The sequence below is a fragment of the Streptomyces sp. NPDC033177 genome (assembly GCF_055577715.1).
Genome location: NZ_JBVIPS010000010.1, coordinates 332,932 through 447,723, shown reverse-complemented (window position 1 = coordinate 447,723; position 114,792 = coordinate 332,932). Strand labels below are relative to the sequence as shown.

The following is a 114,792-nucleotide window of genomic DNA, read 5'->3' as shown; positions in this document are numbered from 1 at the left end:
CCGAGACCTCTTGCTGACGGCTCTCGGCGCGCTTCGAACCACCGGACTGCATCAGCTGCAGATAGTCGATGATCACCATCTTGATGTCGGCACGCTGCTTGAGACGGCGGCACTTCGCGCGGATCTCCATCATCGACAGGTTCGGGGAGTCGTCGATGTAGAGCGGGGCGGCCGAGACCTCGGGCATCCGGCGCGCGAGCCGCGTCCAGTCCTCGTCCGTCATCGTGCCGGAGCGCATGTGATGCAGCGCCACCCGGGCCTCCGCGGACAGCAGGCGCATCGCGATCTCGTTGCGCCCCATTTCCAGGGAGAAGATGACGCTCGGCAGGTTGTGCTTGATGGACGCGGCACGCGCGAAGTCGAGGGCCAGCGTGGACTTACCCATGGCGGGGCGGGCCGCGATGACGATCATCTGGCCCGGGTGCAGGCCGTTCGTCAGCGAGTCGAAGTCCGTGAATCCCGTCGGCACTCCGGTCATCTCGCCGCTGCGCGAGCCGATCGCCTCGATCTCGTCGAGCGCGCCCTCCATGATGTCGCCGAGCGGAAGATAGTCCTCGCTGGTGCGCTGCTCGGTGACGGCGTAGATCTCGGCCTGGGCGCTGTTGACGATCTCGTCGACGTCGCCGTCGGCCGCGTATCCCATCTGTGTGATGCGTGTGCCCGCCTCGACGAGGCGACGCAGGACCGCCCGCTCGTGGACGATCTCGGCGTAATACTCGGCGTTCGCCGCGGTCGGCACCGTCTGCACCAGCGTGTGCAGATACGAGGCCCCGCCGACCTTGGTGATCTCACCGCGCTTGGTGAGCTCGGCCGCCGCGGTGATCGGGTCGGCCGGCTCCCCCTTGGCGTACAGGTCGAGGATCGCCGTGTAGATCGTCTCGTGCGCGGGCCGGTAGAAGTCGTGGCCCTTGAGCACCTCGACGACATCGGCGATGGCGTCCTTGGAGAGCAGCATGCCGCCGAGCACCGACTGCTCGGCGTCGAGATCCTGCGGAGGTACGCGCTCGAAGGCGGTGCCACCGCCGTCCCAGCCACCGCCTTCGCGGCCGCGCTCGTGCTGCTCGTCGCGGCCTCTGCCTCCGTCGCGGCGCTGTCGGGAGACGGGCAGACGGTCACTGGGACCGCTGTCGGCCCAGGGGTCGTCCAAGGGCTCGGAAATACTCACCGGGCCACCTCCCTCACGTCCGCCGCGCGGACCTCGCCGTGCCCTTCTTTCTTACGGCACGACACTGACAAATAAGCGGCCCGACTCCGGTTCTGACGCGTCGGTTTTACGGGCTTTCCGAGGCCGGATCACGAGGGGGGCGCCGCCCCACGGTAGGCCCGTGGGCACCGTCAGCCAATCTGGTTATCCACAGGCGGTGTGGATGACGGGCGCGTTGCTGTGGAGAACCCCGCCAAACCTGTGCACGGCTCGGTGGACAGCCCTGTGAACAAGCACTCAGCGTTCTCCATAAACCGCCTCTGACCTGCACCTTTCCCGTCCACCGGCTGTGCAGAAGAAAAACTTCCCCAGTCGGACCAAGTTCCTGCCGAACAGCGCGCCGAAGAGTGTCCGACTCGAGACCAGGTAAGGGTCTTAAGAGCATTGCATCTCTTACCTGTGGAAGATTAGATTGGTGCCCATGACACAGGCTCCCGCGGCGCCCAAGACCGCTCGGCGACAGCATGACCGAGAGATCATCGCCCTCGCCGTTCCCGCCTTCGGCGCGCTCGTCGCCGAGCCTCTCTTCGTAATGGTCGACAGCGCCGTCGTGGGCCACCTCGGCACCGCACAACTGGCCGGACTCGGCGTCGCCTCGGCGCTCCTCACCACCGCCGTGAGCATCTTCGTCTTCCTCGCCTACGCGACCACGGCCGCCGTCGCCCGCCGGGTGGGCGCCGGGGATCTCCAGGCCGCCATCCGCCAGGGCATGGACGGCATCTGGCTCGCCCTCCTGCTCGGCGCCGCCGTCATCGCCGTCGTTCTTCCCGCCGCACCCGCGCTCGTGGAGCTCTTCGGTGCATCGGACACCGCGGCACCGTACGCGATCACATACCTCCGCATCTCCTCGCTCGGCATCCCCGCCATGCTCGTCGTCCTGGCCTCCACCGGTGTCCTGCGCGGGCTCCAGGACACCAAGACCCCGCTGTACGTCGCGATCGGCGGCTTCGTCGCCAATGGCGTCCTCAACGTGGCCCTCGTCTACGGCGCCGGCCTGGGCATCGCAGGATCCGCCTGGGGCACCGTCATCGCCCAGTGCGCGATGGCCGCCGTGTATCTCTTCGTCGTCGTCCGCGGAGCCAGACGCCACGGCGCCTCCCTACGGCCCGACGCCGCCGGGATCAGGGCCTGTGCCCAAGCCGGCACCCCACTTCTTGTGCGTACGCTCTCGCTGCGGGCGATCCTCATGATCGCGACCGCGGTGGCGGCCCGCCTCGGCGACGCCGACGTGGCCGCCCACCAGATCATCCTGTCCCTGTGGAGCCTTCTGGCCTTCGCGCTCGACGCCATCGCCATCGCAGGCCAGGCGATCATCGGACGCTACCTCGGCGCGAACGATCCCCAAGGAGCGCGCGACGTCTGCCGTCGCATGGTGCAGTGGGGCATCGCCTCGGGCGTCGCTCTCGGTGTGCTGGTCGTCCTCGCCCGGCCACTGTTCATCCCGCTCTTCTCCAGCGACTCCGTCGTCCAGGACGCGGCCCTGCCCGCACTTGTGGTGGTGGCCATCTCCCAGCCGATCTGCGGCATCGTCTACGTCCTCGACGGCGTCCTGATGGGCGCGGGAGACGGCCGCTATCTGGCCTGGGCGATGCTGGCCACGCTGGCGGTCTTCGCTCCGGTGGCACTCCTCGTGCCCACTCTCGGGGGCGGACTGACCGCCGTCTGGGGAGCGATGACCCTGATGATGGCGGTCCGCATGGTGACCCTCTGGCTGCGTACGCGCTCCGGCCACTGGATCGTCACCGGCGCCACCCGCTGATCCTCGTCCCGCTCGCTCGTCCCGCTGTTTCACGTGAAACAGCGGGCCCGTGAAACAGCACGTCCGTGAAACACGTTGGGCCGCACCCTGAGGGTGCGGCCCAACGGTTGCTTCAGCCCTGCCAAGCGCAGTGCTTAGGCGGAGACGACCTCGATGTTGACCTGAGCGGCAACCTCGGGGTGCAGACGCACGGACGTCGCGTGGGCGCCCAGCGTCTTGATCGGCGAGCCCAGCTCGACGCGACGCTTGTCGATCTTCGGGCCACCGGCAGCCTCGATCGCCGAAGCGACGTCAGCCGGGGTGACGGAACCGAAGAGACGACCGGCGTCGCCGGAGCGGACGGCCAGACGGACCTTGACGCCCTCGAGCTTGGCCTTGACCTCGTTGGCCTGCTCGATGGTCGCGATCTCGTGGATCTTGCGAGCACGACGGATCTGCTCGACGTCCTTTTCGCCACCCTTGGTCCAGCGGATCGCAAAGTTCCGCGGGATCAGGTAGTTGCGGGCGTAGCCGTCCTTGACGTCTACGACCTCGCCGGCGGCACCGAGGCCGGAGACCTCGTGGGTGAGGATGATCTTCATTTGTCGGTCACCCTTCCCTTATCGCGCGGTGGACGTGTAGGGCAGCAGCGCCATCTCACGGCTGTTCTTCACGGCCGTGGCGACGTCACGCTGGTGCTGCGTGCAGTTGCCGGTCACGCGGCGGGCACGGATCTTGCCGCGGTCGGAAATGAACTTCCGCAGCATGTTCGTGTCCTTGTAGTCCACGTACGTGACCTTGTCCTTGCAGAATGCGCAGACCTTCTTCTTAGGCTTGCGCACAGGCGGCTTCGCCATGTGTTCTCTCCTGTTTGATCAAGAAGTGTGGGAACGGCCCACCCTTGGCCTGAGGCCTAGAAGGGGGGCTCGTCCGAGTAGCCGCCGCCGGAGCCGCCAGAGCCGCCGGCGCCGCCGGAGCTTCCGCCCCAGCCACCGCCGCCGCCCTGCTGACCGCCGCCGGCCGGCGCACCGGTCGCCCAGGGGTCGTCGGCGGGAGCACCGCCGCCGCCCTGCTGCTGACCGCCGCCACCGGGGCCGCCGCCCCAGTTGCCGCCGCCCTGCTGCTGGCCGCCGCCACCGCCGCCGTAACCGCCCTGGCCGCCTCGACCGGTGGTCTTGGTGACCTTGGCCGTGGCGTTCTTCAAGCTGGCGCCCACTTCCTCGACGTCCAGCTCGTAGACCGTGCGCTTGACGCCCTCACGGTCCTCGTACGACCGCTGCTTCAACCGGCCCTGCACGACGACGCGCATGCCTCGCTGAAGCGACTCCGCGACGTTCTCCGCCGCCTGACGCCAGACCGAGCAGGTGAGGAAAAGGCTTTCGCCGTCCTTCCACTCATTGGTCTGACGGTCGAAGGTGCGGGGAGTGGACGCGACACGGAACTTCGCGACCGCCGCACCGGACGGGGTGAAGCGCAGCTCGGGGTCGTCGACAAGATTGCCGACGACCGTGATGACGGTCTCGCCTGCCATGGGGGAACCTCTCGGCGGGTTTGCTGCTGGCTGCTTTTGCTGCTGCTACTCGGATCCCGAATACCGCTGAGCTAGGAAGCTCAGTGGGTCTCGGGACGGAGGACCTTGGTCCGGAGGACCGACTCGTTCAGGTTCATCTGGCGGTCGAGCTCCTTGACGACCGCAGGCTCGGCCTGCAGGTCGATGACCGAGTAGATGCCCTCGGGCTTCTTCTTGATCTCGTACGAGAGACGACGACGGCCCCAGGTGTCGACCTTTTCGACCTTTCCGTTGCCCTCACGGACGACGGAGAGGAAGTTCTCGATCAACGGGGAGACAGCGCGCTCCTCGAGATCGGGGTCGAGGATGACCATCACTTCGTAGTGACGCATGTGGAACCCACCTCCTTTGGACTCAGCGGCCACGGTCGTTCCGTGGCAGGAGGGTCGTGATGCGTACGCAACGGTATCGGCAGCCACTGACAATCGGGCTCCCCGATCAGTAGACCGATCGGGAGTCCCTGCCATGGCCTGGGCAGACACCGGTGCAGACGGTACAGAGTACCCGCACCTGGGCTTCCGGTTGAAATCCGGCCGCGAAAGGGCAGAATCTGTACACATCGGGTGTGTATGGCGCTACAGTGCGCCGCCTTCCGCAGGAGGTGCCTCATGGCACAGACATTGCGACCGAACACCGCCGGCTCTCTCTTCGCCACGGACGGCAAGGCCCATCCCATGCAGGACACGCTGCTCGGCGTGACCCTGATCCTGGGTGCGATCGCCTTCGTCACGGCGATGTTCCACAACCTCCATCTGCTCAGCTCGTGGGCCGGCCTGGTGGGGATCGCCACGGGTGCCTGGGGACAGTTCATCTCCGAGACGACCCGCGAGCGCTTCGGCCTGATCCTCGGTCTCGGAGCCTCGGCGGTCGGATTCTTCCTGGGTATGGCCCACGGCGGACTCTTCGGCGGGCTTTGGTAACCGACCCCGGACGCCCCCGCCGCACCTGAGGCGGGGGCCAAGGTTCCGTACGCCCAGACGGGGCGCTCTCGGGGCACAGTAGGCTTCGGCGCGAGAGCCGGAGCCCCTGTACCCATGGGGACACACCAGCCCGAGGAGCGCCCCGAATGAGTCTGACCCTGAGGACCATCAGTCGCGAGCAGCATCTGGCGTATATCCAGAGCCTGCCGTCGGCAAGTCATTGCCAGGTCCCGGCATGGGCGGATGTGAAGAGTGAATGGCGTTCGGAGAACCTGGGCTGGTTCGACGACCGGACCGGCGAACTCGTCGGTGCGGGCCTGGTGCTCTACCGACAGCTGCCCAAGGTGAAGCGCTACCTCGCGTACCTTCCCGAGGGCCCGGTCATCAATTGGTACGCGCCGAACCTGGACGACTGGCTGCAGCCGATGCTTGCGCATCTGAAGCGGCAGGGTGCCTTCTCCGTGAAGATGGGCCCGCCGGTCGTCATCCGGCGCTGGGACGCTCCCGCGATCAAGTCGGGCATCCAGAACCCGGACGTGAAGCGCCTGCGGGACGTCGAGGCCTCGCACATCGAGCCGCGTGCCTTCGAAGTCTCCGACCGGCTGCGGAAGATGGGCTGGCAGCAGGGCGAGGACGGCGGCGCCGGCTTCGGTGACGTACAGCCGCGTTATGTCTTCCAGGTGCCGCTGGCCAACCGCTCCCTGGACGAGGTCCTCAAGGGCTTCAACCAGCTGTGGCGACGCAACATCAAGAAGGCCGAAAAGGCCGGCGTCGAGGTTGTCCAGGGCGGTTACGAGGACCTCGCCGAATGGCAGCGCCTCTACGAGATCACCGCGATCCGCGACAAGTTCCGTCCGCGACCGCTGGGTTACTTCCAGCAGATGTGGCGGGCCCTCAACTCCGAGGACCCCAACCGCATGCGGCTGTACTTCGCGCGGCACAACGGCGTGAACCTGTCCGCGGCGACGATGCTCGTCGTCGGCGGGCACGTCTGGTACTCCTACGGCGCCTCGGACAACATCGGCCGTGAGGTCAGGCCCTCGAACGCGATGCAGTGGCGGATGCTCCGGGACGCCTACGCGCTCGGCGCCACCGTCTATGACTTGCGGGGCATCTCCGACTCCCTGGACGAGACGGACCACCTCTTCGGACTGATCCAGTTCAAGGTGGGCACGGGTGGAGAGGCTGTCGAGTACATCGGCGAGTGGGACTTCCCGCTCAACAAGCTGCTCCACAAGGCGCTCGACATCTACATGTCGCGACGCTGACCGCACCGCCCCGGCACAATTCGCGTAACCCCGAATAGTCTTCATACCTCTGATACACCGCAGCCACGAGAAAGGTTCCGGGATCCGGCCATGGCGCTCACGCTCTATGTCGACACCGCGCGCTGGCGGGCACACCACAAGCACGTGCTGGAGCAGTTCCCGGGAATCGTCCCGGTCTGCAAGGGCAACGGCTACGGCTTCGGTCATGAGCGCCTCGCGGAAGAAGCGACCCGCTTCGGCTCCGACGTCCTCGCCGTCGGCACCACGTACGAAGCCGCCCGGATCAAGGACTGGTTCAGCGGCGATCTGCTGGTCCTGACCCCGTTCCGGCGGGGCGAGGAGCCCGTGCCACTGCCCGACCGCGTCATCCGCTCCGTGTCGTCCCTGGACGGCGTACACGGCCTCGTGGGCGCCCGCGTCGTCATCGAGGTCATGTCCTCGATGAAGCGGCACGGCGTGAGCGAGCAGGAGCTCTCACAGTTGCACGCGGCCATCGAGGACGTACGGCTCGAGGGCTTCGCGATCCACCTGCCGCTGGACCGCACCGACGGCTCGGACGCCGTCGAGGAGGTCATCGGCTGGATGGATCGGCTGCGTGCCGCCCGTCTTCCGCTGCACACGATGTTCGTCAGCCACCTCAAGGCCAACGAACTCGCCCGCCTGCAGCAGCAGTTCCCGCAGACGCGCTTCCGCGCCCGCATCGGCACGCATCTGTGGCTGGGTGACCACGAGGCCACCCAGTACCGCGGCGCCGTCCTGGACGTCACGCAGGTGACCAAGGGCGACCGCTTCGGCTACCGCCAGCAGAAGGTCGCGTCCGACGGCTGGCTGGTCGTCGTCGCGGGCGGCACCTCGCACGGCGTCGGCCTGGAGGCGCCGAAGGCGCTGCACGGCATGGTGCCGCGGGCGAAGGGCGTGGCCCGCGCGGGCCTCGCGACCGTCAACCGCAACCTCTCGCCGTTCGTGTGGGGCGGCAAGCAGCGCTGGTTCGCGGAGCCACCGCACATGCAGGTCTCCATCCTCTTCGTGCCCTCGGACGCGCCCGAGCCGAAGGTGGGCGAGGAGCTGGTGGCCCATCTGCGGCACACCACCACGCAGTTCGACCGCATCGTCGACCGCTGATCACAGGCGGACCGACCACAAACTGAAGGGCCGGGAGCACGATGGTCGCTCCCGGCCCTTCAGTCATTCCCGGCCACCTCTGCGGCCTGTTCGCTCAGGGTGAAACGTCGGTCGGGGCCGACCCCCACCGCACCTGAGGCCCCTCGGAGAGGTGCACCCTATGCCCCGGCGAGTGGGCCGACTGGCCGAGGACGAAGACGTCCGGCGCACCGTCCAGGACGCCCCCTGAGGGGTCGTCGTCGCCGGACCGCCGCACCGGGTCCCTCTCCGGCATCAGGATGTCGCGCACGATCACGGCACACAGGTACAGCGTCCCCAGCAGGTGCACCACGATGGCGAATTGATAGCCCTCGGTCGGCAGGCCCTTATGCGCGTCTCCACTTGTCGTATACGCGAGGTACAGCCAGATCCCCAGGAAGTACGCCACCTCACACGCCTGCCAGATCAAGAAGTCACGCCACCGCGGGCGGGCCAGCGCCGCGAGGGGGATCAGCCACAGTACGTACTGCGGCGAGTAGACCTTGTTGGTGAGGATGAACGCGGCGACGACCAGGAAGGCAAGCTGCGCGAAGCGCGGGCGGCGCGGCGCGGTCAGGCCCAGCGCGCCGACCCCGAGGCAGGCGAGGAGCATCAGCGCCGTCGCCAGGGTGTTGACCGTGTCCGTGGACAGCGGGTCGTCCATACGCTGCGAGAGGATCAGCCAGAACGATCCGAAGTCGACGCCCCGCTCCTGGCTGAAGGTGTAGAACTTCGCCCAGCCCTCGCGAATGTGGAAGCCCGTAGCGTCGTGGGTGATCATCACAGGCAGGTTCACCACGAGCCAGGCACCGACTGCGGCCCCGGCCGTCATCCAGAAGGCCCGCCAGCGCCCCGCTCGCCAGCACAGGATGAGCAGAGGCCCCAGGAGCAGAGCCGGGTAGAGCTTCGCAGCGGTCGCCAGGCCCAGCAGGACGCCCGCGGAGAGCACCCCGCCCCGCGCCCACATCAACATCGCGGCGGCCGTGAGAGCGACGGCGAACAGGTCCCAGTTGATGGTGGCCGTCAACGCGAACGCGGGCGCCAGAGCGACCATCAGGCCGTCCCACGGGCGACGCCTGTGGGTGCGGGCGACACAGACTGCGATGACCGCCGTACAGGCCATCAGCATCCCGGCGTTGACCATCCAGTAGAACTTCTCCTGGTGCTGGATGCTGCCGCTGCCCGGGGTCAGCCAGGAGGCCACCTCCATGAACACGCCGGTCAGCACCGGGTACTCGAGGTACTCCATGTCTCCGGGCAGCTTGTCGAAGTAGGGGACAAGCCCGTCGGCGAATCCGCGCCCCTGATAGAGGTGCGGGATGTCGGAGTAGCAGGCGTGCGTGTACTGCGAACTCGCACCCTGGAACCAGGCACCGTCGTAACAGGGCATCTTCTGCACCATGCCGAGCGCGAACATCCCGATGGCCACGAGCGCGATGACGCGTACGGGAGTCCACCATGTCGCCGCGTACAGCACTCTGCGGCCGATGGGTCCGCCGATCAGCTCGCTGCCGGCCGCTGCGACCTCATCCTCCCGGGTCGGCCGTACCGGCTCCGACTGTTGTGCACTAGTGGTCTTGTGCACGCTCGTGCGCGTCGTCTCTGCACTGGGCATGCCGCACATCCTGCCGTATGCACCTGGGAACACGGAGAGGGCCGCCACACCGGTGCGGTGTGGCTGCCCTCTTCAGCGCTCAGTGGTGCATGTTTCACGTGAAACAGTGCGTTCACGTGAAACATGCACACGGGGTTCGGTCAGCCTCCCGGGCCCCCTAGCCAGCCTCCGTTGCCGCTCCCGTTGTTGCCTCCGCCGCCTGTCGGTTCTTCCGTGGCCGGTGGCGACTCCCCGCCAGTGCTGCCCTCGGCGTCCCCGCCTTCCGACGTACCGCCGTTGTTGTTGCACTGCCAGTCCCAGTCCGCACAGGACTCATCGGGATCAGGGCTGTCCGACGGGGTCGGAGACGGGCTGGTTTCCGAGGGCGTCGGCGAGGGGCTCTTCTCCGGCTCCTCGGTCTTCGAGGGGGTCGGGCTTGGGGCCGGGGGCGGAGTCTCGCCGACGACTTCACCGATCGGTGCCGGGACCGGGAAGTTCTCTACGCGTTCGCCCTTCAGGGCCTGCTCCATGTAGCTCTTCCAGATCTGCGCGGGGAACGAGGCACCGTGGATCTTCTCCTCGCCACCCGTACCGAACATCTCCAGGAACTCGCGCTTCTTGTTCCCCTCGTCATCGTCGAGGCGGTACATGCTGATCGCGGTCGACAGCTGCGGGGTGTACCCGACGAACCAGGCGGACTTGTTGCCGTCGGTCGTACCGGTCTTGCCCGCCACCTGGCGACCGCTCAGCTGGGCCGCGCTGCCCGTGCCCTTGTCGACAACGGTCCTGAGCACGTCAGTGACGTTGTCGGCGACCTCATCGTCGAAGGCTCGCTTGGGCTCTGCATCGTGCTGGTAGACAGTGTTGCCCTTGTACTCGACTTCCTTCACCGAGTACGGGTCGTTCTGCTTACCGCTCGCCGCGAAGGTGGAGTAGGCGCCGGCCATCCGGATCGCACTCGGGGAGGACGTGCCGAGAGAGAAGGACGGGTAGTTGGCGCTGGCCAGGCTGTTCTCCTTGATGCCGGAGGCGATGGCCGCGTCCTTCACCTTGTCCAGACCGACATCCATGCCCAGCTGCACATAGGCCGAGTTCACCGACTCCCGCATCGCCTCGCGGAGGTCGATCTGGTAGGTGGGCGCGTTGTACGACGCGTCACCGTCGTTGGTCTGCAGCCACTCCTTGCCTTCCCGGTCCTTCCAGACGGTGCCATCGAAGTTCTGGATCTTGAGCTGGTTCTTGCCGCTGTAGAGGCTCTTGGGGTTGACGATGGTGCGCTGTTCCTCGCCCTGATCCGCCGTCCCGTCCGGGTCGCGCGTTCCGTCCTTGAACGCCGCTGCCAGCACGAAGGGCTTGAACGTCGAGCCGACCTGCGCACCGGTCTGGTCCGCGTTGTTGGTGAAGTGCTTGGTCGCGTCCTCACCGCCGTAGATGGCTTCGATCGCCCCGTCCTCGGGATTCACGGACGCGCCACCGAACTGGACGTGGGTGTCCTTGTCCGGCCGCTGCTTGGGCTTGATCTTCGCCTTGCGGACCTTCTCCACGGACTTCTCGAGCTTGTCGACCTTCGACTTGTCGAAGGTCGTGTGGATCTCGTAGCCGCCCTGCTGAAGGTCGTTGGCCGTGATCTCGCCCTTGCTGTTGTTGATCACGTATGCCTTGGCCAGGTCGACCAGATAGCCGACCTGTCCGCCCAGTTTTCCGTTGGAGCGCGGGTTCTGCAGCTCCGGGAAGTCCTTGTACTTGTTCCGGACCTCGGCGGTCAGGTGCCCGTCCTTGACCTCTTCGTCAAGAATCCAGCGCCACCGCTTTGTGGCACGAGCGCGGTTGGCTTGCGCCGTGGCGGCGGGATCGACCTCGGGGGAGCCGGCCGGGTCGTAGTACGTGGCGCCCTTCAGGACCGTCGCCAGGAACGCGCACTGGCTGGGGTTCAGCCTGGAGGCGTCCTTATCGAAGTAGGCGCGTGCAGCTGCCTGGATGCCGTAGGCCCCGCGACCGTAGTAGGCGGTGTTGAGATACCCCGCCATGATGTTCTCCTTGGACTCCGTCCGGCCCACCTTTATGGAGATGAAGAGCTCTTTGAACTTACGCGTGAACGTCTGCGACTGGTCGCCCAGGCGCGCGTTCTTCACGTACTGCTGGGTGATGGTCGAGCCACCTTGGGTCTCTCCGCCCTTGGCCATGTTGACCACGGCCCGCGCGATACCCATGGGGTCGACGCCCTTGTCGTCCTCGAACGTCTTGTTCTCGGCCGAGATGACGGCGGTGCGCATCGCTTCGGGGATCTTGTCGTAGTCGATGATCTGCCGGTTCGTCTCACCGCCGGTCGCGACCATCTGCTTGCCGTTGGCCCAGTAGTAGACGTTGTTCTGCGCCTTGGCCGCTTCGTCGACCTTCGGCACCTCCACCAAGGCGTACGCGATCCCGGTGACCGCCATCAGGCCACCGAGAAACCCGACGAACAGGCCGGTGACAAGACGCCAGGACGGAACCCAGCGGCGCAGTCCGTCCTTGTCCGAACGCGGGTAGTTGATCAACCGCTTCTTGCCGGGCTCATGTCCGCCACGACCTCGGCCTCGGCCGGGCCCATTCGGGCCACCCCCACCGCGGCGCCCGCCACCTCCGGCGCCTCCGCGCCCGGAGCCGGCTCCGTCGGCCGCTCTGCGGCGGCCTCCACCCGCGCCGACAGCGCCACTGCGCTGTGCGGCACGGCGGGCCTCGGCACGGCCGCCGTAGGAACGGTCCCCGTCGTCAGGGGCTCCTGCTCCGTGCGAGCCGGTTGAGGAAGTGGGCGATCCAGTGGCGCCACGCGGTGCCGCGCGGCGACCCGACGACGCGCCTGGGGCGGCGCGTCTGGCCGCGGCGCGTCCGCCGCCCTGCGGCTGCGGCGGTTTGCGACGGTGCTCGCTCATCGAACGATTACTCCTCGGGCAGGCGCAGGTATCCGCGCCTGGAAACGGCGGCTGGTTTCCGGTCCCCCCGAAGTACGGATGCGCCGCTGCCGGCGCTCATCCGCACTACACCAGGGTCAACGACGCCCTCACGCGTCACTTGGTTCCCGGCGGTCTGCATGGCGCACAGACTACGCACCGTCAAAACCCTCTTAGCGCAGAAGTTCACCCCAAATCAGGCAAGTTACTTCCTACGAATCGGTGATGTGACGCCGTTCACCGATTCCCCTCTTGTCTCAACAGGCGGGCCGTTCTATCGTCTCGATGTATCGAGTCGATACATCAGCTCGGCATAAAGACCGTGTCGACAGACGCTGACAGACGGGAGGCGAAGATGAGCAGACGCTCCGGCATCCTCGAGTTCGCCGTCCTCGGCCTGCTGCGCGAGTCCCCGATGCACGGCTATGAGCTGCGTAAACGGCTCAATACTTCGCTGGGAGTGTTCCGCGCCTTCAGCTACGGGACGCTTTACCCCTGCCTCAAGACGCTGGTCGCCAACGGCTGGTTGATCGAGGAAACGGGTGGCACCCCCGAGGAGACCCTCGCGGCGCCTCTCTCCGGGCGCCGCGCCAAGATCGTCTATCGGCTGACGGCGGAAGGTAAGGAGCACTTCGAGGAGCTGCTCTCCCAGACCGGCCCCGACGCGTACGAGGACGAACACTTCGCCGCCCGCTTCGCCTTCTTCGGGCAGACCTCGCGGGACGTACGCATGCGGGTGCTCGAGGGGCGTCGCAGCCGCCTCGAGGAACGTCTGGAGAAGATGCGCGCCTCCCTGGCCCGTACCCGGGAGCGCCTGGACGACTACACGCTTGAGCTGCAGCGGCACGGAATGGAGTCCGTGGAGCGCGAAGTGCGCTGGCTGAACGAGCTCATCGAGAGCGAGCGCGCGGGACGGGACCAGCAACGGCCCGCCCCGGACGGCTCCGCTCAGCACGACAGCACATCTGGGGAGTCGGGCGGCCTGCCCCGGCGGCGGGACACGAACCCGCCGCCGGATCCGTCCGATGACACCGCCAAGTGAGGTCCCGCGGTCCGCGGGGTCTCATCCGGAATACACAGATCACACAGGGAGCAACCGGAATGGGTTCGGTTCGCGTAGCCATCGTCGGCGTGGGCAACTGCGCCGCCTCGCTGGTCCAGGGCGTCGAGTACTACAAGGACGCAGACCCGGACGCCAAGGTCCCGGGCCTGATGCACGTCCAGTTCGGCGAATACCACGTCGGCGATGTCGAGTTCGTCGCCGCCTTTGACGTCGACGCCAAGAAGGTCGGGCTCGACCTCTCGGACGCCATCGGCGCCAGCGAGAACAACACCATCAAGATCTGCGACGTGCCGAGCGCGGGCGTCACGGTCCAGCGCGGCCACACCCACGACGGCCTGGGCAAGTACTACCGCCAGACCATCGAGGAGTCCGCCGAGGCCCCCGTCGACGTCGTCCAGATCCTCAAGGACAAGCAGGTCGACGTTCTCGTCTGCTACCTGCCGGTGGGTTCCGAGGACGCCGCGAAGTTCTACGCGCAGTGCGCCATCGACGCCAAGGTCGCCTTCGTCAACGCCCTCCCGGTCTTCATCGCCGGCACCAAGGAGTGGGCCGACAAGTTCACCGAGGCGGGCGTCCCGATCGTCGGCGACGACATCAAGTCCCAGGTCGGCGCCACCATCACGCACCGCGTGATGGCGAAGCTGTTCGAGGACCGCGGTGTCCGTCTCGAGCGCACCATGCAGCTCAACGTCGGCGGCAACATGGACTTCAAGAACATGTTGGAGCGCGACCGCCTCGAGTCGAAGAAGATCTCGAAGACGCAGGCCGTCACCTCGCAGATCCGTGACCGTGAGCTGGGCGAGAACAACGTCCACATCGGTCCTTCGGACTACGTGGCGTGGCTCGACGACCGCAAGTGGGCGTACGTCCGCCTCGAGGGTCGCGCCTTCGGTGACGTCCCGCTGAACCTGGAGTACAAGCTCGAGGTCTGGGACTCCCCGAACTCGGCCGGTGTCATCATCGACGCCCTGCGCGCCGCGAAGATCGCCAAGGACCGCGGCATCGGCGGCCCGATCCTCTCCGCGTCCTCGTACTTCATGAAGTCCCCGCCGGTGCAGTACTTCGACGACGAGGCCTACGAGAACGTCGAGAAGTTCATCAAGGGCGAGGTCGAGCGCTGAAGCTCGCCCCTTGAACGGCTGTTGAGGGTCCCCGGGCAATCCGCCCGGGGGCCCTCCTCGTATGTGAGGCTGGGGATCATGGCTGTCGTCGGTGACCTGCGCGTACTGCTGCGCCTGCGGGGCTTCCGGCGGTTGCTCGCCGTGCGGCTGCTCTCCCAGGGCGCGGACGGCGTCTATCAGGTGGCCCTCGCCACGTACGTCGTCTTCTCGCCGGAGAAGCAGACCTCACCGGGCGCGATCGCCTCCGCGATGGCGGTGCTGCTCCTTCCGTACTCACTGATCGGCCCCTTCGCCGGCGTACTCCTCGACCGCTGGCCACGCCGTCAGGTTTTTCTGTACGGCAACCTGCTGCGGACCGCTCTCGCCTCGGTGACCGCGGTGCTGATGCTGAGCGGCGTGCCGGACTGGCTGTTCTTCGCCTCCGCGCTCTGTGTCACGGCCGTCAACCGTTTCGTCCTCGCCGGGCTCTCGGCGGCGCTGCCGCGTGTGGTCGACGCCGAGCGCCTGGTGATGGCCAACTCCCTCTCACCGACCGCGGGAACGCTGGCCGCCACTGTGGGCGGTGGTCTCGCGTTCGTCGTGCGCCTGGTGGGCCCTGATTCGGACGCGGCGGTCGTCCTGCTCGGGGCCACCCTGTATCTCTGCGCGGCGCTCGCTTCACTCCGGATGGCGCGTGAGCTTCTTGGCCCGGACCCGGAAGTGGTGCAGCCTCGCCTCGTCGCGGCGCTCTCCGGTACGGCGCGGGACCTGATGGCCGGGGTGAGGCATCTGTCGCAGAGGCGCCCGGCCGCCCGCGCGCTGCTCGCGATGACGTTCATGCGGTTCTGCTACGGCGCCCTGACGGTCATGGTCCTGATGCTCTGCCGTTACGCCTGGTCGTCCTCGGAGTCCGACGGTCTTGCCCTGCTCGGGCTCGCCGTGGGCATCTCGGGGGCGGGCTTCTTCGCCGCGGCGGTACTGACGCCCTGGGCGGTGAGCCGCCTGACGGCCGGCGGCTGGATCGTCACCTGCGCGGGCACCGCGGCGATCCTGGTACCGGCGCTCGCCCTCCCCTTCACCCCGGCCCCGCTGCTCGTCGCCGCGTTCCTGCTTGGCTTGACGACGCAGGGAGCGAAGATCGCCACGGACACGGTGGTGCAGTCGGCGGTGGACGACAACTTCCGTGGCCGGATCTTCTCGGTCTACGACGTCCTGTTCAACGTCGCTTTCGTCGGTGCGGCGGGAGTGGCCGCACTGATGCTGCCGCCTGACGGACGATCGGTCCCCCTGGTGGTCACGGTGGCCGTTATCTACGCAGCGATTGCTGCCGCTATGGCCAGATTTGACGCATAGTAAGTGTTACATCAGTGACACAGAGCACCTCTCGACTTCAGAGATGTCACTGCGTCCCTATAACTTACGGACGTCGTATCCGCGCCATCGCGCTTCCGTTCGAGGGGGACCCCCAAGTGACCACTCCGCCCCAGGGCCAGAATCCGTACAGCCAGGGCGTGCAGCCGCATCCCGGGCAGCCGGGCCAGCCCGGCCTGCCCACCGCGCCCGTGCCGCAGCAGCCTTACCCGCCGTACAACCAGGGGGCGCCGGTTCCTCCTCCGGCCGCTCCGAGCGGGGGTCGCGGCAAGAAGCTCATGCTTCGGATCGGCGGCTTCATAGTCGTCGCCATCCTCATCGCTGTCGGCAAGTTCGTCCTGGGCAAGAGCGACGCCGAGACCACGGCCGTCGGTGACTGCCTGCACAACAAGGGCACGCAGTCCGCGCCGGACCTCAAGGACACCGACTGCTCCTCGAGCGACGCCGAGTTCGAGGTCATCGAGAAGTTCGACGACACGAGCAGCGTCAGCAAGTGCGAAGCGGTCAAGGGGACCGAGGTCTCCTACTACCAGACCGGTAGCGGCCACGACGTGGTGCTCTGCCTGAAGAACAAGTAGCGGCATACGCGAGGGGGCACTGTTTCACGTGAAACAGTGCCCCTTCGCATGTCCGGATCCGGTGCGATGTTTCACGTGAAACATCGCACCCTGCCCCATCTCACTCCTGCGCGGCCCACCACTCCTTGAGCGCCGCGATCGCCGCGTCGCGCTCCATCGGCCCGTTCTCCAGCCGCAGCTCCAGCAGGAACTTGTAGGCCTGGCCGATCGCCGGGCCCGGCCGCACGTCCAGGATCTCCATGATCTCGTTGCCGTCGAGGTCCGGGCGGATCGAGTCCAGCTCCTCCTGCTCCTGAAGCCGCGCGATGCGCTCCTCAAGGCCGTCGTACGCGCGCGACAGTGCGTTGGCCTTTCGCTTGTTGCGCGTCGTGCAGTCGGACCGGGTCAGCTTGTGCAGCCGGTCGAGGAGGGGGCCCGCGTCGCGTACGTAGCGACGTACGGCGGAGTCCGTCCACTCGCCCGTTCCGTAGCCGTGAAAGCGCAGGTGCAACTCCACCAGGCGCGAGACGTCCTTCACGAGCTCGTTGGAGTACTTGAGCTCTGTCATCCGCTTCTTGGTCATCTTGGCGCCCACCACCTCGTGGTGGTGGAAGGAGACCCGGCCGTCGTCCTCGAAGCGCCGCGTCCGCGGCTTCCCGATGTCGTGCAGCAGCGCCGCGATCCGCAGCGTCAGGTCCGGGCCGTCCTCCTCCAGCGCCATCGCCTGCTCGAGGACGATCAGCGAGTGGTCGTAGACGTCCTTGTGACGGTGGTGCTCGTCACTCTCCAGGCGCAGCGCCGGAAGCTCCGGCAGCACACGGTCGGCGATGCCTGTGTCGACAAGTAGAGCCAGCCCCTTCGCCGGGTACGGCGAGAGGATCAGCTTGTTCAATTCGTCACGGACGCGCTCCGCGGAGACGATGTCGATGCGCTCGGCCATCGCCTTCATCGCGGCGACGACTTCCGGAGCCACCTCGAAGTCGAGCTGCGCGGCAAACCGGGCGGCACGCATCATCCGCAGTGGGTCGTCGGAGAAGGAGTCCTCCGGGGTACCGGGGGTGCGCAGGACACGCTCCGCCAGGTCTTCCAGGCCTCCGTGCGGGTCGATGAACTCTTTCTCCGGCAGAGCGACGGCCATCGCGTTGACGGTGAAGTCACGACGGACGAGGTCTTCCTCGATGGAGTCGCCGTACGACACCTCGGGCTTGCGCGAGGTCCTGTCGTAGGCCTCGGACCGATATGTCGTGACTTCGATCTGAAAGCGCTGATCAGCGTCTCCGACGCGGGCGTCCTTCTGGCTCCCGACCGTGCCGAAGGCGATCCCGACCTCCCAGACCGAGTCCGCCCACGGCCTGACGATCTTCAGTACGTCCTCGGGGCGGGCATCTGTCGTGAAGTCCAGGTCATTGCCGAGCCGGCCAAGGAGCGCGTCTCTGACGGACCCACCGACCAGGGCGAGAGAGAACCCGGCCTCCTGGAAACGGCGGGCAAGGTCGTCCGCGACAGGGGACACACGCAGCAGTTCACTGACCGCGCGGCGCTGCACCTGGCTCAGTGCGCTGGAATTTTCTTCATTGGCGTTCGGCACAACAGAAAAGGGTACGTGCCCCGGACGCCCCCAGCCGCCCCGTTTTCAGCGGGGCCTCCAGAGCCGCGCGCCCCTCTCCGGCCAGGTCTTCCGATCATGTGGAGCAGTCCGCGGCACTTCGCCACAGCGCACCTCGTTACCATGCGTGGACGCACAACCGACGACCACTGACGACGACGAGGACGGGCAACGCGTGGCCGAGGCGGCAGACAACCCGGGGACCAGTCCCTCACCTGCCCGCCGGTGGCTGCGGCGTACGGCAGCGTTGCTGGCTGGAGCCCCATTGCTGGCCGGCATGCTGCAGCTGTCGGCTGAGCCGACGGCACACGCCGTGACGCCGAGCGCGCCGGCAGACGCCACCGGTTCGAGCACCGTCGACGTCTCGCTCAACAAACTCACACCCACCGCGCCGACGGACGGCGACACGCTCACGATCTCCGGGACCGTCACCAACGACAGCAAGCAGCCGGTGACAGGGGCCCAGGTCGGGCTGCGCCTGGGGCCGGTCCTGAACGGCCGGAGCCAGATCGACTCCGCCGCCAAGCGCACCGGCTACCGGCCGGGAGCCGACGGCACCGAGGTGGGCGGCAAGTACGTCAAGAAGTTCTCCAAGCTCGCCCCCGGAATCCGCCAGGACTTCAGTATCTCCGTCCCGGTCAAGGCCCTGGACCTCGGCGCCGACGGCGTCTACCAGCTGGGCGTCGCACTCACCGGCCGGACCACGGCCCAGCCGTGGTCCCAGGTACTCGGCTTCGAGCGGACCTTCCTGCCGTGGCAGTCGGGCGCCGCCGACACCAAGACCAAGACGACCTACCTGTGGCCGCTCATCTCCACCTCGCACCTCACGGCGGAGACCGGCTCGGACGAGCAGCAGACGCCCGTCTTCACTGACGACGACCTGGCCAAGGAGCTCGCTCCTGGCGGGCGCCTGGAGCAGATGCTTTCCCTGGGCCGTCAGCTCGACGTGACCTGGGTCGTCGACCCCGACCTGCTGGCCTCGGTCGACCACATGACGCGGAACTACCGGGTGCAGACCGCCGACGGCAAGAGCACCACGGCGGGCAAGAACCAGGCGCTCGCCAAGGAGTGGCTCAACAAGCTCGAGCAGACCGTCAAGGACAAGAAGGTCGTCGCGCTGCCCTTCGCCGATCCCGACCTGGCCTCGCTGGCCCACAACGGCAGGACCGTCACCGGCTCCCTCGGCCAGCTCAAGGACGCCACCGACGCGGGGGCGATGGCCGTGGATTCCATCCTCCACGTCAAGCCGCAGTCGGACTTCGCGTGGCCCGTGGACGGCGCCCTCGACCCGTCGATCGTCGACGTCTCCACCTCGGCGGGCGCCCACTCGGTGATCGCCCGGAGTGACAGCCTGCGTGAGGGCAACGCGCTGCCGTACACGCCCAACGCCGCCCGTCCCATCGGCGGCGGCACGACAGCCGTGGTGGCCGACGCACGCCTCTCCACGGCTTTCCAGGGCGACATGACGGGGGCCGAGGACTCCACGCTCGCCGTGCAGCAGTTCCTCGCCCAGAGCCTGATGGTCACGCTGCAGGATCCGGACAAGCAGCGGAACATCGTGGTGGCCCCGCAGCGCATGCCGTCCGCCAGCCAGGCCCAGTCGATGGCCAAGGCCCTGACGGCTCTCTCGGAAGAGCGCTGGTCCGAGCCGCAGGACCTCTCGTCGGCGGCCAAGGCGAAGCCGGACCCGGCGGCCACGACCCAGGTTCCGTCGGCCAGGTCCTATCCGGCGGCGCTGCGCAAGCAGGAGCTGCCGAAGTCGGCCTTCACGTCGATCCAGGGCACCCAGAACAAGCTCAACCGTTTCCAGACGATCCTCAGCGAGCCCGACCGCGTCATCACGCCCTTCGGGCGGGCCATAGACCGCGAGATGTCGACGTCCTGGCGAGGCAGGGCCGCCGAGGCGGCGACCTTCCGCCAAGGCGTGGCGGACTACCTGACCACGCTCGTCGAGCAAGTGGCCCTGATCGACAAGTCCGACGCGAAGCTCTCGGGGCGCAGCGCGACGATCCCCGTGACAGTGCAGAACAACCTGGTCCAGGGCGTCGACCACATGGTTCTGCGCCTGACGTCGGAGAACCCCACCCGCCTGAAGATCGGTGGCAAGGCCTATTGGGAGCAGCCGGTCAAGGTCTCGGGCGGGCACGCCCAGTCGGTGAAGTTCACCACCACGGCCAATGCCAACGGCCCGGTCCCGGTCTACGCCCAGCTCTACACCGAGGACGGGCAGCCGTACGGCGAGAGGGTCCAGTTCGATGTGAACGTCACCGAGATCACCCTCACGGTGATGCTGGTCATCGCGGGCGGCGTGCTGCTCCTCGTCCTCGCCGGATTCCGGATGTACACGCAGCGCAAGCGGGCCGCCCGGAGGCAGGCGGAGGAGGGCCCGGAAGACGGGCCGGAAGATGGGCCCGGTGGTGAGTCCGGCACAGAGCCCGGGGAGGACGACCCCGAGCAGCCGAGTGACCCGACACCGGACACCGCTCCGGAAAGCACCGACCCGTCGGACACGGGTGAGAGAGTGGACCGTTGAGCGATGTCGTGGCCGGTGGGCCCGGGGACGATGAGGTGGGGTAATCCATGAACGCGCCGTACGACGGTGACCGTGGCCAGGGCGCGGGCGGTTCCGGTCCTCCCGAGGACGGGCAGGTGCCACCCCAGCCTGCTCCGGACGTGTACCTCCAGGATGCCTACGACCAGGATCCCTACCGGGCACAGGACCTCGCAGCCCAGGACCCGGTGACCGAGGCGCTGTACGACCGCGCCGCGCACCCCCCGCCGCCCCCTGGCTACTACCAGGACGCTCAGCCGCTCTACGCCCAGCCGCCCTCCCCTCAGCACGCCCCGGACCCTCGCGTATGGGCGCAGACCCCGGCCCCCGAACCCGAAGGCCCGACCCGGCACCTCCCGTACGGCGACGACGCCCGCACCACGCAGTTCGTGGGCGTCGACGATCTGGTCACCCAGGCCGGCGAGGAACGCCACGAGCCGGACGCCTTCGCCCACCTCTTCCGGGACCAGCAGCCCGGCGGCTACCGCGAGCAGCCCGGTGGCTATCAGCAGGACGGTTACCAACAGGACAGCGGTTACCCCCAGGGCAACGGCTACCCGCAGAGCCCTGGCTACCCCCAGGGCGACGGCTATCAGCAGCAGGGCGGCTACCAGCCTGCCGAGCCTCCGATGGTCCCGGCACCGGCAGCTCCCCCGGCCCCCGCACCGGCCCCGAAGTCGGGCGGCGGCGGACGGGCCGCGAGCCTGCTGAAGTCGAGTGCGGTGATGGCTGCGGGCACGATGGTCTCCCGCCTCACCGGGTTCGTGCGCACCATGGTGATCACCGCGGCTCTCGGTGCCGCGACACTCGGTGACGCCTGGACGGTCGCGTACACGCTGCCGACGATGATCTACATCCTGTCCGTCGGCGGCGGCCTCAACTCGGTGTTCGTGCCGCAGCTGGTGCGCGCCATGAAGGACGACAAGGACGGCGGCGAGGCCTACGCCAACCGCCTGCTGACCCTCGTCATGGTCGCCCTCGGCCTCATCGTCGCCCTGGCCGTCTTCGCGGCGCCACTGCTGGTCAAGCTGATGTCGACCCCCATCGCGAACGACGAGGCGGCCAACAACGTCGCGGTCACCTTCGCCCGCTACTGCCTGCCCACCATCTTCTTCATGGGCGTCCACGTGGTGATGGGGCAGGTCCTCAACGCCCGCGGCAAGTTCGGCGCGATGATGTGGACCCCGGTCCTCAACAACATCGTCATGATCTTCACGTTCGGCCTGTTCATCTGGGTCTACGGCACTTCAGGCGACTCCGGCATGAGGGTCGAGTCGATCCCGGCGGACGGTGTCCGTCTCCTCGGCATCGGCACTCTGCTCGGCCTCGCGGTCCAGGCCCTGGCGATGATCCCGTACCTGCGCGAGACGGGCTTCCGGTTCCGGCCGCGCTTCGACTGGAAGGGCCACGGCCTCGGCAAGGCGGTCACGCTCGCCAAGTGGACGGTGCTCTTCGTCCTCGCCAACCAGGCCGGCGTGCTCGTCGTCACCCAGCTGGCCACCGCCGCGGGCAAGGCCTCCGGCAAGGACGGCTCGGGCATCATGGCCTACTCCAACGCCCAGCTGATCTGGGGCATGCCGCAGGCCATCATCACCGTGTCCGTCATGGCGGCCATGCTGCCCCGCATCTCGCGGTCGGCCCATGACAACGACCCCGGCGCGGTCCGTGACGACATCTCGCAGGGGTTGCGTACCTCCGCGGTGGCGATCGTCCCGGTCGCCTTCTCGTTCGTCGCCCTCGGCGTCCCGATGTGCACCCTGCTCTTCGCCTCCAGCGGCAGCCAGGCCGCCCAGTCCATGGGCTTCGTCCTGATGGCGTTCGGCCTGGGGCTGATCCCATACTCGGTTCAGTACGTCGTCCTGCGTGGCTTCTACGCCTACGAGGACACCCGGACGCCCTTCTACAACACGGTCATCGTGGCCGCCGTCAACGCGGCGGCGAGCGTCGCGGCCTACGTCGTCCTGCCCGCGGAGTGGGCCGTGGTCGGCATGGCCGCCTCGTACGGCCTCGCCTACGCGGTCGGCGTCGGTGTCGCCTGGCGCAGGCTGCGCAACCGCCTCGGCGGCGATCTGGACGGCACCCAAGTCCTGCGTACGTACGCCCGGCTCGCCATGGCGTGCATCCCCGCGGCCATTCTCGGCGGCGCCGCCGCTTACGGAATCCTCAAGGCTCTGGGCGACGGTGCGGGCGGTTCCCTGATCGCTTTGGTGGTCGGTGGGGTCATTCTCGGTGGGGTGTTCTTCGTGGCCGCCCGAAAGATGCGGATTGCGGAGCTGAACTCGATGGTCGGGATGGTCCGCGGCCGTCTCGGACGGTGAGATACAGGGGTTCGCACAACCATCACCGGCCACCGCGTGTCGTGCATAGCGCCGGACTGTGGGCACAATTGGCTTTGGCGTCTGACGAAGCGCGATGGATGGGGAGGCAGGAACGACGGTGGCGGAACGGAGCACGGCTGCCGTCGACGTGGCAGACAACAGTGGCGATGAGCCGCTGACCGCGAAGGCGGACGAGGCCACGGCCGACGGGGTGGCCCAGACCCGGGAGCGGGAAACGGCAGAAGAAGGCGCAGCAGAGATGGGTGAGCCCATGGGCGCGGGGGCGGCATCACCCCCCGAGCTGCACAGTGGCCACAAGCTCGCCAGACGCTACCGACTCGAAGAATGCGTCACCCGTCTGGACGGTTTCAGCAGCTGGCGTGCGGTGGACGAGAAGCTCCGCCGGGCTGTTGGCGTGCACCTGCTGCCCGCCGACCATCCGCGGGCACGATCAGTGCTCGCCGCGGCCCGCTCGTCGGCGCTGCTCGGCGATCCCCGCTTCGTCCATGTCCTGGACGCGGTCGAGGAGAACGACCTCGTCTACGTGGTGCATGAGTGGCTGCCCGACGCCACGGAACTGACCGCGCTGCTCGCCGCCGGCCCTCTTGAGGCGCACGACGCGTATCAACTCGTCAGTCAGGTCGCCCAAGCCATGGCGGCCGCCCACCGCGAGGGGCTCGCCCACCTGCGGCTGACCCCGAGCGCGGTGCTGCGGACGTCCTCCGGTCAGTACCGCATTCGCGGCCTCGCCGTGAACGCGGCGCTGCGCGGCATCAGCTCGGACACCCCGCAGCGCACGGACACCGAAGCGGTCGGCGCGCTCCTGTACGCCTCGCTGACCCATCGCTGGCCGTACGAGAACGACGCGTACGGCCTCTCCGGGCTCCCCAAGGGCGTCGGCCTCATCGCCCCCGACCAGGTGCGCGCAGGCGTGCACAGGGGCCTCTCCGAGCTCGCCATGCGCGCGCTCGTGAACGAGGGCGCGACAGCCTCCCGCCAGGAACCGCCGTGCACCACCCCGGAGGAGCTGGTGAAGGCGATCGGTGAGATGCCGCGCATCCGCCCGCCGGAGCCCGCCTTCACCGCACCGCCCGAGTACCAGCGAACGACCTACCAGCAGGGCACCTACGGCCGCACCACGCCCCGCCCCGGTGTCACCCAGGTCGTCCCGACCCCGCCGCCCCCGCTGCAGAGCCGTACCGGCAAAGCCCTCAAGTGGGCTGTGTCCGCGCTGCTCATCGCGGCCCTCGGACTCGGCAGCTGGCAGCTCGCGGACGCGTTGATGGACCGGGGAAACTCCGACGACCCCGGCAACGCCGACACGTCTGACGAGGGCGACAAGAGCGAGCCGAAGACCGCACATCCGATCAAGATCGTGAGCGGCGAGGAGTACGTGCTCAAGGGCGGCCCGCAGGATCTCGCGGGCGTCCCCAACACGTACGACGGCGACGCCTCCACCTACTGGCGGTCCAAGAGCTTCATAGAGGGCCCGCAGCTGGCCCCGTACAAGCCCGGCGTCGGTATCGTCTACGACCTCGGCAAGGAAGAGGACGTGTCGGCCGCGTCACTCGGGCTGCGCTACGGCGGCGACCACACGACGGTCGAGCTGTACGCCGCGAACTCGATGTCCTCCTCGACGCCCCCGAGCTCCATGAAGAAGATCGGGTCCGTCACGACCACCGGCCAGAGCGCGAAGATCAAGGCGAAGAAGCCGGTCGCCACGCGGTACGTACTGGTCTGGCTCACCGACGTACCGCAGTCACCGCGTGACGAGTACAGCAGCGCCGGGTACAAGCAGGCCATCACGGACGTGAAGTTCACGGGCTGAGGCCGAGGCTCACCGGGGAGGGGGTTCGACGGTGGACGACACCACGCACGGCGAGATGAGCGACAAGGACCTCCTGGCCCGCCACGTGGCAGGGGACAAGGACGCCTTCGGCGAGCTCGTCCGGCGCCATCGCGACCGCCTGTGGGCCGTGGCCCTGCGCACGCTGGGGGACCGCGAGGAAGCCGCTGACGCCGTCCAGGACGCTCTGGTCTCCGCCTACCGCGCCGCCCACACCTTCCGCGGTCAGTCGGCCGTCACGACGTGGCTGCACCGGATCACCGTGAACGCCTGCCTCGACCGGGCCCGCAAGGCGGCATCCCGTAAGACCTCCCCCATCGACGACACCGAACGGCTCGAGCAGCTCCTCGAACCGCACGAGTCGGCGGAAGCCCCCGTCGAGCGCGGCGATCTCCACCGCGAGGTCATCGAAGCCCTGGGCACCCTGCCGCACGACCAGCGCGCCGCCCTCGTCCTCGTGGACATGCAGGGCTACCCGGTGGCCGAGGCTGCCAGCGTGCTCGAGGTACCCACCGGCACCGTGAAGAGCCGCTGCGCTCGCGGCAGAGCCAGACTGCTGCCGCTGCTCACCCACCTGCGTACGGAACCGCGTAAGCAGAGCGGAGACGGCGGCGACGACGAAGAAGGCAAGAAGTCTGGCCCGGGAAGGAACCGGACGCAGGGGACATCCGTCCCACCTGCAGCGGGTCCACGGGACGCGGGACCAAGCGATTCAGCTGCTGTGAAGGGCGGAGGTGGGCGAGCGTGACAACCACGACCGATTCGGCCGGGCACCCAGAAGTCGCCGAGATCTCCGACCTCACGGATGGTCTGCTGCCTCCGTCCCGCACCGCCGATGTCCGGCAGCACCTGGACGACTGCGAGCTCTGCGCCGACGTCTATGACTCCCTGGAGGAGATCCGGGGGATTCTCGGCACCCTGCCGGGGCCGCCACGGATGCCTGCCGATGTCGCGGGACGGATCGACGCCGCACTGGCAGCGGAAGCGCTCCTCGACTCCATCGCACCCGGATCCGCCGAGGCTACCGATCCGGATCCAGCATCGAAGCCGACGGCCACCGCACGTGTTTCACGTGAAACATCGCCCGCCGCCTCCGTGCAGCGCGGCGAGCCCGCCGACCGTCCCGCGGGGCACTCCCGCGCTGCCACCGGGCCTGGGCGACGCAGTCGCTTGCGGAGCGGCCGTCGACGCAACGTAGTGCTGGGTGCCGTCTTTACGGCAGCCGCCATCGGCCTGGGTTCCTTGTTGCTGCAGAACGTGGGCGGCGACTCGGGCGGTGGGGGCGAGACGCCGCCAGAACACACCAACTCCGCGCACGCCTTCTCCGAGGAGAAGCTCAAGGGCCAAGTGACGGACCTGCTCGCCAAGGCGCCCACCACTGCCCCCGAGTCCGGCAGCGACAAGCCGTCCTTCGACGTGCGGTCCAGCCCGGAGTCCCCGAAGGAACAGAAAAAGATGCGCGAGTCCACGGTCACCGTCCCGACGTGCATCCAGCTCGGCATCGGCGACAGGACACCGCTCGCCGCCGAAGAGGGCACCTATCAGGGGAAGGACGCCTACCTCGTCGTGGCGTCCCATGACTCCGACAATACGAAGGTCTCCGCGTACGTGGTCGACGCGACGTGCGTGGACAAGGCGTCGTCGGCCTCCGCTGCGGGCAAGGTACTGCTGACCAACTCCTACGCGCGGCCCTGAGCTTCTCGACGCTGCGGCGGGAGACTCGGCTCAGCGTGGCATCCTGGCGTCCCCTGACATGCTTCCGTGCGCTCGGACACGTCGGGGAATGCATGCCCCGTAGGATCCGTTGGGTGGGATGAGAGACCTGAGACAGGCACCCACCAGCAGTACGCAGCAGTCTCCAGAGACGAGGAATCAAGCCGTGACCGACGTCCGTAACGTGATCATCATCGGCTCCGGGCCCGCCGGCTACACGGCGGCGCTCTACACCGCGCGAGCGTCGCTGAAGCCCCTGGTGTTCGAGGGCGCCGTCACCGCAGGCGGTGCGCTGATGAACACCACCGAGGTGGAGAACTTCCCCGGCTTCCAGGACGGCGTCATGGGCCCCGAGCTCATGGACAACATGCGGGCCCAGGCCGAGCGCTTCGGCGCCGAGCTGGTGCCGGACGATGTGATCTCCGTCGACCTCACCGGCGAGATCAAGACCGTGACGGACACGGCGGGCACCGTGCACCGCGCGAAGACCGTCATCGTCACGACGGGCTCCCAGCACCGCAAGCTCGGTCTGCCGAACGAGGACGCGCTCTCCGGCCGCGGCGTCTCCTGGTGCGCGACCTGCGACGGCTTCTTCTTCAAGGACCAGGACATCGCCGTGATCGGCGGCGGGGACACCGCGATGGAGGAGGCCACCTTCCTCTCGCGCTTCGCCAAGTCCGTGACGATCGTGCACCGTCGCGACAGCCTGCGTGCGTCCAAGGCGATGCAGGAGCGCGCGATGGCAGACCCGAAGATCAGCTTCGTCTGGGACAGCGAGGTCGCCGAGATCAAGGGCGAGCAGAAGCTCTCCGGTCTGACGCTGCGCAACCTGAAGACGGGCGAGACTTCCGAGCTGCCCGTGACCGGCCTTTTCATTGCGATCGGCCACGACCCGCGCACGGAGCTCTTCAAGGGCCAGCTCACCCTGGACGACGAGGGCTACCTGAACGTGGACGCCCCCTCGACCCGGACGAACGTGCCCGGCGTCTTCGGCGCCGGTGACGTCGTCGACCACACGTACCGCCAGGCGATCACGGCGGCCGGCACCGGCTGCTCCGCCGCCCTGGACGCCGAGCGGTTCCTCGCTGCCCTCGTGGACAGCGAGACGGCCGCCGCCACCGTCTGACATCCCATCCTCCCCACCGCATCACCGAGTTAAGGAGCCCGCCGTGGCCGGCACTCTGAAGAACGTGACCGACGCCTCCTTCGAGGAAGACGTCCTGAAGAACGACAAGCCCGTCCTGGTGGACTTCTGGGCCGCTTGGTGCGGACCGTGCCGCCAGATCGCGCCGTCCCTTGAGGCGATCGCGGCCGAGCACGGCGACAAGATCGAGATCGTCAAGCTCAACATCGACGAGAACCCGGGCATCGCGGCCAGGTACGGCGTCATGTCCATCCCGACCCTGAACGTGTACCAGGGTGGCGAGGTGGCCAAGACGATCGTCGGCGCCAAGCCGAAGGCGGCCCTGGAGCGCGACCTCGCGGACTTCATCGCCGAGTAACGAGCGACGCCCACAACAGGCGACGCGTTGTTTCACGTGAAACACGAATGGGCCAGCCCACCAGGGCTGGCCCATTCGCATGAGAAGAGTGAGCCGACGCCGCCCAGGATCAGAGCGGCCGGAGCACTGGCTCCTTCTGTACCGCCCCCAGCAACCGGTCGAGCGCCATCTCGACGTCTTCCTTCCAGGAGAGCGTCGTACGCAGCTCAAGCCTCAGCCGTGGATATGAGGGGTGCGGACGGACCGTCTTGAAGCCCACCGCCAGCAGGTGATCGGCGGGCAGCACACAGGCGGGCTTTTCCCACCGGGCGTCCCCGAACGCCTCGATCGCCTTGAACCCCCGGCGCAGCAGATCCTTCGCGACGGTCTGGACGATGACCCGGCCGATCCCCTGGCCTTGATAACCCGGCATGATCCAAGCGGTCATCAGCTGGACAGCATCGGGGGACACCGGGCTCGTCGGGAAGGCGGTGGCACGAGGCACATACGCCGGCGGGGCGTACAGCACGAAGCCCACCGGAAGATCATCGACGTAGACGACTCGACCACAGGATCCCCACTCGAGCAGGACCGCGGAAATCCAGGCCTCTTTCTCGAGCTCCGGCGTACCGGCCTTTACCGCGGCCTGGCCGCTGACCGGGTCCAGCTCCCAGAAGACACACGTCCGGCAACGCTGGGGAAGGTCCGGAAGGTTGTCCAGCGTGAGCGGTACGAGCCGACGCCCCATGAAGGCTGTTCCTCACTTCCTTCGCCCGCCGCATCACGGGCGGCAGTCAGAGCGCTCCGTTCCTTCAGCAGGCTGCCGACGAATCCGCCGACGGCTCCCAGCCCAAGGCCCGCAGTCATCAATCCGGTCCGGCTCACCGATCGCATGGCCCTCCCCTCCCCAATGAGGTGTCGCCAGCTGGATGTGCCATACCCAATCGCATCGTATCCACGATGCGATTGCACCGATACCGTAGGAAAGCAAAGAGCGGGCCGTGTTCCGGTACACACCGGACACGGCCCGCTCCATACGGGCTGGCTGATGGGCTCAGGACTTTTCGCCCTCGGACGTGTCGTCCTCAGCGGCGTCCTCGGCGGAGTCCTCGGCGAGCCCGTTCTTCAGGACCGGCCCCTCACCCGGAGCGAGCGTCGAGAGGATGCGCTCCAGGTCCTCAAGCGAGGCGAAGTCGACGACGATCTTGCCCTTCTTCTGCCCCAGGTCCACCCTTACCCGGGTTTCAAACCGGTCAGAGAGACGAGTGGCAAGGCTGGTCAGCGACGGCGACACCCGAGCACCCGCACGCGGCCCCTTGGCCCGCGGAGTGCTCTGCGGCCGTGAACCCATGAGGGTCACGATCTCCTCGACGGCCCGCACCGAGAGCCCCTCGGCCACGATCCGGTGCGCGAGACGGTCCTGTTCCTCCGAGTCCTCGACGGACAGCAGAGCGCGAGCATGGCCCGCGGAGAGCACCCCGGCGGCGACCCTGCGCTGAACCGCCGGCGACAGCTTCAGCAGCCGCAGCGTGTTCGAGACCTGCGGGCGGGAACGGCCGATCCGGTCCGCGAGCTGGTCGTGCGTGCAGTTGAAGTCCCTGAGCAACTGGTCATAGGCGGCAGCCTCTTCCAGCGGGTTCAGCTGTGCACGATGCAGGTTCTCCAGGAGCGCGTCCAGGAGAAGCTTCTCGTCGTCCGTGGCGCGGACGATCGAGGGGATGCGCTCGAGTCCTGCCTCACGGCAAGCCCGCCAACGCCGCTCACCCATGATGAGCTCGTAGCGCGAGGGCCCTACCTGCCGTACGACGACAGGCTGGAGAAGTCCGACCTCCTTGATGGAGGTCACCAGCTCGGCGAGGGCGTCCTCGTCGAAGACCTCACGGGGCTGCCTCGGGTTGGGCGTGATGAAGTCGAGAGGCAGCTCGGCGAAGTGCGCACCGACCGGGCTCTCCTCGACCTCCACCGCTTCCTTCGGCGGCTGCTCCGTTCCATGTGAAACAGGGCTCTGCGGGAGCGCCGTCACCTTCGCGGCCGCCACACCCCGCTCGGCTGTGAGTACGGGTACGCCGCTAGGCGAAGCCGAGGCTCCGTTCATGGCCTGGGCGGTCGACTTCTCCGTCGGGGCCGCAGGGATCAGAGCGCCGAGGCCACGGCCCAGCCCTCTCCGTCGCTCGCTCACTGCATCCCCTCCGTCGTGCTGTGCTGATCATTCTGGGCGCCCAGTTGGGCGTGCTGTACGTCGTATCGAATGCCGACGCCACGGAGCGCGATCTCCCGCGCCGCCTCGAAGTACGAGAGGGCGCCGCTCGATCCCGGATCGTAGGTGAGCACGGTTTGGCCGTAGCTCGGCGCCTCGGAGATACGGACCGAGCGGGGAATGCTTGTCCGCAGGACCTCTTCGCCGAAGTGAGTGCGCACCTCGTCTGCCACCTGTGAAGCGAGCCGGGTGCGGCCGTCGTACATGGTGAGCAGGATCGTCGAGACGTGCAGATGAGGGTTGAGGTGCCCTCGGACCAGGTCGACGTTGCGCAGGAGCTGACCGAGGCCCTCCAGTGCGTAGTACTCGCACTGGATGGGGATCAGCACCTCCGCGCCGGCAACCAGGGCGTTGACCGTAAGGAGGCCGAGCGAGGGCGGGCAGTCGATGAGGACGTAGTCCAGCGGCTGCTCGTACGCCTGGATCGCCCGCTGCAGTCGGCTCTCCCGTGCCACCAGCGACACCAACTCGATCTCCGCACCGGCGAGATCGATGGTGGCCGGGGCACAGAAGAGTCCTTCTACATCGGGGACCGGCTGCACGACTTCGGAGAGCGGCTTGCTGTCGATCAGCACGTCGTAGATGGACGGCACTTCCGCGTGGTGGTCGATACCCAGCGCCGTGGAAGCGTTGCCCTGTGGGTCGAGGTCGATGACCAGGACACGCGCGCCGTGCAGAGCGAGTGAAGCAGCGAGGTTGACGGTTGTCGTCGTCTTGCCCACTCCACCCTTCTGGTTGGCCACCACCATGACTCGGGTCTGCTCGGGTCGTGGCAGGCCTTCGCCTGCTCGACCCAGGGCTTCCACCGCCAGTTGGGCAGCACGACCGATGGGGGTGTCGTCCATCGGGGGCGGTGTTTCACGTGAAACATCCTCCCCCGCCGACTCGGTACGGGGACCGGGGACCGGATCGGTCATCGGTCCCGCGATGTTGGCGTCGGACCGCAAGGATTCACTCTCCTCGACTTCAGGCTCGCAATGAACAGAGCCTCCCATGCTTTGAGGGTCGTGAACCAGCGAGGCCCGGTCTTCTGTGGACGAATCCACCTCTGTGGACAACTCCGTTCCCTTATCGAGGGAACCGAGTGGCCGACGCTCGCGAGGTTCCGCAGCGCGGCCGCGACTGATGATGCCATGCAGCAGTGAGCGACGTTTCACGTGAAACACGATGCACGGCAGCCGGGGTGCCGCATGCGCGACACCCCGGTATGCGTACGTTTGGCAGCTTGTGTGGAGTACGGCTCGTCGTCAGGACGGATCAACGACGAGGGCGGGACTGGCTCAGCGACGACGCCTGGTACGACCAGTCCGGGCAGCCTTCGCGCGCTTGGCCGCGAAGCGCACACCACCGGGGCTCTCCCCGACCTCGACCCGCACGACGGTGGACAGCGGGTCCACCACACCCTCTCCGACATGCAGCACCGAGGTGGTCACCGCGCCTAGCTTGCTCAGGGCTGCCCCAGCGCCCTTGACCTCTTCCTCGGCCGTGTCGCCCTTGAGCAGAAGCATCTCCCCGTAGGGACGCAGGAGCGGCACGCCCCAGGCCGCGAGGCGGTCCAGTGGCGCCACGGCCCGCGCGGTCACCACGTGGACGGGAGGCAGCTTGCCAAGGACCTCCTCGGCGCGCCCCCGCACGACGGTCACATGGTCGAGCCCGAGCAGCTCCACCACTTCGGTGAGGAAGGTGGTCCGCCGCAGCAGAGGTTCAAGCAGCGTGATCTTCAGATCCGGGCGGACGAGAGCCAGCGGAATACCCGGCAGGCCCGCTCCCGAGCCGACGTCGCACACCATCACGTTCTCGGGGACGACCTCGGAGAGGACCGCACAGTTCAGCAGATGCCGCTCCCACAGCCGAGGCACTTCGCGGGGGCCGATCAGACCACGCTGCACTCCCGCGTCGGCCAGCAACTCCGCGTACCGGACCGCGTCCGAGAAGCGCTCACCGAATACCGCCCGGGCCTGCTCGGGCGCCGAGGGGAGCTCCGCTGCCTCCGTCACGGGGACCGTCCTTCCGTACCGCACTGGGGTGGCTGACTATCAGGCTGACAAAGACCGGCCCCGCCTGCGAACAGACGGGGCCGGGGAAACGACGTGCGATCAGGCGGGAAGCACGACGACGAAGCGCTGCGGCTCCTCGCCCTCGGACTCGCTGCGCAGACCGGCGGCCTTGACCGCATCATGCACGACCTTGCGCTCGAAGGGCGTCATCGGCTTGAGGTTGACCGGCTCACCCGAGCTCTTCACCTCGGCCGCGGCCTTGGCGCCCAGCTCCGAGAGCTCCTCGCGCTTCTTGGCGCGGTAGCCCGCGATGTCCAGCATGAGGCGGCTGCGGTCACCGGTCTCGCGGTGCACGGCGAGACGCGTCAGCTCCTGGAGCGCCTCCAGGACCTCACCGTCACGGCCGACGAGCTTCTGCAGATCGCGGCTGTGCGAGTCGCTGATGATCGAGACAGCGGCGCGGTCGGCCTCGACGTCCATGTCGATGTCGCCGTCGAGATCGGCGATGTCCAGCAGACCCTCGAGGTAGTCCGCCGCGATCTCACCCTCCTGCTCAAGGCGGGTGAGGGTGTCGCCGGCCTCGACCTCGGCCTCGGCGGGGGCGGTGGTGCCTTCCGTCACGGGATGGACTCCTTCTACTTCTTGGACGGGTGCTTGGGCCGCTGCTGGCCCTTGCGCTGCCCCGACTTGGCTTGGCGTGCGTTGCCTGACCCGGACTTGCCACCCGCGGGCTTGCCCTTGGGAGCGGCATCCTCAGGCTCGTCCGGAGTCTTCTCCAGCGACGTCTTCGCTTCCGAAGGCGTCTCCGTGTCGCTCTCCGCCTTGCCGGCTGTGGCGGCGGACTGGCGCTGCGACTTGCTCTGGCGCTTGGGCTGCTGCCGCTTCGGGGTAGCGCCGCCGACGGAGGTCCCGTCCTCGGTCTCCGTGGCGACAGCGGAGTCGCTCGGCTCGACGGAGCCATCGGTCTGGGCCACGAGGCCGGCCTTGCTCAGGCCGTTGATGAACTTGCGCTCGAACTCGTTGCGGTCACGTCCCTTGGCGACGATCGCCTTGATGACGTTCACGTTGCCGCGGCCCCGCACCTTCTTGTTGTGCGTGATCTGCTTCTGCAGGCGCTCGAGGTACGCGGCCTGAGCCTTCGAGCCCGGGGTCGGGTTACGGCGGATCACGAACATCTGCTGGCCCATGGTCCACACGTTGGTGGTCAGCCAGTAGACGAGAACACCGACCGGGAAGTTGATGCCGAACACGGCGAACATGATCGGGAAGACGTACATCAGCATCTTCTGCTGCTGCATGAACGGCGTCTTGACCGTCGTGTCCACGTTCTTCGTCATCAGCTGGCGCTGCGTGAAGAACTGCGACGCCGACATCAGGATGATCATGATCGCGGTGACGACGCGGACGTCGGTCAGCGAAGCGTGGAGCGCCTCGACCTTCTCCTGGCTGTCCATGAACTTCGCGGCCAGCGGGGCGCCGAAGATGTGCGCCTTCTGCGCGCTCTCGAGCAGCGGCTTGTCGATGACGCCGATGGTGTCGTTCGACGCGATGCCGGAGAGCACGTGGTAGAGGGCGAAGAAGAACGGCGACTGCGCCAGGATGGGAAGGCACGAGGAGAGCGGGTTCGTACCCGACTCCTTGTACAGCTTCATCATCTCTTCGGACTGACGCTGCTTGTCGCTCTTGTAGCGTTCCTGGATCTTCTTCATCTCGGGCTGCAGCGTCTGCATCGCCCGGGTCGCCTTGATCTGCTTCACGAAGAGCGGGATCAGGCAGATACGGATCAAGATCACCAGGGACACGATGGACAAGCCCCAGGCCCAGCCCGTGTCAGGACCGAAGATGGCCCCGTACAGCGAGTGGAACTGGACGATGACCCAGGAAACGGGTGTCGTGATGAAGCTGAACAGACTGGCAATCGTGTCCACTAATCAGGCTCCTTGAGCATGGGACGGGGTCTCGGCGGCCGGGCTCGGGGTATCCGGGGACATCTCCTCGGAGGGCACGCCAGCGGCGGAGGGCCCGCCCTTGCGCTCGCGCCACATGGCGCGCAGCATCTCGTGCCACCGCGGACGCTTGCGCGGCGGGACATGGTCGACACCACCGAGCGACCACGGATTGCACCGCAGGATGCGCCAGGCCGTCAGCGCCGTCCCCTTGATCGCACCGTGCCGGTCGATGGCCAGGTAGCCGTAGCGAGAGCACGACGGGTAGTACTTGCACACCGGACCAAGCAGCGGACTGATCGTCCACTGATACAGCTTGATCAGAGCCAGCAGTGGGTACTTCATCGAGCGCCCCCTCCCAGCAGCCGCTGAAGAGCGGTGTCCAGGTCTTGGGCCAGCTGTGCATGGGTGGCGTCACCCGCTCCGGGCAACGCTCGTACGACTACCAGGCTACCGGGGGGCAGCTGGCTCACCCGGTCGCGCATCAGATGGCGAAGCCTGCGCTTCACCTTGTTGCGTACGACAGCTCCGCCAACGGCTTTGCTCACGACGAAACCCGCACGCGTCGGGGGAAGGCTCTCCCCAGGCGCGTGCGGGTCCGTTGCACCGCTACGAAGATGGACGACGAGAAGCGGGCGTCCGGCCCGTCGTCCTCGGCGTACCGCGGTCGCGAAGTCTTCGCGCCGCCTCAGCCGATGCTCGGTAGGCAGCACGACGTCATGACCTAAACGATTAGGCGGAAAGGCTGGCGCGACCCTTGCCACGACGGTTCGCGAGGATCGCGCGGCCGGCGCGGGTGCGCATTCGCAGGCGGAAGCCGTGGGTCTTGGCGCGGCGGCGGTTGTTCGGCTGGAAGGTGCGCTTGCTCACTCGGGGGCTCCAGAAATGATTGTGTGGTGGCGGGACATCGCCTGGCTGTCACCGTGCGCCCACGAGAAGCTCGCGAATACGCACCGAGTGCACCGCTTCACAATCACAGATCGTGATCTTTGCCCATCGGAGGCAGGCGGCAGCAGCCATCGACAACTCGACCTGGTCACGGTACGCGGGGCTACGCCATCCGGTCAAACCGACCGTCAGGGAGAGACACTGTGCACAGCCTGTGGACAACAACTTGAACCGCAGCCGTTGCCCTGACTACCGTGGCCAAACTCCGATTCATTCCCTTCTCCCTGCCCATCCCGATTTCCGTCCCAAGAACCACACCTTCGTGGGACCCCGTGAGAGAGCGTGCCTTGTGGCTGATGTACCTGCCGATCTTGCCGCAGTGTGGCCACGAGTTCTGGAGCAGCTGCTGGGTGAGGGGCGGGGACACGGAGTAGACGCGAAGGACGAGCGCTGGATCAAGCGCTGCCAGCCGCTGGCACTGGTCGCCGACACCGCCCTGCTGGCCGTCCCGAACGAGTTCGCCAAGGGCGTGCTCGAGGGCCGCCTCGCCCCCATCGTCAGCGAGTCGCTGAGCCGCGAGTGCGGCCGCCCGATCCGTATCGCCATCACGGTGGACGACTCGGTCGGCGATCCCATGGACCGGCCCGGCCCCACGCCGCCGCCGTACCAGCAGCAGCCCGGCCAGCAACAGCAGCAGCGCTACGAGGAGCCGGAGCAGCACCCGGGCCCCAATCAGGGACACGAGCCGTACGACAGTTACGGCCGCCGCGCCTCGGACGACCATGCCCCGGGCCACGGGGCCGACCAGCTGCCGACCGCCCGCCCCGCGTACCCCGACTATCAGCGCCCCGCGCCCGGCGCCTGGCCGCAGCAGCAGCCGCCCCAGCAGGACGACTACGGCTGGCAGCAGCAGCGCCTCGGCTTCCCCGAGCGGGACCCGTACGCGAGCCCCCAGCAGCAGCCCCAGCACGACTACCGGTCGCAGCCGCCACAGGGGCGCTCCCCGTATGAACAGCACCGCCAGGACCGGCAGGACCAGCAGGACCGCCACGACCGTCACGACAGACGTGAGCGTCACGACCAGCCGCAGGGATCGGGCGGCCACGACCCCAGGGGCGGCGGCCACGGCAACGGCGGCCACGGTGTCCACGGCAGCGGGACCCCCGGCCCGCTGGCCGCACAGCCGGCCCCGGCATCGGCGCCCGGCGAACCCACCGCGCGCCTCAACCCGAAGTACCTCTTCGACACCTTCGTGATCGGCGCCTCGAACCGCTTCGCGCACGCCGCAGCCGTCGCCGTGGCGGAGGCGCCCGCCAAGGCGTACAACCCCCTCTTCATCTACGGGGAGTCCGGGCTCGGCAAAACGCACCTGCTGCACGCCATCGGTCACTACGCCCGCAGCCTCTACCCCGGCACGCGCGTGCGCTACGTGAGCTCCGAGGAGTTCACGAACGAGTTCATCAACTCCATCCGCGACGGCAAGGGCGACACCTTCCGCAAGCGGTACCGCGAGATGGACATCCTGCTCGTCGACGACATCCAGTTCCTCGCGAGCAAGGAGTCGACGCAGGAGGAGTTCTTCCACACCTTCAATACGCTCCACAACGCGAACAAGCAGATCGTGCTCTCCAGCGACCGGCCGCCCAAGCAGCTGGTGACGCTGGAGGACCGGCTGCGCAACCGCTTCGAGTGGGGACTGATCACCGACGTCCAGCCGCCGGAGCTCGAGACGCGTATCGCCATCCTTCGTAAGAAGGCGGTGCAGGAGCAGCTCAACGCCCCGCCGGAGGTCCTGGAGTTCATCGCGTCCCGCATCTCACGCAACATCCGTGAGCTCGAGGGCGCGCTGATCCGGGTCACGGCCTTCGCCTCGCTCAATCGGCAGCCGGTGGACCTGGGTCTGACGGAGATCGTCCTGAAGGACCTGATCCCGGGCGGCGAGGACGCCTCTCCGGAGATCACGGCGCCGGCCATCATGGCCGCGACCGCGGACTACTTCGGTCTGACGGTGGACGACCTCTGCGGATCCTCGCGCAGCCGCGTCCTGGTGACGGCCCGCCAGATCGCGATGTACCTCTGCCGTGAGCTGACGGATCTCTCCTTGCCCAAGATCGGCGCGCAGTTCGGCGGCCGTGACCACACGACGGTCATGCACGCCGACCGCAAGATCCGCGCCTTGATGGCCGAGCGACGCTCGATCTACAACCAGGTCACCGAGCTCACCAACCGCATCAAGAACGGCTGACAGACGCCGACAGACACCTCTTAAGGGCGCCCCGGAACAACTTCCGGGGCGCCCTTTGCCGTTGTGCACGCGCGCGTGGAGCCCGTCGGGCCCTCCCCGCTGTTCGATTTCCCCAGCTGAGAGGCCTGTTCTCCACAGATGTGCGCACTTTTTTCCCTCCACACCCTGGGGACCCAGAAGTTGTCCAGATGCTGTCCACAGGGGACCCTGCTGAAGGATCATCAAGCCAGGTCAAGTGGTTGTGGATTGGTGGACGACGGTCCTCCACAGGCTGTGGAGGAAAAACTCGTCCACAGGGTGTGCATGAACTTGTCCACCGGCAACCCACAGGCTCGGGCCGGTTGTCCCCAGCTTTCCCCAGCTTCTCCACATGGCTGTCCACTGTTCGGCAACGCAACGCGCCCCGTCACCGTGCCGAGTGAAAGGCGTCACACCAAGGTGGTCGGTTGGCCTGTGGGGAAGGTGGGTAAAACTGGGGACGACGCTGGGGAGAAGTACCCCTTGCCTGTGCATCGGGTGTGCAGAACTTTCGCCCGTCCACAGAAACCACCGGTTGTCCACCGCCTCCGCCCACAGGCGCAGTGGATAAAAAACCGGCACTGACCTGCGAATACGCGGTTATCCACGGTTTCCACAGGCCCTACTACTACTGCCCCCTAGAGTCACCGGGGAATTGGCTTCGAAGAGGGGCCTGTGCACAACTCGCGCTCCGGACCTCCGACGCCTCTCGTCACGACTTGACCCCGACGGGCACCCACTGTCAGTGCGGTGCGTCAGACTGGTCCCCAGTGCCAGCAACAGCAGGAGGGCGGCTAAGTGAAGATCCGGGTGGAACGCGACGTACTCGCGGAGGCAGTGGCGTGGGCGGCGCGCAGTCTCCCGGCCCGGCCACCGGCACCTGTCCTCGCGGGCCTGCTGCTGAAGGCCGAGGAAGGCGCACTCAGCCTTTCCAGCTTCGACTACGAGGTCTCGGCGCGTGTCTCCGTGGACGCCGAGATCGACGACGAGGGCACGGTCCTCGTCTCCGGCCGGCTGCTCGCCGACATCTGCCGCGCCCTTCCCAACCGTCCGGTGGAGATCTCCACAGACGGTGTGCGGGCCACGGTGGTCTGCGGCTCCTCGCGATTCACACTCCACACACTTCCTGTGGAGGAGTACCCCGCGCTGCCGCAGATGCCCACCGCGACCGGCACGGTCCCCGGTGAGGTCTTCGCCTCGGCCGCCGCGCAGGTGGCCATCGCCGCAGGCCGCGACGACACGCTGCCCGTCCTGACCGGCGTACGCATCGAGATCGAGGGCGACACGGTCACGCTGGCCTCCACCGACCGCTACCGCTTCGCGGTCCGCGAGTTCCTGTGGAAGCCGGAGAACCCCGAGGCGTCCGCGGTCGCCCTGGTGCCCGCCAAGACGCTCCTGGACACCGCGAAGGCGCTCACGAGCGGCGACACCGTCACCCTGGCGCTGTCCGGCTCCGGTGCCGGTGAGGGCCTGATCGGTTTCGAGGGCGCCGGACGGCGTACGACCACGCGTCTCCTCGAGGGCGACCTGCCGAAGTACAAGACGCTCTTCCCCACGGAGTTCAACTCGATCGCGGTCATCGAGACGGCCCCGTTCGTCGAGGCCGTGAAGCGCGTGGCCCTGGTGGCCGAGCGGAACACTCCGGTGCGGCTCAGCTTCGAGCAGGGCGTGCTGATCCTGGAGGCGGGTTCCAGCGACGACGCACAGGCTGTGGAAAGGGTCGACGCCCAGCTCGACGGGGACGACGTCTCGATCGCCTTCAACCCGACATTCCTGCTCGACGGCCTGAGCGCGATCGACTCCCCGGTCGCCCAGCTGTCGTTCACGACGTCGACGAAGCCCGCGCTCCTGAGCGGCAGGCCGGCCCTGGACGCGGAGGCCGACGAGGCCTACAAGTACCTGATCATGCCCGTACGTCTGAGCGGCTGAGCCCACAGGTGTGAGCGGGCGTCCGGGCGTAGGCTCGGACGCGGGTACGAAGGTGCCTCCACGCCACATCGCTACTTAAGGAACCACTGATGGAGCTCGGTCTCGTCGGCCTCGGCAAGATGGGCGGCAACATGCGCGAGCGCATCCGCCGCGCAGGCCACACCGTCATCGGATACGACCGCAACCAGGACGTCGCGGATGTCCACAGCCTCGAAGAGCTTGTGGGCAAACTCAAGGGTCCGCGCGTCGTCTGGGTGATGGTGCCGGCCGGAGCCGCGACCCAGTCCACCGTCGACGAGCTCGCCGAGCTGCTGCAGCCCGGCGACGTCGTCGTGGACGGCGGCAACTCCCGCTGGACGGACGACGAGAAGCACGCCGAGGAGCTCGCGGCCAAGGGCATCGGCTTCGTCGACTGCGGCGTCTCCGGCGGCGTCTGGGGCCTCAAGAACGGCTACGCACTGATGTACGGCGGCGACGCCAAGGACATCGAGAAGGTCCAGCCGATCTTCGACGCGCTCAAGCCCGAGGGCGACTTCGGCTCCGTGCACGCCGGCAAGGTCGGTGCGGGCCACTTCTCGAAGATGGTCCACAACGGCATCGAGTACGCCATGATGCAGGCCTACGCCGAGGGCTGGGAGCTCCTGGAGAAGGTCGACTCCGTCACGGACGTGCGCGAGGTCTTCCGCTCCTGGCAGGAGGGCACGGTCATCCGTTCCTGGCTGCTCGACCTCGCGGTCAACGCCCTGGACGACGACGAGCACCTGGCGAAGCTGCGCGGCTTCGCGCAGGACTCCGGCGAGGGCCGGTGGACGGTGGAAGCCGCCATCGACAACGCCGTGCCGCTGCCCGCGATCACGGCCTCGCTCTTCGCCCGCTTCGCCTCGCGGCAGGACGACTCTCCGCAGATGAAGATGATCGCGGCGCTGCGCAACCAGTTCGGTGGCCACGCGGTCGAGTCCAAGAGCGAGAACTGATCCACAGCCTGTGGGGAACATCAGCTGTTTCCCACAGGCCTCTCAGCAAGAGAAGCAAGCCGGGGGAGGTCGGCGCACACCATGCATGTCACGCATCTGTCGCTGGCCGACTTCCGCTCGTACGCCCGGGTCGAGGTCCCTCTCGATCCGGGCGTCACCGCGTTCGTGGGCCCCAACGGCCAGGGCAAGACGAACCTCGTGGAGGCCGTCGGCTATCTCGCCACGCTCGGCAGCCACCGGGTTTCCTCGGACGCGCCACTGGTGCGCATGGGCGCCGAGCGAGCCGTCGTCCGGGCCGCGGTCCGGCAGGGCGAGCGCCAGCAGCTGGTCGAGCTCGAACTCAACCCGGGCAAGGCCAACCGCGCCCGCATCAACAGATCCTCGCAGGTCAAGCCCCGTGACGTACTGGGAATCGTGCGCACGGTGCTGTTCGCACCCGAGGATCTCGCGCTGATCAAGGGCGACCCGGGTGAGCGCCGGCGGTTCCTCGACGAGCTGATCACGGCCCGCTCCCCGCGGATGGCGGGCGTGCGCTCCGACTACGACCGGGTGCTGAAGCAGCGCAACACCCTCCTGAAGTCGGCGGCCCTGGCCCGGCGGCACGGCGGGCGCTCCATGGACCTGTCCACACTCGACGTCTGGGACCAGCACCTCGCGCGCGTGGGCGCCGAACTGCTCACGCAGCGGCTCGACCTGATCGCCGCACTGCAGCCGCTCGCCGACAAGGCGTACGAACAGCTGGCACCCGGCGGCGGACCCGTCACCCTTGAGTACAAGCCGTCCGCGCCGGGCGACGGCCATACGCGCGAGGCTCTGTACGAGCAGTTGATCGCCGCCCTGGAAGAGGTCCGCAAGCAGGAGATCGAGCGGGGCGTGACGCTGGTCGGCCCGCACCGCGACGACCTGCTCCTGAAGCTGGGCCAGCTCCCCGCCAAGGGGTACGCGAGCCATGGCGAGTCCTGGTCGTACGCCCTGGCGCTGCGCCTCGCCTCGTACGACCTCCTGCGCGCCGAGGGGAACGAACCCGTGCTCGTCCTGGACGACGTGTTCGCGGAGCTCGACGCGCGCCGCCGGGAGCGGCTCGCGGAGCTGGTGGCGCCGGGCGAGCAGGTCCTGGTCACGGCCGCGGTGGACGACGACGTGCCGGGCGTGCTCGCCGGGGCACGGTTCGCGGTCGCGGACGGCGCGGTGGAGCGCGTATGACCCGCCTGAGCCGGGAGCGCGCATGAGCGCCGAAGAGCCCGCCAACGACGCGCCTCGGGACGCTCCCAAGGAGAAGCCGAAGACGCCCGAGCCTTCCGGTGTCGACCTCGCCCGGGTCGCCCTGCGCGCCGCCAAGGAACAGGCACGCGCGCGTGGGGACGCCGCCCAGCAGAAGAAACAGGCCCGCAGAGGCGGTCTACGCTCCGGCGCACGCGCCGACGGGCGTGACCCGCAGCCGCTCGGCTCCGCCATCAACCGCTTGATCACCGAGCGCGGCTGGGAGACACCGGCCGCGGTCGGCGGTGTGATGGGCCGCTGGCCGCAGATCGTCGGCGAGGACCTGGCCAATCACTGCGTGCCACAGCGGTACGACGAGAACGAGCGCGTCCTGACCGTGCAGTGCGATTCCACTGCCTGGGCGACGAACCTGCGCCTGCTGGCCCCGCAGCTGGTCGCGCGCCTCAACGAGGACCTGGGCCACGGCACCGTGCGCCTCATCAAAGTCCTCGGTCCCAGCGGCCCCACGCGGCGCTTCGGACCCTTGCGCGCACCGGGCAGCACGGGCCCCGGGGACACCTACGGCTGAGGCCGTACCGGGTGGTAGCTCAAGGTTGACACCCCGAAGCGCTGAGTGCCGCTGTGAGCCTCCTAGGGCCCCGCTCCGTATATGGGGAGTCGGAGGATGCCGCTTCAGGACGGCACATGCGGACTCAGGTACCGGCAAACCCCCATCACTGTCGGCGCTACCGGTAGACTGGAAGCTAATCCCGCCCCACCTGTGGGGCGCATAGAACAACGCTGACTATCGCTGAACGACGCAGCCGCTCCGGCCACGGCCGGGTGCTTGGCTTGTGCTGTGCCAGAAAGGGCGCTTCGTGGCCGATTCCGGCAACCCCAACGAGAACATCCCGTCTACCGTCGCTGGCGAGAACGGCGAGGTCACAGCCTTGTACGACGCCAGCGCGATCACCGTCCTCGAGGGTCTGGACGCGGTCCGCAAGCGGCCTGGCATGTACATCGGGTCGACCGGTGAGCGTGGCCTGCACCACCTCGTGCAAGAGGTCGTCGACAACTCCGTCGACGAGGCCCTCGCCGGGCACGCGGACACCATCGACGTCACGATCCTCGCCGACGGTGGCGTACGCGTCATCGACAACGGCCGAGGCATCCCGGTGGGCATCCACCCCGTCGAGAAGAAGCCGGCCGTCGAGGTCGTGCTCACCGTGCTGCACGCGGGCGGAAAGTTCGGCGGCGGCGGATACGCGGTCTCCGGTGGTCTGCACGGCGTCGGTGTCTCTGTAGTGAACGCACTGTCGACGAAGCTCGCCGTCGACATCAGGACCGACGGCTACCGCTGGACCCAGGACTACAAGCTGGGTGTGCCGACGGCCCCGCTCGCCAAGCACGAGCCGGTCGAGGACTCGGGCACCACGGTCACCTTCTGGGCCGACCCGGACGTCTTCGAGACGACCGAGTACTCCTTCGAGACGCTGGCACGGCGCTTCCAGGAGATGGCGTTCCTCAACAAGGGTTTGACCATCAAACTCACTGATGAGCGCGATTCGGCGAAGGCGACGGCGGGTGCGGACTCGGCCGAGGCCACCGACGACGAGGCCGCCGAGGCCCGCACGGTGACGTACCACTACGAAGGCGGCATCGTCGACTTCGTGAAGTACCTCAACTCCCGTAAGGGAGAGATGATCCACCCGACCGTCATCGACGTCGAGGCCGAGGACAAGGAGCGCATGCTCTCGGCCGAGATCGCGATGCAGTGGAACTCGCAGTACACCGAAGGTGTCTACTCCTTCGCGAACACGATCCACACGCATGAGGGCGGTACGCACGAGGAGGGCTTCAGGGCCGCTCTGACGGGCCTGGTCAACCGGTACGCGCGCGAGAAGAAGCTGCTGCGCGAGAAGGACGACAACCTCACGGGTGAGGACATCCGCGAGGGACTGACGGCCATCATCTCGGTGAAGCTGGGCGAGCCGCAGTTCGAGGGCCAGACCAAGACCAAGCTGGGCAACACCGAGGCGAAGACCTTCGTGCAGAAGGTCGTGCACGAGCACCTCACGGACTGGTTCGACCGCAATCCGAATGAGGCCGCGGACATCATCCGCAAGGGCATCCAGGCCGCCACGGCCCGCGTCGCAGCCCGCAAGGCGCGTGACCTGACCCGTCGCAAGGGGCTGCTCGAATCGGCCTCCCTGCCCGGAAAGCTCAGCGACTGCCAGTCGAACGACCCGACGAAGTGCGAGATCTTCATCGTCGAGGGCGACTCCGCCGGTGGTTCGGCGAAGTCCGGCCGTAACCCGATGTACCAGGCGATCCTGCCCATCCGAGGCAAGATCCTGAACGTCGAGAAGGCGCGGATCGACAAGATCCTGCAGAACCAGGAAGTCCAGGCCCTGATCTCGGCCTTCGGCACGGGCGTGCACGAGGACTTCGACATCGAGAAGCTCCGCTATCACAAGATCATCCTGATGGCGGACGCCGACGTCGACGGCCAGCACATCAACACCCTGCTCCTGACCTTCCTGTTCCGCTTCATGCGGCCACTCGTCGAGTCCGGCCACGTCTACCTGTCGCGCCCGCCGCTCTACAAGATCAAGTGGAGCAGGGACGACTTCCAGTACGCGTACTCGGACCGTGAGCGCGACGCGCTGGTCGAGCTCGGCCGTCAGGCGGGCAAGCGCATCAGGGACGACTCGGTCCAGCGCTTCAAGGGTCTCGGTGAGATGAACGCCGAGGAGCTGCGCATCACGACGATGGACCAGGACCACCGCGTTCTCGGCCAGGTGACCCTGGACGACGCGGCACAGGCCGACGACCTCTTCTCGGTGCTGATGGGAGAGGACGTCGAGGCACGGCGCTCGTTCATTCAGCGCAACGCCAAGGACGTCCGTTTCCTCGACATCTGAGTCGGCCCGTACAAGCCGCACCTCGAAAGGACTTTGACCAGCAATGGCCGACGAGAACACCCCTGTGATGCCCGAAGAGGAGCCCGCTGTTCCCGGCGTGGGCCTGCGTGTCGAGCCCGTCGGGCTCGAGACGGAGATGCAGCGCTCCTACCTCGACTACGCGATGTCCGTCATCGTCTCGCGCGCGCTGCCCGACGTACGGGACGGCCTGAAGCCCGTACACCGCCGCGTCCTGTACGCGATGTACGACGGCGGGTACCGCCCCGAGAAGGGCTTCTACAAGTGCGCCCGCGTCGTCGGCGACGTCATGGGCACCTACCACCCGCACGGCGACTCCTCCATCTACGACGCCCTGGTCCGCCTGGCCCAGCCGTGGTCGATGCGGATGCCCCTGGTGGACTCCAACGGCAACTTCGGCTCCCCGGGCAACGACCCGGCGGCCGCCATGCGGTACACCGAGTGCAAGATGGCGCCGCTGGCCATGGAGATGGTCCGTGACATCGACGAGGAGACCGTCGACTTCACGGACAACTACGACGGCCGCAACCAGGAGCCGACGGTCCTGCCGGCGCGCTTCCCGAACCTGCTGATCAACGGTTCGGCGGGCATCGCGGTCGGCATGGCCACCAACATCCCGCCGCACAACCTCCGCGAGGTCGCGGCGGGCGCGCAGTGGGCACTCGAGCACCCGGACGCCTCGCACGAGGAACTGCTCGACGCACTGATCGAGCGCATCAAGGGCCCCGATTTCCCCACCGGCGCACTAGTAGTGGGCCGTAAGGGCATCGAGGAGGCGTACCGCACGGGCCGTGGCTCCATCACGATGCGCGCGGTCGTCGCGGTCGAGGAGATCCAGAACCGCCAGTGCCTGGTGGTCACCGAGCTCCCCTACCAGACCAACCCCGACAACCTCGCGCAGAAGATCGCCGACCTGGTCAAGGACGGCAAGGTCGGCGGCATCGCCGACGTCCGCGACGAGACGTCCTCGCGCACGGGCCAGCGCCTCGTCGTCGTCCTGAAGCGGGACGCGGTCGCCAAGGTCGTGCTGAACAACCTCTACAAGCACACCGACCTGCAGTCGAACTTCAGCGCCAACATGCTGGCCCTGGTCGACGGCGTGCCGCGCACGCTCTCCCTGGACGCCTTCATCCGGCACTGGGTGACGCACCAGGTCGAGGTCATCGTCCGGCGTACGAAGTACCGGCTGCGCAAGGCCGAGGAGCGGGCCCACATCCTGCGCGGCCTGCTCAAGGCCCTGGACGCGATCGACGAGGTCATCGCGCTCATCCGGGCCAGCCAGACGGTCGACGTCGCGCGAGAGGGCCTGATGGGCCTGCTCTCGATCGACGAGATCCAGGCCAACGCCATCCTCGAGATGCAGCTGCGCCGGCTCGCCGCCCTGGAGCGCCAGAAGATCGTCGCCGAGCACGACGAACTGCAGGCGAAGATCAACGAGTACAACGCGATCCTGGCCTCGCCCGAGCGGCAGCGCCAGATCATCAGCGAGGAGCTCGCGGCGATCGTCGACAAGTTCGGCGAGGACCGCCGTTCGGCGCTCGTGCCCTTCGACGGCGACATGTCCATGGAGGACCTGATCGCCGAAGAGGACATCGTCGTCACCATCACGCGCGGCGGCTACATCAAGCGCACCAAGACGGAGGACTACCGCTCGCAGAAGCGCGGCGGCAAGGGCGTGCGCGGCACGAAACTGAAGCAGGACGACATCGTCGACCACTTCTTCGTGTCGACGACCCACCACTGGCTGCTGTTCTTCACGAACAAGGGCCGGGTCTACCGCGCGAAGGCGTATGAGCTGCCCGACGCCGGCCGCGAGGCCCGCGGCCAGCACGTGGCGAACCTGCTCGCCTTCCAGCCGGACGAGCAGATCGCCGAAATCCTCGCGATCCGTGACTACGAAGCGGTGCCCTACCTGGTTCTCGCCACCAAGGGCGGCCTCGTGAAGAAGACGCCGCTCAAGGACTACGACTCGCCTCGCTCCGGTGGTGTCATCGCCATCAACCTCCGCGAGACGGACGACGGCAAGGACGACGAGCTGATCGGTGCCGAGCTGGTCTCCTCCGAGGACGATCTGCTGCTCATCAGCAAGAAGGCGCAGTCGATCAGGTTCACCGCGACGGACGAGGCGCTGCGTCCCATGGGCCGCGCGACGTCGGGCGTCAAGGGAATGAGTTTCCGCGGTGGCGACGAACTGCTCTCGATGAATGTCGTCAGGCCGGGTACTTTCGTCTTCACCGCAACCGACGGCGGTTACGCGAAGCGGACCAACGTCGACGAGTACCGCGTCCAGGGTCGCGGTGGCCTCGGAATCAAGGCCGCCAAGATCGTGGAGGACCGCGGCGAACTCGTGGGGGCGCTGGTGACGGAGGAGACCGACGAGATCCTCGCCATCACCCTGAGCGGCGGTGTGATTCGTACGCGAGTCAACGAGGTCAGGGAGACGGGCCGTGACACCATGGGCGTCCAACTGATCAACCTGGGCAAGCGCGATGCCGTGGTCGGTATCGCTCGTAACGCCGAGGCCGGGCGCGAGGCTGAGGAAGTCGACGGAGACATCGTCGTCGAATCGGCCGACGGCGAGCCGGCCGTCGGTACGGACGAGGGCACGGAGTCCGCGGCCGAGTAGCGCGAGGAGAGAGTCATCGTGAGTGGAGCCACGGGCGCCGGGGCAAGTGGAACCGGCCCAGCCGGTACAGACGGTGTCCGTGGCTCCGCCACTGACTCTCCCGACTCGCATGAGTCCCGTGGATCCCAGGGGGGAACCGTGACCGACACCCGAGGGCCGCAGCCGGCTCAGTCAGCGCAGTACGCCGACGGCTCCCCAGGGGGCCAAGGGTCCCAGAACGCCACCGGTGCTCTGCCCGGTGAGCGCCAGCCCCAGCAGCAGGCGTCCCAGCCGTACCACCCGCCGCAGGCCTATCAGCAGAACTCCCAGACGGGTTCCGTGCGCAGGCCGCGGACGGGGGCGCGCACGACGCCTCGTACGCGCAAGGCGCGGCTGCGGGTGGCCAAGGCCGACCCGTGGTCGGTGATGAAGGTCAGCTTCCTGCTCTCCATCGCGCTCGGCATCTGCACGATCGTTGCTGCCGCCGTGCTGTGGATGGTCATGGACGCCATGGGCGTCTTCTCCACGGTGGGCGGCACGATCTCGGAGGCGACGGGCTCGAACGAGTCCAACGGCTTCGACCTGCAGTCCTTCCTGTCGCTGCCGCGCGTCCTGATGTTCACGACGATCATCGCGGTCATCGACGTGGTCCTCGCCACGGCGCTCGCGACGCTCGGCGCCTTCATCTACAACCTCTCCGCGGGCTTCGTGGGCGGCGTCGAGCTGACGCTGGCCGAGGACGAGTAGTTCTCGCCCTCTTCCCGTAGCTCTTTCTTCCGCGTTCCTCGTGTCCGCATCGCCGCATGTCCTTGCTTTTACCGCCCTCCGGCGCTCTGTGCCGGGGGTCTTCGCGGCCAGGGTCCCGCCCGCTGAGGGCGGGGCCCTGTTGCGTGTCACGGCCTGTGCGGTGCCCGCGGAGGTATCGATTTTGGGACTGGCCCGCACGTGCGCTAATCTTCAGAGGTCAGCGCGCGGGACACACCGCAGCGCGGCGGGGCTATAGCTCAGTTGGTTAGAGCGCATCCCTGATAAGGATGAGGCCACAGGTTCAAATCCTGTTAGCCCCACAGACACGAAGAAGACCCCCAGCCCGTATCGGCTGGGGGTCTTCTTCGTGTCTGTGGGGTCCCTGGGGGAGGGCGGCCGGGATGGCCGGGGTGTGACTACGGCTCCGCGGCGAGCCCGCCCGGATGGACGTGGGCCTCAGCGGCCGTCTCCGTGTCGTCCGTGGGGAGGTGGCGGCAGCTCGGGGACGATCCGTGGGCCTCGGCGCGGATGCGCTGCTTCATCGTGGGCGGCAGGGACCGTTCGTACGCTGCTGCCCAGTAGGCCGCGAGTGGGGCCGTCATGGTCGGCGTGCTCTTGCACGTTTCCGTGGCCTGCTGTACCGGCGTGGCCGCCGTTGCCGTCGTGGTGAATCCCAGCGTGGCGAAGAGTGCGAGGAAGGCGGTGATGAGCGTGGTCCACAGCTTCATGGCCTTGGTGCCGGTCATGGCGTCTCACTTTCGGGTTGGGCGATTTGCGTACTTTCCTCATGATGTGTATGTGGGGCCGAGAGTGGGGGACCGACGCTCGTGGCGCGTCGATGTTCAGATGAACACCACCCGGATGGCCGTAAAAGGCCCTTGGAGGGCCTGGGAGAGCTCCGGGCGAGGTCGAGAGCGGCGCGTGTCGCGATGGGCCGTGAGTGGCCGGAGAGTGGCCGCACCCGAATCGACTGCTGTGTTCGGGGCGGGAGTTGGGGTGGATCCAGGTCACCGATCGGTATCGATCGGTGTGTATAGTCGGGCGCCAGAAGTCCCTTACGTCAAGAAAGACGAGGTCGCGCGGTGAAGAAGCTTCTTGTGGTCGCACTGGCCGCCATCGGCGGGCTCCTCGTGTACCGCCAGATCCAGGCGGATCGCGCCGAGCAGGATCTGTGGACGGAGGCGACTGACTCCGTGCCCACGGGTTCGTGAGTACGGACAACAGTCTCTTCACAGGGCCCCGGCCGCTTCTGCGGCCGGGGCCCTGTGCTGTCCGGATCTCTACGGTCTCCCGGCCCTTCGGGTTTGCTCACGCAAGCCCCTGTCCGGTGTGAGCAAAGGTTGTCGGGCTTCCGCCTGGGCATAGTGGGCGGGACGACCGGGGCTCTGGGGAGGGGTGGCGTGTGATGGGGCGGCTGTGCGGGGGCCGGGCGATGCCGGTTGTGGGAGCGGCGTTGTGCGCGGTGATGGCGTTCCCGGTCCAGGGGATGGCCGCGGCGGAGGGCCCGTCGGGCCCGAGCCCTGACCGGAGCCCGTACACCTTCGCCGAAGGGTCCGTGGCGGTCGACGGCGCGCAGAACAGCATGGACAGCGTGCGGCTCACGCCCGGGTCGACGTACAAGAGCTCCCTCGCGCGCGGGGGCAAGCTCTACTACCAGGTGCAGTTGGACGCCCGCGAGACCGTGTACGTCTCCGCCACCGCCGTTCCCGGGCTTGACGCCAAGGTCGCCTACGGGGACGGCCTGGAGGTGTCCTTACAGGACACGAACGGCAACAACTGCAACTCCGGAGACGCGCGATTCGGTACGTCGCAGAGCCCGCGGCCCATCTCCGCCTGGGCGGCACGGGCGGTCGGCCCCGCCGCGAACCGGTGCGAGGTGGCCGGCACGTACTACGTAGTGGTCGAGCGGAACAGCGATCCCGGCTCCAGTACGGAGACGTGGGACACGGAGCTGCGTGTCGTCTCGGAGCCCGGAGTGGGCAAGAGCGCCTCCACGGCGCCGCCCGGCGCGTGGAACTCCGCCTCGCCCACGCCTCCCGGCGGTGTGCGCAAGGAGCGCAGGGGCGGCACGGGCTTCAACGACGCGCGGGCGCTGGGAGCAGGCGTCTGGGGTGACCGGATCAAACCTGGCCAGACCCTCTTCTACCGTGTACCGGTCGACTGGGGTCAGCAGATCTCCGCCAGCGCCGAGCTGGGCAGTGCGAGCGGGGGCGCGGACGAGTACGTCACGTCGGCGCTCGTGATGTCACTGGCCAATCCGGTGCGCGCGCACATCGATGACGCCGACACGGCGTACGACGGCCAACAGAAGTCGACCGCGCTGAAACCACTGGCCCCCGTTGCGTACGAGAACCGTTACTCCCCGGTCGATGGCGTGGCCGAAACACGGTTCGCCGGTTGGTATTACCTCTCGGTCCATCTCAATCCGAAGGTCGCCCGGCAGTTCGGCGAGGGGCCGCTCGATCTGACGCTGCGGGTGAATGTCGACGGCGCGGCGAAGACGGGACCGCCGTACGTGGGGACGGCGCGGCCCGCTGATGAGTTCAGCGTCACCGGCGAGGACAAGGACGCGGCGGCCCGGGGGGACGTGGGCGCCGGAGGCGGGAGCGAGCGGGGCGCCGGGGGAGGGGACAGCGGCGGTGCCGGCATGAAGGTGGTTGCCGCCGGTGGGTTCGGTGCTGGGTCCTTACTGCTGATGATCCTTGGTGTGTGGACGCTGGTCGGGCGGAGGAGGGCGAGGGCGTCCGCGTCGGCTTCGTCGGCTGCGGGTTCGACGGGTACATCGGGATCGTCCACGCAGTTCGGGCCGCCACCGGCCTGGTAGGTGCGGGTGGCTTGGCCGGGTGGCTGGTCCGGGTCAGATCTGAGTGAGGGCCCAGATGCCCACCGCGAAACACGCCAGAGCGGCCAGCAGCATGGGGATCGCCACTTTCGGAGGCGGTCCCGGTCGTTTCGGTCGCGTCTGGCGGTGCGGAGCCGGTCGCTGCTGGAGTGGAACCTGTGGGGCGTGAGCGGTGTACGGATAAGTAGGGGCGGATACGTGGTGCGCCGATGCCATTACAGAGTGTGACGGTGTAGGGGCCGGGAGCTGCGAGGGGAAGTAAGCCGGGACTTGGGCCGGGACCGGAGCTGGGGCCGGGGTCGAGAGCGGTTGGGGGGAGGGGACGTGCGGGGACTGAACGGGAGGAGGGGGAGGTGTCGGCGGTTGCTGCCTGGGCTGGGCCTCCGCTTGGTACTCCTGCTGTTCGTGCTGCTCCGGCTGCATCTGTTGCACCGGCTGCACCGGCTGCACCTGCCGTACAGGCTGCCCCGAGGACGGCGTGGCCTGCGGTGGAGCGCCCGGCGGCGGCGTGCCTCGCGACGGTGTGCCGTGCGGTGGCGGGGGTGTCGACGGGAAGCTGCCGGTCGGGGGCGCGGAGAGGGGCGGAGGCGGTACGGAGGGGGGAGCGAAGCCCGGTTGAGGCGGGGTGGTGAGGGGGCCGTCGGGCCCGAAGCCCGTTGGAAGCGGGCCCAGTTGATCGAAGATCTCTACGAGCTCGTCGTCGGGCCCCGGCTCGGGGAGCAGCTCGACGGCGGAGTTCAGCGCCTTGCGCGCGCCCGTGGCGGTCCGGAACCGCGCCTGGGGATCCGGCTGGAGCAGCGTGGCGACGACCTGCCACAGCGGCTCCGGAACGCCCCGCGGCGCCCCAGGTGTGCCATGCGCGGCGAAATGCTCGATCAGGGCCTTGGCGTCCGGCTTGGCGCCTTGCAGCAGATAGAGGGCAACGAGGCCCACCGCGAAGAGATCTGCGGTGAAGTCCGGTTCGGCACCCAGCATTTGCTCGGGCGCGAAGTAGCCGGGCGTGCCCACGACGTAGTTGGTCTCGGTCAGCCGCGGCTCGCCCATCCGCATCGAGATGCCGAAGTCGGAGAGCCGCAGATGCGGGCGCGCGGTGCCGGTGGCCTCGAGCAGGATGTTGGCGGGCTTGATGTCGCGGTGCACGACCCCCTCGGCGTGCACCGCGGCGAGCCCGGAGAGCAACTGGTCCAGGAGCGTGCAGACCAGGCGGGGCGGCAGCGGGCCGTAATCCCCGATCACATGGGCCAGCGAGCCGCCGGCGACCAAGGCCATGGTGAACAGGACCTTGTCGTCGTCGGCGGCCCAGCTGGCCGGCGCGAGCACATGGGGGTGATCGATCCGCAGCGACTGCTCCCGCACGAAGCGCAGCAGCGCGTGCGCGTCGCTCTGTTGCAGGACCTTGGCCGCCACATACCGGCGCCGCCGGTGGTCCCAAGCGCGCCAGACCGCTCCTACTCCCCCGCGGCCGACCGGGTCGACCAGTTCGTAGCGGCCGGCGAAGACCTCACCCATGGTCGCGCATTGCTCCCCCTCCGGGCCGCCCGGTGGCCCGGTCGACGGCTCAGTTCTGGTGCGCCTCGTAGTGGGCGACCGCGTCCGCGGTGCGTCCGGCGCCGTATACCCGGAGGAACTCTGCCAGTTCCGGGTGGGTCGGGGCGAGGGAGTCCGCTGCATCGATGATGTCGCCCGCCGCAGCTACGGAGCGCAGCAGCGACTGGATCTCACGCACCACACGTTTCACCGTGGGCGCACCCGAACTCGTCGTCGACTGCGAGGTGTTGGTCAGGACGGAGCCGCCCTGGGACTTCTTGATCTCGTCCATGCGGTCGGTGGCCTCACCGGCGCTCACACTGCCGTCGGCGACCTGGCCCGCCAGCTCCTGGAGGAGCTGGACGCGCTGGACGACCGCGGGGTTGCCGATCTTGGCTCGCTGTCCGCTCATGAGCTGGGACAGCATGGGCGCGGACAGACCGAGCACGCCGGCGAGGCGTGCCTGGTTGAGGCCCAGATCATCGATGAGACGACGGAAGAGCGCCCCCAGCGGCTCCCCGTACCAGTTCCGCTGGAGCTCTCGTGCTCTCGCGGTCGTCTCTTGTTGTGCGGCGTCCATTGCGTCTCCCCATCGCTTCCCCAAAAACCGTGGTTCGCTGCCGCGAACCACGCCGAGCATCTTACGGAGCGTGGTCGTTCACCGGGACCCCCAATCCTTTTGCGAGATCCGGGGGGAGACCCGGTACTCTGGTCTGCGTCGCCCACCGGAGCGAGATCCTTCCGGCTGGGTGCACCTTTTTCGGGGCCTTAGCTCAGTTGGTAGAGCGCTGCCTTTGCAAGGCAGATGTCAGGAGTTCGAATCTCCTAGGCTCCACAGAAACGCCGTAGGGCGGGATCACCTCAGCTGAGGTGATCCCGCCCTACGGCGTTCATCAGTGATGCAGAAGCGTCAGCGCAGGTCGTCGCCCTTCGCGGCCTCGGACTCGGCCTGCTTGGCCTGGACCTCGGGGTCGAGGGAGGCCTGACCGCTGCCGTCGACCGAGGTCAGCGGTGCGCTGTCGGGGACCTCCGTCGCCGCCGGCGGCTCGACGAGCCAGTCCGGGTTCGCCTGCTTGTCCCACCACTTCCAGGCGGCGACCGCACCGCCGGCCACCACGCCCAGGACCACGAGGCCCTTGGCGAGACGCCCGGCGCGAGCCCGGCGGTTGTGCTTGCGGACCAGCCGCTGGATCTCCTTGGGAGAGACCTCGCCGCGCAGTGCGGCGAGCGCCGCGGCACCGCGGGACGCCGCCTCCTCACGGACGGGCTGGGCCGCGGCCACGGCGTGCTCGATCCGCGGCTTCGAGTAGTCGGCGGCCTGCTGGGCTGCCTTGCGGGTCTGCTTGGCGGCCTTGCGGGTGCGGACAGCGGCCTCGTGCGCGGCGTGGTCGACCTTCGGCGGCACATGCGCACGAGCCTGCTCGATGCGCGGGCCGACATGAGCGCCGTACTGCACACGGGCTTGCTCGGCGGCCTGCGACACCTTGGGCGCGAGGCGTGCACGGCTTTCATGCGCGTAATGAACGGCCTGTTCCTTGGCAGTTCCGGCGTATGGGGCCACCGCCTCCGCGGCATGCCGCACGCTGTCCTTAGCCGAACCGGTCGCGGCGCGCACGCTGTCGATGCGGGTCACAGGATCCTCCTCCTCGGTGGCTTATAGGTATGTCACCTTTCCACCCTTTCAAGGATCATGCCTTCCGGATCGCTCCGAGGCATGACGCAGCCGGGCATCCGGGTGCGATCATTTTGATCAAATCGGTACAAGGAGAGTGCTTTGCCGACAATGCCACGGATCGTCGCGGCGCGCGCCCACTCGGTGACTACTCGACGGAATCCGGTCCGTGGGAGGATCGGTACGTCATAGAAGACAACGGAAGGCAGACCGTGGCCGAGCAGCTTTACGCCACCCTGAAGACCAACCGAGGCGACATCGAGGTGCTGTTGCACCCCAACCACACGCCGAAGACGGTCAAGAACTTCGTCGAGCTCGCCCAGGGTGAGCGCGAGTGGGTTCACCCGGAGACCGGAAAGAAGACCACGGACCGGCTCTACGACGGCACGGTCTTCCACCGCGTCATCAGCGGCTTCATGATCCAGGGCGGCGACCCGCTGGGCAACGGCACGGGCGGCCCCGGCTACGAGTTCGAGGACGAGTTCCACCCCGACCTCGCCTTCGACAAGCCCTACTTGCTCGCCATGGCCAACGCGGGCCCGGGCACCAACGGCTCCCAGTTCTTCGTGACGGTTTCTCCGACTGCCTGGCTCACGCGCAAGCACACGATCTTCGGCGAGGTCACGGACCCGGCGAGCCAGAAGGTCGTCGACGAGATCGCCGCCACGCAGACCAACCCGCGCACCGACCGTCCCGTGAACGACGTGGTCATCGAGTCCGTCGTCATCGAGACCCGCGCCGCCTGACACCGGCGCACCCCGCGAGGGAACCAAACCGCCCCGCCCATCCGTAAGGAAGGGCGGGGCGGTGCGTTCGCTACGCGCGCATAGCTATGCCTTCGTACGGACATTGAGGGGACCCCATGGACCAGGCACCAGGAAGCCCGCAGGGGCCACAGGACGCAACGAACCTGCCCGGCTGCTACCGGCATCCGGACCGCGAGACCGGCATCAGCTGTGCGCGCTGCGAGCGGCCGATCTGCCCGGAGTGCATGATCAGCGCTTCGGTCGGCTTCCAGTGCCCGGAGTGTGTGCGCGAGGGTTCGGGCACCGGTCACGCCCCCGCGGCGAACCAGCCGCGCACCATCGCCGGTGGCTCGATCGCCACGGACCCGCGTCTTGTCACCAAGATCCTGCTCGGCCTGAATGTCGCGGTGTTCATCGCCGTCCTCGCCATGGGCGACCGCCTGGTCAATGAACTGTTCCTGATCGGGGCGTGGCCGCCCCAGCCCTGGGTGCCGACGGAAGGCGTCGCCGGAGGCCAGTGGTACCGCCTGGTCACGTCGATGTTCACGCACCAGGAGATCTGGCACATCGCGTTCAACATGCTCGGCCTGTGGTGGCTCGGCGGCCCGCTGGAAGCGGCGCTCGGACGCGCCCGCTATCTCGCGCTGTACGTACTGTCCGGCCTGGCGGGAGGCGCGCTGACCTACGTCGTCGCGGCGTCGGACGAGGCCTCGCTCGGGGCTTCCGGGGCGATTTTCGGCCTGCTCGGCGCGACCGCGGTCCTGATGCGGCGGCTGAACTACGACATGCGGCCCGTCATCGCGCTGCTCGCGCTGAACATGCTCTTCACCTTCACCTGGAGCGGCATCGCCTGGGAGGCGCACGTCGGCGGTCTGGTCGCCGGTGTCGCGATCGCGTACGGGATGGTGCACGCGCCCCGCGAGCGGCGGGCGCTCGTGCAGTGGGGGACCTGCGCGGTGGTGCTTGTCGTGGTCCTCGCGGCCGTGCTCATCAGGACCGCTCAGCTCGTCTGACGCTCACACATGGCGACCGATGGCCGAGGTTGTCCACAGCGTGTGCCCACGCTTGTGCATTCTGTGGGGAACAACAGTGCCCCTTGTCCCTGACCTGGGTTTCCCCAGGAGGGACAAGGGGCCTGTGAGGGCTTGCGGGCGATCAGCCAGTCATACCGGCGTCAACGCCGCGAGGGTTATCCACAGATCGTCTTTCTTTTCCCCAGACAGCGCCGGGATGTGGATAGCGCTGTGGATAACTCAGGGCAAGGCTTGCGTTCAGCCCCGCGGGAGGGGCGCTACTTCCACTGTGTGGAGACGCCGAACCCCGCAGCGATGAAGCCGAAGCCGACCACGATGTTCCAGTTGCCCAGCGGGTCGATCGGCAGCTTGCCGTCGGTGACGTAGAAGACGACGATCCAGGCGAGCCCGATGAGGAACATCGCGAGCATCACCGGGGCCACCCAGCTGCGACTGGTCAGCTTGATGTTCGTCGCCTTCTTGGCGGGCGGGGTGTAATCGTCGGCCTTCTTGCGGATCCGTGACTTCGGCACGAGGGTCTCTCCTGTCGATACGGGGAGCTGAGCCCTCCCCCGGGCGTCCGTTAGCGTAGTGCTTCCGCGGCGCTGAAGGAGATAAGGGTACGTTGAGCAATTCCGCCGACTCCCCCACAGGTCCGGGTCGCCGCCCCCGCTGGCGGCCGGTCCGGTTGCTGACGGCCGCCGTTTTCGCGCTCGCGGGCCTCATCTTCTTCACCAGCTTCAACACGGCCAAGGGCACGAACATCCGCACCGACGCCTCGCTCCTGAAGCTCTCCGACCTGATCGAGGAGCGCAGCCACAAGAACGGCAAGCTGGACGAGTCCAACGGCACGCTGCGCGACGACGTCGAATCCCTGGCCGAGCGCGACAACGGCGGCACGAAGGCCGACGACGCGCGGCTCAAGGCCCTGGAGAAGAACGCGGGCACCAAGAAACTCAGCGGCGAGGCGGTTTCCGTCACCCTCGCCGACGCCCCGCCGAACGCCACCGCCAAGCTCCCCGGCTACCCCGAGCCCCAGCCGAACGACCTGGTCATCCACCAGCAGGACCTCCAGGCCGTGGTCAACGCGCTCTGGCAGGGCGGCGCCGAGGGCATCAAGGTCATGGACCAGCGGCTCATCTCGACCAGCGCCGTCCGTTGCGTGGGAAACACCCTGATCCTCCAGGGCCGTGTCTACTCGCCCCCGTACAAGGTGACCGCGGTAGGTGACCCGGAGAAGCTCAAGACGGCGCTCGCCTCGTCCCCGGAGATCCAGAACTACATGCTGTACGTGAACGCGTACGGTCTCGGCTGGAAAGTCGACGACGACGGGGCGATGACTCTTCCCGGCTACTCGGGCACAGTGGATCTCCACTACGCGAAGCCCGTGGAGTAAGCCGCTGGGGGAGCCTGTGTCGGTGCGAGTGCTCGTCAGGACGTTCAGCGAACTGTGCATCACCGTCGGCACGTTGATCGTGCTCTTCGTGGTGTACGTCCTGTTCTGGACCGGCGTGAAGGCCGACAACGCCATGGACAGCCAGATCGACACGCTGCAGGACCGGTGGGCGCAGGGATCGGTGCCCTCCGGGACGGACGACAAGCCCACCGAGAGCACTCCGAAGAAGCCCGGCCCCTACGAGGACGGCAAGGCCTTCGCCGTGATGTACATCCCGCGGCTTGGTTTCACGTGGAACAAGCCGGTGCTCCAGGGCACCGGAACCGAGACCCTCAAGAAGGGCCTCGGCCACTACGGAGACACCGCGCAGCTCGGCCAGAAGGGCAACTTCTCCGTGGCCGGCCATCGCCGCACGTACGGAGACCCGTTCAAGGACTTCCCGAAGCTGCGGCCGGACGACGCCGTGGTCCTGACCGACGGCACCACGTGGTTCACGTACCGCATCGACAACAAGCCCTACAAGACGCTGCCCGGTGACACGGGGGTCATCGACGCGGTGCCTCGCAAGTCCGGGTACGACGGGCCGGGCCGTTACCTCACCCTTACGACCTGTGAACCAGAGTGGGGACACAGCCACCGGTTGATCGTCTGGGCGCACCTCGATGCCACCCAGCCCGTCGAGGCCGGGAAACCGGAGGCACTACGCCGTTAGTCTGGTGCCGTACGGCTACGGAAGGGACGGCATGTACGGCTGGATCTGGCGGCATCTGCCGGGAAACGCATGGGTAAGGGCGCTGCTTTCGCTGGTGCTCGTCTTCGCTGTGGTCTACGTGCTCTTCCAGTACGTCTTCCCCTGGGCCGAGCCGCTGCTTCCCTTCAACGATGTGACGGTGGACGGCCAGTGAGCATCGTCGGGCGGCCGGGCCGCATCCTCGTGGTCGACAACTACGACAGCTTCGTCTTCAACCTCGTCCAGTACCTCTACCAGCTCGGCGCCGAGTGCGAGGTCCTGCGCAACGACGAGGTCGAGCTGCGCCACGCGCAGGACGGCTTCGACGGAGTCCTGCTCTCGCCGGGCCCCGGCACGCCCGAGCAGGCGGGTGTCTGCGTCGACATGGTGCGGCACTGCGCCGGCACCGGTGTGCCCGTGTTCGGCGTCTGCCTCGGCATGCAGTCGATGGCGGTGGCGTACGGCGGAGTGGTGGACCGTGCGCCGGAGCTGCTGCACGGCAAGACGTCTCCGGTGGTCCACGAGGGCAAGGGTGTCTTCGCGGGGCTGCCGTCACCGTTCATCGCGACGCGCTACCACTCGCTCGCCGCCGAGCCGGCCACGGTTCCCGCCGAGCTGGAAGTGACCGCGCGCACGGAGGACGGCATCATCATGGGCCTGCGCCACCGTGAACTGCCGGTCGAGGGCGTGCAGTTCCACCCCGAGTCGGTGCTCACCGAGCACGGCCACCGCATGCTCGCCAACTGGCTGGTGGAGTGCGGGGACGCAGGGGCCATCGGCAGGTCGAGTGGGCTGGCCCCGGTGGTGGGCAGGGCCACGGCGTGACCGCGTTGCGTCCCGAGCGCGATTCCTCCGGAGTTCCGTACGACGAGCAGTACGCGTCGTACGGGGAGCCTGGGGCGTTTGAGGAGCCCGGGGCGTTCGAAGCGGCTGTCGATCACCTTGCCGATCCGCTGACCGATCCGCTGCCGGGTCAGCAGGGGCAGCAAGGGCAGCACCCCTCGCCGTGGTTCCGCAGCGGACCCGCCGAGCCTGAGCCGCAGCCTGAGCCGCAGCCCGCGCCGCCGCCGCAGCCGGAGCAGCCCCAGGAGCAGGAGTGGTACGACCCGGAGGGGTACGCCCGCGACTGGTACGGGGAGCAGCGGCCGCCGGAGCCGACTTACGAGCAGCTGTACGGCGCGTACGCACCTCAGCAGCAGCCACAACCGCAGGCACAGCCACGACCGCAGCCCCCGGTCGACGACGAGACGGTAGGGCTGCGGACGTCGGACACCCGCCGAATAGCCGATCCCGAGCCCGAGCCGGAGCGCCCCACGGAAGGCAGGGCCGCCCGCCGCAAGGCCGCCAGGAAGGGCTCCGCGCGCGCCGCGAGCACCTCCGGCACCCCCAGCGCCTCGGCAGGGTCCGCCGCCCCCCTTTCCCGCGTGGAGGCCCGTCGCGCCGAGCGCGCGCGTAGACCCTCCCCGGGAGCTGTGGCGAGCCGGGGAATCGGCGAACTGTTCATCACGGTCGGCGTCCTGATGCTGTTGTTCGTGACCTACCAGCTGTGGTGGACGAACATCCGCGCCCACCAACAGGCCAACGGCGCCGCCAGCGACCTCCAGGAGAAGTGGGCCAAGGGCAAGGGCAAGCCCGGCGCCTTCGAGCCCGGACAGGGCTTCGCGCTCCTGCACATCCCGCGCCTGGACGTGGTCGTGCCGATCGCCGAGGGCATCGACAAGTCGAAGGTCCTGGACCGCGGCATGGTCGGCCACTACAACGAGGGCCGCACCAAGACGGCCATGCCGGACGCCGAGAAGGGCAACTTCGCGGTCGCCGGGCATCGCAACACCCATGGCGAGCCGTTCCGTTACATCAACCAGCTCGAACCGGGCGATCCCATCATCGTCGAGACGCAGGACAAGTACTTCGTCTACAAGATGGCGAGCATCCTGCCGCAGACCCAGCCCAACAACATCTCGGTGATCGGGCCCGTCCCGCCGGGGTCGGGCTTCACCAAACCGGGCCGGTACATCACACTGACCACCTGCACCCCGGAATTCACGAGTAAGTATCGAATGATCGTCTGGGGCAAGATGGTCGAGGAACGGGCGCGCAGCAAGGGCAAACCGAGCGCTCTCGTCAACTAGAACGGTGAGAACGGGGCAGATCCAGTGGCAGCCACGACCGACCACGACGAGGAGCAGGCGGAGGAGCAGGCCGAGGCGCCCGCGCCCGCGCGCACACCACGGCCACGGGGACGAGGTCCCATCGCCACGGCGGTCAGCGTCTTCGGTGAACTCCTCATCACCGCGGGCCTGGTGCTCGGCCTCTTCGTCGTCTACTCGCTGTGGTGGACGAACGTCGTCGCGGACCGCGAGGCGCACCAGCAGGGCGACAAGGTGCGCGACCGCTGGGCGGGCGGCCCGGGGAACCTGAACACCAAGGACGGCATCGGCTTCCTGCACGTGCCCGCGATGGGCAACGGCGACATCCTGGTCAGGAAGGGCACCAGCAGCAAGGTGCTCAACCACGGAGTCGCGGGCTACTACGAGGACCCGATCAAGTCGGCTCTCCCCCAGGACAAGGAAGGCAACTTCACGCTGGCCGCGCACCGCGACGGCCACGGCGCGAAGTTCCACAAGATCGACAAGATCAAGAAGGGCGACGCGATCGTCTTCGAGTCCCGGGACAAGTGGTACGTGTACAAGGTGTACTCGACCCTGCCCGAGACGTCGAAGTACAACGTGAAGGCCCTGAACCCCGTCCCGAAGGAATCGGGCGCGAAGAAGCCGGGCCGCTACATCACCCTTACGACGTGCACGCCGGTCTATACGTCGAACTACCGCTACGTGGTATGGGGCGAGCTGGAGCGCATCGAGAAGGTCGACAACAAGAGGACGCCGCCTGCTGAGCTGAACTGAGTCTCCGGTACCGGGCCTTCCCGGTACCGGACACGCGAAAGAGCCCCGCACACCGCCTGCTGAGCGGTGTCCGGGGCTCTTGTCGTACTCCTACGGAGTGGGGTCAGTCCTCGTCGTTCCGGGAGAAGCCGGCGTTGCCTCCGAGGAAGCCACCGCCGTCCCCGCCGTTGCCGCCGCCGTTGTCGCCCGGGTTGCCGCCTGCCGTGGTCAGGTTGATCGCGGTGTCGGGTGCGACCTGCTGATTGGCCGGCGGATCCGAGACGAGGACGAGGGCTTCGTCGTCCTGCGGGCCCGTGATGGTGCCGACCGTGAGACCGGCGTCCTCGATGGCCTTGCGGGCGTCCTTGAGCTTCTGGCCGGTGAGGGCCGGAACGGATGCCTGCTCGGGCTTCTTGGCGACCTTCAGCGTCACCGTCGAACCGGGGTCGGCCTGGCTCTGTGCGGGGAGGCTCTGCGAGATGACCTTGCCGGCCTCGACGGAGTCGCTCTCTTCTTCCTCGCACGCACCGACGAGGTCGTTGGTCTTCAGCTGCGCCTTGGCCTCTTCGCAGGTCTTGCCGGTGACATCAGGGACCACGGACTTGGCGGCTTCCTTGGCGACGTCAAGGGTGATGGTGCTGCCCTTCTGCACTTCGGTGCCGGACGTCGGGTCCTGCTCGAGCACCTCACCCTGAGTCTCAGGCGATTCCACCCGGTTGGGCTCGACCTTGAATTGGTACTTGGGGCCCTCGAGCTTTTCGGTGGCTTCGTCGATGTTCAAGCCGATAACGCTCGGTACAGCCACCTTCGGCGCCCCCGTGGAAACCGTCACCGAGATCGTGTCGCCCTTGGTGACCGTGGCGTTCGCGCCCGGGTCCTGGGAGCAGATCTCGCCCGCAGGGAACTTGTCGCACGGCTTCCTCGAGGGGTCGAGGACGAGGTCCACGTTCTTGGCGGACTTCTTCGCGTCGGCGAGCTTCTCGCCGACGAAGTTCGGCGCCTTGATCGAGTCGTCGCCGCCACCGCCCCCGGTGAACGCCCACTTGCCGATCAGGATCGCGCCCACCAGGACGAGGAGCCCCGCGAGCACCAGCAGGATCGTCGACGTGTTGCTCTTCTTCTGGCGGCGGCGCGAATGATCGTCGTAGCCGTCGTCAGGGCCGCCGACCGGCGGCATCATCGACGTCTGGCCGCCGCCGTTCTGCGGGCGCAGCATCGCCGTCTGCTGGTCGTCCGGGTGGCCGCCGTAACCGACCGCGCCCATGGCAGCGGTGGCCTGGACGGGCTGGCCGTCGAGGCAGGCCTCGATGTCGGCGCGCATCTCGTCGGCCGACTGGTAGCGGTAGTCCGGGTCCTTGGTGAGGGCCTTCAGGACGATCGCGTCCATCTCCGGCGTGATCTCACCGTCGAAGACGCTCGGGGCCTGCGGCTCTTCCCGTACGTGCTGGTAGGCGACCGCCACCGGGGAGTCCCCGACGAAGGGCGGGCGCACCGTGAGGAGCTCGTAGAGCAGGCAGCCCGTGGAGTAGAGGTCGGAGCGCGCGTCGACCTGCTCGCCCTTGGCCTGCTCCGGCGACAGGTACTGCGCGGTGCCGATGACCGCCGCGGTCTGCGTCATCGTCATGCCGGAGTCGCCCATGGCGCGGGCGATGCCGAAGTCCATGACCTTGACCTGGCCGTTGCGCGTCAGCATGACGTTCGCGGGCTTGATGTCGCGGTGGACGATGCCGTTGCGGTGGGAGTACTCAAGCGCCTGGAGGATGCCGATGGTCATCTCCATGGCGCGCTCGGGCAGCAGCTTGCGCCCGGAGTGCAGCAGCTCACGCAGGGTCGAACCGTCGACGTACTCCATCACGATGTACGGGATGGAGACCCCGTCCACGTAGTCCTCGCCGGTGTCGTAGACCGCGACGATCGCAGGATGGTTGAGCGAGGCGGCCGACTGGGCCTCGCGGCGGAACCGGGCCTGGAATGACGGGTCGCGCGCGAGGTCAACGCGCAGCGTCTTCACCGCCACGGTGCGTCCGAGGCGGGTGTCGTGCGCGAGGTAAACCTCCGCCATCCCGCCTCGGCCGAGCACCTGGCCCAGCTCGTACCGCCCGCCGAGGCGACGCGGCTCTTCCATAGCTAATCCAGCCCTCTCCGTCAGTCCCGACCGCACCCTTGTGTGGTCCGGCGGTGTGCTGTCCGGGCATACCGTACCCGGCTCGCCTTACGTGACCCGGCCACGACCGTCACCCGATACAGGACCGGTACCGCAACGTGCACTGATGTGGAGAGGCCGTGACGGGGGTCACTTCTTGCTGTCGAGCACCGCCTGCATCACGTCCTTGGCGATGGGGGCGGCCAGACCACCACCGGAGATGTCGTCGCGGCTGGCCTTGCTGTCCTCGACGACCACGGCGACGGCCACCGGCGAACCGGAGTCGGTCTTGGCGTAGCTGATGAACCAGGCGTAAGGGTTCTCGCTGTTGTCGACGCCGTGCTGGGCCGTACCGGTCTTGCCGCCGACGGTGACGCCGGGGATCTTGGCGTTCGTGCCGGTGCCTTCGTTGATCACCGTCTCCATCATGTCCTGGAGCTTCTGCGCGTTCTCCTCGGACAGCGGACGGCTCATCTCCTTGGGCGCGTGCTTCTCGATCACGTCCAGGTTCGGCGCCTGCAGCTCGCTGACCATGTACGGCTCCATCAGCTTGCCGTCGTTGGCGATGGCCGAGGCGACCATGGCCATCTGCAGCGGCGTCGCGGCCGTCTCGAACTGGCCGATGGAGGAGAGCGCGGTCTGCGGCCTGTCCATCTTCTCGGGGAAGACGGAGGCGTTCGAACGGACCGGCACGAACTGCTCTTCGTTGAAGCCGAACTTCTCGGCCGTCTCGAGCATCTTGTCCTTGCCGAGGTCAGAGCCGATCTTGCCGAAGACGGTGTTGCAGGACACCCGCAGCGCCTGGCGCAGCGAGGCGTTCTTGCAGGGGATGTTGCCCTCGTTCGGCAGCGGGGTCTGGGTGTCGGGCATCGTCCAGGGCAGCGGGGACTTGGTGGGCGCGTCGATGTCGTCGTACAGGTCGTGCTCCAGGGCCGCCGCGGCGGTCACCGCCTTGAAGGTGGAGCCCGGCGGGTACGTCTCGCGCAGCGCGCGGTTGAGCATCGGCTGGTCTTTGTCCTTGTCCAGCTTCCCGAACTCCTCGGCCTCCTCGTTCGTGTTGCCCGCGAACGTCGAGGGGTCGTACGAAGGAGCGGAGGCCAGCGCCAGGATCGCGCCCGTGGCCGGGTCGATCGCGGCGACGGCACCCTTGCCGCGGCCCTTGAGACCGTCGTACGCGGCCTTCTGCGCGGCCGCGTTCAGGGTCGTGACGGCGTTGCCGCCCTCCTTCTTCTTGCCCGTGATCATGTCCAGGCTGCGGGTGAAGAAGAGCCGGTCGTCGTTGCCGGTGAGGATGCCGTCCTCGATGGACTCGATCTGCGTGGCACCGATGCGCTGCGAGGCGAAGCCGGTGACGGGGGACCACATGGGCCCGTTCTTGTACGTCCTCTTGTACTTGTAGTCACCGCTGCCGGCCTCTTTGGACCCGGTGATGGCCTTGCCGTCGACGATGATGTCGCCGCGCGGCTGGGCGTACCGCTCGATGGAGACGCGGCGGTTCTTGTCGTGCTCGGCCAGGGTGTCGGCCTGTACGTACTGAAGCCAGTTGTCCCTGGCGAGCAGGGCGAGGACGAGCAGCCCGCAGAAGACCGCGATCCGGCGCAGGGGCTTGTTCACGGTCGGACCACCTGCGTCATTTCGGCGTCGGGGTTGGGGGCGGGTGCCGGCGCCGGGCGGCGCGCGGTGTCACTGATGCGGATGAGGATGCCGATCAGCGCCCAGTTGGCGATCACGGAGGAACCGCCGTTCGCGAGGAACGGCATGGTCATACCGGTCAGCGGGATCAGACCCATGACGCCGCCGGAGACGACGAACACCTGGATGGCGAAGGCGCCGGACAGGCCGATCGCCAGAAGCTTGCCGAACGGGTCGCGGGCGGCGAGCGCCGTACGCACACCGCGCTCCACGATCAGGCCGTAGATCAGCAGGATCGCCATGACGCCGGCCAGACCCAGCTCCTCGCCGAAGGTGGCGAGGATGAAGTCGGAGTTGGCGGCGAAGCCGATCAGGTCGGAGTGACCCTGGCCGAGGCCGGTGCCGAGCACGCCACCCGAACCGAACGCCATCAGGGACTGGGCGATCTGGTCGCTGCCCGTCGAGGCGATCACGGAGTCGGAGAACGGGTTCAGCCAGGCGTCCACACGTTCCTGCACGTGCGGCTCGAAGGTGGCCACACCCACGGCGCCGACGGAGGACATCACCAGACCGAACACGATCCAGCTGGTCCGCTCTGTGGCGACGTACAGCATCACGACGAACATGCCGAAGAACAGCAGCGACGTACCGAGGTCGGTCTCGAAGACCAGGATCAGGATGGACATCGCCCAGACCACGATGATCGGACCGAGGTCACGGCCACGCGGCAGGTAGAGCCCCATGAAGCGGCGGCTGGCCAGGGCGAGCGCGTCGCGTTTCACCATGAGATAGCCCGCGAAGAAGATCGCGATGACGATCTTCGCGAACTCACCTGGCTGGATGGAGAATCCGCCGACGCTGATCCAGATCCGCGCGCCGAAGACGTTCATGCCCAGACCCGGCACGAGCGGCAGAAGCAGCAGGACGAGCGCGGCGACCATGGAGATGTACGTGTAGCGCTGCAGGACGCGGTGGTCCTTGAGCAGCAGCAGCACGCCCACGAAGAGCGCGATGCCGATGGCCGAGTACATCAGCTGCTTCGGCGCCGAAGGGCTGAAGGAACCGGTTGCCGCCTTGGCGAGGTTCTGCAGCTTCTCCGACTGGTCCAGGCGCCAGATGACCACCAGACCGAGGCCGTTGAGCAGCGTCGCGAGCGGCAGCAGCAGCGGGTCCGCGTAGGGCGCGAACCGGCGCACCACGATGTGGCCGACGGCCGCGAGCAGCCCGATGCCACAGCCGTAGCCGAGCATGCCGGGCGGCAGCTTGCCGTCGAGCGCGAGGCCCACGTTGATGTAGGCGAACAGCGGGATGACGACGGCGAACGCGAGGAGCGCGAGCTCGGTGTTGCGCCTGCTCGGCGCCCCGATCGCGCCGATGGTCGACGTGTGTGTAGTGCTACTGCTCATGGCGTGCAAAGGCCCCCAACGGCTGCTTACTGCTTACCGCACAGCGGGACCAGCTTCTCCTCGTCCTCGGAGAGGCTGGGGCCGGGTGTGGGAGTCGGTGCGGTCTTGGACTTGTTCTTGTCGGTCGAGCTGTTCTTGTCGTTCGTGTCGTTCGGGTCGTTCTTGTCCGCCGGATCCGTCGGATCGTCGGTGGGGGCCTTGGCCGACAGGCCGGTCGTGCCGCCCGCCTCACCCTCGCCGGGCTTGGCGTTCTCGCGCTCGGCCTCGCGGCGCTCGGCGTCCTTCTCGCAGGCCGAGGCCTGCATGCCGAGCTCCTCGATCTTGCTCTTGGCGTCGTCGAGATTGCCCTCGGGGATGGTCCCCTCGACCTGCTTGCGCTGGTACGGCGGCAAGTACTTGAGTTCGATCTCGGGGTAGTTCTCCTCGACCTTCGACAGGCTGACCCACGCCAGATCCTGGTCGATGCCGCGGTACAGGGCGACGTTCTTGTCGTTCGTCCCCACGTAGTACTGAGTCTGGGTCCAGCGGTAGCCGCCGTACAGGCCGCCGCCGATGACCGCCAGGGCGAGCACCGTGTAGAGCGATCTCTTCAGCCACTTGCGGCCACCGCCCGGCTTGACGAAGTCCTCGTCGCTGTACGCCCCGAAGTTCCCCTCGGGCACGTACCCCGTCGTGTCGCCGCTCCCGGGCGGCCCGAAGCCGCCTCCGGAAGGCTGCGGCGGCACCGGACGGCCGAGACCGGACGCACGGCCCGCAGGCGTCTGCATGGCGCCGTCGTCCTGCGCCTGGAGCTGGTTCTCGGCGACGGCGCCGACCACCACGGGGGTGTCGGAGAGCTGACCGGCGAGGGTGTCACCGCTGTCGATGTCCAGGACATCGGCGACGATCACCGTGATGTTGTCGGGGCCACCGCCGCGCAGCGCGAGCTGGATGAGCTCCTGCACGGTCTCCTGGGGGCCCTGGTAGCTCGCGAGGGTGTCCTCCATCGTCTGGTGCGAGACGACGCCGGAGAGACCGTCCGAGCAGATCAAGTAGCGGTCGCCGGCGCGGACTTCACGGATGGAGAGATCCGGCTCGACGTGCTCACCACTGCCAAGCGCGCGCATCAGCAAGGAGCGCTGCGGGTGGGTGGTGGCCTCTTCCTCGGTGATCCGGCCCTCGTCGACCAGACGCTGCACCCACGTGTGGTCCTGCGTGATCTGCGTCAGGACACCGTCCCGCAGCAGATAGGCGCGCGAGTCGCCCACGTGTACGAGACCGAGGCGCTGCCCCGTCCACAGCAGCGCAGTCAGGGTCGTCCCCATGCCCTCGAGCTGGGGGTCCTCCTCGACCATCAGGCGCAGCTGGTCATTGGCCCGCTGCACTGCGGTGCCGAGCGACGTGAGGATGTCCGATCCCGGCACGTCGTCGTCGAGGGTGACGAGCGTCGAGATCACCTCGGAGCTCGCCACCTCACCCGCGGCCTGGCCCCCCATGCCGTCGGCGATCGCGAGGAGCCGCGGACCGGCGTAACCCGAGTCCTCGTTCCCCTCCCTGATCATGCCTTTGTGCGATCCGGCGGCGAAGCGCAAAGACAGACTCATGCGCACCTCGCCCGTCGGCTCCGGGTACATCCGCACGGTGCCCACCCTCCGGTCGGGAGCGCGCTGGCGTCCATTGTGTGGACCGCGTCGGCTCGCTCGCTCCGCTCGCTCATTTTCGTACTACTTCCGCAGCTCGATGACGGTCTTGCCGATGCGGATCGGCGCGCCCAGCGGAACAGGCGTCGGGGTGGTGAGTCGGGTCCGGTCCAGATACGTGCCGTTGGTGGACCCGAGATCCTCGACGATCCACTGGCCGTCACGGTCCGGGTAGATCCTGGCATGCCTGCTGGACGCGTAGTCGTCGTCAAGGACGATCGTCGAGTCGTGCGCCCGGCCCAGCGTGATCGTCTGGCCCTGCAGGGCGACCGTCGTGCCCGCCAGGATCCCTTCGGATACGACCAGCTTGCTGGGGGCGCCACGGCGCTGCCGCCCGCCGCCCTGCTGCTGGCGCTGGGGAGGTGGAGTTGCGGCCGCCTGCTGTTGCTGGCGGGCGGCCTGCTGCGGTCGCGCGTTCTCACGGCGCGAGCCGCGCTGTGTGACGCGTGTTCCGAACAGGTCGCTACGGATGACCTGGACGGCCACGATCACGAACAGCCACAGAACGGCTAGGAAACCCAGCCGCATGACCGTCAGGGTCAGCTCTGACATTGCCCCCGCTTCACCCTTCGGCTTGCCGGTAAACGATGGTGGTTTGGCCCACGACGATCCGCGAGCCGTCGCGGAGCGTAGCGCGGGTGGTGTGCTGCCCGTCTACCACGATGCCGTTGGTAGACCCGAGATCCTGGATCGTCGAGGGCGTTCCGGTCCGGATCTCACAGTGCCGGCGCGATACGCCGGGGTCGTCGATCCGCACATCGGCGTCGGTGCTGCGTCCCAGCACCAGCGTCGGGCGGGAGATCTGATGGCGATTGCCGTTGATCTCGATCCAGCGCCGCACCTGCGCACCCGGAAGAGGTCCGGCGCCGGGCCCCTGAGGACGGTTCGGCACCGGAGCGGGTCCGCCCGGACGGCCGCCGGGAGGCGGCGCGGCAGGCATGGGAGGCGGGCTGGAGGGCTGGGCGGGCTGCGGATAGCCATAGCCACCGCCCGCGCCGCCCGCAGGGGGTCTGGCGGGGCTGTGACCGGCGCCCACGGGGCCTGAAGGGCCGGCCGGGGCGCTGTCGGGACTCTGAGAGGTGCTGGACGCGAGCGTCCGGCTGCGCACCCGGTACAGGCCCGTGTCGAGATCCTCGGCCTTCTCCAGGTGGACCTTGATGGGGCCCATGAAGCTGTACCGCTGCTGCTTGGCGTACTCGCGCACCATCCCGGACAGCTCGTCGCCGAGCTGTCCGGAGTAGGGGCTGAGGCGCTCGAAGTCGGGCGCGCTGAGCTCCACGATGAAGTCGTTGGGGACGACGGTCCGATCGCGGTTCCAGATCGTCGCGTTGTTGTCGCACTCGCGCTGCAGGGCGCCGGCGATCTCGACGGGCTGGACCTCGGACTTGAACACCTTGGCGAAGGTGCCGTTGACGAGACCTTCGAGTCGCTGCTCGAACTTCTTCATGACTCCCATGGGGCACCTCCTCCGTCGTAGTCATCCTGGTACTGCTTACTGATCGTATCCACGCGCCGGGAAATCGGCTGGTTCCCCCTGTCCGCCCAGTCGATGAGTGTCGCCTCTCACAAGGCATGCCCGCACCAGGGTTCCGGGATCCGTCCGGGCTCCTCTCAGGCTCCTCTACCAGGGATCGTAGAGGGGGCCTCAAACCAGTGTCGCGCACCCGACTGCGGAGCTTCGCCGGGTAGGGCGCAAGTCGGTCGGTCGGACGGTCGGCCTCACCCGTTCCCTCCGGATCAACAGGGCAGGTGCCCCTGAATACGGATGTGAATCCACCCCCGCCAGCGTGCTAATCTTCTGGATGTCGGAAGGCGCTCGCACCAAACAGTGTTCGCACACAGTGTTCACACCAGATGGTGAGAGGCCCAGGACAACACCCATGCGCGGGTGGCGGAATAGGCAGACGCGCTGGATTCAGGTTCCAGTGCCCGAAAGGGCGTGGGGGTTCAACTCCCCCCTCGCGCACCATGTGGAGCGGGTCTCCATCAGGATGAAAGTCCTGGTGGGGGCCCGCTTCTCGTTGTGTTTCGGGTGCTGAGCTCCGTGACCGCCGCGGGGGGCGATGATCATGGTGATCTATGTCACCGGTCGTCGGATCGGCACGCCGAGTTGTCCACAGGTCGCGGGTTGTCCACAGGCTCTGACGCCGTCCGGCACCCGGCGGTACCTTCATGCCAGGTGAGCCCGTGGGGGCGCCTGACGGTGGGGGTGAGCATGACGGAGTTCAAAGGTGCGCGACTGCCGTACGTGAAGGGGTTCGCGCGGTGGCCCTCGCAGCGGGGCGGGGCGGGTCCGGCCGCTTCGGCGGGTGCTGCCGGGACGGCGGTCTCGCCGAAACGGGAGGGCAAGGCGCTGCGGGCGCGCGTCAGCCGTGCCTCGCACGAGTGGTTCGTCGAGGACGACGGTCGCCCCGATCCGGTCGACGCCGTGCAGGAGACCAACCGCAGCAGGCTCCCCGAGCTCACACCGATCCGGACGGGCAGGATGGCCGCCTCGCCCTTCGCCTTCCTGCGCGGAGCCGCCGGGCTGATGGCGTACGACCTCGCGCGGACCCCCGTGACGGGAATCGGCGCCCAGATATGCGGCGACGCCCACGCCGCCAACTTCGGCCTGTACGGGGATGCGCGGGGCGGGCTCGTCATGGACCTGAACGACTTCGACGAGACGGCACACGGGCCCTGGGAATGGGACGTGAAACGGCTCGCGGCCTCCCTCGTGCTCGCCGGGCGTGAGGCTGGGGCGAGCGAGGACGTCTGCAAAGAAGCGGCGTTCGACGCGGTCGGGGCGTACCGGCGCACGATGCGGTTGCTTGCCAAGCTCCCCGTGCTCGACGCGTGGAACGCCATCGCGGACGAGGAGTTGGTCTCACACACGGACGCGAAAGACCTGCTCGGCACCTTTGAGAGCGTCTCCGAGAAGGCCCGGCACAACACGAGCGCCCGGTTCGCCGCCAAGTCGACCGAGCGCACGGAGGACGAGGCCGGCTTCGTGGGCCGCCGGTTCGTCGACGCCCCACCGGTGCTCCGCCGAATACCGGACGTGGAGGCGGCCGAGGTCGCGGCCGCCCTCGCGGACTATGTCGGCACGCTGTCCGAGGACCGGCTGCCGCTCCTCGCGCGGTACGCCGTCCAGGACGTGGCCTTCCGCGTCGTCGGCACGGGCAGCGTGGGCCTGCGGTCGTACGTGGTGCTGCTGCTCGACCACCGGGGCGAGCCGCTGGTGCTCCAGGTCAAGGAGGCACGCCCCTCCGCTCTGCTGCCGCATCTGCCCACGGCGGGCTTCACGGTGCCCGAGGTCGCGCACGAGGGTCACCGGGTGGTGCTCGGGCAGAAGCGGATGCAGGTGGTCAGCGACTTCCTGCTGGGGTGGACGACCGTGGCCGGGCGAGCCTTCCAAGTACGGCAGTTCAGGAACCGCAAGGGCAGCGTGGACCCGGCGGCACTGGCCGCCGACCAGATCGACGACTACGGCCGGATGACCGGAGCGCTGCTGGCCCGCGCGCACGCGCACAGCGCCGACCCGCGACTCGTCGCCGGTTACGTCGGCAAGAACGACGAGCTGGACACGGCGATGGCGGAGTTCGCCGTGGCGTACGCGAACCGGACGGACGCGGACCACGCGGAACTCGTGCGCGCGGTGAAGGAGGGGCGGGTGGCTGCGGAGGCGGGGGTTTGAGGGGGGTGGAGTAGGAGGGGTGGGAGGGGGAGCTGGGGGGGGAGGGAGGGGAGGGGGGAGGCCCCCTGATTGCCGGAAGTGTGGGGAGAGGGCCCGGCAAGCTCCTGTGCGGGGCCTGGCTGCCGCTCGGTCGGGGCGGGGGCACGGTGGCCTAGGCTGGACGGGTGACGACCCCGGAAGCCGAGCCTACGCAGCCTCAGACGCCCGATCCCGATCCCGTGACCGCTGGTCGCGAGGGTCCTGACGGGGCGGCGGGGCAGGGCGGCGCCGCGCGGCCTGAGGACCGGCTCGAGAAGGCGGTCCGAGCGGCGGAGCAGGCGCTGATCGAGTACGAGATCGCCGTCGAGACGTTCCGGGTCGAGGTGGAGAACTTCTCCCGGCTGCACCACCAGAAGCTCGGCCCGATGTACGCGCGCCTCGACGAGCTGGACGCCGAGATCGCCGAGGCCCGGGCCGCCCGTAGCGGTGACCCCGAGGACCGGCGCAAGGCGGACGAGGCGCGGGCGCGGGTCATGCCGATGCCGGGGGTCGAGGAACTGTTCCACGGCTGGATGGACGGTGAGGGCCTCTATCCGGAGGCCGCCGCGATGCTGACCGATCAGTCGGTGCGGCCGCCGCAGCGGGTGCGGCCCAGTGACGAGGCCCGCAAGCTCTACCGCGAGCTCGTCCGCAAGTCCCATCCCGACCTCGCCCAGGACGACCAGGAGCGTGGCCGCCGTGAGGAGTTCATCACGCGGGTGAACGCCGCGTACGCGCGTGGGGATGTGCCCTTGCTGCGGGAGCTGTCCGAGGAGTGGGCCGCGGGTCCTGTGCCCGAGCAGCAGTGGCCGAGCAAGAGCGAGGAGCTCTACGCCCGCCTCGAGTGGCTCTCCCAGCGCAAGGAGCTGCTCTCCGTGGTCGCGCGGGAGCTGGAGGAGGGTGCGATCGGCGCGATGCTGCGGATGGCGCCGGACGATCCGGATCAGCTCCTCGAAGAGATCGCCGAGCAGTTGCTCGCGCAGGTCACGGAACGCGAGGCGGAGCTTGCGCGGCTGACCGCCTAGCGGGTCGGGTAGCGTCGGACGCATGGCTTTCGGATCTCATGTGCCCACGGTCGGTGTCGGCGACCTCGCGAGCGGCGACTTTCTCCTCGACGTCCGTGAGGACGAGGAGTGGCAGGCGGGTCACGCCGCGAGTGCGCTGCACATTCCGATGAGCGAGTTCGTCTCCCGCTTCGGCGAGTTGACCGAGGCCGCCCCGCAGGACGGCAAGGTCAATGTCATCTGCCGGGTCGGGGGCCGTTCGGCGCAGGTCGCCATGTACCTCGTCCAGCAGGGGATCGACGCGGTGAACGTCGACGGTGGCATGCAGAGCTGGGAGGCCGCGGGCCGGCCCGTCGTCGACGACAAGGGCCAGCCGGGCGTCGTGATCTAGTCCAGCGGCGCTGCGGGTTCCGGGCTTCTGGTTTCGGGCCCGCGGCCTTCAGCCGAGGGGGTGGGCGGCCAGCAGGTCGCCGAGTGCCTCTTCGTGTGCCGCCGCCGGGCCGAGGGACAGCTCCAGTTGCTTGGCCCACGCGTGGTAACGGTGCAGGGGGTAGTCGGTGTCGGATCCGAAGCCGCCGTGCAGATGCTGGGCCGTCTGCACCAGCCTTCGTACGCCGTCCGATGCCCAGATCTTGGCGACTGCCACATCTCCCGTGGCGGGCAGGGCGCCGCTCGCGCCGGTGCTGATGCGCCAGGCGGCCTGCCAGAGGGTGACCTCCATCGCGCGCAGGTCGATGTAGCGGTCGGCTGCCTGCACCGCCACGGCCTGGAAAGTGGCGACGGGGAAGCCGAACTGCTCGCGCTTGCCGGTGTATTCGGCGGTCATGCTCAGCACGCTCTCACCGAGGCCGAGCGCGAGGGCGCAGGTTCCGGTGGTGAGCAGGTCGCGCAGCCAGTCCCAGGCTCCGTCGGTCTCGATGACGTCGGTGCCGTCGATCCGCAGGGCTTCAAGGCTGATCTCGCCGAGGTGTTCGCCGTTCGTGGACACCTGATCGGCGAGGGCGAGGCCCTCGTGTTCGCGGGGGACCAGGGCGAGGACGGTGCGGCCGGTGGAGGTGTGGGCGGGCACCACGATGAGGTCGGCGTTCTGTGCCCAGGGGACGGCTGTCTGTGTGCCGTCGAGCAGCCAGGCGTTGCCTTCCTGGCGCGCGGTGACGGCCAGTTCGGCGGGGTCGTGGCCGCTGCGGCCGTTCGCCGCGACGGTCAGGACGAGCTCGCCGCGGCCTGCCTTCGGCAGGATGCGCTGCTTCAACTCCTGGCTGCCGTAGGTGTGTACGGCGTATGCGGCGGCGCTGCTCTCCAGGAGCGGCACTCGGGCGAGCTTTTTCGCGGATTCGCGCAGGACCAGGCAGAGGGCGATGGCGTCGAGGCCCGCGCCGCCGTGCTCGGGGTCGAGGAGCAGGCTCAGCAGGTCGGCTCCGGCGAGCTTGGCCCACAGGGGGCGGTCGAAGTCCTCGGCGACGGCGCCCGGAACGAGTGCGGGGCTCGGTACGCCGTCGGGTGTGACGGAGGCGAAGAGTGCCTTCGCAGCCTCGACGGCGGCCTGCTGTTCCTCGGTGAAGGTGAAGTCCACTGCTTGTCCTCCCGCGCACCGGCCCGACGGTTCTGTCTCTGCCCCGCTCGCTGTTTCTGACGGGTCGTCAAGATAGAACAGGTTCTACGGGAAGGGAACAGTGAAGGCCGCAGTCGAAGGGGTGGGGCGTGGGGCGGTCCTCAGCGGTCGAAGTCCAACTCCACGGTGTCCGTGGCCGGGTGGGACTGGCACGCGAGCACATATCCCGCCTCGGTCTCCTCGGGCTCCAGGGCGAAGTTGCGGTCCATCCGCACCTCGCCCGAGACCCGGAAGGCCCGGCAGGTCCCGCACACCCCGCCCTTGCAGGCATACGGCGCGTCCGCGCGGTTGCGCAGCACGGTGTCGAGGAGGGATTCCCCGTCCTGCACCGGCCAGGTGCCGGATCGGCAGTCGAGCGTCACCGTCACGGTGCTGTGCGCGGGGGCGGCCGTCCTGGCGGTGGGCGTGGGGGTCGTGAGGCCGCCGTCCACGTGGAAGATCTCCTGGTGGATGCGCTGACGCGTCACGCCGAGGCCGCGCAGTGTCTTCTCCGCGCCCTGCACCAGACCGAGCGGACCGCACAGGAACCAGCCCGTGATGTCCTGGACCGGCAGCAGCGCCGGCAGCAGGCTGCCGAGCCGCTTTTCGTCGAGCCGTCCGGAGTCGAGCCCCGACTGCTGCTCCTCCCGGGAGAGCACGGTGACCAGCTGGAAACGGTCCGGCCAGCGGTCCTTGAGGTCGGCGACCTCCTCCAGGAACATCGTCGACGCGGCGGTGCGATCGCTCCGTATGAGACAGAACGTGGCGTGTGGTTCGCGTTCGAGGAGGGTCGTGACGATGGAGAGCACCGGGGTGATCCCGCTGCCGCCGACCACCGCCGCATAGCGGCCGGGTGCCGGTTCCAGCGTGAAGCGCCCGGCCGGGGTCATCACCTCGAGAAGGTCGCCGACGGCGATTTCCTTCAGTGCGTACGTCGAGAAGGCGCCGCCCTCGACGAAGCGCACCCCGACCCGCAGGGTCCGCGGTTCCGAGGGGCTTTCGGGGTGGGGAGCGGGTGCGCAGATCGAGTAGGTGCGCCGGATCTCGGTACCGTCGGCGAAGCGGCGGAGGGCGAGGTGCTGGCCCGGCAGGAAGCGGTACTCCTCGCGCAGGGCGGGGGGTACCTCGAAGGTCAGGGTCACGGAGTCGTCGGTGAGCCGCTCGACCGCCGCTACCCGGAGCTGGTGGAAGCGGGCCATCACAACTCCTTGAAGTGGTCGAAGGGTTCGCGGCAGGAGACGCACCGGCGCAGGGCTTTGCAGGCCGTCGACGAGAAGCGGCTGAGCAGTTCGGTGTCGGTCGAGCCGCAGTGCGGGCAGCGGACCGAGAGGGTGAGGGGTATCGGACTGCCGGTGCTGTGCGGGCGCGGGGGCGCGATGCCGAACTCCGCCAGTTTGCGGCGGCCCTCGGCGCTGATGTCGTCCGTCGACCAGGCGGGGGAGAGCACGGTGCGCACGGAGATCTCCGCCATGCCGCGCTCACGCAGGACCTGCTCGATGTCGGCGGTCATGGTCTCTATGGCCGGGCAGCCGGTGTACGTGGGGGTCAGCTCGACGTCGACCTTGCCGATGCCGCGGACGTGCACGCCGCGCAGCACCCCGAGCTCGGCCAGCGTGATGACCGGCAGCTCCGGGTCGGGCACGGAGCCCGCCAGGGCGAGGAGCTCTTCCTCGAGGGCGGTGGTCACCATGACGCCCCCGGGTGGCTGCGGTGCAGGTGCTGCATCTCGGCGAGCATCCGTCCGAAGGATTCGGTGTGCAGGCCCTGGCGGCCCGCGCCGGCTGCCCAGGCCCCTTCCTGCGGGCCGGTGGGGACGGTCAGGGTCGCCTTCTCGATGACGGCGGTCACCGAGGCCGTCCAGCTCGTGCGCAGCGCCGGCCAGTCGAGGTCTGCCGAGCCGGCCGTCACGCCGTCGAGCCCTTCGACCGGTTGGAACATCTCGCCGGTGAACTGCCAGAGGGCGTCGAGCCCGCGCCGCATCCGCTCATGGCTCTCCGCGGTGCCGTCTCCGAGCCGCAGCGTCCACTGCTCCGCGTGGTCCTGGTGGTAGGCGACTTCCTTGACCGCTTTCGCCGCCAGCGGGGCGAACGTGCTGTCGCCGCGCGCCAACTCGCCGTACAGCAACGTTTGGTACGTGGAGAAGTAGAGCTGGCGGGCGATGGTGTGGGCGAAGTCGCCGTTCGGCTGCTCGACCAGTTGGAGGTTGCGGAAGGCGCGTTCCTCGCGGAGATAGGCCATCTCGTCCTCGTCCCCGGCCAGGGAGAGCAGGACGCGCGCCTGGCCGAGCAGGTCGAGGGCGATGTTCGCGAGGGCGACCTCTTCTTCGAGGACGGGCGCGTGACCCGCCCACTCCCCCAGCCGGTGCGAGAGCACCAGGGCGTCGTCGCCCAGGGCGAGGGCGGTGGCAGTGGCCGTCGGGGCCAGTGGCGCGGTCACAGGTGCTTCACCCCGTCCGGGATGTCGTAGAAGGTCGGGTGGCGGTAGGGCTTGTCGCCCGCCGGTTCGAAGAAGGAGTCCTTCTCGTCGGGCGATGAGGCGGTGATCTGAGCAGACGGCACGACCCAGATCGAGACGCCCTCGCTCCTGCGGGTGTAGAGATCGCGGGCGTTGCGCAGGGCCATTTCCGCGTCCGGCGCGTGCAGGCTGCCCGCGTGGGTGTGGGAGAGCCCGCGGCGGGAGCGCACGAACACCTCCCACAGCGGCCAGTCGGTCGAGCTGCTCATGCCTTCGCCTCCCCGTGCTTGGCGGCGAACGCCGCTGCTGCCTCGCGCACCCACGCGCCCTCTTCGTGCGCGCTTCTGCGCTGCGTGATCCGCTGTTTGTTGCACGGGCCGTTGCCCTTGAGGACCGCCCAGAACTCCGTCCAGTCGATCGGGCCGAAGTCGTGATGTCCCCGCTCCTCGTTCCACACGAGGTCCGGGTCGGGGAGCGTGAGCCCGAGGGACTCGGCCTGGGGGACGCAGATGTCCACGAAGCGCTGGCGCAGCTCGTCGTTCGAGTGACGCTTGATCTTCCAGGTCATCGACTGCTCCGAGTGCGACGACTCGTCGTCGGGCGGGCCGAACATCATCAGGGACGGCCACCACCAGCGGTCCACCGCGTCCTGCGCCATGGCGTGCTGGGCGTCGGTGCCCTGGCTGAGGGCGAGCAGCGATTCATATCCCTGGCGCTGGTGGAACGACTCCTCCTTGCAGACGCGGACCATCGCGCGGGCATAGGGGCCGTACGAACAGCGGCAGAGCGGGACTTGGTTCGTGATCGCGGCGCCGTCCACCAGCCAGCCGATCGCGCCGACGTCGGCCCAGGTCAGCGTGGGGTAGTTGAAGATCGATGAGTACTTCTGCCGGCCCGAGTGCAGTTTGTCGAGCAGCTCGTCACGGCTGGTGCCCAGGGTTTCGGCCGCGCTGTACAGATACAGGCCGTGACCGGCTTCGTCCTGCACCTTGGCCATCAGGATCGCCTTGCGCCGCAGGGACGGGGCGCGCGTGATCCAGTTGGCCTCCGGCTGCATGCCGATGATCTCGGAGTGGGCGTGCTGCGCGATCTGCCTGACCAGTGAGGCGCGATAGGCGTCGGGCATCCAGTCCCGGGGCTCGATGCGCTCGTCGGCCGCGACCGCGGCGTCGAATGCCGCTTCGTGCGCCGCCGTGCGTGCGGCGTCGGCCGCTGCCTGGTCCGGTCCGGACCGGGCCGTCTGATGCTCGGCTGCTGTCGCCATCGCGGTCCCCCTCGACCTTTAGCTAGCTACCGACCGATCGTTCGGTTCGTGGAATTCAATGGTGCGGCTCGGCGCCATAAGGTGTCAACCCTGTGGATAACTTCACGGACGCTGTGCCTGGCGCGCAGGCATGAGTACCGTTCCGCTGCGACGGGCGGTAGAGAGCCGTGTGACGGGCGGCCGACGGGCGCATCACCGTGCGGGATCGGAATCGGGGCCAGATGGACGCGAACGACAACAACGCGCACGAGTCGCCGCCCCGACCCTCCGACGCCGTCCCCTCGCCCGCCGAGGGCGCCCCCGCCGCCGCGCCGTCGGGCGCCACCCCGGCCCACGCCCCGGCGACAGCGGCCCCGCCCGAGCCCCGCACCGGCATCGCCGCCCTGTCCCCGCGCTACCAGGCGGTGGCCGCGCTCGCCCTCGCGCTCATCGCCGTCACGGCCTGCGTCCACGTCGGGATGCTCTTCCTGCACGTCGCCCCCGCGAACACCATGACCAAGCAGCACGGCCAGGCCGTCGACGACTGGATCTACCCCGAATTCGAGCAGAACTGGAAGCTCTTCGCCCCCAACCCGATGCAGCAGAACATCGCGGTGCAGGCCCGCGCCGAGATCCGCACGGCCGACGGCTCGACCCGGACCACCGGCTGGTACGACCTCTCGGCGCGCGACGGCGCCGCCATCGACGGCAATCTGCTGCCCAGCCACACGCAGCAGAACGAACTGCGCAGGGCCTGGGACTTCTACGTGGGCGCGCACGACGCGCAGAATCGTCCCCGCGGCCTGCGCGGGCAGCTCTCGGAGCGCTACATCCGCCGCATCGTGATGATGCGCGTCGAGCGCGAGGAACCCCTGGACCGGGGCGCAGGCATCGAGCGCGTCCAGGTCCGCTCCAGGACCACGAATGTGCCGCCCCCGGAGTGGAGCGACGAGAAGGTCTCGACGAAACCGGTGATCCGCCAGCTGCCGTGGTGGTCCGTGACACCCGACGACATGCCCCTGGGCGAGGCCCGGGAATCTGAGGTGGACGCCCGATGAACCGCTTCGGCTCCCTGCTCGGGCGCGGCATCGAGCGGGTCACCGCGTCCGCTCTCGGCCCCTATCAGACCGCCGTGATCCGCATCGGGTTCGCCGCCACCTGGCTGCTCTTCCTGCTGCGCGAACTCCCCCACCGCCTGGAGCTCTACGGCCCCGACAGCCCGTGGAGCTGGGACATGGCCCAGCAGCTCATCGCGGAGAACGACGCCTTCACGGCCCTGATGTGGTCCGACGGACGCCTCTGGTTCGAGGTCGTCTACGCGCTCGCCGTCCTCAGCAGCGCCCTGCTGATGCTCGGCTGGCGCACGCGCACGATGTCCGTGCTCTTCATGATCGGCGTGCTCTCGCTGCAGAACCGCTCCATCTTCATGGGCGACGGCGGCGACAACGTCATCCACCTCATGGCCACCTACCTGGTGTTCACGCGCTGCGGCCAGGTCTGGTCACTCGACGCCCGCCGCGCGGCACGCGCGCGTGCCGCGTCCGTCGATCAGGGGAAGACGCCGGTCGAGCTGCCGAGGGCGGGACAGCCCGCCGACAAGGCCGGGCCCGTGCTGTGGTGGGTCCTCGGGCTCGGACTCTCCGCGGTGACGTTCATGGGGGAGCTCAGCGGGGGCTGGCTGCTGGTCTTCTGGGGCCTGTGGTGCGCGCACGCCCTGTGGTGGGCCGTCGGCCGGCGCGCGCCCGACGGTGAGGCGCACAAGCTGCTCGACGTCATCGTCAGACTCGCGCACAACGCCGCACTCCTTGTGATCATGGTCGAGGCTTGTCTGATCTACGCGACGGCCGGCTGGTACAAGATCCAGGGCAGCCGTTGGCAGGACGGCACGGCCGTCTACTACCCGCTGCGTCTCGACTACTTCTCCCCTTGGCCCGCGCTCTCCGACTTGCTCGTCGAGCACGGCCTGATGGTGATGCTGGTGACGTACGGGACGGTCGCCGTGCAGGTCGCCTTCCCCTTCACCCTCTTCAACCGGCGGGTCAAAAACGTCCTCCTGGCCGCAATGATCTTCGAGCACGCGGTCATCGCGGTCCTCCTCGGGCTGCCGTTCTTCTCGCTCGCGATGATCGCGGCCGACGCCGTGTTCCTGCCGACCTCGTTCCTGCGCCGCGTCGGCGGATGGACGGCACGCGCGCGTGGAGCGCTGTTCTCGCGCTTCCCGCGCCCCGGCGCGGTGCCGGGGCAGCGCGGGACGGACGAGGAACCGGCCCCGGAATCCGCCGAGCACGCGCGCGTAGGCTTTCCCTCGTGAACGGGACGTACGCGGGATGAGCGGGACGCACCAGCGTGATCCGGACGGTGCAGTGCGTGCCTGGCGAGAGATCGCCGAGACCTCCGTGCTCCTCGACGGCTTCCACGCCATCAAGCACGCGCTGCGCTTCGAAGCCCTCGTCCCCGCGGCGCTGACCAGTGACAGGGCAGCCGTACTCGCCCTCGCCGACGAGCTCGCGCCGGACGTGCGGGACGCGCTCGACGCGCTCCTCGTGCAGGTTCCGGACAGCACCCTGCGCGCCCTTGTGCCGCGGCTGCATCCCACGGGAGTGGCGGCTCTGGCGGCACGCCCTTCCCACACGGCCAACCTTGACGCGCTGGCCCGCATGCCGAGGAGCGCGCCGGTCGTCGTCCTCGACGATCCCCGCAATCTGGGCAACGCCGGGGCCGTGATCCGGCTCGCGGCGGGGTTCGGGGCGACAGGAGTCGTCACCACCGGCACGCTCGACCCCTGGCATCCCACGGTCGTACGCGGTGGCGCGGGCCTGCACTTCGCCACGGCCGTCGAGCGGATGGACGTCGCTGAGCTGCCGCCGGGGCCGGTGTTCGCGCTCGACGCGGAGGGCGAGGACATCCGTGGCCTCAAGCTGCCGGACGATGCCGTGCTGGCCTTCGGGTCCGAACGCAGCGGTCTGTCGGCGCCGCTGCGGGAGCGCGCCGATCACTTGGTGTCCCTGCCGATGCGGCCCCAGGTCTCCAGCTACAACCTGGCCACCAGCGTCGGCATGACGCTCTTCCACTGGTCGGCGGGCAGGCCCCCGGGCGCGGAGGCCTGAACCCGCCGCCGTATGTCAGGCGTCCCTGCGGATCTCCACCACACGGAAGCGGTTGGCCACGAACGCGCCGTCACACAGGGCGGCGTTCGCGGCGGGGTTGCCGCCTGAGCCGTGGAAGTCCGAGAAGGCCGCCGTCTGGTTCACATAGACGCCGCCCGTGAGGTTCAAGGAGAGCTGGGCGCACTCCTCGAGGCAGGTCTCCTCCACGGCACCGGACACCTCGTCCGACGTCGTGTACGCGCCGACCGTCATCGCGCCCTTGTCGCGCACCGTGCGGCGCAGCAGCTCCACGGCGTCCGCGGCCGAGTCGACCGCGACGGCGAAGGAGACGGGACCGAAGCACTCGTCCAGATAGACCGCCTCGGCGTCGGGCTTGGCGCCGTCCAGCTTGACGATGACCGGGGTGCGGACCACGGCGTCGGGGAACTCGGGGTTGCTGATCTCCCGTGAGGGGAGGGCCACTTCGCCGAGTCCGGCCGCCGCCTCCAGGCGGGTCTTCACGTCCGGGTTGACCAGGGCGCCGAGGATGCCGTTCGCCCGGGCGTCGTCGCCGAGCAGGCCGTCCACCGACGCGGCGAGGTCGGACACCACGTCGTCGTACGACTTCGCTCCGGCGTCCGTCGTGATGCCGTCCCGGGGGATCAGGAGGTTCTGCGGCGTTGTGCACATCTGGCCGCTGTAGAGCGACAGGGAGAAGGCCAGGTTGGACAGCATGCCCTTGTAGTTGTCCGTCGAGTCCACGACGACCGTGTTCACGCCGGCCTTTTCCGTGTAGACCTGCGCCTGGCGGGCGTTGGCCTCCAGCCAGTCGCCGAAGGCGGTCGATCCCGTGTAGTCGATGATCTTGATCTCGGGGCGGACGGCGAGGGTCTTGGCGATGCCCTCGCCCGGTCGCTCGGCGGCCAGGCACACCAGGTTCGGGTCGAAGCCAGCGTCGGCGAGGGCCTCGCGCGCGATGCGCACCGTCAGCGCGAGCGGGAGCACCGCGCGCGGGTGGGGCTTGACCAGGACGGGGTTGCCGGTGGCCAGGGAGGCGAACAGGCCCGGGTAGCCGTTCCACGTCGGGAAGGTGTTGCAGCCGATCAGGAGCGCGATGCCGCGGGCCACGGGCGTGAAGCGCTTGTCCAGGCCGATCGGGTCCCGCTTGCCCTGGGGCTTGGACCATTCCGCGCTGTCGGGGGTGCGGGTCTGCTCGACGTATGCGTACGCCACCGCTTCGAGGCCGCGGTCCTGGGCGTGCGGGCCGCCCGCCTGGAAGGCCATCATGAAGGCCTGGCCGCTGGTGTGCATGACCGCGTGCGCCATCTCGTGCGTGCGGGCGCTGATGCGCGACAGGATCTCCAGGCAGACCATCGCGCGCACTTCCGCGCCCGCCTCGCGCCAGGCGCGCATCCCGGTGCGCATCGCGGGCAGCAGCGTGTCGATGTCCGGGTGGGGGTACGTGATGCCCAGCTCGGGCCCGTACGGAGAGACTTCCGCGCCTGTCCAGTCGTCCGTGCCCGGTTGGCCGAGCTCGAAGCGGCTGCCCAGGAGGGCGTCGAAGGCGGCTTTGCCGTCGGGCAGGCTCAGGCTGCCGTTCTCCCCGTACGCCTTGGGATGTTCGGGGTGCGGCGACCAGTACGCGCGCGTGCGGATCGTCTCCAGCGCCTGGTCGAGTGTGGGCCGGTGCGTGGCGATCAGCTGGTGCGCGGTGAGTTCGGCGGCCATATCGGACCAACTCCTCGTCGAGCCGGCTCTTCGTCGAGCCGGCGAGCTGGGCAGGGCAGGGCAGTGCGGGAACGCACGGACAGAGCTAGAGTAACCGAACGATCGGTCGGGACAAGGGGGTCCGCCGAACCTGTGGACAACTTCTCGCCGGGCACCCCCGCACCCTCCGGCGGACACCTCGTGCGGGAGGATCGCGAGCATGACAGCACTCGAGCTCAGCAGCCCCGTTGCCGTCGTCGGCACCGGAACCATGGGACAGGGCATCGCCCAGGTCGCCCTGCTGGCGGGCCACCCCGTGCGGCTGTACGACGCCGTGGAGGGCCAGGCGAGGACCGCGGCCGCGGCCATCGCCGCACGCCTTGACCGGCTCGTCGAGAAGGGCAGGCTCACGGCGGAGGACCGGTCCGCCGCGGGGGACCGGCTCACACCGGTCGCCGGTCTCGCCGAGCTCACCGGGTGTGGACTCGTCATCGAGGCGATCATCGAACAACTGCCGGTCAAACAGCGCCTCTTCGAAGAGCTGGAAGAGATCGTCGACGAGAGCTGTCTCCTCGCCACGAACACGTCCTCCCTCTCCGTCACCGCCATCGCGGGCACCCTCAAGAAGCCCGGCCGCTTCGTCGGCCTGCACTTCTTCAACCCCGCACCGCTGCTCCCCCTCGTCGAGGTCGTCAGCGGCTCCGCGACCGACGAAACGGCCGCCACGCGCGCGTACGAGACGGCGCGGGCCTGGGGCAAGACGCCGGTGCGCAGCGCGGACACCCCCGGCTTCATCGTCAACCGCGTCGCCCGCCCCTTCTACGCCGAGGCGTTGCGCCTGCACGAGGAGCGGGCCGCCGACCCGGCCACCATCGACGCCGTCCTGCGCGAATGCGGCGGCTTCAAGATGGGCCCCTTCGAGCTCACCGACCTCATCGGCCAGGACGTGAACGAGGCCGTCACCCGCTCCGTGTGGGAGTCCTTCTTCCAGGACCCCAAGTTCACGCCGTCGCTCGCCCAGCGCCGTCTCGTCGAATCACGCCGCCTGGGCCGCAAGTCGGGCCAGGGCTGGTACGCGTACGGGGACGACGCCCCGCGCGCCGAGCCGCACACCGCGCCGCCCGCACCGGCCCCGGCGTCCGTCGCGGTGCACGGGAGGCTGTTCCAGGCGCACGCCCTCATCGAGCTGATCGTCGGCGCCGGGATCGACGTCGCGTACGAGGAGCCCATCGACCCCGACCACCCCGGCTGGATCGAACTGCCCGCCGGAGGGAAGCTCTTCCTTGCCGACGGCTGCGCCGCGCACGACGCCGACGTACCGGTCATCCACTTCGATCTCGCGCTGGACTACAGCTCGGCCACCAGGATGGCGCTGGCACCCGCCGCGACGGTGGACGAGGACCAGCTCGGCGAGGCCGTGGGCCTCTTCCAGGCGCTGGGCAAGCAGGTCAGCGTCGTCGCCGACGTCCCGGGGCTGATCGTGGCCCGTACCGTCGCCATGCTCGTCGACTTCGCCCAGGACGCCGTCGCGCGCGGTGTCGCCGACAAGGAGGACGTCGACACGGCGATGCGCCTCGGCGTCAACTACCCGCGCGGACCGCTCGCCTGGGGCGAGGAGCTCGGCGCGGGCTGGGTGCGCGAAACGCTGGAGAGCCTGCACCTGGAGTACCCCACCGGCCGCTACGCGCCCTCCCAGGCGCTGCGCCGCGCGGCAGCGCGAGAGGACCACTCATGACCACCACCAGGCGCGACACGTACACCCCGGAGACCCTCCTGACGGTGGCGGTCCGGGTCTTCAACGAGCGCGGTTACGACGGCACGTCCATGGAGCACCTCTCCAAGGCCGCCGGTATCTCCAAGTCCTCGATCTACCACCACGTCTCCGGCAAGGAAGAGCTGCTGCGCCGCGCGGTGAGCCGTGCGCTCGACGGGCTCTTCGGGATCCTCGCCGAGGACCACGCGCGCGTGGGCACCGCGGTGCAGTGCCTCGAGCACGTGACGCGACGCACCGTCGAGGTGCTGATCGCGGAACTGCCCTACGTGACCCTGCTGCTGCGCGTGCGCGGCAACACGGACACCGAGCGGTGGGCCATGGAGCGGCGCAGGGAGTTCGACCAGCAGGTCGCCGACCTGCTCAAGGAGGCCGTGGCCGACGGCGACCTGCGCTCGGACGTCGAGCTGCGCCTCGCCACCCGGCTGCTCTTCGGGATGATCAACTCCATCGTGGAGTGGTACCGCCCGGACGCCCGTGGTGCCTCGTCGGGCGAGCAGGTCGCCGACGCCGTCGTGCAGATGGCCTTCGCGGGGCTGCGCAGCGGCGGCTGACGGGACACCTCTCGGGCTCGGTCAGCTCTCCGGGCCGGTCAGCTTTCCGGTTCCAGGTCGTCCTCCTCGAAGACCAGCAACGTACGCGTGCTGAGCACTTCGGGGATGGACTGCAGCCGGGTCAGGACCAGCTCGCGCAGTGCTCGGTTGTCCGGTGTGTGCACCAGGAGCAGTACGTCGAAGTCGCCGCTGACCAGCGCGATGTGCGAGGCGCCCGGCAGCGTGCGCAGATGTTCGCGGACCGTGCGCCAGGTGTTCTGCACGATCTTGAGCGTGATGTACGCGGACGCCCCCTGGCCCGCGCGCTCGTGGTTGATCCGGGCGCCGAAGCCGCGGATCACGCCGTCGTCGATGAGCCGGTTGATGCGCGCGTACGCGTTGGCCCGTGACACATGGACGCGCTCGGCCACGGCCCGTATCGACGCGCGGCCGTCCGTGTGCAGGATCTGCAGGATGTCGCGGTCGATCGAGTCCAGGGGACGGGGCAGGGGCTCCTGGTGGTCGCCGGCCGGGTCCCTGGGGCGGGGCAGAGCCTCCTGCCGGTCGCCGGGCCGGTCTTCCGGACGATCACCGTCGCGTCCGTCGGCCATTCGTTCAGATGCCATGTCCCCCCGCCTCCCTACCATGGACGTACTGCATCCATCCCAGGCTGTGCAGAACCGTTTGTCCACAGCCTGGAGGTGCCTGTAGCCAAAATGTGCCGACGACCGAACAATCGGTAGGTGAGGCGCCTCACATATGCCGCGCCTCGTTTGCCGCTCCCACGAGGAGACCGCTTCCACATGGAGGTGCCGAGATGACGGTCATGGAGCAGCGGGGCGTCTACCGGCCCACCCCGCCACCCGCATGGCAGCTCAGGACCGATCCCGCGCCGCTGCTGCCCGACGCCGAGCCGTACCGCGTCCTGGGCACCGAGGCCGCAGGCAAGGCCGACGAGGAGCTCCTGGCCCGTCTGTACGCCCAGCTGGTGCGCGGACGGCGGTACAACACGCAGGCCACGGCCCTGACGAAGCAGGGCAGACTCGCCGTCTACCCCTCCAGCACCGGTCAGGAGGCGTGCGAGGTGGCCGCCGCGCTCGTCCTGGAGGAGCGGGACTGGCTCTTCCCGAGCTACCGGGACACGCTCGCCGCGGTCGCCCGTGGCCTCGACCCCGTCCAGGCGCTGACCCTCCTGCGCGGCGACTGGCACACCGGGTACGACCCGCGCGAGCACCGCATAGCGCCCCTGTGCACCCCTCTCGCGACCCAGCTCCCGCATGCCGTGGGGCTCGCGCACGCCGCACGCCTCAAGGGCGACGACGTGGTCGCGCTCGCCATGGTCGGCGACGGCGGCACCAGCGAGGGCGACTTCCACGAGGCGCTGAACTTCGCGGCCGTCTGGCAGGCACCCGTCGTCTTCCTGGTGCAGAACAACGGCTTCGCGATCTCCGTGCCGCTCGACAAGCAGACGGCGGCTCCGTCCCTGGCCCACAAGGCCGTCGGGTACGGAATGCCGGGACGCCTGGTGGACGGCAACGACGCGGCGGCGATGCACGAGGTGCTGAGCGAAGCGGTCTCCCGCGCGCGGGAAGGCGGTGGCCCCACGCTCGTCGAGGCCGTGACCTACCGCATGGACGCCCACACGAACGCCGACGACGCCACGCGCTACCGCGGGGACGCCGAAGTCGAGGCCTGGCGGGCGCACGACCCGATCCTGCTTCTGGAGCGGGAGTTGACCGAGCGCGGCCTCCTCGACGAGGACCGGATTCGGGCGGCCCGCGATGACGCCGAGACGATGGCCGCCGACCTGCGAGAACGCATGAACCAGGACGCCGAGCTCGACCCCATGGACCTGTTCGGCCATGTGTACGCCGAGCAGACCTCGCAACTGCGCGAGCAGGCAGCCCAGTTGCGGGCCGAGCTCGAGGCATCGGAAGAGAACGGCATTGACGGTACGGACGGCATGGACGGCACGTCCGGCGAGGAGAACACGCGATGAGTACGGTCGCGGCCGAACGGGCCACCAAGAAGGCAGCCAAACCGGCCACCATGGCGCAGGCACTAGGGCGCGCGCTGCGCGACTCCCTGGCCGACGACCCGGCCGTCCACGTCCTCGGAGAGGACGTAGGGGCGCTCGGCGGGGTCTTCCGGGTCACCGACGGACTCACCAAGGAGTTCGGCGAGGACCGCTGCACGGACACCCCGCTCGCCGAGGCGGGCATCCTGGGGACGGCCGTCGGCATGGCGATGTACGGGCTGCGGCCCGTCGTCGAGATGCAGTTCGACGCTTTCGCCTACCCCGCCTTCGAACAGCTCATCTCCCACGTGGCGAAGATGCGCAACCGCACCCGGGGAGCGATGCCGCTGCCCATCACGGTCCGTGTGCCCTACGGCGGTGGCATCGGCGGAGTCGAGCACCACAGCGACTCCTCCGAGGCGTACTACATGGCGACTCCGGGGCTGCATGTCGTCACGCCCGCCACCGTCGCCGACGCCTACGGCCTGCTGCGGGCCTCCATCGCCTCCGACGACCCGGTCGTCTTCCTGGAGCCCAAGCGCCTCTACTGGTCCAAGGCCGACTGGAACCCGGACGCGCCGCAGGCCGTTGAACCCATAGGCAAAGCCGTGGTGCGACGCCCCGGGCGCAGCGCCACGCTCCTCACGTACGGGCCGTCCGTCCCCGTCTGCCTCGAGGCGGCCGAGGCGGCGGTGGCCGAGGGGTGGGACCTCGAAGTGGTCGACCTGCGCTCCCTCGTCCCCTTCGACGACGAGACGGTGGCCGCCTCCGTGCGCCGGACCGGGCGCGCTGTCGTCGTGCACGAGTCGAACGGCTTCGGCGGCCCCGGCGGGGAGATCGCCGCTCGCGTCACCGAGCGGTGCTTCCATCACCTGGAGGCGCCGGTCCTGCGCGTCGCCGGATTCGACATCCCGTATCCGCCGCCGATGCTGGAGCGGCACCATCTGCCCGGCGTGGACCGGATCCTGGACGCGGTCGCGCGGCTGCAGTGGGAGGCGGACAGCTGATGGCGCCCGGTCTGAACGTGAACAGCCTTGAGTTCAAGCTGCCGGATCTCGGTGAGGGGCTCACGGAGGCGGAGATCGTCCGCTGGCTCGTGCAGGTCGGCGACTACGTCGCGGTGGACCAGCCCGTCGTCGAGGTGGAGACGGCCAAGGCGATGGTCGAGGTGCCCTGCCCGTACGAGGGCGTGGTGACGGCCCGCTTCGGCGACGAGGGGGTGGAACTGCCGGTGGGGGCGCCCTTGTTGACGGTCGCCGTCGGGGCCCCGGCCGGAGCGGCGGACACGTCCGTGGCCCCGGAGGAGCCCGCCGAGCGGGCCCTGCAGGCGGCTGCCGCCGAGGAGTCGTCCGGCAACGTACTGGTCGGGTACGGCACGGCGGCGGCGCCCGCGCGGCGCAGGCGGGTGCGATCGGCGGGGTTCGGTACGAAGGCCGCGCCGAAGCCTGCAGCGCGGCCTGCGGCGCGGGTCGTCCCCCGGGACGAGCCCTCCAGGCTCCGGGGCGAGCCCTCCGAGCCGCGGGACGAACTCTCCAGGTCGCGGGACGGACTCTCCAAGTCGCAGAAGTCCGCCGGGCACGGCGCCGTGGCGGCCCCGGGCGCCCTTCCGCGGCCCGACGGCCCCATACCGGTGATCTCACCGCTCGTACGCAAGCTGGCCCGTGAGAACGGTGTGGAGCTCCGGGAGCTGACGGGCACCGGCCCGGACGGGCTGATCATGCGGGCCGACGTGGAGAGCGCGATCGCGGCGGAGCTGACGGCCGCGGACACGGCCCCGGTCACGGTCCCGGTCACGCGTACGCCGGTGGGGCCGGCGGGCGAGGAGACGCATGGTGCGTCGGCGGGGGTGGCGGAGCGCTATCCGCTGACCGGCATCCGAGGCCTCGTCGCGGACAAGATGTCCCGCAGCAGGCGCGAGATACCGGAAGCCACCTGCTGGGTCGACGCCGACGCGACCGAACTGCTCGCGGCGCGCGCCGCGATGAACGCCGCCCTGAAGGGGGGCACCGCCAAGGAGGGCACCGGCAAGGACGACGCCGGCCAGAAGATCTCGCTGCTCGCGCTGTTCGCCCGCATCAGCGTGGCCGCGCTGGCCCGCTACCCGATGCTCAACTCCACCGTGGACATGGAGGCGCGCGAGGTGGTCCGGCTCGCCGGTGTCCACCTCGGTTTCGCCGCGCAGACCGACCGCGGTCTGGTCGTCCCGGTGGTGCGCGACGCGCACACGCGCACCACCGAATCGGTCAACGCCGAGCTGATCCGTCTGACGGAGTCGGCGAGGGACGGGAAGCTGACGCCGGGGGAACTGACGGGCGGCACGTTCACGTTGAACAACTACGGGGTGTTCGGGGTCGACGGCTCCACGCCGATCATCAATCACCCCGAGGCCGCCATGCTCGGCGTGGGCCGGATCGTGCCCAAGCCGTGGGTGCACCAAGGGGAGTTGGCGGTGCGGCACGTCGTGCAGCTCTCGCTCACCTTCGACCACCGGGTGTGTGACGGCGGCACGGCGGGCGGGTTCCTGCGGTTCGTGGCGGACTGTGTGGAGCAGCCCGCGATGCTGCTGCGGTCGGTGTGAGAAGGGCCGGGGCGGCGGTGCGGTCGGCGGTGCCGTGATGTGAGTCTGCGTACAGAGGTGATGTGAGACCCCGTACGAGGGGTGGCATTGATCCTTCGTGCGCCCATACTCGGGGCATGACCGCGCAGAGGGCTCCGGGCGGCGCTGATTCCGCCGCCTCGGACGCCGCCCCGAACGATCGTCCGCATGCCGCCCCGCCCGATCTTCGGCATGCCGCCCCGCCCGATGCCGGGAACGTCCCCCTGAGCGCCTCTCCGAGCACCACCCTGCGCGCCCTTCCGTACGACGCCGTGGTGCTCGCGGGCGGCGGCGCCAGGCGGCTCGGCGGTGTGGACAAGCCGGGCCTGCGGGTGGGTGGCCGCGCGCTGCTCGACCGGGTGCTCGGCGCGTGTTCCGGCGCGGGGACGACCGTGGTCGTCGCCGCGCCCCGCCCGACCGCCCGCCCTGTGGAGTGGGCGCGCGAGGAACCCGCCGGGGCGGGTCCGCTCGCCGCGCTCGACGCGGGGCTGCGGTGTACGGAGGCGGAGCAGGTGGTGGTGCTCTCCGCTGATCTGCCGTTCCTGGAGGAGCGGACGGTGGGTGGCCTCCTCGCCGAGCTGCGGGAGAGCGGCGCTGACGGCGCGGTCCTGCAGGATCCCGGGGGCCGGGACCAGCCGCTGGTCGCCGCGTATCGCAGTGCCGCGCTGAGACGTGAGATCGCGCTGCTCGCCGCCGAGCACGACGGTCTGACGGGACTTCCGCTGCGGTCACTCACCGCGCGGCTCGAACTCACCCGGGTCGCCGACGCGGTGGCGTCCTTCGACTGCGACACCTGGGACGACATCGCGGCCGCTCGGGCCCGCATCAGGGAGCATGGGCACGTGTTGGATGAATGGATTTCCGCAGTCAAGGACGAACTGGGCATCGAGCTCGACGTCGACACCGGCCTGTTGCTCGACCTCGCCCGCGACGCCGCACACGGCGTGGCCAGGCCTGCGGCTCCGCTGACCACCTTCCTGGTGGGGTACGCGGCGGCGCGGGCCGCGCAGGGCGGCGGGCCCGAAGCGGTGGCCGACGCGGCCCGCAAGGCGGCGGCGCTGGCCACGCGATGGGCGCAGGAGGGCGGCCCAGACGCGGGTCCCGGCGGTGCGCCTGGCGTGGCGCCGGAGGCGATTCCCGGCGGCAAGCCGACCACCGCGCCCGACGCCACCCCGCAGCCCTCCCACCCCGACGCCACCCCGCAGCCTGCGAGCCCTGACGCCACTCCGCAGCCTGCCCGCCACGACGCGGGTCCTGGCGGTGCGCCTGGCGTGGCGCCGGAGGCGATTCCCGGCGGAAAGCCAGCCGCCGCACCCGACGCCACCCCGCAGCCTGCCCGCCCCGACGCCACCCGGCAGCCCGCCCGCCCCGACGCCAAGCCTCAAGACGCCACGCCCCAGGACGCCCGCCCCGGCGCCACCCCCCAGGACGCCCGCCCCGGCGCCACGCCTGAGGGCGCCACCCCTCAGTCCATCCGTCCCGACCCGGGGCAAGGTGCGAGGGATGACATGCGGCCGGATGCCGGATGAGTGGGCAGCCTGTGCCGGACGCTGAGCTCGACGAGGCTCTCGCCCTGGTGAACGACGACCATGACCGCCGGACCGGCAGGCGCGCCGACGCCGGGCCCGCAGGCGGCGACCCCCAAAGCGCGCGAGACACCTCGGGCGGCCCCGGGCACGCCACCGTGCCCCAGCCCCCCGCCGCCCCTGCGCCCACCTCCGCCCCCACCATCACCCCCTGGCCCGCCGCCCGCGCCGCTGCCGGGCGCGCCCCGCGGCTCGCGCCCTCCGTCACCGTCCCCCTGGGGCAAGCGCTCGGTCTCGTGCTGGCCGCGCCCCTGGTCGCCCTCACCGATCTGCCCTCCTTCGACACCTCCGCGATGGACGGCTGGGTCGTCGCGGGGCCAGGCCCCTGGGATGTCCGGGCCGACGGGATCCTCGCCGGGCACGGGCGGCCCGAGGCACTCTCCGACGGGGAAGCCGTGCGGATCGCGACCGGGGCCCGGGTCCCGCAGGAGGCCACCGCCGTCATCCGCAGCGAGCACGGCCTCACCGACGACAAGGGGCGGCTGCACCCCCGGCGCGATGTCACCCAAGGCCAGGACATCCGGCCCCGCGGCCAGGAATGCCGCTCCGGTGACCAACTGCTGCCCAGCGGCTCCCTGGTGACCCCGGCGGTGCTCGGCCTCGCGGCAGCCGCCGGGTACGACGAACTGCCCGTGGTCCCCCGGCCCAGTGCCGAAGTGCTGATCCTGGGCGACGAGTTGCTGACCGAGGGGCTCCCCCACGAGGGGCTCATCCGTGACGCGCTAGGGCCCCTGCTGCCGCCCTGGCTGCGCTCACTCGGCGCCGACGTCATCGCCGTACGCAGGCTGGGTGATGACGCCGAGGCGCTCCACCAGGCGATCACCACCTCCGCCGCCGACCTCATCGTCACCACCGGCGGTACCGCCTCCGGCCCGGTCGACCACGTCCACCCCATCCTGCGCCGCCTCGGCGCCGAATTCCTCGTGGACGGCGTCGCGGTCCGCCCGGGGCACCCGATGCTGCTCGCCCGCATCCGCCCCGACCAGCACCTCGTCGGTCTGCCCGGCAATCCGCTGGCCGCGGTATCCGGCCTGCTGACCCTGGCCGAGCCCCTGCTGCGTACGCTCTCGGGGCGCACCGCCCCGTCGGCGTACACCGCCGTCCTGCGCGAGGACGTGCACGGGCACCCGCACGACACCCGGCTCGTCCCCGTCACCCTCCGCGCCGACCACGCCGTGCCCCTGCACTACAACGGCCCGGCGATGCTGCGTGGGATCGCGGTGGCCGACGGGCTCGCGGTCGTCCCGCCGGGCGGCGCGCGGCACGGCCAGGAGCTGGAGGTCCTCGACCTCCCGTGGGCCGGGCCGGACCTGCACACCGACACGGCCGGGGAGTGTTTCACGTGAAACTTCCCGGCCATGACGCCATCGCCCGCAACCCCGACGAGCACCTCGTCACCCACCGCATCAAGCTGCCGCGCCAGATCGTCGAGCGGCCGTTGCGGCAGGTCGCCAAGCGTCTCCTCATGGCGCTCGCGGTGCTCGCCCTGACGACGTTCATCGTCTGGATCGACCGCGCCGGCTACCACGACAACTCGGACAACAAACTCGACTTCCTCGACGCCGCCTACTACTCCACCGTCACGCTCTCGACCACCGGGTACGGCGACGTCGTCCCGTACAGCGACAGCGCGCGGCTCTGCAACATTCTCCTGATCACGCCGCTGCGCGTGCTCTTCCTGATCATCCTGGTCGGCACCACTCTCGAAGTGCTCACGGAACGTACGCGCGAGGAATGGCGTCTGAACCGCTGGAGGTCCAACTTGCGTGAACACACCGTCGTCGTCGGCTTCGGCACGAAGGGTCGCTCGGCGATCCAGACCGTCTGCGCGACCGGTCTGAAGCCCGAACAGATCGTGGTCGTCGACCCGAGCGCGAAGGTCGTCGACGCCGCCACAGCGGAGGGGTACGCGGGCGTCATCGGGGACGCGACCCGCAGCGATGTGCTGCTCCGTGCCGAGGTGCAGCGCGCCCGGCAGATCATCATCGCGACCCAGCGGGACGACACCGCCGTCCTGGTCACGCTCACCGCCCGGCAGATGAACCGCGGGGCGAAGATCGTGGCCGCGGTGCGCGAGGAGGAGAACGCGCCGCTGCTGCGCCAGTCCGGCGCCGACGCCGTGATCACCAGCGCCAGCGCTGCGGGACGGCTGCTCGGTCTCTCCGTGCTCAGCCCCAGTGCGGGCATGGTCATGGAGGACCTGATCCAGCAGGGCAGCGGGCTCGATCTCGTCGAGCGGCCGGTGATAAAGGCCGAGGTGGGGATGGGGGTCCGCGAGACGGACGACCTCGTCGTGAGTGTCGTACGCGGCCACCGCGTGCTCGGGTACGACGATCCAGCGGTCGGGAAGCTGCAGTTGATGGACCGTCTGATCACCATCGTGCGGGCGACTCCGACGTCACCGATGGCGCCCGACGCCAAGGCGAATCCGCCGCGCGGAGGTCTGCGCACGTAATCGGACCGTCGGGAAAGCGCAGAGAGTAGCCTCGCCCGCATGCATGCGATCACGATCCCCGAAGCCGGCGGACCCGAAGCGCTCGTGTGGGCCGAGGTCCCCGATCCCGTACCCGGTGAGGGTGAGGTGCTGGTCGACGTCGTGGCCAGCGCCGTGAACCGCGCCGACCTGCTCCAGCGCCAGGGCTTCTACAACCCGCCACCCGGATCGTCGCCCTATCCGGGGCTTGAGTGCGCGGGCCGGGTCACCGACATCGGTCCGGGTGTCTCCGGCTGGCAGATCGGCGACGAGGTGTGTGCGCTGCTCGCCGGCGGCGGTTACGCCGAGCAGGTCGTCGTGCCCGCGGGACAGCTGCTGCCGGTGCCCGACGGCGTCGACCTCGTCACGGCGGCCGCGCTGCCCGAGGTGACTTCGACCGTCTGGTCCAACGTCTTCATGATTTCCCACCTGCGCCCCGGCGAGACGTTCCTCGTGCACGGCGGCTCCAGCGGTATCGGCACCATGGCGATCCAGCTGGCGAAGGCCGTCGGCGCCAAGGTGGCGGTCACGGCGGGCACCAAGGAGAAGCTCGACTTCTGCGCGGAGCTCGGTGCGGACATCCTCATCAACTACCGCGAGCAGGACTTCGTCGAGGAGATCAAGAAGGCCACGGACGGCGCGGGCGCGGACGTCATCCTCGACAACATGGGCGCCAAGTACCTGGACCGGAACGTGCAGACGCTCGCCGCCAACGGCCGTCTCGCGATCATCGGCATGCAGGGCGGCGTCAAGGGCGAGCTGAACATCGCCACGCTTCTCGGCAAGCGTGCCGCCGTCACCGCGACCTCCCTGCGGGGCCGTCCCGCCGAGGAGAAGGCGTCGATCGTCGCGGCGGTGCGCGAACACGTGTGGCCGCTGATCGCCACCGGTCACGTACGTCCGATCGTCGACCAGACCGTGCCGATGAGCGACGCGGCGGCCGCCCACCGCGTGCTGGAGGAGAGCAACCACATCGGGAAGGTGCTGCTCGTGCGCTAGTCGCGCCGCGGGACGACCGGGATGACCGGTGAGCACTCAAGATGCCGGACAAGCGTCACCATGTGACGCTTGCTCCAGCTTCAGTGATCTCTCCGACCCGGTAGCGGGAGGGAGCCGGCGCGGTGACTCCATGGCTTCGCCCCTTGTTGATCCTGACGGTGCTGATGGCCGTCTCCCCCGTCTCCCTCTCGTACGCGGTCGAGCCCTCTCCCGGCGAGACCCGCGCCGGGAGTGTCTTCGGCGAAGGTCGTGCCAGGCCCGGCCGGGACGAACCCCCGCCTTCGGACGCGGCGTCCGAGCCGCCCCGCAGGCCGGCGCGGCAGATCCCCACACCCGCCGCCACCCCGGCCCCCGAGGTGCGGCCCCAGGGCCGGGCGACCGCCGCGTCCGACGTCACCCGCCGGACGGCCGCCGAACCCGTCGTACCCACCCTCAGCGTCCTGCCGCTCGGCAGCGGCCTGGTCCTCATCGGCCTCGGCCTCGGGTTCTTCGCCGTGCGGCTGCGCCGCGGCTGACACGGACGGACCCTTCGTACACGGTGGATCAGCGCCAAATGGGGGCACCACCGATGTGTGATGTACGGGTGCGAGAGAATGGCGGCATGGAGATGCCGAGGAACGAAAGGTCGCCCGAGAGCCCGCAGGTCCTGGTCGTGGGCCAGGACGGAATGGCACTCGGCGGCGGCGGAGACGACGAATCCCGCGAGGTCCCGGTGACGGACATGGTCGAACAGCCGGCGAAGGTCATGCGCATCGGCAGCATGATCAAGCAGCTGCTCGAGGAGGTGCGGGCGGCACCTCTCGACGAGGCGAGCCGCGTGCGCCTCAAGGAGATCCACGCCAGTTCGGTCAAGGAGCTCGAGGACGGTCTCGCCCCCGAGCTCGTCGAGGAACTGGAGCGGCTCTCCCTTCCCTTCACCGACGAAGGAGTACCCAGCGACGCCGAACTGCGCATCGCGCAGGCTCAGCTGGTGGGCTGGCTCGAAGGTCTCTTCCACGGGATCCAGACGGCCCTCTTCGCGCAGCAGATGGCGGCGCGGGCGCAGCTCGAATCGATGCGGCGTGCGTTGCCGCCCGGTGTGGGCGGCGGCGAGGAGGAAGAGGACGGCGGCATCGCGGGACGGACCGGAGGGCCTTACCTCTAGGCGGTAGCGGGACGGAACGACGGGAAGGGCCCGGTCACCTCGGTGACCGGGCCCTTCCCGTCAGGTACTGCGGAAGATCAGGCCGGGTTGCCCGTGGAGATGGTGAACTCGATGTCCACGTCGTCCGGGTCGACGTCGGAGCCTTCCTTGGGGGACTGCTGCATGACCATGTCCTTCCCGTAGGTGTTCTCGTCGATCGTGCGCTTGTCGTACTGCCAGCCGGCCGCCTGCAGGCACTTCTGCACCGAGCGCCAGTCCCTGAACGTGAAGTCAGGGACCTTGATCTTGGTCTCGTCGTTGTACGCCGTGTCGGGTTCGAGGCACTCTTCGGTCTCGATCGTCTTCGACCGGTCCGGACCCCGGTGACCCGCGACCGGCGCGGCCGACTCCTTGTCCTTGTCGCCCTTGCCGCCGCCGTCGTCGCCGCTCAGCGACACCGCAGCGATCACACCGCCGATGGCGAGCAGCGCGACGACGATCGAGCCGACGATCACCGGCATGTTCCGCTTGCCGGCACCGGAGCCGCCGCCCTGCACCGACGTCTGCGACTGCTGCGGCGAGAGCGTGTACGGAGGCGGGGTCTGCGAGCCCTGGGGGGCGTACGCGTTGGTGGGCGCCGGGGTCGGGTAACCACCCTGCTGCGGGTAGCCGTAGCCCGGAGTGACGGGGCCGGGGGCCGGGGTGGGCGGGCCGTACGGACCCGACTGAGGACCCGTTTGGTACGGCGTGTGTACGCCGCCCTGCTGCGGGAGCGAGGAGTCGACCGGCGGGAAGACCGCCGCGCCGACGCCCGCGCCGCTCGCGGTCTGGGCACCCGGCACGATGCTCGGCGCGGCCGCCTGCAGGGACTGGGCGACGCGCAGGCATTCGTCGCGCATCGCCTCGGCCGTGGGGAAGCGCTCGTTCGGGTTCTTCTTCAGCGCGCGGGCGATGATCGCGTCCACCGCGGGCGGCAGCGAGCGGTTGATCGAGGACGGAGCGACCGGCTCCTCCTGGACGTGCGCATACGCGATGGCCAGCGGCGAGTCCGCCTCGAAGGGCAGTCGTCCGGTGGTCAGCTGGAACAGCATGATGCCGACGGAGTAGAGGTCGGACCGGGCGTCCACGCCGCGGCCGAGCGCCTGCTCCGGGGAGAGGTACTGGGGGGTGCCGACGACCATGCCGGTCTGCGTCATGGAGGTGACGCCGGACTGCATGGCGCGGGCGATGCCGAAGTCCATGACCTTGACGACGTTGCGCTTGGTCATCATCACGTTGCCGGGCTTGATGTCGCGGTGGACCAGGCCCATCTCGTGGCTGATCTCGAGAGCGGCGAGCACATCGGCGGTGATCTTCAGCGCCTGGTCGGTCGGCATCGCGCCGAACTGGGTGACGGACGCGTCGAGCACGGAGCCGAGCGGCTTGCCCTCCACGTACTCCATGACGATGTACGGCATCGTCGTGCCGTCAAGATCGTCCTCGCCGGTGTCGAAGACCGAGACGATGTTCGTGTGCGTGAGCTTGGCCACCGACTGGGCCTCGCGGCGGAAGCGCTCGCGGAAGGACTGCTCGCGGCCGAGCTCGGTGTGAAGCGTCTTGATCGCGACTTGACGGTCGAGCACGGAGTCGTACGCCAGGTGAACGGAGGCCATGCCGCCCTCACCGAGAAGATCGCGCAGCTGGTACCGGCCACCGGCCAGCGAGCGCCCCGCATACCGTCCCTGTGCGCCGTCCTGGCTGCTCATGTCGTGCGTCCCCCATCGGCGCGGTGTGCCGGACGGCTCCGCGGTCGGTGATCGATTCCCGCTATTCCTGGCCAAGTCTGCCCGAGGGCACCGACACGTCAAGCTCGATGCCCGTTCCGTGACCGTACGCGCAAGAAGCGTCTCGGAAGCGTTACAAGTTTGCGCGCGGGGGCACTCGGCGGGTTTGATGTCCGGTCCACCTCGAACCGCCGTACCGCGCGAAGGCTGTAGCGTGGCCCGGCGGGGTTCCCCCGGTACCACCGAGCACCACGACCAGAAACGACGGCGAGGACTGATGGCACAGACGCAGCGCGCTCAGGGCCCGTCCGACCCCGAGGCGACTGGCGGCGGTATGTCAGATGCGCCGGAGTTGTGGGGCAACGGCGGGCTTGTAGGGGATGGCCGATATCGGCTCACCCACAGACTCGGCCGGGGCGGCATGGCCGAGGTGTTCGCGGCCGAGGACGTACGTCTTGGTCGTACGGTCGCTGTCAAGCTGCTCCGCTCCGACCTCGCCGAGGACCCGGTCTCCAAGGCCCGCTTCACGCGCGAGGCCCAGTCGGTGGCGGGGCTCAACCACCACGCGGTGGTGGCGGTCTACGACTCCGGTGAGGACGTCGTCGGGCCGAGTGTCGTCCCCTACATCGTCATGGAGATCGTCGAGGGCCGGACGATCCGCGATCTGCTGCTCAACGCGGAGGCGCCGGGCCCCGAGCAGGCCCTGATCATCGTCTCCGGGGTACTCGAGGCGCTCGCGTACTCGCACCAGCACGGCATCGTGCACCGCGACATCAAGCCCGCGAACGTGATCATCACCAACACCGGCGCGGTCAAGGTGATGGACTTCGGCATCGCCCGTGCGCTGCACGGTGCCCAGTCGACGATGACCCAGACCGGCATGGTCATGGGCACGCCCCAGTACCTCTCCCCGGAGCAGGCGCTCGGCAAGGCCGTCGACCACCGTTCCGACCTGTATGCGACCGGCTGTCTGCTCTACGAACTCCTCGCGCTGCGGCCCCCGTTCACCGGTGAGACGCCGCTCTCCGTCGTGTACCAGCACGTCCAGGACATCCCGGTCCCGCCGTCCGAGACCTCGGACGCGGCGCCGCCGGAGCTCGACGGCCTCGTGATGCGTTCGCTCGCCAAGGACCCGGACGACCGGTTCCAGACGGCCGAGGAGATGCGCGGCCTGGTCCAGTACGGGCTGCAGATGCTGCACGAGCAGGGCAGCCACACCGGGACCTGGAACACCGGCCCCGTCGTTGTCGCGGGCATGCACGAGGGCGGCAGCACTCCGGCGATGGGCGTCGCGGGCGCCGCGGCGATGCAGCACCCGGGCGACTCCGGCACCGCGCAGATCCCGGGCGCCATGCTGCGTCCGCCGGGCGGCGACGACGGCGGCTTCGAGGGCGGTCACCGCGACGGCAAGGGCGGTGGCGGCCGGGGCAAGGTGTGGATCCTCGTCGTGCTCGCGATCATCGCGATCGCCGTGGGCGTCGCGTTCGCGCTGTCGGCGGCGGACGACAAGACGAAGGACAAGGACACCCCGACCAAGGAGCCGACGAAGCAGTCGGAGTCGAAGAAGCCGAGCAAGAGCGCGGACGAGGAGACCTCGGACGAGACCGCGACGCCCGGCGACGGGTCGGGCGGTCAGGGCGACTGGACGCCGGAGCAGCCGAACACCACCGGCCCGACGGCTCCCACGACGCCGACCGAGAGCCAGCCGACGAACGAGCCGACGGAGCCGACGGACGATCCGACGGAGCCGACGGACGACCCGACGACGCCCACCGGGGATCCCAGCCCTCCGGACACCGAGGACCCGCCGGTGACGAACGGCGGCACGGAGGGCGGCGACCCCGCCGGCGCCGAAGGCTGAAGCGAGCCGCACGGCCCGTAGACGAGACGCACGCGCGCGTGGAGCCCCGAGAGGGCGCCACGCGCGCGTGCGTCGTCTGTACGGCGGGTTTCAGGTACGACGGTTCCTAGAAAGTGCGCTGAAGCTGCCGCTGCCGACCGCCGTGCAGGGTGTGCACCGTGGCCAGCTGCGGCTCTATGCGCATGTAGACCGGGTCGTAGAGCTCGCCGTCCACGTAATGCGGGCCAGGGCCGAAAAGTTCCAGTTCGGCGGTGGTCGGCTCGATGGCCTCGCACAGGCCGACGAACTGCACGGTCCACTGCCCCGTGCGCGCGGTCTCTGCGCTGAGGTTGTCCGCCCCGTAGGCGACGACGCTGCCGATGCAGGCCTCGTGGTACCCGTATCCCTTGTGCATCCGCAGCAGAATCCGCCCGTCCACGACGACGTGGCGGGCCGCGGCGAGGAAGGGCAGCGCGCGCATGCTGGTCGCGACCCGGCCGTAGTCGGTGCGGCCGAGCAGTTCGAAGGCGAGCCGTTCGTCCTGTTCGTGAGCGTCGGAGGGCATGCGTCCACCCTCTGGCACCGGCGGGGGGCCGGGGAAGGGGATCCCGCCCCTACGCGACGGGGCCGTAAGTCCCGATTCCGGTCACGAAAGAGTCACGCAAGGTGACCAAACGTGTCGGTGCTGCTGTGACGCCTGCGCTCAGTGCTGCTGTTCCGCCTGCATGCGGGCCACATACGCGGCCGCCTGGGAGCGGCGCTCCATGCCGAGCTTGGAGAGCAGACTGGAGACGTAATTCTTGATCGTTTTTTCGGCGAGGTGCAGACGTTCGCCGATCACCCGGTTGGTCAGACCCTCGCCGATCAGGTCCAGGATCTTCCGCTCCTGGTCCGTGAGGTTCGACAGACGGTCGTCGCCCTTGGGGGTGTTTCCGTCGCGCAGCCGCTCCAGGACGCGGGCCGTGGCGACGGGGTCGAGCAGGGATTTTCCGGCTGCCACGTCACGTACGGCGGAGAGGAGTTCATTGCCGCGAATGGCCTTCAGGACATAGCCGGAAGCGCCCGCCATGATCGCGTCGAAGAGAGCCTCGTCGTCCGCGAACGAGGTGAGCATCAGGCATTTGATGTCCTCGTTCCGGGAACGGATCTCGCGGCAGACCTCCACACCGCTGCCGTCCGGAAGGCGCACGTCCAGAACGGCCACGTCAGGCCGTGTCGCCGGAATCCTGACCAAGGCGTCCGCCGCTGTTCCGGCCTCTCCGACCACCTCGATGTCGGACTCGACGGAGAGCAGCTCATGGACTCCTCGACGCACCACTTCATGGTCGTCGAGGAGAAATACCGTAATTTTTCCGTCTTCGCGCACGGAGTCAGTCTCACACACGATCTCTCCTGCTGCCTGAGCTGAACTCTTCCCGTGCGCGGGGTGGCCGGGATAACGTGCCGGTGTTCCGGCCCCCTGCCAGGCTGTGATCAGTGCTGTGACCAGGAACTGTTCCCGACTTTCTGGATTTACTCGGTAATCCAAGCAGTCAGATACTTGGAAATCCAAGCAAATTCGCAGGTCAGATGGGGTTTCACAGAAATGGGAAGCACTGGGTAACGTGCATTGTGCAGGGCGCTCGCCGGGGCACCTGTCACGCCTGTTCCCGGCCGAGTCGCACCCACCCCGTGCGCGGGCACGGATCAGGCGAGCCGCACTGGCTTACCCGGTAACCCCCGGGGGCCGGACCGACGGAGGAGCACACGTGACCGTGGAGAGCACCGCCGCGCGCACACCGCGCCGCAGCACGACCAGCGGCGGGAAGCGCGCCAGCGCCAAGAAGGCCGCGCCGAAGAAAAGCTCGGCCAGCACGGGGAGCACGGAACCCCAGCTGATTCAGCTGCTGACCCCTGAAGGCAAGCGGGTCAAGAATTCCGAGTACGACGCCTACGTCGCGGACATCACCGCCGACGAGCTGCGCGCCCTGTACCGCGACATGGTCCTCACCCGCCGCTTCGACGCCGAGGCCACCTCCCTGCAGCGCCAGGGCGAGCTGGGCCTGTGGGCCTCGCTGCTCGGCCAGGAAGCCGCCCAGATCGGCTCGGGCCGCGCCACCCGCGACGACGACTACGTCTTCCCCACCTACCGCGAGCACGGTGTCGCGTGGTGCCGCGGGGTGGACCCGACGAACCTGCTCGGCATGTTCCGCGGCGTGAACAACGGCGGCTGGGACCCGAACACGAACAACTTCCACCTGTACACGATCGTCATCGGCTCGCAGACCCTGCACGCCACCGGTTACGCGATGGGCGTGGCCAAGGACGGCGCGGACTCGGCCGTGATCGCGTACTTCGGGGACGGTGCGTCCAGCCAGGGCGACGTCGCCGAGGCGTTCACCTTCTCCGCGGTCTACAACGCTCCCGTCGTGTTCTTCTGCCAGAACAACCAGTGGGCGATCTCCGAGCCCACCGAGAAGCAGACCCGGGTGCCGCTCTACCAGCGCGCGCAGGGCTACGGCTTCCCGGGTGTGCGGGTCGACGGCAACGACGTCCTCGCCGTGCTCGCCGTCACCAAGTGGGCCCTGGAGAGGGCGCGTACGGGTGAGGGTCCTGCGCTCATCGAGGCGTTCACCTACCGCATGGGCGCGCACACCACGTCCGACGACCCGACCAAGTACCGCAACGACGACGAGCGCGAGGCCTGGGAGGCCAAGGACCCGATCCTGCGCCTGCGGACCTATCTCGAGTCCGAAGGTCACGCTGATGAGGGATTTTTCGCGGAACTCGAGGCGGAGAGCGAAGCGTTGGGAAAGCGAGTGCGAGAGGTGGTGCGGGCGATGCCGGATCCGGATCTGATGGCGATCTTCGAGAACGCGTATGCGGACGGGCATGCGCTGGTCGACGAGGAGCGCGCGCAGTTCGCCGCGTACCAGGCCTCGTTCGCGGACGAAGGCGGTAAGTGATCATGGGCGTACAGAAGCTTCCCCTTGCCAAGGCGATCAACGAATCGCTGCGTACGGCGCTCGACACCGACCCCAAGGTCCTCATCATGGGCGAGGACGTCGGCAAGCTCGGCGGCGTCTTCCGTGTGACGGACGGGCTGCAGAAGGACTTCGGCGAGGACCGTGTCATCGACACCCCGCTCGCCGAGTCGGGCATCGTCGGCACGGCCATCGGCCTGGCCCTTCGGGGCTACCGCCCGGTGGTGGAGATCCAGTTCGACGGCTTCGTCTTCCCGGCGTACGACCAGATCGTCACGCAGCTCGCGAAGATGCACGCCCGCGCGCTCGGCAAGATCAAGATGCCGGTCGTCATCCGCATTCCGTACGGCGGCGGCATCGGCGCCGTCGAGCACCACAGCGAGTCGCCCGAGGCTCTGTTCGCGCACGTGGCAGGGCTCAAGGTCGTCTCGCCCTCGAACTCGTCCGACGCCTACTGGATGATGCAGCAGGCCATCCAGAGCGACGACCCGGTCATCTTCTTCGAGCCGAAGCGGCGTTACTGGGACAAGAGCGAGGTCGACACGGACGCCATCCCGGCGCCGCTGCACAAGGCCCGGGTCGCCCGCGAGGGCACGGACCTGACGCTCGTCGCGTACGGCCCGATGGTGAAGGTCTGTCTGGAGGCAGCGTCGGCCGCCGCCGAAGAGGGCAAGTCCCTCGAGGTCGTGGACCTGCGCTCCATGTCGCCGATGGACTTCGACGCCGTGCAGGACTCGGTCGAGAAGACGCGCCGGCTCGTCGTGGTCCATGAGGCCCCCGTCTTCCTGGGCGCGGGCGCGGAGATCGCGGCGCGCATCACCGAGCGGTGCTTCTACCACCTCGAAGCTCCCGTGCTGCGGGTCGGCGGCTTCCACGCGCCGTATCCGCCGGCGCGGTTGGAAGAGGAGTACCTGCCGGGCCTCGACCGGGTGCTCGACACTGTCGACCGCTCGCTGGCGTACTGAGGGAGAGGGTCGTGACGACGATGACAAGTGCCGCGCTCGCCGAGTTCAAGATGCCCGACGTGGGCGAGGGGCTCACCGAGGCAGAGATCCTCAAGTGGTTCGTGGCTCCCGGTGACACGGTCACCGACGGGCAGGTGGTGTGCGAGGTCGAGACGGCCAAGGCCGCCGTCGAACTGCCCATTCCGTTCAACGGTGTCGTGAGCGAACTGCGCTTCCCCGAGGGCACCACGGTCGATGTCGGCCAGGTGATCATCGCGGTGGACGTGTCCGGCGGAGGCGCCGGAAGCGCACCCGCCGCGCCTGCCGAGACCGCCGCTCCCGCCGAGGCCGCTGCCCCGGCGCAGGAAGCTCCCGCCGGGGAAGTCCCCGCAGCGGAAGCTCCCGCCGAGGAGCCCGCTCCCGCGGGCCGGCAGCCCGTGCTCGTGGGCTACGGGGTCGCCGAGTCCTCGACGAAGCGCCGCGCGCGCAAGGCCGCTTCGGAGCAGGCGGAGGCCGCCGGGACGTACTACGCGGCAGCGGTCCAGGCCGAGCTGAACGGCTCCGGGTCGGCGGCCGCCGCCGCGCCCACCGCCCCCGCGGGCAGCCGGCCGCTGGCCAAGCCGCCGGTGCGCAAGCTCGCCAAGGACCTGGGAGTTGACCTCACGGTCATCGTCCCCTCAGGCCCCGACGGGATCATCACGCGTGAGGACGTGCACGCGGCGGTGGCCCCGGCCTCCGCCCCGGCCACCGCCTCCGCCCCGGCCCCGGCGTCCGCGCCGGAGCAGGCGCCCGCCGAAGCCCCCGCTCCCGCCGCCGAAGCCGCCGCCCCCGCGGTCGGCGCGGGCGCCCGCGAGACCCGTATCCCCGTCAAGGGTGTGCGCAAGGCCATCGCCCAGGCGATGGTCGGCTCGGCCTTCACGGCACCGCACGTCACGGAGTTCGTGACGCTGGACGTGACGCGGACGATGAAGCTGGTCGAGGAGCTGAAGCAGGACAAGGCGTTCGCGGGCCTGCGCGTGAACCCGCTCCTGCTCATCTCCAAGGCGCTGCTCGTGGCGATCCGGCGCAACCCCGACGTCAACGCGGCCTGGGACGAGGCGAACCAGGAGATCGTCAAGAAGCACTACGTGAACCTGGGCATCGCCGCAGCGACCCCGCGCGGCCTGATCGTGCCGAACATCAAGGACGCACAGGACCAGACGCTGCCGGAACTGGCCGAGTCCCTCGGCGAGTTGGTGTCCACGGCCCGCGAGGGCAAGACATCCCCGGCCGCGATGCAGGGCGGCACGGTCACGATCACGAACGTCGGCGTCTTCGGCGTCGACACCGGCACGCCGATCCTGAACCCCGGCGAGTCCGCGATCCTCGCGGTCGGCGCGATCAAGCTCCAGCCCTGGGTCCACAAGGGCAAGGTCAAGCCGCGTCAGGTGACGACGCTCGCGCTCTCCTTCGACCACCGCCTGGTCGACGGCGAGCTCGGCTCCAAGGTGCTCGCCGATGTGGCGGCGATCCTGGAGCAGCCCAAGCGGCTCATGACCTGGGCGTAGATCCGGAAGTACGTCAGCAGCACGTCGAAGGGGGCCCGCCGCGTTGTACGCGGCGGGCCCCCTTCGACGTAAGTCCGTAAGTCCGTAAGTCCGTCGAGGACCTACTTCTTGAAGCCGTAGTCCATCAGCTTCTTCGCGTCCTTCGTGCGGTTGGTCGACGAGGTCGAGGTGAGGACCGTGCCGATGACCGTCTTGCCGCTGCGCGTCGCGGCGAAGACCAGGCAGTACTTGGCCTGCGGGCCGGAGCCGGTCTTCACGCCGATGGCGCCGCTGTAGCTGCCGAGCAGGGTGTTCGTGTTCGACCACGACATGTAGCGGTAGCCACCGCTCTTCGTGGTGACCTTCTGCTTCGTCGACTTCGTCTTCACGACCGTACGGAACGTGGAGCTCTTCATCGCGCTGCTGGCGAGCTTCGTCAGGTCGCGAGGTGTGGAGTAGTTGCTTCCGTTGCCGATGCCGTCGAACGAGTCGAAGTGGGTGTTCGTCATGCCGAGGCTCCTGGCCTGCGCGTTCATCTTGCCGATGAACGACTTCACGCGGGCGGAGCGGGTGGAGCCCTTGCCGAACTTGTCCGCGAGCGCGTACGCCGCGTCGCAGCCGGAGGGCAGCATCAGGCCGTACAGGAGCTGGCGGACGGTGACCTTGTCGCCGACGATCAGCCGGGCGGACGAGGCGGTGTTCCTGACGATGTAGTCGCTGTAGGCCTTTTCGATCTTGACCTTGGAGTTGAGGTTCAGGTTCGACTGCGACAGCACCACCTTCGCCGTCATGATCTTGGTGGTCGAGCCCGTCGAACGGCGGGTGTCCGCGGCCTTGGTGAAGAGCGTCTTGCCCGTGCCGTTGTTCATGACGAAGCCGCCCTTGGCGGCGATCGACGGCTTGGGCAGTGCGGCCGCCTGGGCCGGGGTCGTGAGGGCTCCGCCCGCGAGTACCGCACCCGCAGTGACGATTACGGCCGATGCGCGGCGAATGCCCTTAATGGGGGTGTTCAAGTTGAATGCTCCAAATGCCCCTGGAATGCGGCCACATGAGGGTGCCGCTTGATAGTGAGACACACGAGAGAGGCAAATGGATGCGCCTGAACGCCGTCAATTAAGGGTGATGTGGGTGATGTCCGGATCGTGGAATGGACGACCTCATGGGTACGTGTTGTATCTATGCTGTGCGCATGCCTGTCGCGCCCGCCTCGTCCCCCTCCCGGATCCCTGCTCGAACCCTGAAGCAGCCACCTGCCGCGGAGCGGGTGTACGCGCACGTCAAGAAGGGCGTGCTCGACCGTCGGTACGAGGGCGGGACGCTGCTCACCGAGGGTGAGCTCGCCGAGGCCGTCGGGGTCTCCCGCACTCCGGTGCGCGAGGCCCTTCTGAAGCTGGAGGTGGAGGGGCTCCTTCGGCTCTACCCGAAGAAGGGCGCGCTGGTCCTGCCGGTGTCCGTGCAGGAGATCGCCGATGTCGTAGAGACGCGGCTACTGGTGGAGACGCACTCGGTGCGCAAGGCGGTGCCCGCGCCTCCGGCGTTGCTCGCCCGGCTCGAAGAGCTGCTCGCCGAGCAGCGGGAGCAGGCCGCAGCCGGGGACCTTTCCGCTGCCGCCGTGACCGACCGGTGCTTCCACGCGGAGATCGTGCGAAGCGGCGGGAACGAGATCCTTGCCCGCCTGTACGACCAGCTCCGTGACCGGCAGCTGCGGATGGGCGTCGCCGTGATGCACTCCCATCCCGACCGGATCGCCAAGACGCTCGCCGAGCACGAGGAGATTCTTCGGGCTCTGCGGGCGGGGGACGCTGAGGCGGCCGTGGGGGTCGTCACCCGGCACGTCGGGTGGTTCCAGAATCTCGCCCGGGGCGATGTCCGATGAGGGTGCTCTCTGACGGTCCGCCGTCCGCCGGTGGTGGGATTTCGTCTGCCGCTTCGCGGCAGCTTTCCTGCCCACCCACCCGAAACTCCGCAGCACACCACCCCCGTAGGAGCCCCTGGGGCACCCGGAGGTTCTCCCGATGAGCGCGACCTCCGCCCCCCTCTCCCTCCCCGGCGATCCCCCCGGCGGCAAGAAGGCCATGCTCGTCTGGGGTATCGGCGTGGCCGTCTACTTCGTCGCCGTCATCTTCCGGACCTCGCTCGGGGTCGCCGGGCTCGACGCCGCCGACCGCTTCCACGTCAACGCGTCCGCGCTCTCGACCTTCTCGATCCTTCAGCTGCTCGTCTACGCGGGCATGCAGATACCCGTCGGCCTGATGGTCGACCGGCTCGGCACCAAGCGCGTGCTGACCATCGGAGTCGTGCTCTTCACGCTCGGGCAGCTCGGCTTCGCCTTCTCCCCCTCGTACGGAATGGCGCTCGCGTCCCGCGCGCTGCTCGGCTGCGGTGACGCGCTGACCTTCATCAGCGTGCTGCGCCTGGGCACCCGCTGGTTCCCCGCCCGGCGCGGCCCGCTGGTCGCCCAGCTCGCCGGCCTGGTCGGCATGGCGGGCAACCTCGTCTCCACTCTCGTCCTCGCCCGGCTCCTGCACTCCGTCGGCTGGACCGCCGCCTTCGCGGGCAGCGCGCTCTGCGGAGTCGTCGTCCTCGTCCTGATGACGCTGTTCCTCAAGGACCACCCCGAGGGGCACGAGCCGGAGCCGGTGCGGCACACCGGCGGGGCATTCGTGCGCAAGCAGATCGCCCTGAGCTGGCGCGAGCCCGGCACCCGGCTCGGACTGTGGGTGCACTTCACCACCCAGTTCCCCGCGATGGTGTTCCTGCTCCTGTGGGGCCTGCCGTTCCTCGTCGAGGCGCAGGGCCTCACGCGCGGGACGGCCGGGGCGCTGCTCACCCTCGTCGTGCTGTCCAACATGGTCGTGGGCCTGGTCTACGGCCAGATCGTCGCCCGGCACCACGCGGCCCGCACGCCCCTTGCCATCGGCACCGTCGCGGCGACGGCCACGATGTGGGCGGTCACGATCCACTACCCCGGCGACCATGCCCCGATGGGGCTGCTCATCGCGCTGTGCGCCGTGCTCGGCGCCTGCGGCCCCGCGTCCATGATCGGTTTCGACTTCGCGCGGCCCGCGAACCCGCCGGAGCGCCAGGGCACCGCGTCCGGCATCGTCAACATGGGCGGCTTCGTCGCCTCCATGACGACGCTCCTTGCCATCGGCGTGCTCCTGGACGCGACCGGCGACAACTGCCGGATCGCCTTCTCCGCCGTCTTCGTCCTGGAGGCGGTGGGCCTCAGCCAGATCCTGCGGCTGCGTACGCGCGCGGTGCGCAGGGAGAAGGAGCGGCTCGTCGCCAGCCGCGTGGAGGCCGTGCACGTACCTGTGTGAAACGAGGGCCCATGGGGCTACGGAGTGACCGCGAACTCTCGCAGGATCGCCTCGCCCAGGCCGTGATCGCCCTCGACCTTGATCCGGTCGGCCACCGAGGCGTACGGGACGCGACCGCACGCCAGGCGGAAGTACGTCTCCCAGTCCAGGCTCAGCGTGGCGAGCGGGCCGAGCGAGGGGGCGCTGTCGACCGTGGCCTGGCCGTCGGCGTCGACACGGACCGTGCGCAGGAACTCGACGGGCCCGCTCACGTCGAAGACGACCGCCGAGTTCGCCGGGGCCGCGGCCTTCTTGGCGACGACCTTGGGCAGCCCCTGCAGCAGGAGGTCCCGCGCCACCAACGCGCCCTGGGAGTCCAGGTCGCCGGGCTTCTTCAGCGTCGTACGCAGATCCTGCTCGTGCACCCAGACGTCGAACGCCCGCATCCGCATGGCCAGTTCGAGGGTCTGCTCGGTGCCGAGCGGGCCACGGATCTTGTGGGAGGGGTCACGCGACTCGTTCCGCAGCTGCCGCGAGCGGCGGATGATCGTGTACTCCAGCTCGGAGGTCATCTCGGGCGCGGTGTGGTGGCGCCGGACGTCCACCTGCACCTCCATGTACCGCTGGCCCTCGGTCTGTACGTGGTACAGGTCGCGGGGCAGGGTGTGGATGGGGCGCGGGTCACCCAGCATCTCGCAGTCCAGGCCTATGACATGGGAGACGACATCCCGCACCGACCAGCCGGGGCAGGGCGTGGCCCAGTTCCACTCTCCCTCGGCGAGCGGTGACACCAGCTCGGATATGGCTGATACGGATTGGGTCCAGGCGTCGGCATAGGTTTGCAGGCTGGGATGGAGACTCACGGGACCCCTCGACGGTCGTACGCGGGCGGTGGGTGTCTGAGACGTTAAGTTACGCTGCCCGCAGGCACCCCGGCAGTGCTTTCGTGTGACGATCGTAGGCCCGCATTGACGGCTCGAATGCCAGGACGGTGGTAGTGTGCGCGCCTCCCTCATCCAGATCGCCGTAGACGAGGGCGAATCGGTCAATTCCCGCCGGTCACGGGTCTCTTCACTGGTACGTGAGGTAGCGGAGCGTGAGCGGCCGGATCTCGTCGTTCTTCCCGAACTGTGGACCACGGGCGCTTTCGCGTACGAGTCGTTCGCGGGCGAGGCGGAGCCGCTTGAGGGGCCCACGTACGAGGCGATGGCCAAGACCGCGCGTGACGCGGGCGTCTGGCTGCACGCGGGGTCCATCCCGGAGCGGGACGCCTCGGGAGACCTCTACAACACCTCGCTCGTCTTCTCGCCCGAGGGTGAACTCGCCGCCTCGTACCGGAAGATCCACCGGTTCGGCTTCGACAAGGGTGAGGCCGTCCTGATGGGCGCGGGCGGCGAACTGGTCACCGTGCGCACGCCGGAGACGACGATCGGGCTCGCCACCTGTTACGACCTCCGCTTCCCCGAGCTCTTCCGTGGGCTCGTCGACGCGGGCGCCGAAATGTTCGTCGTCCCCGCGGGCTGGCCCGCGCGGCGGCGTGAGCACTGGACGCTGCTCGCACGGGCGCGGGCGGTCGAGGACCAGGTGTACGTCCTCGCGTGCGGAACGGGCGGTACGCACGCGGGAGTTCCCCAGGCCGGGCACAGCATCGTCGTCGACCCGTGGGGCGCGGTGCTCGCCGAGGCGGGGGACGGCGAGGAGGTACTCACCGTCGAGCTCGACCCGGCGAAGGTCGCGGCCACGCGCGAGCAGTTCCCCGCGCTGAAGGACCGGCTCCTGGGGATGGACGCTCCCCGGCGCTGACCCCGCGTCAGGCCCGCTCAGCCGTCAGGCCCGCTCACCGTCCCGCCCGCTCAGTCGTCGTCGCCCCGTTCCTTCTCGGCCAGGCGGATCACGCAGACCGCGACGGCCAGGAGGAGGGACGCGTCGGCGTCGTCCCGGACGATCTGCAGGCCGTACGTGTCGCGGACCCGGAACCAGCGGCGGGAGATGTCGGCCAGGAGTTCACCGTCGTACTCGATGGCGAACTCGCGGTCCAGGATCTTGCCGCTCACGTCGAGCTCGGTGCCGTCGACCAGGTCCACGCGGTAGTGGTTGCGCAGGAGCGAGAGGCGCTTGCGCTTGACCGTGGCCAGCGGTTCGTCGCCCCTCTCGATCACCATCGTGTCGCGCAGCGACAGCATCTTGGCGTGGATGTCGATGAGGACGCGGCCCTCCATGTCCTTCAGCTCGAAGGTCTCGCGCAGGCGCATCGCCTTGCCGTCGACGAGGAAGACCTTCTGGCCCTGGTCGTCCTCGATCCAGTAGTCGTCACCGATGCCGAGCAGCCGGTCGCGTACGAGAAGTTTCATGCGGCGATGTCTACCCCGTGGCGGGCATGACACAGCCGGCCCGTGCCACTCGGGGGAAAGTGGGGCACAGACCGGCTGTGGATCAGGGGAGGACGCGAACGCGTCGCGATATGCCGTCGTCCCTACGACATGGCGTCCTCGAGGTTGTTCTGCCAGTACGTGACGCGCGAGCCGGCGTCGAGCAGCAGGCCCGCGGCGCCGGGGGAGCTCACCGTGACGCGGCCGTCCGTGGCCTTGCCGTCCTTGGTGACGAGCGTGACGCCGAGCTTCTTGGAGCGGTGGGTCCTGTCGGCGTCGGTGCTCGCGAGGCTGATCGCGGCGTAGGCGGACCGGTCGGGCGCGAGGCGGACGACCGACTGGGGGCGGGTGTTCCGGGCCACCGGGAGGTTCTTGCCCGCCGTCGCGTCGCTGACGACGGGGGCGCCGAGGACCGCGCAGGCCTTGCCCCCGTTGTTGGTGATCTTGAGCAGGACGACGGGTGCGGTGCCGCCGGTGTCCTCGATGCTGATGTTGGCGGTGCGTGGCGTGCAGTCTCCGTCGGCGGCCGGAGCGGAGGATTCCGGGTTACTGGGCACGGTGGCCGACGCCTTGCCGGTGCCGGACGCCTCGCCTCCGACGGCCTCGCTCCCGCCCCCGCTTCCGTCGTCGCCCCCGCTGTCGCCGCCGCACGCCGTGAGCGAGAGGGAGAGCGCGGCGAGCGCCGCGACGGCGAGTGCGGCACGCGTGCTGCGAGCAGTGGTGCGCATGGCGGTGACTCCCCCGTGAGTGATGGTCGCTCGGGCTTGCTCCACTGAGCCTGCCGCCCACCGCTGGCGTTCCGCTAACACCTGGCTAATGACGCCGCAGTTCCTCGGGACGGGGCCTGCGGAACGTCGTGGTCGCGGAGCCGTCCAGGCCGCGGGCGAAGAGCCGTACCAGATCGGGCAGGACGTAGCGGCCCGCGCCCTCCTCCTGGATCAGGTGCGCCGCGGCCAGGCGGTCGAGCCCCTCGCGGGTGGCGGACACGTTCGCCCCGGCGAGGTCGGCGGCCCGGTGCACGTCCACGTCCGGGGTGGAGGCGCGGGCAAGCGCGGCGAGCAACCAGGCGTCGCTGCCCGGGAGTTGGGCCACCGAGGTGCGCAGCGCAGCCGCGATGCCGGTGTCCTCGGCGGAGAGCAGGGCCAGCCTCTGCTCCTCGTCGGCGAGCTCGGCGGCAAGGCCGGCCACGGACCGCTGGGGGCGCCCGATGAGCCGGGCGGCGGCGGTGCGCAGGGCGAGCGGGAGGCCGTCGCAGAGGCGGGCGATCCGGCGTACGTCATCGGAGTCGGCGTCCAGGCCGGCGCTCTGCCCCAGGGCGCGGAGGAACAGCTCGGCGCCGTCGCGCTCGCTGAGCGCACCGATCGGCACGGGGCGCGCGCAGTCCGACGCGACGAGGCCGTCGAGGCGGTTGCGGCTGGTGATGAGGGTGGTGCAGTGCGGCGCGCCGGGCAGCAGCGGGCGGACCTGGGCGGAGTCGTGGGCGTTGTCGAGTACGACGACGATGCGCCGTTCGGCGAGCAGTGAACGGTAGAGGGCCGCCGCCGGTTCGATGCCGGCCGGCACGTCCTGCTGCCGCACGCCCAGGGCGAGGAGGAACTCCCGCAGGACGCGCTCGGGGTGGGCGGGGTCGCCGCCGCTGAAGCCGCGGAGGTCGGCGTAGAGGTGGCCCTCCGTTCGTGGGTCCGCGTGGTGGTGCGCCCACTGCAGGACGAGGGCGGTCTTGCCCACGCCCGCGGCGCCGGTGAGCAGGACGATCGGCGCCTCCGTCTCCTCGGTGAGCACGGTTTCCAGGGCGGCGAGCTGCTCCTCACGGGCGGCGAAGGCGCGGGGCGCCCGGGGCAGCAGGCGGGGGATCGCGTTGCCGGGCGGGGGCCCTTCCGCCGGGGCGTCGGGGGTGGCGGGAGTGACGGGAGCGGCGGCAGCGGCGGGGCTCGCGCCCTGGGCACCGGCTCCCGGCGCCGCGGGCTGCGGCTGCCCTGCCGCGGGCCCCCGGCCCTGCTCGACCGGGGGCGGGCCTGCCTGCCGCACACCCCGGCTGCCCTCCACGCGAGCGGGAGCCCCGGCGGCCGCGGCGGCCGCGGCGGATGCGGCCGATGCAGCGGAAGCGGAGCCCGCGGACGCGGCGGGGGAAGCACCGCCACCCCCGAGGCCCATGTCGTACCGCCCGCGCCGGCGCGGCGGAGGAGCGCCCAGCATCGGGTGGGCCCCGGTGTCGGGCTCGCCGTTGAGGATCTCCTCGTACGCCCGGCGCAGCTTCTTGCCGGGGTCCACTCCCAGCTCCTCGGCGAGGAGTTCGCGCGTCCGGTGGTAGAACTCCAGCGCCTCGGACTGCCTGCCGCACCGCTGGAGGGCCCGCATCAGGGCCGCCACCAGGGCCTCCCGCAGCGGATGCTGGACCGACTCCGCACGCAGCAGCCCCACGGCCTGGCCGTGCGAGCCGAGCTTTCCGTACGCCTCGGCGAGCTGCTCGACGGTGACGAGGCGGCTCTCCTCAAGGCCGCGCGCGGCGGCCAGCATCGGCTCCGTGGCGACGGTGCCGGTCAGCGCGGGCCCGTTCCACAGCGCGAGCGCCTCCCGCAGCATCAGCGCCGTGTCCGAGGGCTCGCGCTGCCGTCCGGCCAGTTTGACGAGGTCCTCGAAGCGGCTGACGTCGAGCAGGGTCTCCGGGAACTGGAGGGCGTACGCACCGCCCTGCGTGGCGAGTTCCACGCCGTACGCGTCCAGGCCTGCCTCGACGAGCAGGGCGCGCAGCCGGGAGATGTGGCCCTGGATGACGGTGCGCGCGTGCAGCGGCGGTTCGCCGTCCCACAGGGTCTCCGTCAGGGCGTCCACCGAGACCGGCGTGCCCGCCCGCAGCAGCAGCGCCGCGAGCAGGCTGCGGCGCTTGGCCGGGCCGAGGGGGACGGGTCCGCTGCTTCCGGCGACGCTCACCGGTCCGAGCAGCTGGAACTCCACCTGGCCTCAACTCCTTCGCCGCGCAGGCGCTTCGCGCCTCGATCATGTTTCGAACAAGGCCCAAGAGTATCGCCGGGCCCGGTGGCCACGGAGGTGGCCACCGGGCCCGGCGACGAGGAGCGGCTGAAAACGTCAGCCCGCGAGCGGGGACGGCCTCAGTAGCGGTGGTGGTGGTCGTTGTCCGTCTCGACCACGGTCGCGCCCGGGGGCACGACTGTCTTGCGGCGAGCGTTGGTGAACGCCGCGACGCCGATCACGCCCACAGCCATCATGATCAGACCGGTGACGGTGAGGTTGATGCCTTCCATCTCCCAGTCGGTGGCGAACGTGAGGATGGCGCCCACGGCGATCAGAATGATGCATCCGCCCAGGCCCACTTGGACCGCCTCCCTAAGTCGTGGCAGGGCACCCGGGTACCCGGCCCCGGCACGACCACACGGACAAGCGGAAAACGGCCTTCAGTTCTGCTGGTTCAGCCTTCGAGGAAGGCCACCAGCGCATTGGCGAGAAGGTGCGGGTCGTCCGCCCCGCACAGCTCGCGCACGCTGTGCATGGAGAGGATCGCGACGCCGATGTCGACGGTCTTGATGCCGTGCCGGGCCGCGGTGATCGGTCCGATGGTCGTGCCGCAGGGCATCGCGTTGTTCGAGACGAAGCTCTGGAAGGGCACACCGGCCTTGTCGCAGGCGGCGGCGAACACGGCACGGCCCGCGCCGTCCGTGGCGTACCGGTTGTTGACGTTGACCTTGAGGATCGGGCCGCCGTTGGCGCGCGGGTGGTGCGTCGGGTCGTGCCGCTCCGCGTAGTTGGGGTGCACGGCGTGGCCCGTGTCGGAGGAGAGGCAGACCGTGCCGGCGAAGGCGCGGGCCCTGTCCTCGTACGTGCCGCCGCGGGCGAACACGGACCGCTCGAGGACGCTTCCGAGCAGCGGGCCGTCCGCGCCCGTGTCGGACTGGGAGCCGTTCTCCTCGTGGTCGAAGGCGGCGAGCACGGGGATGTACGGCAGGGAGTCGGCGCCGTCCGCCGTGGCGACGGCGGCCAGCGCCGCCGTACAGGCGTGCACGGACAGGAGGTTGTCCATCCGCGGGCCCGCGATGAGGTCGCGGTCGCGGCCGAGGTAGGCGGGTGCCTCGATGGGGTGCGTCATCAGGTCCCAGCCGGTGACGTCGCCGGGGGCGAGCCCCGCCTCCTCCTCCAGGAAGCCGATGAGGTCGCCCTCGTGGACGTCGTCGCCGAGGCCCCAGATGGGCTGCATGTGCTTCTGCTTGTCGAGCTTGAGGCCGTCGGCGACGACGCCGCGGTCCATGTGGATGGCCAGCTGCGGCACCCTCAGGAGCGGCCGGTCGATGTTCACCAGGCGCGTCGAGCCGTCCCGCAGCGAGAGCCTGCCCGCGAGGCCGAGGTCGCGGTCGAGCCAGGAGTTGAGCAGCGGGCCGCCGTAGATCTCGACGGCGACCTGCCGCCAGCCGTGCGCGCCCGCGTCCGGCTTCGGCTTCACGCGGAGGTTCGGTGAGTCGGTGTGGGCGCCGACGATGCGGTACGGGGTGTGCGCGGATGCCCCTTCGGGGACGAACCAGGCCACGATCGCGCCGCCGCGCTGCACGTACTTCCCGCCGGTCGATCCGTCCCAGGCGTCGGTCTCCTCGACCTGCCGGAAACCGGCCTTCTCCAGCCGCTCCGCGGCGCTCGCCACTGCGTGGTACGGGGAGGGGCTTGCCGCCAGGAAGGTCAGGAGGTCGTCGGAGTGGCCGCGGTCGAAGCGGGCGGGTGTGCTCATGGCTTCCAGCCTAGCTAGCGGTCACCCCCTGGCGCGGGGGGCCGTTTCCGGGAGGTTCTGTACCGGATCTGCGCGTATCCGGGGGCCTGT

103 protein-coding genes, 3 tRNA genes and 1 pseudogene (1 of these 107 only partly in view) are annotated in these 114,792 nt (G+C 69.0%); 61 read left to right on the top strand and 46 right to left on the bottom strand.

The genetic code is table 11. The annotated features are described in order from the left end of the window. Positions 1-1,165, bottom strand: the 5' portion of a protein-coding gene (gene dnaB, locus ACZ5U5_RS32810; RefSeq protein WP_469028929.1) for a replicative DNA helicase. Its footprint begins 314 nt before the window's first position; the window shows 1,165 of its 1,479 coding nt (coding positions 1-1,165); it begins with the start codon at positions 1,163-1,165; the stop codon falls past the left edge of the window. 460 nt (positions 1,166-1,625) lie between these two features. On the opposite strand from dnaB, the gene ACZ5U5_RS32805 reads away from it, so the two are divergent. Continuing rightward, a complete protein-coding gene (locus tag ACZ5U5_RS32805; RefSeq protein WP_469028927.1) occupies positions 1,626-2,963 on the top strand; it encodes an MATE family efflux transporter in 1,338 nt (445 codons plus the stop codon). 134 nt (positions 2,964-3,097) lie between these two features. Here the strand turns inward: ACZ5U5_RS32805 and rplI are convergent, their stop codons facing one another. The 4 genes from rplI to rpsF form a co-directional block, all read right to left on the bottom strand. Continuing rightward, complete coding sequence (rplI, locus tag ACZ5U5_RS32800; protein WP_190082966.1) at positions 3,098-3,544, bottom strand: 50S ribosomal protein L9; 447 nt, start codon at positions 3,542-3,544, stop codon at positions 3,098-3,100. A gap of 18 nt (positions 3,545-3,562) precedes the next feature. Continuing rightward, positions 3,563-3,799, bottom strand: a complete 237-nt coding sequence (gene rpsR, locus ACZ5U5_RS32795; protein ID WP_003949403.1) for a 30S ribosomal protein S18 — start codon at positions 3,797-3,799, stop codon at positions 3,563-3,565. 56 nt (positions 3,800-3,855) lie between these two features. After that, complete coding sequence (locus ACZ5U5_RS32790) at positions 3,856-4,473, bottom strand: single-stranded DNA-binding protein (RefSeq protein ID WP_469028924.1); 618 nt, start codon at positions 4,471-4,473, stop codon at positions 3,856-3,858. Between the two features lie 80 nt (positions 4,474-4,553). Beyond that, complete coding sequence (gene rpsF / locus ACZ5U5_RS32785; protein WP_006604399.1) at positions 4,554-4,844, bottom strand: 30S ribosomal protein S6; 291 nt, start codon at positions 4,842-4,844, stop codon at positions 4,554-4,556. Positions 4,845-5,120: 276 nt separating this feature from the next. Here rpsF and ACZ5U5_RS32780 point away from each other — a divergent pair, with 276 nt between their 5' ends. From ACZ5U5_RS32780 to ACZ5U5_RS32770, 3 genes are all read left to right on the top strand, one after another. Further along, entirely contained in the window at positions 5,121-5,432 is a 312-nt protein-coding gene (locus tag ACZ5U5_RS32780) for a hypothetical protein (RefSeq protein WP_399395643.1), read from the top strand. Positions 5,433-5,578: 146 nt separating this feature from the next. Beyond that, positions 5,579-6,700, top strand: a complete 1,122-nt coding sequence (locus ACZ5U5_RS32775; RefSeq protein WP_361828908.1) for a lipid II:glycine glycyltransferase FemX — start codon at positions 5,579-5,581, stop codon at positions 6,698-6,700. 90 nt (positions 6,701-6,790) lie between these two features. Continuing rightward, positions 6,791-7,822: an alanine racemase gene (locus ACZ5U5_RS32770; protein ID WP_363210315.1), complete on the top strand. Its 1,032-nt coding sequence runs from the start codon at positions 6,791-6,793 to the stop codon at positions 7,820-7,822. 94 nt (positions 7,823-7,916) lie between these two features. Here the strand turns inward: ACZ5U5_RS32770 and ACZ5U5_RS32765 are convergent, their stop codons facing one another. Both ACZ5U5_RS32765 and ACZ5U5_RS32760 read right to left on the bottom strand, forming a co-directional pair. After that, on the bottom strand, positions 7,917-9,464 hold the full coding sequence (locus ACZ5U5_RS32765) for a glycosyltransferase family 87 protein (RefSeq protein WP_469028921.1): 1,548 nt from the start codon (positions 9,462-9,464) through the stop codon (positions 7,917-7,919). Positions 9,465-9,595: 131 nt separating this feature from the next. Beyond that, positions 9,596-11,971: a transglycosylase domain-containing protein gene (locus ACZ5U5_RS32760; RefSeq protein ID WP_469028918.1), complete on the bottom strand. Its 2,376-nt coding sequence runs from the start codon at positions 11,969-11,971 to the stop codon at positions 9,596-9,598. 18 nt (positions 11,972-11,989) lie between these two features. On the opposite strand from ACZ5U5_RS32760, the gene ACZ5U5_RS32755 reads away from it, so the two are divergent. From ACZ5U5_RS32755 to ACZ5U5_RS32735, 5 genes are all read left to right on the top strand, one after another. After that, a complete protein-coding gene (locus tag ACZ5U5_RS32755; RefSeq protein ID WP_469028916.1) occupies positions 11,990-12,217 on the top strand; it encodes a hypothetical protein in 228 nt (75 codons plus the stop codon). A gap of 502 nt (positions 12,218-12,719) precedes the next feature. Then, complete coding sequence (locus tag ACZ5U5_RS32750; protein ID WP_469028913.1) at positions 12,720-13,406, top strand: PadR family transcriptional regulator; 687 nt, start codon at positions 12,720-12,722, stop codon at positions 13,404-13,406. 59 nt (positions 13,407-13,465) lie between these two features. After that, positions 13,466-14,548, top strand: coding sequence for an inositol-3-phosphate synthase (locus ACZ5U5_RS32745; protein ID WP_469028911.1), 1,083 nt, complete (start codon positions 13,466-13,468; stop codon positions 14,546-14,548). Between the two features lie 78 nt (positions 14,549-14,626). Beyond that, entirely contained in the window at positions 14,627-15,880 is a 1,254-nt protein-coding gene (locus tag ACZ5U5_RS32740) for an MFS transporter (protein WP_469028909.1), read from the top strand. Between the two features lie 116 nt (positions 15,881-15,996). Further along, positions 15,997-16,476 (top strand): LppU/SCO3897 family protein, encoded by a 480-nt coding sequence (locus ACZ5U5_RS32735; RefSeq protein WP_469028906.1) that lies wholly within the window; start codon positions 15,997-15,999, stop codon positions 16,474-16,476. 100 nt (positions 16,477-16,576) lie between these two features. Here the strand turns inward: ACZ5U5_RS32735 and ACZ5U5_RS32730 are convergent, their stop codons facing one another. After that, complete coding sequence (locus ACZ5U5_RS32730; RefSeq protein WP_469028904.1) at positions 16,577-18,043, bottom strand: CCA tRNA nucleotidyltransferase; 1,467 nt, start codon at positions 18,041-18,043, stop codon at positions 16,577-16,579. A 193-nt stretch (positions 18,044-18,236) separates the two neighbouring features. Here ACZ5U5_RS32730 and ACZ5U5_RS32725 point away from each other — a divergent pair, with 193 nt between their 5' ends. From ACZ5U5_RS32725 to trxA, 7 genes are all read left to right on the top strand, one after another. Beyond that, on the top strand, positions 18,237-20,594 hold the full coding sequence (locus ACZ5U5_RS32725; protein WP_469028971.1) for a DUF6049 family protein: 2,358 nt from the start codon (positions 18,237-18,239) through the stop codon (positions 20,592-20,594). A gap of 47 nt (positions 20,595-20,641) precedes the next feature. Then, positions 20,642-22,930, top strand: a complete 2,289-nt coding sequence (gene murJ / locus ACZ5U5_RS32720; protein ID WP_469028901.1) for a murein biosynthesis integral membrane protein MurJ — start codon at positions 20,642-20,644, stop codon at positions 22,928-22,930. A 118-nt stretch (positions 22,931-23,048) separates the two neighbouring features. After that, positions 23,049-24,758 (top strand): protein kinase family protein, encoded by a 1,710-nt coding sequence (locus ACZ5U5_RS32715; protein WP_469028898.1) that lies wholly within the window; start codon positions 23,049-23,051, stop codon positions 24,756-24,758. Positions 24,759-24,813: 55 nt separating this feature from the next. Further along, positions 24,814-25,524, top strand: a complete 711-nt coding sequence (sigM, locus tag ACZ5U5_RS32710; RefSeq protein ID WP_469028969.1) for an RNA polymerase sigma factor SigM — start codon at positions 24,814-24,816, stop codon at positions 25,522-25,524. Next, complete coding sequence (locus ACZ5U5_RS32705; RefSeq protein ID WP_469028896.1) at positions 25,521-26,471, top strand: anti-sigma factor family protein; 951 nt, start codon at positions 25,521-25,523, stop codon at positions 26,469-26,471. Before sigM ends, ACZ5U5_RS32705 begins: the two co-directional genes overlap by 4 nt. Before the next feature lie 184 nt (positions 26,472-26,655). After that, positions 26,656-27,615: a thioredoxin-disulfide reductase gene (gene trxB / locus ACZ5U5_RS32700; RefSeq protein WP_469028894.1), complete on the top strand. Its 960-nt coding sequence runs from the start codon at positions 26,656-26,658 to the stop codon at positions 27,613-27,615. Positions 27,616-27,658: 43 nt separating this feature from the next. Continuing rightward, a complete protein-coding gene (gene trxA, locus ACZ5U5_RS32695; protein WP_363210328.1) occupies positions 27,659-27,991 on the top strand; it encodes a thioredoxin in 333 nt (110 codons plus the stop codon). 109 nt (positions 27,992-28,100) lie between these two features. Here the strand turns inward: trxA and ACZ5U5_RS32690 are convergent, their stop codons facing one another. The 9 genes from ACZ5U5_RS32690 to rpmH all read right to left on the bottom strand — a co-directional run bounded on the left by ACZ5U5_RS32690 (position 28,101) and on the right by rpmH (position 35,040). After that, positions 28,101-28,718 carry a GNAT family N-acetyltransferase gene (locus ACZ5U5_RS32690; protein ID WP_363210329.1) on the bottom strand — a complete coding sequence of 206 codons (618 nt, stop codon included), beginning with the start codon at positions 28,716-28,718 and terminating at the stop codon, positions 28,101-28,103. Between the two features lie 306 nt (positions 28,719-29,024). Next, the gene (locus ACZ5U5_RS32685; RefSeq protein ID WP_469028890.1) at positions 29,025-30,149 is read right to left on the bottom strand and encodes a ParB/RepB/Spo0J family partition protein; all 1,125 of its coding nucleotides are present in this window, start codon (positions 30,147-30,149) and stop codon (positions 29,025-29,027) included. Beyond that, entirely contained in the window at positions 30,146-31,222 is a 1,077-nt protein-coding gene (locus ACZ5U5_RS32680) for a ParA family protein (RefSeq protein ID WP_469028889.1), read from the bottom strand. The genes ACZ5U5_RS32685 and ACZ5U5_RS32680 overlap by 4 nt, the downstream gene beginning before the upstream one ends. 285 nt (positions 31,223-31,507) lie before the next feature. After that, on the bottom strand, positions 31,508-32,224 hold the full coding sequence (rsmG, locus tag ACZ5U5_RS32675; protein ID WP_469028887.1) for a 16S rRNA (guanine(527)-N(7))-methyltransferase RsmG: 717 nt from the start codon (positions 32,222-32,224) through the stop codon (positions 31,508-31,510). A 99-nt stretch (positions 32,225-32,323) separates the two neighbouring features. Next, on the bottom strand, positions 32,324-32,845 hold the full coding sequence (locus ACZ5U5_RS32670) for a Jag family protein (RefSeq protein ID WP_363210333.1): 522 nt from the start codon (positions 32,843-32,845) through the stop codon (positions 32,324-32,326). 14 nt (positions 32,846-32,859) lie between these two features. Beyond that, positions 32,860-34,152 (bottom strand): membrane protein insertase YidC, encoded by a 1,293-nt coding sequence (gene yidC / locus ACZ5U5_RS32665; protein ID WP_469028884.1) that lies wholly within the window; start codon positions 34,150-34,152, stop codon positions 32,860-32,862. A 3-nt stretch (positions 34,153-34,155) separates the two neighbouring features. Then, positions 34,156-34,515 (bottom strand): membrane protein insertion efficiency factor YidD, encoded by a 360-nt coding sequence (yidD, locus tag ACZ5U5_RS32660; protein ID WP_363210335.1) that lies wholly within the window; start codon positions 34,513-34,515, stop codon positions 34,156-34,158. Beyond that, a complete protein-coding gene (rnpA, locus tag ACZ5U5_RS32655; protein ID WP_469028881.1) occupies positions 34,512-34,883 on the bottom strand; it encodes a ribonuclease P protein component in 372 nt (123 codons plus the stop codon). The genes yidD and rnpA overlap by 4 nt, the downstream gene beginning before the upstream one ends. Positions 34,884-34,902: 19 nt before the next feature. Then, complete coding sequence (rpmH, locus tag ACZ5U5_RS32650; protein ID WP_006381191.1) at positions 34,903-35,040, bottom strand: 50S ribosomal protein L34; 138 nt, start codon at positions 35,038-35,040, stop codon at positions 34,903-34,905. Between the two features lie 367 nt (positions 35,041-35,407). Here rpmH and dnaA point away from each other — a divergent pair, with 367 nt between their 5' ends. From dnaA to ACZ5U5_RS32605, 9 genes are all read left to right on the top strand, one after another. After that, the gene (dnaA, locus tag ACZ5U5_RS32645; RefSeq protein WP_469028879.1) at positions 35,408-37,303 is read left to right on the top strand and encodes a chromosomal replication initiator protein DnaA; all 1,896 of its coding nucleotides are present in this window, start codon (positions 35,408-35,410) and stop codon (positions 37,301-37,303) included. 816 nt (positions 37,304-38,119) lie between these two features. After that, positions 38,120-39,250 carry a DNA polymerase III subunit beta gene (gene dnaN / locus ACZ5U5_RS32640; protein WP_469028876.1) on the top strand — a complete coding sequence of 377 codons (1,131 nt, stop codon included), beginning with the start codon at positions 38,120-38,122 and terminating at the stop codon, positions 39,248-39,250. An 89-nt stretch (positions 39,251-39,339) separates the two neighbouring features. After that, entirely contained in the window at positions 39,340-40,224 is an 885-nt protein-coding gene (gene gnd / locus ACZ5U5_RS32635) for a phosphogluconate dehydrogenase (NAD(+)-dependent, decarboxylating) (RefSeq protein WP_363210338.1), read from the top strand. An 81-nt stretch (positions 40,225-40,305) separates the two neighbouring features. Continuing rightward, positions 40,306-41,427, top strand: a complete 1,122-nt coding sequence (gene recF, locus ACZ5U5_RS32630; protein ID WP_469028872.1) for a DNA replication/repair protein RecF — start codon at positions 40,306-40,308, stop codon at positions 41,425-41,427. A 22-nt stretch (positions 41,428-41,449) separates the two neighbouring features. Beyond that, positions 41,450-42,013, top strand: coding sequence for a DciA family protein (locus ACZ5U5_RS32625; RefSeq protein ID WP_469028870.1), 564 nt, complete (start codon positions 41,450-41,452; stop codon positions 42,011-42,013). 265 nt (positions 42,014-42,278) lie between these two features. Then, positions 42,279-44,348, top strand: a complete 2,070-nt coding sequence (gene gyrB, locus ACZ5U5_RS32620; RefSeq protein ID WP_469028867.1) for a DNA topoisomerase (ATP-hydrolyzing) subunit B — start codon at positions 42,279-42,281, stop codon at positions 44,346-44,348. A gap of 43 nt (positions 44,349-44,391) precedes the next feature. Next, a complete protein-coding gene (gene gyrA / locus ACZ5U5_RS32615; RefSeq protein WP_469028864.1) occupies positions 44,392-46,992 on the top strand; it encodes a DNA gyrase subunit A in 2,601 nt (866 codons plus the stop codon). Positions 46,993-47,010: 18 nt separating this feature from the next. Next, entirely contained in the window at positions 47,011-47,718 is a 708-nt protein-coding gene (locus tag ACZ5U5_RS32610; protein WP_469028862.1) for a DUF3566 domain-containing protein, read from the top strand. A 246-nt stretch (positions 47,719-47,964) separates the two neighbouring features. Then, positions 47,965-48,038, top strand: a tRNA-Ile gene (locus ACZ5U5_RS32605). A gap of 96 nt (positions 48,039-48,134) precedes the next feature. On the opposite strand, the gene ACZ5U5_RS32600 is transcribed toward ACZ5U5_RS32605, so the two are convergent. Further along, positions 48,135-48,464, bottom strand: a complete 330-nt coding sequence (locus tag ACZ5U5_RS32600; protein ID WP_469028860.1) for a DUF6344 domain-containing protein — start codon at positions 48,462-48,464, stop codon at positions 48,135-48,137. A gap of 336 nt (positions 48,465-48,800) precedes the next feature. On the opposite strand from ACZ5U5_RS32600, the gene ACZ5U5_RS32595 reads away from it, so the two are divergent. Together ACZ5U5_RS32595 and ACZ5U5_RS32590 are read left to right on the top strand one after the other, a co-directional pair. Beyond that, positions 48,801-48,929 (top strand): DLW-39 family protein, encoded by a 129-nt coding sequence (locus ACZ5U5_RS32595; protein WP_213089207.1) that lies wholly within the window; start codon positions 48,801-48,803, stop codon positions 48,927-48,929. A 221-nt stretch (positions 48,930-49,150) separates the two neighbouring features. Continuing rightward, a complete protein-coding gene (locus ACZ5U5_RS32590) occupies positions 49,151-50,542 on the top strand; it encodes a hypothetical protein (RefSeq protein ID WP_469028857.1) in 1,392 nt (463 codons plus the stop codon). Between the two features lie 33 nt (positions 50,543-50,575). On the opposite strand, the gene ACZ5U5_RS32585 is transcribed toward ACZ5U5_RS32590, so the two are convergent. After that, positions 50,576-52,069, bottom strand: a complete 1,494-nt coding sequence (locus ACZ5U5_RS32585) for a serine/threonine-protein kinase (RefSeq protein WP_469028855.1) — start codon at positions 52,067-52,069, stop codon at positions 50,576-50,578. A 49-nt stretch (positions 52,070-52,118) separates the two neighbouring features. Next, positions 52,119-52,667, bottom strand: a complete 549-nt coding sequence (locus tag ACZ5U5_RS32580; RefSeq protein WP_453452812.1) for a helix-turn-helix domain-containing protein — start codon at positions 52,665-52,667, stop codon at positions 52,119-52,121. 182 nt (positions 52,668-52,849) lie between these two features. Here ACZ5U5_RS32580 and ACZ5U5_RS32575 point away from each other — a divergent pair. Then, positions 52,850-52,922: transfer RNA gene (locus tag ACZ5U5_RS32575), tRNA-Ala, on the top strand. A 75-nt stretch (positions 52,923-52,997) separates the two neighbouring features. Here the strand turns inward: ACZ5U5_RS32575 and ACZ5U5_RS32570 are convergent. Continuing rightward, positions 52,998-53,720 carry a DUF5324 family protein gene (locus ACZ5U5_RS32570; RefSeq protein ID WP_469028851.1) on the bottom strand — a complete coding sequence of 241 codons (723 nt, stop codon included), beginning with the start codon at positions 53,718-53,720 and terminating at the stop codon, positions 52,998-53,000. Positions 53,721-53,971: 251 nt separating this feature from the next. On the opposite strand from ACZ5U5_RS32570, the gene ACZ5U5_RS32565 reads away from it, so the two are divergent. Continuing rightward, entirely contained in the window at positions 53,972-54,505 is a 534-nt protein-coding gene (locus ACZ5U5_RS32565; RefSeq protein WP_365826896.1) for a peptidylprolyl isomerase, read from the top strand. A gap of 116 nt (positions 54,506-54,621) precedes the next feature. Continuing rightward, the gene (locus ACZ5U5_RS32560) at positions 54,622-55,518 is read left to right on the top strand and encodes a rhomboid family intramembrane serine protease (protein WP_469028849.1); all 897 of its coding nucleotides are present in this window, start codon (positions 54,622-54,624) and stop codon (positions 55,516-55,518) included. A 278-nt stretch (positions 55,519-55,796) separates the two neighbouring features. On the opposite strand, the gene crgA is transcribed toward ACZ5U5_RS32560, so the two are convergent. Beyond that, positions 55,797-56,051 (bottom strand): cell division protein CrgA, encoded by a 255-nt coding sequence (gene crgA, locus ACZ5U5_RS32555; protein ID WP_160506128.1) that lies wholly within the window; start codon positions 56,049-56,051, stop codon positions 55,797-55,799. A gap of 92 nt (positions 56,052-56,143) precedes the next feature. On the opposite strand from crgA, the gene ACZ5U5_RS32550 reads away from it, so the two are divergent. The 6 genes from ACZ5U5_RS32550 to ACZ5U5_RS32525 are packed head-to-tail and all read left to right on the top strand — an operon-like array spanning position 56,144 to position 60,547. Then, positions 56,144-56,914 carry a DUF881 domain-containing protein gene (locus ACZ5U5_RS32550; protein ID WP_469028846.1) on the top strand — a complete coding sequence of 257 codons (771 nt, stop codon included), beginning with the start codon at positions 56,144-56,146 and terminating at the stop codon, positions 56,912-56,914. 22 nt (positions 56,915-56,936) lie between these two features. Beyond that, the gene (locus ACZ5U5_RS32545) at positions 56,937-57,626 is read left to right on the top strand and encodes a class E sortase (protein ID WP_469028843.1); all 690 of its coding nucleotides are present in this window, start codon (positions 56,937-56,939) and stop codon (positions 57,624-57,626) included. Continuing rightward, entirely contained in the window at positions 57,577-57,819 is a 243-nt protein-coding gene (locus ACZ5U5_RS32540; protein WP_365826904.1) for a hypothetical protein, read from the top strand. The genes ACZ5U5_RS32545 and ACZ5U5_RS32540 overlap by 50 nt, the downstream gene beginning before the upstream one ends. Before the next feature lie 2 nt (positions 57,820-57,821). Further along, the gene (locus ACZ5U5_RS32535; protein ID WP_469028967.1) at positions 57,822-58,469 is read left to right on the top strand and encodes an aminodeoxychorismate/anthranilate synthase component II; all 648 of its coding nucleotides are present in this window, start codon (positions 57,822-57,824) and stop codon (positions 58,467-58,469) included. Then, on the top strand, positions 58,466-59,773 hold the full coding sequence (locus ACZ5U5_RS32530) for a class E sortase (protein WP_469028841.1): 1,308 nt from the start codon (positions 58,466-58,468) through the stop codon (positions 59,771-59,773). The genes ACZ5U5_RS32535 and ACZ5U5_RS32530 overlap by 4 nt, the downstream gene beginning before the upstream one ends. Before the next feature lie 24 nt (positions 59,774-59,797). Next, positions 59,798-60,547, top strand: a complete 750-nt coding sequence (locus ACZ5U5_RS32525; protein WP_469028839.1) for a class E sortase — start codon at positions 59,798-59,800, stop codon at positions 60,545-60,547. Between the two features lie 103 nt (positions 60,548-60,650). Here ACZ5U5_RS32525 and pknB read toward each other — a convergent pair whose 3' ends face one another. From pknB to ACZ5U5_RS32495, 6 genes are all read right to left on the bottom strand, one after another. Beyond that, positions 60,651-62,651: a Stk1 family PASTA domain-containing Ser/Thr kinase gene (gene pknB, locus ACZ5U5_RS32520; RefSeq protein WP_469028836.1), complete on the bottom strand. Its 2,001-nt coding sequence runs from the start codon at positions 62,649-62,651 to the stop codon at positions 60,651-60,653. A gap of 168 nt (positions 62,652-62,819) precedes the next feature. Continuing rightward, positions 62,820-64,283, bottom strand: a complete 1,464-nt coding sequence (locus ACZ5U5_RS32515) for a peptidoglycan D,D-transpeptidase FtsI family protein (protein ID WP_469028833.1) — start codon at positions 64,281-64,283, stop codon at positions 62,820-62,822. Continuing rightward, positions 64,280-65,707 carry an FtsW/RodA/SpoVE family cell cycle protein gene (locus tag ACZ5U5_RS32510; RefSeq protein WP_469028831.1) on the bottom strand — a complete coding sequence of 476 codons (1,428 nt, stop codon included), beginning with the start codon at positions 65,705-65,707 and terminating at the stop codon, positions 64,280-64,282. Before ACZ5U5_RS32510 ends, ACZ5U5_RS32515 begins: the two co-directional genes overlap by 4 nt. Positions 65,708-65,733: 26 nt before the next feature. After that, a complete protein-coding gene (locus ACZ5U5_RS32505) occupies positions 65,734-67,290 on the bottom strand; it encodes a Stp1/IreP family PP2C-type Ser/Thr phosphatase (protein WP_469028828.1) in 1,557 nt (518 codons plus the stop codon). Between the two features lie 120 nt (positions 67,291-67,410). Next, entirely contained in the window at positions 67,411-67,938 is a 528-nt protein-coding gene (locus ACZ5U5_RS32500; RefSeq protein ID WP_363314668.1) for an FHA domain-containing protein FhaB/FipA, read from the bottom strand. Between the two features lie 10 nt (positions 67,939-67,948). Then, positions 67,949-68,842, bottom strand: coding sequence for an FhaA domain-containing protein (locus tag ACZ5U5_RS32495; protein WP_469028823.1), 894 nt, complete (start codon positions 68,840-68,842; stop codon positions 67,949-67,951). A gap of 426 nt (positions 68,843-69,268) precedes the next feature. Between ACZ5U5_RS32495 and ACZ5U5_RS32490 the strand changes: the two genes are divergently transcribed. The 4 genes from ACZ5U5_RS32490 (at position 69,269) to ACZ5U5_RS32475 (ending at position 72,475) form a co-directional block, all read left to right on the top strand. Continuing rightward, positions 69,269-69,355, top strand: a tRNA-Leu gene (locus ACZ5U5_RS32490). Positions 69,356-69,601: 246 nt separating this feature from the next. Further along, the gene (locus ACZ5U5_RS32485) at positions 69,602-71,062 is read left to right on the top strand and encodes a DUF2252 domain-containing protein (protein ID WP_469028821.1); all 1,461 of its coding nucleotides are present in this window, start codon (positions 69,602-69,604) and stop codon (positions 71,060-71,062) included. Between the two features lie 164 nt (positions 71,063-71,226). Then, a complete protein-coding gene (locus ACZ5U5_RS32480; RefSeq protein ID WP_469028819.1) occupies positions 71,227-72,105 on the top strand; it encodes a J domain-containing protein in 879 nt (292 codons plus the stop codon). A gap of 22 nt (positions 72,106-72,127) precedes the next feature. Then, positions 72,128-72,475, top strand: a complete 348-nt coding sequence (locus ACZ5U5_RS32475; RefSeq protein WP_469028816.1) for a rhodanese-like domain-containing protein — start codon at positions 72,128-72,130, stop codon at positions 72,473-72,475. Between the two features lie 48 nt (positions 72,476-72,523). Here ACZ5U5_RS32475 and ACZ5U5_RS32470 read toward each other — a convergent pair whose 3' ends face one another. The 6 genes from ACZ5U5_RS32470 to paaA all read right to left on the bottom strand — a co-directional run bounded on the left by ACZ5U5_RS32470 (position 72,524) and on the right by paaA (position 77,393). Beyond that, on the bottom strand, positions 72,524-73,657 hold the full coding sequence (locus ACZ5U5_RS32470) for an acyl-CoA dehydrogenase family protein (RefSeq protein WP_469028813.1): 1,134 nt from the start codon (positions 73,655-73,657) through the stop codon (positions 72,524-72,526). A 140-nt stretch (positions 73,658-73,797) separates the two neighbouring features. Continuing rightward, on the bottom strand, positions 73,798-74,874 hold the full coding sequence (locus ACZ5U5_RS32465) for a 2Fe-2S iron-sulfur cluster-binding protein (RefSeq protein ID WP_469028810.1): 1,077 nt from the start codon (positions 74,872-74,874) through the stop codon (positions 73,798-73,800). Continuing rightward, positions 74,874-75,365 (bottom strand): 1,2-phenylacetyl-CoA epoxidase subunit PaaD, encoded by a 492-nt coding sequence (gene paaD, locus ACZ5U5_RS32460; protein WP_469028807.1) that lies wholly within the window; start codon positions 75,363-75,365, stop codon positions 74,874-74,876. The genes ACZ5U5_RS32465 and paaD overlap by 1 nt, the downstream gene beginning before the upstream one ends. After that, the gene (gene paaC, locus ACZ5U5_RS32455) at positions 75,359-76,111 is read right to left on the bottom strand and encodes a 1,2-phenylacetyl-CoA epoxidase subunit PaaC (RefSeq protein ID WP_469028805.1); all 753 of its coding nucleotides are present in this window, start codon (positions 76,109-76,111) and stop codon (positions 75,359-75,361) included. The genes paaD and paaC overlap by 7 nt, the downstream gene beginning before the upstream one ends. Further along, positions 76,108-76,398 (bottom strand): 1,2-phenylacetyl-CoA epoxidase subunit PaaB, encoded by a 291-nt coding sequence (gene paaB / locus ACZ5U5_RS32450; protein WP_469028803.1) that lies wholly within the window; start codon positions 76,396-76,398, stop codon positions 76,108-76,110. The genes paaC and paaB overlap by 4 nt, the downstream gene beginning before the upstream one ends. Beyond that, a complete protein-coding gene (paaA, locus tag ACZ5U5_RS32445) occupies positions 76,395-77,393 on the bottom strand; it encodes a 1,2-phenylacetyl-CoA epoxidase subunit PaaA (protein ID WP_469028800.1) in 999 nt (332 codons plus the stop codon). The genes paaB and paaA overlap by 4 nt, the downstream gene beginning before the upstream one ends. A gap of 221 nt (positions 77,394-77,614) precedes the next feature. On the opposite strand from paaA, the gene ACZ5U5_RS32440 reads away from it, so the two are divergent. From ACZ5U5_RS32440 to ACZ5U5_RS32430, 3 genes are read left to right on the top strand one after another with little or no spacing between them, the layout of a single operon-like run. After that, the gene (locus ACZ5U5_RS32440; RefSeq protein WP_469028797.1) at positions 77,615-78,430 is read left to right on the top strand and encodes a DUF5819 family protein; all 816 of its coding nucleotides are present in this window, start codon (positions 77,615-77,617) and stop codon (positions 78,428-78,430) included. Then, the gene (locus ACZ5U5_RS32435; RefSeq protein WP_469028794.1) at positions 78,427-79,683 is read left to right on the top strand and encodes an HTTM domain-containing protein; all 1,257 of its coding nucleotides are present in this window, start codon (positions 78,427-78,429) and stop codon (positions 79,681-79,683) included. The genes ACZ5U5_RS32440 and ACZ5U5_RS32435 overlap by 4 nt, the downstream gene beginning before the upstream one ends. Before the next feature lie 16 nt (positions 79,684-79,699). Next, positions 79,700-80,479: a TrmH family RNA methyltransferase gene (locus ACZ5U5_RS32430; protein ID WP_469028792.1), complete on the top strand. Its 780-nt coding sequence runs from the start codon at positions 79,700-79,702 to the stop codon at positions 80,477-80,479. Between the two features lie 15 nt (positions 80,480-80,494). On the opposite strand, the gene paaN is transcribed toward ACZ5U5_RS32430, so the two are convergent. Then, a complete protein-coding gene (gene paaN / locus ACZ5U5_RS32425) occupies positions 80,495-82,186 on the bottom strand; it encodes a phenylacetic acid degradation protein PaaN (protein ID WP_469028790.1) in 1,692 nt (563 codons plus the stop codon). A gap of 199 nt (positions 82,187-82,385) precedes the next feature. Here paaN and ACZ5U5_RS32420 point away from each other — a divergent pair, with 199 nt between their 5' ends. Both ACZ5U5_RS32420 and ACZ5U5_RS32415 read left to right on the top strand, forming a co-directional pair. Further along, positions 82,386-83,900, top strand: coding sequence for a 3-hydroxyacyl-CoA dehydrogenase (locus ACZ5U5_RS32420; RefSeq protein WP_469028787.1), 1,515 nt, complete (start codon positions 82,386-82,388; stop codon positions 83,898-83,900). Beyond that, on the top strand, positions 83,897-84,490 hold the full coding sequence (locus ACZ5U5_RS32415) for a TetR/AcrR family transcriptional regulator (protein ID WP_469028785.1): 594 nt from the start codon (positions 83,897-83,899) through the stop codon (positions 84,488-84,490). Before ACZ5U5_RS32420 ends, ACZ5U5_RS32415 begins: the two co-directional genes overlap by 4 nt. A gap of 38 nt (positions 84,491-84,528) precedes the next feature. On the opposite strand, the gene ACZ5U5_RS32410 is transcribed toward ACZ5U5_RS32415, so the two are convergent. Further along, positions 84,529-85,095 (bottom strand): Lrp/AsnC family transcriptional regulator, encoded by a 567-nt coding sequence (locus ACZ5U5_RS32410; protein ID WP_469028783.1) that lies wholly within the window; start codon positions 85,093-85,095, stop codon positions 84,529-84,531. Positions 85,096-85,286: 191 nt separating this feature from the next. On the opposite strand from ACZ5U5_RS32410, the gene pdhA (ACZ5U5_RS32405) reads away from it, so the two are divergent. From pdhA (ACZ5U5_RS32405) to ACZ5U5_RS32365, 9 genes and pseudogenes are all read left to right on the top strand, one after another. Beyond that, entirely contained in the window at positions 85,287-86,468 is a 1,182-nt protein-coding gene (gene pdhA, locus ACZ5U5_RS32405) for a pyruvate dehydrogenase (acetyl-transferring) E1 component subunit alpha (protein ID WP_469028780.1), read from the top strand. Further along, positions 86,465-87,493 (top strand): alpha-ketoacid dehydrogenase subunit beta, encoded by a 1,029-nt coding sequence (locus ACZ5U5_RS32400; RefSeq protein WP_453451375.1) that lies wholly within the window; start codon positions 86,465-86,467, stop codon positions 87,491-87,493. Before pdhA (ACZ5U5_RS32405) ends, ACZ5U5_RS32400 begins: the two co-directional genes overlap by 4 nt. Then, on the top strand, positions 87,493-89,064 hold the full coding sequence (locus tag ACZ5U5_RS32395) for a dihydrolipoamide acetyltransferase family protein (protein ID WP_469028778.1): 1,572 nt from the start codon (positions 87,493-87,495) through the stop codon (positions 89,062-89,064). Before ACZ5U5_RS32400 ends, ACZ5U5_RS32395 begins: the two co-directional genes overlap by 1 nt. Before the next feature lie 242 nt (positions 89,065-89,306). Then, positions 89,307-90,215 (top strand): annotated as a pseudogene (locus ACZ5U5_RS32390) (NTP transferase domain-containing protein); the annotation flags it as partial. Positions 90,216-90,607: 392 nt separating this feature from the next. Further along, positions 90,608-92,014, top strand: coding sequence for a molybdopterin molybdotransferase MoeA (locus ACZ5U5_RS32385; RefSeq protein ID WP_469028776.1), 1,407 nt, complete (start codon positions 90,608-90,610; stop codon positions 92,012-92,014). Further along, entirely contained in the window at positions 92,002-93,123 is a 1,122-nt protein-coding gene (locus ACZ5U5_RS32380; protein WP_469028773.1) for a potassium channel family protein, read from the top strand. The genes ACZ5U5_RS32385 and ACZ5U5_RS32380 overlap by 13 nt, the downstream gene beginning before the upstream one ends. A 39-nt stretch (positions 93,124-93,162) precedes the next feature. Further along, on the top strand, positions 93,163-94,140 hold the full coding sequence (locus tag ACZ5U5_RS32375) for an NAD(P)H-quinone oxidoreductase (RefSeq protein ID WP_469028771.1): 978 nt from the start codon (positions 93,163-93,165) through the stop codon (positions 94,138-94,140). A 122-nt stretch (positions 94,141-94,262) separates the two neighbouring features. Next, positions 94,263-94,655 carry a hypothetical protein gene (locus ACZ5U5_RS32370; RefSeq protein ID WP_469028769.1) on the top strand — a complete coding sequence of 131 codons (393 nt, stop codon included), beginning with the start codon at positions 94,263-94,265 and terminating at the stop codon, positions 94,653-94,655. 86 nt (positions 94,656-94,741) lie between these two features. Further along, entirely contained in the window at positions 94,742-95,284 is a 543-nt protein-coding gene (locus ACZ5U5_RS32365; protein ID WP_361829027.1) for a bacterial proteasome activator family protein, read from the top strand. A gap of 77 nt (positions 95,285-95,361) precedes the next feature. Here the strand turns inward: ACZ5U5_RS32365 and ACZ5U5_RS32360 are convergent, their stop codons facing one another. Further along, the gene (locus ACZ5U5_RS32360) at positions 95,362-97,008 is read right to left on the bottom strand and encodes a protein kinase domain-containing protein (protein ID WP_469028766.1); all 1,647 of its coding nucleotides are present in this window, start codon (positions 97,006-97,008) and stop codon (positions 95,362-95,364) included. Between the two features lie 295 nt (positions 97,009-97,303). Between ACZ5U5_RS32360 and ACZ5U5_RS32355 the strand changes: the two genes are divergently transcribed. Beyond that, complete coding sequence (locus ACZ5U5_RS32355; RefSeq protein ID WP_469028763.1) at positions 97,304-98,887, top strand: protein kinase domain-containing protein; 1,584 nt, start codon at positions 97,304-97,306, stop codon at positions 98,885-98,887. 106 nt (positions 98,888-98,993) lie between these two features. Here ACZ5U5_RS32355 and ACZ5U5_RS32350 read toward each other — a convergent pair whose 3' ends face one another. Continuing rightward, on the bottom strand, positions 98,994-99,431 hold the full coding sequence (locus tag ACZ5U5_RS32350) for a pyridoxamine 5'-phosphate oxidase family protein (protein WP_469028761.1): 438 nt from the start codon (positions 99,429-99,431) through the stop codon (positions 98,994-98,996). Positions 99,432-99,569: 138 nt separating this feature from the next. Then, the gene (locus tag ACZ5U5_RS32345; RefSeq protein WP_344524354.1) at positions 99,570-100,232 is read right to left on the bottom strand and encodes a response regulator transcription factor; all 663 of its coding nucleotides are present in this window, start codon (positions 100,230-100,232) and stop codon (positions 99,570-99,572) included. 382 nt (positions 100,233-100,614) lie between these two features. Here ACZ5U5_RS32345 and pdhA (ACZ5U5_RS32340) point away from each other — a divergent pair, with 382 nt between their 5' ends. The 3 genes from pdhA (ACZ5U5_RS32340) to ACZ5U5_RS32330 are packed head-to-tail and all read left to right on the top strand — an operon-like array spanning position 100,615 to position 104,320. Then, positions 100,615-101,811: a pyruvate dehydrogenase (acetyl-transferring) E1 component subunit alpha gene (gene pdhA, locus ACZ5U5_RS32340; protein WP_469028759.1), complete on the top strand. Its 1,197-nt coding sequence runs from the start codon at positions 100,615-100,617 to the stop codon at positions 101,809-101,811. A 2-nt stretch (positions 101,812-101,813) separates the two neighbouring features. Further along, the gene (locus ACZ5U5_RS32335; protein WP_469028756.1) at positions 101,814-102,794 is read left to right on the top strand and encodes an alpha-ketoacid dehydrogenase subunit beta; all 981 of its coding nucleotides are present in this window, start codon (positions 101,814-101,816) and stop codon (positions 102,792-102,794) included. Between the two features lie 11 nt (positions 102,795-102,805). Beyond that, positions 102,806-104,320 (top strand): dihydrolipoamide acetyltransferase family protein, encoded by a 1,515-nt coding sequence (locus ACZ5U5_RS32330; RefSeq protein ID WP_469028753.1) that lies wholly within the window; start codon positions 102,806-102,808, stop codon positions 104,318-104,320. A gap of 101 nt (positions 104,321-104,421) precedes the next feature. On the opposite strand, the gene ACZ5U5_RS32325 is transcribed toward ACZ5U5_RS32330, so the two are convergent. Then, positions 104,422-105,312, bottom strand: a complete 891-nt coding sequence (locus ACZ5U5_RS32325) for a D-alanyl-D-alanine carboxypeptidase family protein (protein WP_469028751.1) — start codon at positions 105,310-105,312, stop codon at positions 104,422-104,424. A 176-nt stretch (positions 105,313-105,488) separates the two neighbouring features. Here ACZ5U5_RS32325 and ACZ5U5_RS32320 point away from each other — a divergent pair, with 176 nt between their 5' ends. Together ACZ5U5_RS32320 and ACZ5U5_RS32315 are read left to right on the top strand one after the other, a co-directional pair. Next, entirely contained in the window at positions 105,489-106,175 is a 687-nt protein-coding gene (locus tag ACZ5U5_RS32320) for a GntR family transcriptional regulator (protein ID WP_469028748.1), read from the top strand. 139 nt (positions 106,176-106,314) lie between these two features. After that, positions 106,315-107,622 carry an MFS transporter gene (locus ACZ5U5_RS32315; protein ID WP_469028746.1) on the top strand — a complete coding sequence of 436 codons (1,308 nt, stop codon included), beginning with the start codon at positions 106,315-106,317 and terminating at the stop codon, positions 107,620-107,622. A gap of 17 nt (positions 107,623-107,639) precedes the next feature. Here the strand turns inward: ACZ5U5_RS32315 and ACZ5U5_RS32310 are convergent, their stop codons facing one another. After that, a complete protein-coding gene (locus tag ACZ5U5_RS32310) occupies positions 107,640-108,464 on the bottom strand; it encodes a maleylpyruvate isomerase family mycothiol-dependent enzyme (protein WP_469028743.1) in 825 nt (274 codons plus the stop codon). 136 nt (positions 108,465-108,600) lie between these two features. Here ACZ5U5_RS32310 and ACZ5U5_RS32305 point away from each other — a divergent pair, with 136 nt between their 5' ends. Beyond that, entirely contained in the window at positions 108,601-109,404 is an 804-nt protein-coding gene (locus ACZ5U5_RS32305; RefSeq protein ID WP_469028741.1) for a carbon-nitrogen family hydrolase, read from the top strand. 50 nt (positions 109,405-109,454) lie between these two features. On the opposite strand, the gene ACZ5U5_RS32300 is transcribed toward ACZ5U5_RS32305, so the two are convergent. The 5 genes from ACZ5U5_RS32300 to ACZ5U5_RS32280 form a co-directional block, all read right to left on the bottom strand. Further along, positions 109,455-109,952 (bottom strand): LURP-one-related/scramblase family protein, encoded by a 498-nt coding sequence (locus ACZ5U5_RS32300; RefSeq protein WP_363210392.1) that lies wholly within the window; start codon positions 109,950-109,952, stop codon positions 109,455-109,457. Positions 109,953-110,074: 122 nt separating this feature from the next. Beyond that, positions 110,075-110,698 carry a DUF4232 domain-containing protein gene (locus ACZ5U5_RS32295; protein ID WP_469028738.1) on the bottom strand — a complete coding sequence of 208 codons (624 nt, stop codon included), beginning with the start codon at positions 110,696-110,698 and terminating at the stop codon, positions 110,075-110,077. An 85-nt stretch (positions 110,699-110,783) separates the two neighbouring features. Then, positions 110,784-112,925 carry an AfsR/SARP family transcriptional regulator gene (locus tag ACZ5U5_RS32290; protein ID WP_469028736.1) on the bottom strand — a complete coding sequence of 714 codons (2,142 nt, stop codon included), beginning with the start codon at positions 112,923-112,925 and terminating at the stop codon, positions 110,784-110,786. 155 nt (positions 112,926-113,080) lie between these two features. Continuing rightward, positions 113,081-113,302 (bottom strand): DUF6458 family protein, encoded by a 222-nt coding sequence (locus tag ACZ5U5_RS32285; RefSeq protein WP_469028734.1) that lies wholly within the window; start codon positions 113,300-113,302, stop codon positions 113,081-113,083. Positions 113,303-113,397: 95 nt separating this feature from the next. After that, positions 113,398-114,702, bottom strand: a complete 1,305-nt coding sequence (locus ACZ5U5_RS32280; RefSeq protein WP_469028731.1) for a M18 family aminopeptidase — start codon at positions 114,700-114,702, stop codon at positions 113,398-113,400. Positions 114,703-114,792 lie beyond the last annotated feature (90 nt).

Coding starts and splice junctions, on each gene's coding strand:
- ACZ5U5_RS32585 (WP_469028855.1), bottom strand. CDS start 52,069: ATGGGTGAGGTCTTCGCCGGCCGCTACGAACTGGTCGACCCGGTCGGC.
- paaN (WP_469028790.1), bottom strand. CDS start 82,186: ATGGCCGCCGAACTCACCGCGCACCAGCTGATCGCCACGCACCGGCCC.
- ACZ5U5_RS32400 (WP_453451375.1), top strand. CDS start 86,465: ATGAGTACGGTCGCGGCCGAACGGGCCACCAAGAAGGCAGCCAAACCG.
- rpsR (WP_003949403.1), bottom strand. CDS start 3,799: ATGGCGAAGCCGCCTGTGCGCAAGCCTAAGAAGAAGGTCTGCGCATTC.
- ACZ5U5_RS32295 (WP_469028738.1), bottom strand. CDS start 110,698: ATGCGCACCACTGCTCGCAGCACGCGTGCCGCACTCGCCGTCGCGGCG.
- yidD (WP_363210335.1), bottom strand. CDS start 34,515: ATGAAGTACCCACTGCTGGCTCTGATCAAGCTGTATCAGTGGACGATC.
- ACZ5U5_RS32395 (WP_469028778.1), top strand. CDS start 87,493: ATGGCGCCCGGTCTGAACGTGAACAGCCTTGAGTTCAAGCTGCCGGAT.
- gnd (WP_363210338.1), top strand. CDS start 39,340: ATGGAGCTCGGTCTCGTCGGCCTCGGCAAGATGGGCGGCAACATGCGC.
- ACZ5U5_RS32765 (WP_469028921.1), bottom strand. CDS start 9,464: ATGTGCGGCATGCCCAGTGCAGAGACGACGCGCACGAGCGTGCACAAG.
- murJ (WP_469028901.1), top strand. CDS start 20,642: ATGAACGCGCCGTACGACGGTGACCGTGGCCAGGGCGCGGGCGGTTCC.
- ACZ5U5_RS32590 (WP_469028857.1), top strand. CDS start 49,151: ATGCCGGTTGTGGGAGCGGCGTTGTGCGCGGTGATGGCGTTCCCGGTC.
- ACZ5U5_RS32805 (WP_469028927.1), top strand. CDS start 1,626: ATGACACAGGCTCCCGCGGCGCCCAAGACCGCTCGGCGACAGCATGAC.
- ACZ5U5_RS32430 (WP_469028792.1), top strand. CDS start 79,700: ATGAGCGGGACGCACCAGCGTGATCCGGACGGTGCAGTGCGTGCCTGG.
- ACZ5U5_RS32410 (WP_469028783.1), bottom strand. CDS start 85,095: ATGGCATCTGAACGAATGGCCGACGGACGCGACGGTGATCGTCCGGAA.
- rplI (WP_190082966.1), bottom strand. CDS start 3,544: ATGAAGATCATCCTCACCCACGAGGTCTCCGGCCTCGGTGCCGCCGGC.
- ACZ5U5_RS32780 (WP_399395643.1), top strand. CDS start 5,121: ATGGCACAGACATTGCGACCGAACACCGCCGGCTCTCTCTTCGCCACG.
- ACZ5U5_RS32560 (WP_469028849.1), top strand. CDS start 54,622: ATGGACCAGGCACCAGGAAGCCCGCAGGGGCCACAGGACGCAACGAAC.
- ACZ5U5_RS32360 (WP_469028766.1), bottom strand. CDS start 97,008: ATGAGCAGCCAGGACGGCGCACAGGGACGGTATGCGGGGCGCTCGCTG.
- ACZ5U5_RS32790 (WP_469028924.1), bottom strand. CDS start 4,473: ATGGCAGGCGAGACCGTCATCACGGTCGTCGGCAATCTTGTCGACGAC.
- sigM (WP_469028969.1), top strand. CDS start 24,814: ATGAGCGACAAGGACCTCCTGGCCCGCCACGTGGCAGGGGACAAGGAC.
- ACZ5U5_RS32365 (WP_361829027.1), top strand. CDS start 94,742: ATGGAGATGCCGAGGAACGAAAGGTCGCCCGAGAGCCCGCAGGTCCTG.
- ACZ5U5_RS32690 (WP_363210329.1), bottom strand. CDS start 28,718: ATGGGGCGTCGGCTCGTACCGCTCACGCTGGACAACCTTCCGGACCTT.
- ACZ5U5_RS32320 (WP_469028748.1), top strand. CDS start 105,489: ATGCCTGTCGCGCCCGCCTCGTCCCCCTCCCGGATCCCTGCTCGAACC.
- ACZ5U5_RS32745 (WP_469028911.1), top strand. CDS start 13,466: ATGGGTTCGGTTCGCGTAGCCATCGTCGGCGTGGGCAACTGCGCCGCC.
- paaA (WP_469028800.1), bottom strand. CDS start 77,393: ATGGCGACAGCAGCCGAGCATCAGACGGCCCGGTCCGGACCGGACCAG.
- ACZ5U5_RS32755 (WP_469028916.1), top strand. CDS start 11,990: ATGTCCGCCACGACCTCGGCCTCGGCCGGGCCCATTCGGGCCACCCCC.
- ACZ5U5_RS32415 (WP_469028785.1), top strand. CDS start 83,897: ATGACCACCACCAGGCGCGACACGTACACCCCGGAGACCCTCCTGACG.
- ACZ5U5_RS32485 (WP_469028821.1), top strand. CDS start 69,602: ATGACGGAGTTCAAAGGTGCGCGACTGCCGTACGTGAAGGGGTTCGCG.
- ACZ5U5_RS32280 (WP_469028731.1), bottom strand. CDS start 114,702: ATGAGCACACCCGCCCGCTTCGACCGCGGCCACTCCGACGACCTCCTG.
- gyrA (WP_469028864.1), top strand. CDS start 44,392: ATGGCCGACGAGAACACCCCTGTGATGCCCGAAGAGGAGCCCGCTGTT.
- pknB (WP_469028836.1), bottom strand. CDS start 62,651: ATGGAAGAGCCGCGTCGCCTCGGCGGGCGGTACGAGCTGGGCCAGGTG.
- ACZ5U5_RS32435 (WP_469028794.1), top strand. CDS start 78,427: ATGAACCGCTTCGGCTCCCTGCTCGGGCGCGGCATCGAGCGGGTCACC.
- ACZ5U5_RS32770 (WP_363210315.1), top strand. CDS start 6,791: ATGGCGCTCACGCTCTATGTCGACACCGCGCGCTGGCGGGCACACCAC.
- ACZ5U5_RS32335 (WP_469028756.1), top strand. CDS start 101,814: ATGGGCGTACAGAAGCTTCCCCTTGCCAAGGCGATCAACGAATCGCTG.
- ACZ5U5_RS32510 (WP_469028831.1), bottom strand. CDS start 65,707: ATGAGCAGTAGCACTACACACACGTCGACCATCGGCGCGATCGGGGCG.
- ACZ5U5_RS32775 (WP_361828908.1), top strand. CDS start 5,579: ATGAGTCTGACCCTGAGGACCATCAGTCGCGAGCAGCATCTGGCGTAT.
- ACZ5U5_RS32420 (WP_469028787.1), top strand. CDS start 82,386: ATGACAGCACTCGAGCTCAGCAGCCCCGTTGCCGTCGTCGGCACCGGA.
- ACZ5U5_RS32680 (WP_469028889.1), bottom strand. CDS start 31,222: ATGGGAGGCTCTGTTCATTGCGAGCCTGAAGTCGAGGAGAGTGAATCC.
- ACZ5U5_RS32540 (WP_365826904.1), top strand. CDS start 57,577: ATGCCACCCAGCCCGTCGAGGCCGGGAAACCGGAGGCACTACGCCGTT.
- ACZ5U5_RS32385 (WP_469028776.1), top strand. CDS start 90,608: ATGAGTGGGCAGCCTGTGCCGGACGCTGAGCTCGACGAGGCTCTCGCC.
- ACZ5U5_RS32465 (WP_469028810.1), bottom strand. CDS start 74,874: ATGGCCCGCTTCCACCAGCTCCGGGTAGCGGCGGTCGAGCGGCTCACC.
- ACZ5U5_RS32580 (WP_453452812.1), bottom strand. CDS start 52,667: ATGGACGCCGCACAACAAGAGACGACCGCGAGAGCACGAGAGCTCCAG.
- ACZ5U5_RS32350 (WP_469028761.1), bottom strand. CDS start 99,431: ATGCCCTCCGACGCTCACGAACAGGACGAACGGCTCGCCTTCGAACTG.
- ACZ5U5_RS32500 (WP_363314668.1), bottom strand. CDS start 67,938: ATGTCAGAGCTGACCCTGACGGTCATGCGGCTGGGTTTCCTAGCCGTT.
- ACZ5U5_RS32300 (WP_363210392.1), bottom strand. CDS start 109,952: ATGAAACTTCTCGTACGCGACCGGCTGCTCGGCATCGGTGACGACTAC.
- ACZ5U5_RS32740 (WP_469028909.1), top strand. CDS start 14,627: ATGGCTGTCGTCGGTGACCTGCGCGTACTGCTGCGCCTGCGGGGCTTC.
- ACZ5U5_RS32600 (WP_469028860.1), bottom strand. CDS start 48,464: ATGACCGGCACCAAGGCCATGAAGCTGTGGACCACGCTCATCACCGCC.
- recF (WP_469028872.1), top strand. CDS start 40,306: ATGCATGTCACGCATCTGTCGCTGGCCGACTTCCGCTCGTACGCCCGG.
- paaD (WP_469028807.1), bottom strand. CDS start 75,365: ATGGTGACCACCGCCCTCGAGGAAGAGCTCCTCGCCCTGGCGGGCTCC.
- paaB (WP_469028803.1), bottom strand. CDS start 76,398: ATGAGCAGCTCGACCGACTGGCCGCTGTGGGAGGTGTTCGTGCGCTCC.
- ACZ5U5_RS32440 (WP_469028797.1), top strand. CDS start 77,615: ATGGACGCGAACGACAACAACGCGCACGAGTCGCCGCCCCGACCCTCC.
- ACZ5U5_RS32625 (WP_469028870.1), top strand. CDS start 41,450: ATGAGCGCCGAAGAGCCCGCCAACGACGCGCCTCGGGACGCTCCCAAG.
- pdhA (WP_469028780.1), top strand. CDS start 85,287: ATGACGGTCATGGAGCAGCGGGGCGTCTACCGGCCCACCCCGCCACCC.
- ACZ5U5_RS32750 (WP_469028913.1), top strand. CDS start 12,720: ATGAGCAGACGCTCCGGCATCCTCGAGTTCGCCGTCCTCGGCCTGCTG.
- ACZ5U5_RS32375 (WP_469028771.1), top strand. CDS start 93,163: ATGCATGCGATCACGATCCCCGAAGCCGGCGGACCCGAAGCGCTCGTG.
- rpsF (WP_006604399.1), bottom strand. CDS start 4,844: ATGCGTCACTACGAAGTGATGGTCATCCTCGACCCCGATCTCGAGGAG.
- ACZ5U5_RS32315 (WP_469028746.1), top strand. CDS start 106,315: ATGAGCGCGACCTCCGCCCCCCTCTCCCTCCCCGGCGATCCCCCCGGC.
- ACZ5U5_RS32505 (WP_469028828.1), bottom strand. CDS start 67,290: ATGAGTCTGTCTTTGCGCTTCGCCGCCGGATCGCACAAAGGCATGATC.
- ACZ5U5_RS32495 (WP_469028823.1), bottom strand. CDS start 68,842: ATGGGAGTCATGAAGAAGTTCGAGCAGCGACTCGAAGGTCTCGTCAAC.
- ACZ5U5_RS32475 (WP_469028816.1), top strand. CDS start 72,128: ATGGCTTTCGGATCTCATGTGCCCACGGTCGGTGTCGGCGACCTCGCG.
- ACZ5U5_RS32355 (WP_469028763.1), top strand. CDS start 97,304: ATGGCACAGACGCAGCGCGCTCAGGGCCCGTCCGACCCCGAGGCGACT.